Origin of the sequence: Pseudomonas sp. TH31, assembly GCF_016650815.1 — a bacterium.
Lineage (GTDB): Bacteria > Pseudomonadota > Gammaproteobacteria > Pseudomonadales > Pseudomonadaceae > Aquipseudomonas.
The window spans coordinates 402,501-516,887 of record NZ_JAEKEZ010000010.1; the positions used below are offsets into that span (position 1 = coordinate 402,501).

Annotated in this window: 96 protein-coding genes, 4 tRNA genes and 17 pseudogenes (2 of these 117 running past the window's edge); 28 read left to right on the plus strand and 89 right to left on the minus strand. The window is 59.9% G+C overall.

What is annotated here, in order from left to right; genetic code table 11:
- From trhO to JFV26_RS08455, 3 genes are all read right to left on the minus strand, one after another.
- On the minus strand, positions 1 to 811 hold the 5' portion of the coding sequence (gene trhO, locus JFV26_RS08445; RefSeq protein ID WP_201191423.1) for an oxygen-dependent tRNA uridine(34) hydroxylase TrhO. It extends 131 nt beyond the left edge of the window; only the first 811 of its 942 coding nucleotides appear in the window; the start codon lies at positions 809 to 811; its stop codon lies beyond the left edge, outside the window.
- Between the two features lie 202 nt (positions 812 to 1,013).
- Complete coding sequence (locus tag JFV26_RS08450) at positions 1,014 to 1,313, minus strand: BolA family protein (protein ID WP_201191425.1); 300 nt, start codon at positions 1,311 to 1,313, stop codon at positions 1,014 to 1,016.
- A 12-nt stretch (positions 1,314 to 1,325) separates the two neighbouring features.
- A complete protein-coding gene (locus tag JFV26_RS08455) occupies positions 1,326 to 1,853 on the minus strand; it encodes a DUF2059 domain-containing protein (protein ID WP_201191427.1) in 528 nt (175 codons plus the stop codon).
- A 192-nt stretch (positions 1,854 to 2,045) separates the two neighbouring features.
- Between JFV26_RS08455 and JFV26_RS08460 the strand changes: the two genes are divergently transcribed.
- The gene (locus JFV26_RS08460; protein ID WP_201191429.1) at positions 2,046 to 3,440 is read left to right on the plus strand and encodes a class II fumarate hydratase; all 1,395 of its coding nucleotides are present in this window, start codon (positions 2,046 to 2,048) and stop codon (positions 3,438 to 3,440) included.
- A 131-nt stretch (positions 3,441 to 3,571) separates the two neighbouring features.
- Here JFV26_RS08460 and JFV26_RS08465 read toward each other — a convergent pair whose 3' ends face one another.
- On the minus strand, positions 3,572 to 4,534 hold the full coding sequence (locus tag JFV26_RS08465; protein WP_201191431.1) for a DMT family transporter: 963 nt from the start codon (positions 4,532 to 4,534) through the stop codon (positions 3,572 to 3,574).
- A gap of 210 nt (positions 4,535 to 4,744) precedes the next feature.
- On the opposite strand from JFV26_RS08465, the gene JFV26_RS08470 reads away from it, so the two are divergent.
- Entirely contained in the window at positions 4,745 to 4,939 is a 195-nt protein-coding gene (locus JFV26_RS08470) for a DUF6316 family protein (protein ID WP_201191433.1), read from the plus strand.
- Between the two features lie 128 nt (positions 4,940 to 5,067).
- On the opposite strand, the gene JFV26_RS08475 is transcribed toward JFV26_RS08470, so the two are convergent.
- Together JFV26_RS08475 and pap are read right to left on the minus strand one after the other, a co-directional pair.
- The gene (locus JFV26_RS08475; RefSeq protein WP_201191435.1) at positions 5,068 to 6,252 is read right to left on the minus strand and encodes a thiolase family protein; all 1,185 of its coding nucleotides are present in this window, start codon (positions 6,250 to 6,252) and stop codon (positions 5,068 to 5,070) included.
- 102 nt (positions 6,253 to 6,354) lie between these two features.
- On the minus strand, positions 6,355 to 7,869 hold the full coding sequence (pap, locus tag JFV26_RS08480; protein WP_201191437.1) for a polyphosphate:AMP phosphotransferase: 1,515 nt from the start codon (positions 7,867 to 7,869) through the stop codon (positions 6,355 to 6,357).
- A gap of 299 nt (positions 7,870 to 8,168) precedes the next feature.
- On the opposite strand from pap, the gene mnmC reads away from it, so the two are divergent.
- The 5 genes and pseudogenes from mnmC (at position 8,169) to JFV26_RS08505 (ending at position 15,816) form a co-directional block, all read left to right on the plus strand.
- Positions 8,169 to 10,148, plus strand: a complete 1,980-nt coding sequence (gene mnmC, locus JFV26_RS08485; RefSeq protein ID WP_201191439.1) for a bifunctional tRNA (5-methylaminomethyl-2-thiouridine)(34)-methyltransferase MnmD/FAD-dependent 5-carboxymethylaminomethyl-2-thiouridine(34) oxidoreductase MnmC — start codon at positions 8,169 to 8,171, stop codon at positions 10,146 to 10,148.
- Between the two features lie 444 nt (positions 10,149 to 10,592).
- A pseudogene (locus JFV26_RS08490) lies at positions 10,593 to 12,363 on the plus strand (N-acetylglutaminylglutamine amidotransferase).
- Between the two features lie 3 nt (positions 12,364 to 12,366).
- Positions 12,367 to 14,115, plus strand: coding sequence for an N-acetylglutaminylglutamine synthetase (gene ngg, locus JFV26_RS08495; RefSeq protein WP_201191440.1), 1,749 nt, complete (start codon positions 12,367 to 12,369; stop codon positions 14,113 to 14,115).
- A gap of 121 nt (positions 14,116 to 14,236) precedes the next feature.
- The gene (locus JFV26_RS08500) at positions 14,237 to 15,427 is read left to right on the plus strand and encodes an osmoprotectant NAGGN system M42 family peptidase (RefSeq protein ID WP_201191442.1); all 1,191 of its coding nucleotides are present in this window, start codon (positions 14,237 to 14,239) and stop codon (positions 15,425 to 15,427) included.
- Between the two features lie 161 nt (positions 15,428 to 15,588).
- Positions 15,589 to 15,816, plus strand: coding sequence for a YheU family protein (locus JFV26_RS08505; RefSeq protein ID WP_010461751.1), 228 nt, complete (start codon positions 15,589 to 15,591; stop codon positions 15,814 to 15,816).
- Between the two features lie 5 nt (positions 15,817 to 15,821).
- On the opposite strand, the gene csrA is transcribed toward JFV26_RS08505, so the two are convergent.
- The 3 genes and pseudogenes from csrA to JFV26_RS08520 form a co-directional block, all read right to left on the minus strand.
- Complete coding sequence (gene csrA, locus JFV26_RS08510; RefSeq protein WP_201191444.1) at positions 15,822 to 16,007, minus strand: carbon storage regulator CsrA; 186 nt, start codon at positions 16,005 to 16,007, stop codon at positions 15,822 to 15,824.
- 152 nt (positions 16,008 to 16,159) lie between these two features.
- Entirely contained in the window at positions 16,160 to 16,492 is a 333-nt protein-coding gene (locus JFV26_RS08515) for a YnfA family protein (protein ID WP_201191445.1), read from the minus strand.
- Positions 16,493 to 16,556: 64 nt separating this feature from the next.
- Positions 16,557 to 17,371 (minus strand): annotated as a pseudogene (locus tag JFV26_RS08520) (SDR family oxidoreductase).
- Positions 17,372 to 17,690: 319 nt separating this feature from the next.
- Here JFV26_RS08520 and JFV26_RS08525 point away from each other — a divergent pair.
- Positions 17,691 to 17,843 (plus strand): DUF3309 family protein, encoded by a 153-nt coding sequence (locus JFV26_RS08525; protein ID WP_201191447.1) that lies wholly within the window; start codon positions 17,691 to 17,693, stop codon positions 17,841 to 17,843.
- 61 nt (positions 17,844 to 17,904) lie between these two features.
- Here JFV26_RS08525 and JFV26_RS08530 read toward each other — a convergent pair whose 3' ends face one another.
- The 10 genes from JFV26_RS08530 to JFV26_RS08575 form a co-directional block, all read right to left on the minus strand.
- Positions 17,905 to 19,998, minus strand: coding sequence for an LTA synthase family protein (locus JFV26_RS08530; protein WP_201191448.1), 2,094 nt, complete (start codon positions 19,996 to 19,998; stop codon positions 17,905 to 17,907).
- Positions 19,999 to 20,455: 457 nt separating this feature from the next.
- A complete protein-coding gene (locus tag JFV26_RS08535) occupies positions 20,456 to 21,061 on the minus strand; it encodes an START domain-containing protein (RefSeq protein ID WP_201191450.1) in 606 nt (201 codons plus the stop codon).
- A 42-nt stretch (positions 21,062 to 21,103) separates the two neighbouring features.
- Entirely contained in the window at positions 21,104 to 21,358 is a 255-nt protein-coding gene (locus tag JFV26_RS08540; RefSeq protein ID WP_201191452.1) for a YkgJ family cysteine cluster protein, read from the minus strand.
- 166 nt (positions 21,359 to 21,524) lie between these two features.
- Positions 21,525 to 21,998 carry a translation initiation factor 2 gene (locus tag JFV26_RS08545; protein WP_201191453.1) on the minus strand — a complete coding sequence of 158 codons (474 nt, stop codon included), beginning with the start codon at positions 21,996 to 21,998 and terminating at the stop codon, positions 21,525 to 21,527.
- Positions 21,999 to 22,088: 90 nt separating this feature from the next.
- Positions 22,089 to 23,528: an aminotransferase-like domain-containing protein gene (locus tag JFV26_RS08550; RefSeq protein ID WP_201191455.1), complete on the minus strand. Its 1,440-nt coding sequence runs from the start codon at positions 23,526 to 23,528 to the stop codon at positions 22,089 to 22,091.
- Between the two features lie 344 nt (positions 23,529 to 23,872).
- Entirely contained in the window at positions 23,873 to 24,685 is an 813-nt protein-coding gene (locus JFV26_RS08555; RefSeq protein WP_201191457.1) for an OmpA family protein, read from the minus strand.
- Positions 24,682 to 25,038: a DUF4398 domain-containing protein gene (locus JFV26_RS08560; RefSeq protein ID WP_201191459.1), complete on the minus strand. Its 357-nt coding sequence runs from the start codon at positions 25,036 to 25,038 to the stop codon at positions 24,682 to 24,684. Before JFV26_RS08560 ends, JFV26_RS08555 begins: the two co-directional genes overlap by 4 nt.
- Positions 25,039 to 25,047: 9 nt before the next feature.
- Positions 25,048 to 25,884, minus strand: a complete 837-nt coding sequence (locus JFV26_RS08565; protein ID WP_201191460.1) for a substrate-binding periplasmic protein — start codon at positions 25,882 to 25,884, stop codon at positions 25,048 to 25,050.
- 126 nt (positions 25,885 to 26,010) lie between these two features.
- Positions 26,011 to 26,955, minus strand: coding sequence for an electron transfer flavoprotein subunit alpha/FixB family protein (locus tag JFV26_RS08570; RefSeq protein ID WP_201191461.1), 945 nt, complete (start codon positions 26,953 to 26,955; stop codon positions 26,011 to 26,013).
- 2 nt (positions 26,956 to 26,957) lie between these two features.
- Positions 26,958 to 27,707: an electron transfer flavoprotein subunit beta/FixA family protein gene (locus tag JFV26_RS08575; protein WP_201191463.1), complete on the minus strand. Its 750-nt coding sequence runs from the start codon at positions 27,705 to 27,707 to the stop codon at positions 26,958 to 26,960.
- Positions 27,708 to 28,254: 547 nt separating this feature from the next.
- Here JFV26_RS08575 and JFV26_RS08580 point away from each other — a divergent pair.
- Entirely contained in the window at positions 28,255 to 29,919 is a 1,665-nt protein-coding gene (locus JFV26_RS08580; RefSeq protein WP_201191464.1) for a 4Fe-4S dicluster domain-containing protein, read from the plus strand.
- 185 nt (positions 29,920 to 30,104) lie between these two features.
- Here the strand turns inward: JFV26_RS08580 and JFV26_RS08585 are convergent, their stop codons facing one another.
- A complete protein-coding gene (locus JFV26_RS08585) occupies positions 30,105 to 30,995 on the minus strand; it encodes an AraC family transcriptional regulator (RefSeq protein WP_201191465.1) in 891 nt (296 codons plus the stop codon).
- Positions 30,996 to 31,187: 192 nt separating this feature from the next.
- Between JFV26_RS08585 and JFV26_RS08590 the strand changes: the two genes are divergently transcribed.
- Positions 31,188 to 32,240 (plus strand): NAD(P)-dependent alcohol dehydrogenase, encoded by a 1,053-nt coding sequence (locus JFV26_RS08590; protein WP_201191467.1) that lies wholly within the window; start codon positions 31,188 to 31,190, stop codon positions 32,238 to 32,240.
- 15 nt (positions 32,241 to 32,255) lie between these two features.
- Here the strand turns inward: JFV26_RS08590 and JFV26_RS08595 are convergent, their stop codons facing one another.
- The 6 genes and pseudogenes from JFV26_RS08595 to JFV26_RS08620 all read right to left on the minus strand — a co-directional run bounded on the left by JFV26_RS08595 (position 32,256) and on the right by JFV26_RS08620 (position 38,108).
- Positions 32,256 to 33,059 (minus strand): IclR family transcriptional regulator, encoded by an 804-nt coding sequence (locus tag JFV26_RS08595; protein ID WP_201191469.1) that lies wholly within the window; start codon positions 33,057 to 33,059, stop codon positions 32,256 to 32,258.
- 60 nt (positions 33,060 to 33,119) lie between these two features.
- Positions 33,120 to 34,429: pseudogene (locus JFV26_RS08600) on the minus strand (MFS transporter).
- Between the two features lie 174 nt (positions 34,430 to 34,603).
- Complete coding sequence (dgoD, locus tag JFV26_RS08605; RefSeq protein WP_008152275.1) at positions 34,604 to 35,752, minus strand: galactonate dehydratase; 1,149 nt, start codon at positions 35,750 to 35,752, stop codon at positions 34,604 to 34,606.
- Positions 35,753 to 35,798: 46 nt separating this feature from the next.
- A complete protein-coding gene (locus tag JFV26_RS08610) occupies positions 35,799 to 36,419 on the minus strand; it encodes a 2-dehydro-3-deoxy-6-phosphogalactonate aldolase (RefSeq protein WP_201191470.1) in 621 nt (206 codons plus the stop codon).
- Between the two features lie 19 nt (positions 36,420 to 36,438).
- Entirely contained in the window at positions 36,439 to 37,431 is a 993-nt protein-coding gene (locus JFV26_RS08615; protein WP_201191472.1) for a 2-dehydro-3-deoxygalactonokinase, read from the minus strand.
- Between the two features lie 194 nt (positions 37,432 to 37,625).
- The gene (locus JFV26_RS08620; RefSeq protein ID WP_201191474.1) at positions 37,626 to 38,108 is read right to left on the minus strand and encodes a GNAT family N-acetyltransferase; all 483 of its coding nucleotides are present in this window, start codon (positions 38,106 to 38,108) and stop codon (positions 37,626 to 37,628) included.
- 288 nt (positions 38,109 to 38,396) lie between these two features.
- On the opposite strand from JFV26_RS08620, the gene JFV26_RS08625 reads away from it, so the two are divergent.
- The 4 genes from JFV26_RS08625 (at position 38,397) to JFV26_RS08640 (ending at position 41,095) form a co-directional block, all read left to right on the plus strand.
- Positions 38,397 to 39,074 carry an HD domain-containing protein gene (locus JFV26_RS08625; protein WP_201191475.1) on the plus strand — a complete coding sequence of 226 codons (678 nt, stop codon included), beginning with the start codon at positions 38,397 to 38,399 and terminating at the stop codon, positions 39,072 to 39,074.
- Positions 39,075 to 39,162: 88 nt separating this feature from the next.
- Positions 39,163 to 40,425, plus strand: a complete 1,263-nt coding sequence (locus JFV26_RS08630; protein ID WP_201191477.1) for an MFS transporter — start codon at positions 39,163 to 39,165, stop codon at positions 40,423 to 40,425.
- A 26-nt stretch (positions 40,426 to 40,451) separates the two neighbouring features.
- Complete coding sequence (locus JFV26_RS08635) at positions 40,452 to 40,787, plus strand: hypothetical protein (RefSeq protein ID WP_201191478.1); 336 nt, start codon at positions 40,452 to 40,454, stop codon at positions 40,785 to 40,787.
- Between the two features lie 53 nt (positions 40,788 to 40,840).
- On the plus strand, positions 40,841 to 41,095 hold the full coding sequence (locus JFV26_RS08640; protein ID WP_201191480.1) for a hypothetical protein: 255 nt from the start codon (positions 40,841 to 40,843) through the stop codon (positions 41,093 to 41,095).
- Positions 41,096 to 41,489: 394 nt separating this feature from the next.
- Here JFV26_RS08640 and JFV26_RS08645 read toward each other — a convergent pair.
- The 29 genes and pseudogenes from JFV26_RS08645 to JFV26_RS08775 all read right to left on the minus strand — a co-directional run bounded on the left by JFV26_RS08645 (position 41,490) and on the right by JFV26_RS08775 (position 66,420).
- Positions 41,490 to 42,418 (minus strand): annotated as a pseudogene (locus JFV26_RS08645) (PfkB family carbohydrate kinase).
- On the minus strand, positions 42,411 to 43,877 hold the full coding sequence (locus tag JFV26_RS08650) for a purine-cytosine permease family protein (protein WP_201191481.1): 1,467 nt from the start codon (positions 43,875 to 43,877) through the stop codon (positions 42,411 to 42,413). Before JFV26_RS08650 ends, JFV26_RS08645 begins: the two are co-directional and overlap by 8 nt.
- Before the next feature lie 179 nt (positions 43,878 to 44,056).
- Positions 44,057 to 45,055 (minus strand): ADP-ribosylglycohydrolase family protein, encoded by a 999-nt coding sequence (locus JFV26_RS08655; protein WP_201191483.1) that lies wholly within the window; start codon positions 45,053 to 45,055, stop codon positions 44,057 to 44,059.
- Positions 45,052 to 45,765, minus strand: coding sequence for a GntR family transcriptional regulator (locus JFV26_RS08660; protein ID WP_201191484.1), 714 nt, complete (start codon positions 45,763 to 45,765; stop codon positions 45,052 to 45,054). Before JFV26_RS08660 ends, JFV26_RS08655 begins: the two co-directional genes overlap by 4 nt.
- A gap of 222 nt (positions 45,766 to 45,987) precedes the next feature.
- Positions 45,988 to 46,956, minus strand: coding sequence for an L-arabinose ABC transporter permease AraH (gene araH / locus JFV26_RS08665; protein ID WP_201191486.1), 969 nt, complete (start codon positions 46,954 to 46,956; stop codon positions 45,988 to 45,990).
- Positions 46,957 to 46,965: 9 nt separating this feature from the next.
- Positions 46,966 to 47,241, minus strand: coding sequence for a hypothetical protein (locus tag JFV26_RS34730; RefSeq protein ID WP_446739909.1), 276 nt, complete (start codon positions 47,239 to 47,241; stop codon positions 46,966 to 46,968).
- 24 nt (positions 47,242 to 47,265) lie between these two features.
- A pseudogene (locus JFV26_RS34735) lies at positions 47,266 to 47,939 on the minus strand (ATP-binding cassette domain-containing protein); the annotation flags it as partial.
- Positions 47,939 to 48,505: an ATP-binding cassette domain-containing protein gene (locus JFV26_RS34740; RefSeq protein WP_446739905.1), complete on the minus strand. Its 567-nt coding sequence runs from the start codon at positions 48,503 to 48,505 to the stop codon at positions 47,939 to 47,941. The gene JFV26_RS34740 and the pseudogene JFV26_RS34735, both read right to left, overlap by 1 nt.
- Positions 48,506 to 48,569: 64 nt before the next feature.
- Positions 48,570 to 49,574, minus strand: a complete 1,005-nt coding sequence (locus JFV26_RS08675) for a substrate-binding domain-containing protein (protein WP_201191487.1) — start codon at positions 49,572 to 49,574, stop codon at positions 48,570 to 48,572.
- Positions 49,575 to 49,703: 129 nt separating this feature from the next.
- Positions 49,704 to 50,522 (minus strand): SDR family oxidoreductase, encoded by an 819-nt coding sequence (locus JFV26_RS08680; RefSeq protein WP_201191489.1) that lies wholly within the window; start codon positions 50,520 to 50,522, stop codon positions 49,704 to 49,706.
- A gap of 198 nt (positions 50,523 to 50,720) precedes the next feature.
- Positions 50,721 to 51,596 (minus strand): SMP-30/gluconolactonase/LRE family protein, encoded by an 876-nt coding sequence (locus JFV26_RS08685; RefSeq protein ID WP_201191490.1) that lies wholly within the window; start codon positions 51,594 to 51,596, stop codon positions 50,721 to 50,723.
- Positions 51,597 to 51,732: 136 nt separating this feature from the next.
- Positions 51,733 to 52,449: a FadR/GntR family transcriptional regulator gene (locus JFV26_RS08690; RefSeq protein ID WP_201191492.1), complete on the minus strand. Its 717-nt coding sequence runs from the start codon at positions 52,447 to 52,449 to the stop codon at positions 51,733 to 51,735.
- Between the two features lie 208 nt (positions 52,450 to 52,657).
- Entirely contained in the window at positions 52,658 to 53,218 is a 561-nt protein-coding gene (locus JFV26_RS08695; protein WP_201191493.1) for a DUF1285 domain-containing protein, read from the minus strand.
- A gap of 16 nt (positions 53,219 to 53,234) precedes the next feature.
- Complete coding sequence (locus JFV26_RS08700) at positions 53,235 to 53,840, minus strand: DUF4823 domain-containing protein (RefSeq protein ID WP_201191495.1); 606 nt, start codon at positions 53,838 to 53,840, stop codon at positions 53,235 to 53,237.
- Positions 53,841 to 54,053: 213 nt separating this feature from the next.
- Entirely contained in the window at positions 54,054 to 55,022 is a 969-nt protein-coding gene (locus JFV26_RS08705; RefSeq protein WP_201191496.1) for a GTP 3',8-cyclase MoaA, read from the minus strand.
- A 138-nt stretch (positions 55,023 to 55,160) separates the two neighbouring features.
- A complete protein-coding gene (locus tag JFV26_RS08710; RefSeq protein WP_201191498.1) occupies positions 55,161 to 55,799 on the minus strand; it encodes a TetR/AcrR family transcriptional regulator in 639 nt (212 codons plus the stop codon).
- Positions 55,800 to 56,194: 395 nt separating this feature from the next.
- Positions 56,195 to 56,986 carry a TatD family hydrolase gene (locus JFV26_RS08715; RefSeq protein WP_201191500.1) on the minus strand — a complete coding sequence of 264 codons (792 nt, stop codon included), beginning with the start codon at positions 56,984 to 56,986 and terminating at the stop codon, positions 56,195 to 56,197.
- A gap of 14 nt (positions 56,987 to 57,000) precedes the next feature.
- Positions 57,001 to 57,357 (minus strand): PilZ domain-containing protein, encoded by a 357-nt coding sequence (locus tag JFV26_RS08720; protein WP_201191502.1) that lies wholly within the window; start codon positions 57,355 to 57,357, stop codon positions 57,001 to 57,003.
- Positions 57,358 to 57,399: 42 nt separating this feature from the next.
- Positions 57,400 to 58,386: a DNA polymerase III subunit delta' gene (locus JFV26_RS08725; protein ID WP_201191504.1), complete on the minus strand. Its 987-nt coding sequence runs from the start codon at positions 58,384 to 58,386 to the stop codon at positions 57,400 to 57,402.
- Positions 58,379 to 59,011, minus strand: coding sequence for a dTMP kinase (tmk, locus tag JFV26_RS08730; protein WP_201191506.1), 633 nt, complete (start codon positions 59,009 to 59,011; stop codon positions 58,379 to 58,381). Before tmk ends, JFV26_RS08725 begins: the two co-directional genes overlap by 8 nt.
- A 19-nt stretch (positions 59,012 to 59,030) precedes the next feature.
- Positions 59,031 to 60,127 (minus strand): annotated as a pseudogene (mltG, locus tag JFV26_RS08735) (endolytic transglycosylase MltG).
- A gap of 135 nt (positions 60,128 to 60,262) precedes the next feature.
- Complete coding sequence (pabC, locus tag JFV26_RS08740; RefSeq protein ID WP_201191508.1) at positions 60,263 to 61,078, minus strand: aminodeoxychorismate lyase; 816 nt, start codon at positions 61,076 to 61,078, stop codon at positions 60,263 to 60,265.
- The gene (fabF, locus tag JFV26_RS08745) at positions 61,078 to 62,322 is read right to left on the minus strand and encodes a beta-ketoacyl-ACP synthase II (RefSeq protein WP_201191510.1); all 1,245 of its coding nucleotides are present in this window, start codon (positions 62,320 to 62,322) and stop codon (positions 61,078 to 61,080) included. Before fabF ends, pabC begins: the two co-directional genes overlap by 1 nt.
- Before the next feature lie 109 nt (positions 62,323 to 62,431).
- Positions 62,432 to 62,668 carry an acyl carrier protein gene (gene acpP / locus JFV26_RS08750; RefSeq protein ID WP_003442511.1) on the minus strand — a complete coding sequence of 79 codons (237 nt, stop codon included), beginning with the start codon at positions 62,666 to 62,668 and terminating at the stop codon, positions 62,432 to 62,434.
- A 191-nt stretch (positions 62,669 to 62,859) separates the two neighbouring features.
- Complete coding sequence (gene fabG, locus JFV26_RS08755) at positions 62,860 to 63,603, minus strand: 3-oxoacyl-ACP reductase FabG (RefSeq protein ID WP_201191512.1); 744 nt, start codon at positions 63,601 to 63,603, stop codon at positions 62,860 to 62,862.
- Positions 63,604 to 63,619: 16 nt separating this feature from the next.
- A pseudogene (gene fabD / locus JFV26_RS08760) lies at positions 63,620 to 64,557 on the minus strand (ACP S-malonyltransferase).
- 124 nt (positions 64,558 to 64,681) lie between these two features.
- Positions 64,682 to 65,692: a phosphate acyltransferase PlsX gene (gene plsX, locus JFV26_RS08765; RefSeq protein WP_201191515.1), complete on the minus strand. Its 1,011-nt coding sequence runs from the start codon at positions 65,690 to 65,692 to the stop codon at positions 64,682 to 64,684.
- A 4-nt stretch (positions 65,693 to 65,696) separates the two neighbouring features.
- Positions 65,697 to 65,879, minus strand: coding sequence for a 50S ribosomal protein L32 (gene rpmF / locus JFV26_RS08770; RefSeq protein ID WP_008152339.1), 183 nt, complete (start codon positions 65,877 to 65,879; stop codon positions 65,697 to 65,699).
- A gap of 13 nt (positions 65,880 to 65,892) precedes the next feature.
- Complete coding sequence (locus JFV26_RS08775; RefSeq protein ID WP_008152342.1) at positions 65,893 to 66,420, minus strand: YceD family protein; 528 nt, start codon at positions 66,418 to 66,420, stop codon at positions 65,893 to 65,895.
- Between the two features lie 105 nt (positions 66,421 to 66,525).
- Here JFV26_RS08775 and JFV26_RS08780 point away from each other — a divergent pair, with 105 nt between their 5' ends.
- Entirely contained in the window at positions 66,526 to 67,104 is a 579-nt protein-coding gene (locus tag JFV26_RS08780) for a Maf family protein (protein ID WP_201191518.1), read from the plus strand.
- A gap of 207 nt (positions 67,105 to 67,311) precedes the next feature.
- On the opposite strand, the gene sppA is transcribed toward JFV26_RS08780, so the two are convergent.
- Genes sppA through rluC form a run of 3 tightly spaced genes read right to left on the minus strand, consistent with a single transcriptional unit; the run spans position 67,312 to position 69,934 of the window.
- Positions 67,312 to 68,301, minus strand: a complete 990-nt coding sequence (gene sppA, locus JFV26_RS08785; protein ID WP_201191520.1) for a signal peptide peptidase SppA — start codon at positions 68,299 to 68,301, stop codon at positions 67,312 to 67,314.
- A gap of 24 nt (positions 68,302 to 68,325) precedes the next feature.
- Positions 68,326 to 68,985, minus strand: coding sequence for an HAD-IA family hydrolase (locus JFV26_RS08790; RefSeq protein WP_201191522.1), 660 nt, complete (start codon positions 68,983 to 68,985; stop codon positions 68,326 to 68,328).
- Positions 68,972 to 69,934: a 23S rRNA pseudouridine(955/2504/2580) synthase RluC gene (gene rluC, locus JFV26_RS08795; RefSeq protein ID WP_201191524.1), complete on the minus strand. Its 963-nt coding sequence runs from the start codon at positions 69,932 to 69,934 to the stop codon at positions 68,972 to 68,974. Before rluC ends, JFV26_RS08790 begins: the two co-directional genes overlap by 14 nt.
- 704 nt (positions 69,935 to 70,638) lie before the next feature.
- On the opposite strand from rluC, the gene rne reads away from it, so the two are divergent.
- Positions 70,639 to 73,866: a ribonuclease E gene (gene rne, locus JFV26_RS08800; protein ID WP_201191526.1), complete on the plus strand. Its 3,228-nt coding sequence runs from the start codon at positions 70,639 to 70,641 to the stop codon at positions 73,864 to 73,866.
- Positions 73,867 to 74,016: 150 nt separating this feature from the next.
- On the opposite strand, the gene JFV26_RS08805 is transcribed toward rne, so the two are convergent.
- The 12 genes and pseudogenes from JFV26_RS08805 to JFV26_RS08860 form a co-directional block, all read right to left on the minus strand.
- Positions 74,017 to 74,607 carry a nucleotidyltransferase family protein gene (locus JFV26_RS08805; protein ID WP_201191528.1) on the minus strand — a complete coding sequence of 197 codons (591 nt, stop codon included), beginning with the start codon at positions 74,605 to 74,607 and terminating at the stop codon, positions 74,017 to 74,019.
- A pseudogene (locus tag JFV26_RS08810) lies at positions 74,604 to 75,586 on the minus strand (XdhC family protein). The gene JFV26_RS08805 and the pseudogene JFV26_RS08810 overlap by 4 nt, the downstream one beginning before the upstream one ends.
- Positions 75,586 to 77,905 (minus strand): annotated as a pseudogene (locus JFV26_RS08815) (molybdopterin cofactor-binding domain-containing protein). Before JFV26_RS08815 ends, JFV26_RS08810 begins: the two co-directional pseudogenes overlap by 1 nt.
- Complete coding sequence (locus tag JFV26_RS08820; protein ID WP_201191530.1) at positions 77,902 to 78,372, minus strand: (2Fe-2S)-binding protein; 471 nt, start codon at positions 78,370 to 78,372, stop codon at positions 77,902 to 77,904. The pseudogene JFV26_RS08815 and the gene JFV26_RS08820 overlap by 4 nt, the downstream one beginning before the upstream one ends.
- 242 nt (positions 78,373 to 78,614) lie before the next feature.
- A complete protein-coding gene (gene murB, locus JFV26_RS08825; protein WP_201191532.1) occupies positions 78,615 to 79,634 on the minus strand; it encodes a UDP-N-acetylmuramate dehydrogenase in 1,020 nt (339 codons plus the stop codon).
- Positions 79,631 to 80,095 (minus strand): low molecular weight protein-tyrosine-phosphatase, encoded by a 465-nt coding sequence (locus JFV26_RS08830; RefSeq protein WP_201191534.1) that lies wholly within the window; start codon positions 80,093 to 80,095, stop codon positions 79,631 to 79,633. The genes murB and JFV26_RS08830 overlap by 4 nt, the downstream gene beginning before the upstream one ends.
- A pseudogene (kdsB, locus tag JFV26_RS08835) lies at positions 80,095 to 80,858 on the minus strand (3-deoxy-manno-octulosonate cytidylyltransferase). The gene JFV26_RS08830 and the pseudogene kdsB overlap by 1 nt, the downstream one beginning before the upstream one ends.
- Positions 80,855 to 81,040 (minus strand): Trm112 family protein, encoded by a 186-nt coding sequence (locus JFV26_RS08840; protein WP_201191536.1) that lies wholly within the window; start codon positions 81,038 to 81,040, stop codon positions 80,855 to 80,857. Before JFV26_RS08840 ends, kdsB begins: the two are co-directional and overlap by 4 nt.
- 25 nt (positions 81,041 to 81,065) lie before the next feature.
- Entirely contained in the window at positions 81,066 to 82,076 is a 1,011-nt protein-coding gene (lpxK, locus tag JFV26_RS08845) for a tetraacyldisaccharide 4'-kinase (RefSeq protein WP_201191538.1), read from the minus strand.
- Complete coding sequence (locus JFV26_RS08850; RefSeq protein ID WP_201191540.1) at positions 82,076 to 82,504, minus strand: biopolymer transporter ExbD; 429 nt, start codon at positions 82,502 to 82,504, stop codon at positions 82,076 to 82,078. Before JFV26_RS08850 ends, lpxK begins: the two co-directional genes overlap by 1 nt.
- Positions 82,501 to 83,135: pseudogene (locus JFV26_RS08855) on the minus strand (MotA/TolQ/ExbB proton channel family protein). The gene JFV26_RS08850 and the pseudogene JFV26_RS08855 overlap by 4 nt, the downstream one beginning before the upstream one ends.
- A 98-nt stretch (positions 83,136 to 83,233) precedes the next feature.
- On the minus strand, positions 83,234 to 85,468 hold the full coding sequence (locus JFV26_RS08860; RefSeq protein WP_201191542.1) for a DNA internalization-related competence protein ComEC/Rec2: 2,235 nt from the start codon (positions 85,466 to 85,468) through the stop codon (positions 83,234 to 83,236).
- A gap of 163 nt (positions 85,469 to 85,631) precedes the next feature.
- On the opposite strand from JFV26_RS08860, the pseudogene JFV26_RS08865 reads away from it, so the two are divergent.
- Positions 85,632 to 86,119, plus strand: a pseudogene (locus JFV26_RS08865) (DUF2062 domain-containing protein).
- Positions 86,120 to 86,265: 146 nt separating this feature from the next.
- Here JFV26_RS08865 and JFV26_RS08870 read toward each other — a convergent pair.
- The 4 genes from JFV26_RS08870 to JFV26_RS08885 all read right to left on the minus strand — a co-directional run bounded on the left by JFV26_RS08870 (position 86,266) and on the right by JFV26_RS08885 (position 89,433).
- The gene (locus JFV26_RS08870; protein WP_201191544.1) at positions 86,266 to 87,045 is read right to left on the minus strand and encodes an ABC transporter permease; all 780 of its coding nucleotides are present in this window, start codon (positions 87,043 to 87,045) and stop codon (positions 86,266 to 86,268) included.
- Complete coding sequence (locus JFV26_RS08875; RefSeq protein WP_201191546.1) at positions 87,042 to 87,974, minus strand: ABC transporter ATP-binding protein; 933 nt, start codon at positions 87,972 to 87,974, stop codon at positions 87,042 to 87,044. The genes JFV26_RS08870 and JFV26_RS08875 overlap by 4 nt, the downstream gene beginning before the upstream one ends.
- 132 nt (positions 87,975 to 88,106) lie before the next feature.
- Positions 88,107 to 88,730: a glutathione S-transferase family protein gene (locus JFV26_RS08880; RefSeq protein ID WP_201191548.1), complete on the minus strand. Its 624-nt coding sequence runs from the start codon at positions 88,728 to 88,730 to the stop codon at positions 88,107 to 88,109.
- Positions 88,731 to 88,773: 43 nt separating this feature from the next.
- Positions 88,774 to 89,433 (minus strand): transglutaminase-like domain-containing protein, encoded by a 660-nt coding sequence (locus JFV26_RS08885; RefSeq protein ID WP_201191550.1) that lies wholly within the window; start codon positions 89,431 to 89,433, stop codon positions 88,774 to 88,776.
- 249 nt (positions 89,434 to 89,682) lie between these two features.
- Between JFV26_RS08885 and JFV26_RS08890 the strand changes: the two genes are divergently transcribed.
- A complete protein-coding gene (locus JFV26_RS08890) occupies positions 89,683 to 92,130 on the plus strand; it encodes an acyl-CoA dehydrogenase (RefSeq protein ID WP_201191552.1) in 2,448 nt (815 codons plus the stop codon).
- 74 nt (positions 92,131 to 92,204) lie between these two features.
- Positions 92,205 to 92,612, plus strand: coding sequence for a PA2817 family protein (locus JFV26_RS08895; RefSeq protein WP_054051726.1), 408 nt, complete (start codon positions 92,205 to 92,207; stop codon positions 92,610 to 92,612).
- A gap of 142 nt (positions 92,613 to 92,754) precedes the next feature.
- Here JFV26_RS08895 and JFV26_RS08900 read toward each other — a convergent pair whose 3' ends face one another.
- Positions 92,755 to 93,753 (minus strand): LysR substrate-binding domain-containing protein, encoded by a 999-nt coding sequence (locus JFV26_RS08900; RefSeq protein ID WP_201191554.1) that lies wholly within the window; start codon positions 93,751 to 93,753, stop codon positions 92,755 to 92,757.
- A gap of 90 nt (positions 93,754 to 93,843) precedes the next feature.
- Between JFV26_RS08900 and JFV26_RS08905 the strand changes: the two genes are divergently transcribed.
- The 4 genes and pseudogenes from JFV26_RS08905 to JFV26_RS08920 all read left to right on the plus strand — a co-directional run bounded on the left by JFV26_RS08905 (position 93,844) and on the right by JFV26_RS08920 (position 97,911).
- Complete coding sequence (locus JFV26_RS08905; protein ID WP_201191556.1) at positions 93,844 to 94,470, plus strand: alanyl-tRNA editing protein; 627 nt, start codon at positions 93,844 to 93,846, stop codon at positions 94,468 to 94,470.
- Positions 94,471 to 94,562: 92 nt separating this feature from the next.
- A pseudogene (locus tag JFV26_RS08910) lies at positions 94,563 to 95,332 on the plus strand (2OG-Fe(II) oxygenase).
- A 1-nt stretch (position 95,333) separates the two neighbouring features.
- Complete coding sequence (locus JFV26_RS08915; RefSeq protein ID WP_201191558.1) at positions 95,334 to 95,972, plus strand: LysE family translocator; 639 nt, start codon at positions 95,334 to 95,336, stop codon at positions 95,970 to 95,972.
- Between the two features lie 199 nt (positions 95,973 to 96,171).
- Entirely contained in the window at positions 96,172 to 97,911 is a 1,740-nt protein-coding gene (locus JFV26_RS08920) for a dipeptidase (RefSeq protein ID WP_201191560.1), read from the plus strand.
- 211 nt (positions 97,912 to 98,122) lie between these two features.
- Here JFV26_RS08920 and JFV26_RS08925 read toward each other — a convergent pair.
- From JFV26_RS08925 to JFV26_RS08940, 4 genes are all read right to left on the minus strand, one after another.
- A tRNA-Gly gene (locus JFV26_RS08925) sits at positions 98,123 to 98,198 on the minus strand.
- A gap of 3 nt (positions 98,199 to 98,201) precedes the next feature.
- Positions 98,202 to 98,277: transfer RNA gene (locus JFV26_RS08930), tRNA-Glu, on the minus strand.
- Between the two features lie 105 nt (positions 98,278 to 98,382).
- A tRNA-Gly gene (locus JFV26_RS08935) sits at positions 98,383 to 98,458 on the minus strand.
- A gap of 2 nt (positions 98,459 to 98,460) precedes the next feature.
- Positions 98,461 to 98,536 (minus strand) — tRNA-Glu (locus tag JFV26_RS08940).
- A gap of 393 nt (positions 98,537 to 98,929) precedes the next feature.
- Here JFV26_RS08940 and JFV26_RS08945 point away from each other — a divergent pair.
- A complete protein-coding gene (locus JFV26_RS08945) occupies positions 98,930 to 99,688 on the plus strand; it encodes a hypothetical protein (RefSeq protein ID WP_201191562.1) in 759 nt (252 codons plus the stop codon).
- A gap of 732 nt (positions 99,689 to 100,420) precedes the next feature.
- Here the strand turns inward: JFV26_RS08945 and JFV26_RS34745 are convergent.
- The 4 genes and pseudogenes from JFV26_RS34745 to JFV26_RS08960 form a co-directional block, all read right to left on the minus strand.
- Positions 100,421 to 101,302, minus strand: coding sequence for a methyl-accepting chemotaxis protein (locus JFV26_RS34745; RefSeq protein WP_446739908.1), 882 nt, complete (start codon positions 101,300 to 101,302; stop codon positions 100,421 to 100,423).
- A pseudogene (locus tag JFV26_RS34750) lies at positions 101,282 to 102,388 on the minus strand (HAMP domain-containing protein); the annotation flags it as partial. The pseudogene JFV26_RS34750 and the gene JFV26_RS34745, both read right to left, overlap by 21 nt.
- Before the next feature lie 129 nt (positions 102,389 to 102,517).
- Positions 102,518 to 103,899 (minus strand): annotated as a pseudogene (locus tag JFV26_RS08955) (aminotransferase-like domain-containing protein).
- A 241-nt stretch (positions 103,900 to 104,140) separates the two neighbouring features.
- Positions 104,141 to 104,902, minus strand: coding sequence for an SDR family oxidoreductase (locus JFV26_RS08960; RefSeq protein WP_201191566.1), 762 nt, complete (start codon positions 104,900 to 104,902; stop codon positions 104,141 to 104,143).
- A gap of 237 nt (positions 104,903 to 105,139) precedes the next feature.
- Here JFV26_RS08960 and JFV26_RS08965 point away from each other — a divergent pair, with 237 nt between their 5' ends.
- Complete coding sequence (locus JFV26_RS08965; RefSeq protein ID WP_201191568.1) at positions 105,140 to 106,144, plus strand: NADP-dependent oxidoreductase; 1,005 nt, start codon at positions 105,140 to 105,142, stop codon at positions 106,142 to 106,144.
- A gap of 86 nt (positions 106,145 to 106,230) precedes the next feature.
- On the opposite strand, the pseudogene pyrF reads toward JFV26_RS08965, so the two are convergent.
- Positions 106,231 to 106,928 (minus strand): annotated as a pseudogene (gene pyrF / locus JFV26_RS08970) (orotidine-5'-phosphate decarboxylase).
- 293 nt (positions 106,929 to 107,221) lie between these two features.
- On the opposite strand from pyrF, the gene JFV26_RS08975 reads away from it, so the two are divergent.
- The 3 genes and pseudogenes from JFV26_RS08975 to xopAW all read left to right on the plus strand — a co-directional run bounded on the left by JFV26_RS08975 (position 107,222) and on the right by xopAW (position 110,130).
- Positions 107,222 to 107,980: a response regulator gene (locus JFV26_RS08975; protein ID WP_201191571.1), complete on the plus strand. Its 759-nt coding sequence runs from the start codon at positions 107,222 to 107,224 to the stop codon at positions 107,978 to 107,980.
- Positions 107,980 to 109,027: pseudogene (locus tag JFV26_RS08980) on the plus strand (sensor histidine kinase). The gene JFV26_RS08975 and the pseudogene JFV26_RS08980 overlap by 1 nt, the downstream one beginning before the upstream one ends.
- A gap of 230 nt (positions 109,028 to 109,257) precedes the next feature.
- A complete protein-coding gene (gene xopAW / locus JFV26_RS08985) occupies positions 109,258 to 110,130 on the plus strand; it encodes an EF-hand domain-containing protein (protein ID WP_201191572.1) in 873 nt (290 codons plus the stop codon).
- A 112-nt stretch (positions 110,131 to 110,242) separates the two neighbouring features.
- Here the strand turns inward: xopAW and JFV26_RS08990 are convergent, their stop codons facing one another.
- The 5 genes from JFV26_RS08990 to JFV26_RS09010 form a co-directional block, all read right to left on the minus strand.
- Positions 110,243 to 111,295: an AI-2E family transporter gene (locus JFV26_RS08990; RefSeq protein ID WP_201191574.1), complete on the minus strand. Its 1,053-nt coding sequence runs from the start codon at positions 111,293 to 111,295 to the stop codon at positions 110,243 to 110,245.
- A 69-nt stretch (positions 111,296 to 111,364) separates the two neighbouring features.
- Entirely contained in the window at positions 111,365 to 112,171 is an 807-nt protein-coding gene (locus JFV26_RS08995; protein ID WP_201191576.1) for a DUF4892 domain-containing protein, read from the minus strand.
- Positions 112,172 to 112,179: 8 nt separating this feature from the next.
- Positions 112,180 to 112,839: a glutathione S-transferase family protein gene (locus tag JFV26_RS09000; protein ID WP_201191579.1), complete on the minus strand. Its 660-nt coding sequence runs from the start codon at positions 112,837 to 112,839 to the stop codon at positions 112,180 to 112,182.
- Positions 112,840 to 112,889: 50 nt separating this feature from the next.
- A complete protein-coding gene (locus JFV26_RS09005) occupies positions 112,890 to 113,744 on the minus strand; it encodes an alpha/beta hydrolase (RefSeq protein ID WP_201191581.1) in 855 nt (284 codons plus the stop codon).
- On the minus strand, positions 113,741 to 114,387 hold the 3' portion of the coding sequence (locus tag JFV26_RS09010; protein WP_201191583.1) for an alpha/beta fold hydrolase. Its footprint extends 160 nt past the window's final position; the window shows 647 of its 807 coding nt (coding positions 161-807); the start codon falls outside the window, past its right edge; the stop codon is at positions 113,741 to 113,743. Before JFV26_RS09010 ends, JFV26_RS09005 begins: the two co-directional genes overlap by 4 nt.

A 114,387-nucleotide genomic window follows, 5' to 3' on the forward strand; every position in this document is an offset into this window, starting at 1 on the left:
AATGCGGGCAACTGATGCCGGCCAAGTAGTGCTCGGATGCGCGGTCGGAGGCGCTGATCGGTGTACGACAGGCATGGCATTGATCGTAGTCGCCTTCGCTCAGGTCATGGCGCACGGTCACGCGGTTATCGAATACAAAGCAGTCGCCCTGCCATTTGGTTTCTTCCTGCGGCACCTCTTCGAGGTACTTCAGGATGCCGCCCTTGAGGTGATAGACCTCGTCGAAGCCCTGGTTGAGCATGTAGCTCGAAGCCTTCTCGCAACGAATACCACCGGTGCAGAACATCGCGACTTTCTTGTGCACGGCCGGGTCGAAGTGTTCCTTGATGTAGTCGGGGAATTCGCGAAAACTGGTGGTTTTCGGATCGATGGCGCCTTCAAAGGTGCCTATCGCGACTTCGTAGTCGTTGCGGGTGTCGATCAACAGGACTTGCGGATCGCTGATCAGCGCGTTCCAGTTAGCTGGATCGACGTAGGTGCCGACCTTTTTGTTCGGGTCCACGCCTTCGACGCCGAGGGTGACGATTTCCTTCTTGAGTTTAACTTTGGTGCGGTAGAACGGCTGGTCGTCGCAGTACGATTCTTTGTGATCGATATCGTCCATGCGCGGGTCGTTCTTGAGCCAGGCCATCAGCCCGTCGATGCCTTCGCGGCTGCCGGATACGGTGCCGTTGATGCCTTCTTCGGCGATCAGCAGCGTGCCTTTGACGCCGTTGTCGACCATCGCTTGCAGCAATGGCTCGCGCAGCTCAACGTAGTTTTCCAGGGTGACGAACTTATAAAGTGCCGCCACGACAATCTGTTGTGTCATGGGTGATTCTCCAGGTGGCTACCCTCGTAAGGGGTGAACCGGATGCGAAAAAAACGCGCCGGGTAAGCGGCGCGTTGCGGATTCTAGCAAAAACAGCTGCCGATGGCTGCTGACCTGAAAGATCGCAGCCTTCGGCAGCTCCTACAAAAGCCCAGCCTTGCGCAACCCCGTAGGAGCTGCCGAAGGCTGCGATCTTTTGATTTTAATGATTGCTACCGCCAGCACAGGTTGGCGAGGCCGGGGCCGCGTCGATCTGTGCCCATTCTTCAGGCGTGTAGGTATGCAGCGCCAACGCATGAAACTCACCCATCAGCTCACCCAGAGTGCCGTAGACCTTCTGGTGGCGCTTGACGCGATTGAGACCTTCAAACTGCTGGCTGACCACCACGGCCTTGAAGTGGGTTTGCAACCCACGGCTGTGCATGTGGCTTTCATCCAGCACTTGCAGGTGCTCGGGCTGCAACAGCCCCAGCGTCGACTCGATGCGTTGTTGCATGGTCATACCGAACTCCGCTTAAGGCTTTTTCTTGACAGCTGGAGCAGCGGCGCCTTTAGGCACCAGCTCGTTGGTCATGTCATCCAGCAGTTTGTTGACTACAGGCACTGCGCTTTCGAGCTTGGCTTGAGTCATCTGGGCCGATTGCTGAGTCAGCTGCGGCATTTTTTCCAGGACTTTTTTACCCAGTGGCGACTGGTAGAACGCAACCAGATCTTTCAGCTCGGATTCGCTGAAGTTGGTGGTGTAGAGCTTGACCATGTCCGGCTTCAGCTTGTTCCAGCCAATGGCTGCGTCCAGCGCGGCGTTGGCCTTGGCCTGGTAGGTATCCAGCAGGGCTTTTTTCGATTCAGGGGCTTTGGTTTGCTCAAAGCGCTGAGCGAACATTTGCTGCACTTGCATGTACACCGGAGTGCCCAATTTGTCAGCGTGCGCCAGGGTCAGGAAAGCTTCGGCACTGGCGTTGTGGCTGGCGGTATCGGCAAAAACCTGGCCGCTGGCGCAAACCAGTGCAACCGCGGTACAGATGGCACGAAGACGAGTCATCGAGTTTCCTTTTCTAGCAGGCGAGGTAAAACCCCAAGGGCGACCATTCTGCACCTAAAAAACCTCATGGCTCAACCCCCACCCCTTATGGGGCTTGATTTCCAAGGCTCAGTGGTCAAAAAACAGACTGATGGAACCACAGCTGCCGAACACGGCCTAAACTGCGCAATCAGACCTACAGGAGTGTGACCGATGAGCCGTATCGAAACCGACAGCCTTGGTGAAGTGAACGTCCCGGATGACGCCTACTGGGGCGCCCAGACCCAACGTTCACTGATCAACTTCGCCATCGGTCAGGAACGCATGCCCCTGGCTGTGCTGCACGCCCTGGCGCTGATCAAGAAAGCCGCGGCCCGGGTCAACGATCGCAATGGTGATCTGCCCGCGGACATCGCCCGGCTCATCGAGCAAGCGGCCGACGAAGTACTCGACGGCAGCCACGACGATCAGTTCCCGCTGGTGGTCTGGCAGACCGGCAGTGGCACCCAGAGCAACATGAACGTCAACGAAGTGATCGCCGGTCGCGCCAACGAACTGGCCGGCAACGCTCGCGGCGGCAAGTCGCCGGTGCATCCCAACGATCACGTCAACCGCTCCCAGAGCTCCAACGATTGCTTCCCCACCGCCATGCACATCGCCACCGTCCAGGCAGTGCAGCAGCATTTGCTGCCGGCTATAAATGAGTTGTCTGGCGGGTTGGCGGAACTGTCGGCCCGGCACATGAAACTGGTCAAGACCGGTCGTACCCACATGATGGACGCCACGCCGATCACCTTCGGCCAGGAACTGTCCGCGTACATCGCACAACTGGATTACGCCGAGCGGGCGATCCGCAGCGCACTGCCAGCCGTGTGTGAACTGGCGCAGGGCGGCACCGCTGTCGGCACCGGGCTGAACTCGCCCCACGGCTTTGGCGAGGCGATCGCCGCCGAACTGGCTGCGCTCTGCGGCCTGCCATTCGTCACTGCGCCAAACAAATTCGCCGCGCTCGCCGGCCACGAACCGCTGACGACGCTGTCGGGTGCGCTGAAAACCCTCGCCGTGACGCTGATGAAAATCGCCAACGACCTGCGTTTACTCAGCTCCGGGCCACGCGCCGGTATCGCCGAAGTGAAACTGCCGGCCAACGAGCCAGGCAGCTCGATCATGCCCGGCAAGGTCAACCCGACCCAGTGCGAAGCCTTGTCGATGCTGGCTTGCCAAGTGATGGGCAACGACGTCGCCATCGGCTTTGCCGCGAGTCAGGGGCATCTGCAATTGAACGTGTTCAAACCGGTGATCATCCACAATTTGCTGCAATCGATTCGCCTGCTGGGCGATGGTTGCAGCAACTTCCAGCAGCATTGCATCGCCGGGCTGGAGCCGGATGCGGCGAAAATGGCGGAACACCTGGAGCGTGGCTTGATGCTGGTGACCGCGTTGAACCCGCACATTGGTTACGACAAGTCCGCCGAGATTGCCAAGAAGGCTTACGCCGAAGGACTGACTTTGCGTGAGGCGGCGTTGCAGCTGGGTTATCTCACCGATGAACAGTTTGATGCCTGGGTGCGGCCGGAGAATATGCTGGAGGCCGGAGCCAAGGGCTAATATTGGCGGTGACTGTCGGTCCGACATCGCGAGCAAGCTTTGCTCCTACAGGAATTGTGTCGTTCGCCAATTATCCGAACGCCGCAAAACCTGTAGGAGCAAGGCTTGCCCGCGATGAACGATGACGCGGTCTATCGACCGACCGCTATCCGTGTCCGCCGCGCCCTGAGCCCGGCCATCAATGATGGCCCCAACGCCACCAGCGCCGACCCCAGCACCACCAACACCGCCCCGCCATAACCCAGGCCATTGATCGTTTCGGCATGCACGTACTCCGGCCACAACGATGCGGCCAGTGCCACCGCGACAAACGTCACCAACGGCGTGACGGCCAATGTCGCGCTGACCCGCGAAGCCTCCCAGTGCGCCAGTGCTTCAGCAAACGCGCCATAAGCGATCAGCGTGTTCAGGCAGCACGCCAGCAGCAGCCAGCCTTGCAGCGGACTCAGATTCAGCGCCTCCAGCGGATGCACCCAGGGCGTCAGCAGCAGCGCGCAGAACAGATAGATCACCATCATCACCTGCAACGAATTCCACACCGTCAGCAGTTGCTTCTGGCCCAGCGCATAGAAGGTCCAGACCGTGGACGCCGCCAACACCATCAATACGCCAGTGGTGTAGTCAGTCAGGGAGGTGAGCAATTCGCTCAGGCGCTGATTGAAAAACAGCCCGAAACCGATCAGCAGCACCAGCAGGCCAATCCCTTGCCCCACGCTGAACCGTTCCTTGAACACAAACAGACTGGCGATCAGCAACATGATCGGCCCCATCTGCACCACCAATTGCGCGGTGCCGGGGCTGAGCAGGTTCAGGCCCATCAGGTACAAAACGTAATTGCCCACCAGGCCGAGCACCGCCATCAGCACCAACCAGCCGCCCTTCGGGCCGAGCACTTTGCGGCTCGGCAGACGCCTGGTCGCCGCCAGATAGAGAAAGAGGCAACCGCCGGACACCAGCAAGCGAAACCAGGTCACCGTCACCGGGTCCATCACCAGCAGTACTTGCTTGAGTTTGATCGGCAGGATTCCCCACAGCAGGGCCGTCAGCAACGCCAGGAACAGCCCGTAAACCCAGCGACCTGATGAAATGTGCATGCTGCCCCCGAAGCCCAATGGCGAGAGCGGTCATTCTAGGCCCGACGCCCGGAGGCACACAGGGACAGTTGCTCGCTGGCCGCAAATGAAACTGTGCAGGTCGCAACGCTAAATTGACGAAGTGCCGTCGATCAGGTCGCCAGGCGCCGCAAGTACTTCAGGCATATGATCATTGGATCCGCAAACAGGACCTGCACTCAGGAGATCGCCATGTACGGCATGCGCGCCCAGGACAACGCCCCTACCACGCATTTTCGCAGCGACCGGTTGTGCCGGGTAAATGGGGAGTTGTATTTCAGCACTCGGGAAAACACCCTCGAGGGGCCGTTTGACAGCCCTGAAGCGGCGATGCGGGAGATTCAGGCGTATATCGAGCGGATGCAGCTGTTGAGCACTAGTCACTAGACCGCGGTGCTGCTTTCGCGAGCAAGCCCGCTCCCACATTTAACCGCATTCTCCTGGGAGAACTCGGTTAAATGTGGGAGCGGGCTTGCTCGCGAAGGCTATTCAACAGGCAATACAAATCTATCGATCTAACGCACCGCCTCAAACAACCCCGTAGCCCCCATCCCGCCACCGACGCACATGGTGACCACGCCATAACGCAAATTGCGCCGTTGCAGCTCACGCACGATATGCCCGACCTGACGCGAACCGGTCATGCCAAACGGATGACCGATGGAAATCGAACCGCCGTTGACGTTGTATTTCGCGTTGTCGATTTCCAGTCGATTGCGGCTGTAGAGGCACTGGGAGGCAAACGCTTCGTTGAGCTCCCACAAGTCGATATCGGCAATTTGCAAACCCTTGGCCTTGAGCAACTTGGGCACCGAGAACACCGGGCCGATGCCCATTTCATCCGGCTCGCAACCGGCCACGGTAAACCCACGGAAGAAGGCTTTAGGCTTGAGCCCCAATTCCAGCGCTTTTTCCAGGCTCATCACCAAGGTCATCGACGCACCGTCCGACAGCTGCGACGAGTTACCCGCCGTCACCGAACCGTCCTCGGCAAACACTGGTTTCAAACCGGCGAGGCTTTGCAGGGTAGTGTCCGGACGGTTGCAATCGTCGTGATCGACAATGCCATCGAGGATCTGCACCTGGCCGGCGGCCTTGTCTTCGACCCGGTACTTGACCGCCATCGGCACAATTTCATCATCAAACAACCCGGCGGCCTGAGCCTGGGCTGTACGTTGCTGGCTCTGCAACGCGTAAAGATCCTGCTCTTGGCGGCTGACGTGGTAGCGACGGGCGACGATTTCGGCGGTCTGGCCCATCGGGAAATAGATGCCCGGCACCTGTTCCTTGAGCAATGGGTTGATCAGGTTGTCGGTGTTGACACTTTTCATCGTCAGGCTGATCGACTCGACGCCACCGGCGACGATGATGTCGCTGCAACCCGAGGCGATCTGGTTGGCGGCAATCGCAATGGCTTGCAGGCCCGAGGAGCAGAAACGGTTGAGGGTCATGCCGGCGGTGCCGATGCCCAGATGCGACAACACCGCCACGTTACGGCCGATGTTGTAGCCCTGGGCGCCTTCGTTGGAGCCGGCGCCAACGATGCAATCCTCGACACTGGCCGGGTCGATGTCGTTGCGCGTGAGCAGCGCATTGACGCAGTGGGCCGCCATGTCGTCCGGACGGGTCATGTTGAACTTGCCGCGAAAGGATTTGGCCAGGCCGGTCCGTACGCTGTCAACGATCACCACTTCACGCATGGCATACCCCATTGTTGTTGTCGGTTGAGAGTGGACCGAGCATAAGCCCACCCCATTACCGACTGCGACAATCATTCACCTCGCGTATGCGGGACCATCGCTTCACTTCTTGTGTTTCCTGGCCTTCTTGTCAGACTTTTCAAACGCCACTTCCAGCGCCCGGTTGATCGTGCGCAACACTTTGACCCGGGCCCAGCGCTTGTCATTGGCCTCCACCAGGGTCCAGGGCGAGATCTCGGTGCTGGTGCGATCGACCATGTCACCGACGGCAGCGCGGTAAGCGTCCCACTTGTCACGGTTGCGCCAGTCATCTTCGGTGATCTTGAAGCGTTTGAAGGGAATCTCTTCCCGCGCCTGAAAGCGCTCCAGTTGCGTCTGCTTGTCAATGGCCAGCCAGAACTTGACCACGATGACATTTGACTCGGAAATCTGCTCTTCGAAATCGTTGATCTCGCTGTAAGCCCGCAGCCAATCTGCTGGCGGGCAAAAACCCTCAATGCGCTCCACCAGGACCCGACCGTACCAGGAGCGGTCGAATACGGTGAACTTGCCCTTGGCCGGGAGGTGCCGCCAGAAACGCCAGAGATACGGTTGCGCCCGTTCCTCCTCAGTGGGCGCGGCAATCGGGATGATGCTGTATTGACGTGGATCGAGTGCGGCGGCAACCCGGCGAATAGCCCCGCCCTTGCCCGCCGCGTCATTGCCTTCAAACACCGCCACCAAGGCGTGCTGGCGCATGCGTTTGTCGCGCATCAGGCCAGAAAATCGTGCCTGTTCGGTAATCAGTTGTTCTTCGTAATCGTCCTTTTCCAGGCTCTGGGTCAAATCCAGGCTGTCGAGTACGTTCATCTGATCAATATGGGTGGGCACCGGCGCGGCACTGACTTTGTCGGGATGGACCTTGGGCCGCTTCAGCGCATTTTGCAGGCCTTCGAGAAGGATCTGGCCCACCATCAGACTGCGGTAATACGGGTCTACACCTTCAACCACATGCCACGGTGCATAGTCGCGACTGGTGCGGCGTAACACCCGCTCGCCGAATTTCACGAACTTGTCGTAGGTTTGCGATTGTTGCCAGTCCAGCGGGCTGATGCGCCAACTGTGCAGCGGGTCGTCGGCGAGCGCCTTGAGGCGCGCCTTCATTTGCTGCTTGGAGAGATGGAACCAGAACTTGAAGATCAGCGCGCCTTCATCGCAGAGCATTTTCTCCAGGCGTTCGGACTGGTTGATCGCCTGGTCCAGCACCGCGTTCTTGAAATCGCCATGGACTCGCCCCTGCAGCATCTGGCTGTACCAGTTGCCGAAGAAAATCCCCATGCGGCCCTTGGCCGGGAGCATCCGCCAGTAGCGCCAGGCCGGTGGCCGCGCCAGCTCTTCATCGGTCTGCTGGTCGAAAGTACGAACCTCGATCAGGCGCGGGTCCATCCATTCGTTGAGCAACTTGACCGTCTCGCCCTTGCCGGCGCCTTCGATGCCGTTGATCAAAATGATCACCGGAAAACGCTTTTGCTGCTGAAGTTCGAACTGTGCTTCAAGCAAGGCTTCACGCAGGGCCGGCACTTCAGCGTCGTAGGTTTCTTTGTCGATGGCGTGACCGATTTCGGCAGATTCGAACATGGGCGGCTCCCTTCCAAGATTGAGCAAGACTAGCGGATTGACCTCGCCAGCGGGGAGAAATCCCTTTTTATGTGCGTGGCTTTCAGTGGTGGATCAAGATCAAAAGATCGCAGCCTTCGGCAGCTCCTACAGGGGTTGGGTGCGGCCGTTTAATTGCAATCTCATACGGTCGGCGTAGGAGCTGCCGAAGGCTGCGATCTTTTGATCGTCCTCGTCCCGCCTGTATCAGGACTTGCCATGGATCAAGCACCCGCGCCCTGATCAGATAGAATGCCCGCCTTGCCGTTGCCGAGCCTGCCATGAAACCTGTAATGCCTAACGCCCAACTCGACTGGGACGACCAGGGTCGCCCGTATTCGCGGGTGTTCGATGATGTGTATTTCTCCGACCTGTCGGGGCTTGAGGAAACCCGCTACGTGTTCATCGAGCAAAACCGCCTGAAGGAACGCTTTGCCGCGTTGCCTGCGGACGGTCGACTGGTGATTGGCGAGACCGGTTTTGGCACCGGGCTGAACTTCCTTTGTGCCTGGCAACTGTTTGAAGAGCAGGCCGTGGCCGGCGCGCGGCTGCACTTTGTCAGCGTGGAAAAATACCCGTTGACCGCCCTTGACCTGAAGCGGGCGCTGGCGTTGTGGCCGGAGCTCAAACCGTTCGCCGATCAACTGTTGGCCCAGTACGTGGCGATCCATCAAGGCTTTCAACGCCTGGTGCTGGATAACGGCCGCGTGACCCTGACGCTGCTGATTGGCGATGCGCTGGAACAATTGCCGCAGCTGGATGCGCAGATCGACGCATGGTTTCTCGACGGTTTCGCCCCGGCGAAAAACCCCGATATGTGGACCGCCGAGCTGTTTGCCGAACTGGCGCGCCTGGCCGCTCCCGACTCGACCATCAGTACCTTCACCAGCACGGGTTGGGTACGTCGACTGCTCAACGCGGCAGGCTTCAAGATGAAGCGCACACCGGGCATCGGGCACAAATGGGAAATCCTTCGGGGTGCCTTTATCGGCTGGCCCGCCGAGATAGCGACACCGACACCGGCCAAGCCGTGGTTCGCTCGCCCGCCTCAACCTGAAGGCGAACGCCGCGCCTTGGTGATCGGCGCCGGCCTCGCCGGTTGTGCCAGCGCCGCCAGCCTGGCAGCGCGGGGCTGGCAGGTGAGTTTGCTGGAGCGTCATGCCGACATCGCCCAGGAAGCCTCAGGCAATCCGCAAGGTGTGCTGTACCTCAAGCTCTCAGCCCACGGCACCGCATTGTCGCAACTGATTGTCAGCGGTTTCGGGCATACCCGGCGCGTGCTCGAACACCTGCATCGCGGCGTCGACTGGGACGGTTGCGGCGTGTTGCAACTGGCGTTCAATGCCAAGGAAGCCGAGCGCCAGGCGCAATTGGCGGCGGCGTTCCCTGCTGACCTGCTGCACCTGCTGGATCAGCCCGAGGCCCAGGCTCAGGCCGGCATCGCGCTGGCTCACGGCGGATTGTTCTATCCCGAAGGCGGCTGGGTTCATCCTCCGGCGCTGTGCCAGTGGCATGCCACACACCCCAGTGTTGAACTGCTGACCCATCGCGATGTGTTGCAGCTATGCAAGGTCGATGACCAATGGCAAGCCTGGGACGGCGACACCTTGCTCGCCAGTGCCCCGGTCGTGGTACTGGCCGGTGCCGCCGAGATCAAACGTTTTGCGCAAAGTGCCGACCTGCCGCTCAAACGTATTCGCGGGCAAATAACCCGATTGGCGCAAACCACCGGGAGCCAGAGCCTGGCCACGGTGGTCTGCGCCGAAGGTTATGTGGCACCGGCACGGCTGGGCGAACACACCCTGGGCGCCAGCTTCGATTTCAACAGCGACGACCTGACGCCCACCACCGCAGAGCACCAGGGCAACCTGCAACTGCTGGAAGAGATTTCCAGCGATCTGGTCAACCGTCTGCACGCCAGGCAGTTGGATCCGGAGCAGCTTCAGGGCCGCGCGGCGTTCCGGTGCACCAGCCCCGACTACCTGCCCATCGTCGGGCCATTGGCTGATAGCCACGCGTTCAATCAGGCCTATGCCGCCCTGAGCAAGGACGCCCGACAAGTGCCGGACGTTCCGTGCCCATGGCTCGACGGCTTGTACGTCAACAGCGGTCACGGTTCACGAGGCTTGATCACCGCCCCTCTGTCCGGTGAACTGCTGGCGGCCTGGCTGGATAACGAACCGCTGCCCTTGCCCCGCAGCGTGGCCGAAGCCTGCCACCCCAACCGCTTTGCCTTGCGCCGGTTGATCCGCGGGGCCTGAACCGATTTCAGCTTTGGTACGGCGCAAATCCCCAGGTCGGCGAACATCTCCGGTCTGAACACGGGGGATTTTCGTCGCGGTATAGGGCAAAGGCTCACCCGCCAGCAAACGAGCGGATACCGCACGGCCCTGCCTGGCGCGGGCCAGCAACTGTTCACGCAAACGCCAGGAATGCTCCGGTAACTGTTTGCCCAGGCCCATGGCCGTGCCCAGTATTTCGGGGATGGCTTGCAGGATGGTTTCGTACAACGCGTCCAGTCCCTGTTTAGCCTTTACGACCCGGCCCCCTTGTCGATGTGCCTCGCGTCCACAATAGCCCCACCCCGCCTCTTATAACCGATCGATCTAAAACTCCCGCCAATCCAGCGGGTCAGTTTCAGAGTGCCCGCCGTTTTGGCGTGGTATCGACTGACCCTCCCCAACGGAAAAACCGGTAAGGACTTTATGTGTGGATTAGCTGGCGAGTTACGCTTTGATCATCAACCTGCAGACCTCGCAGCCGTTGAACGGATCACCCATCACCTGGCCCCCGCGGTCCTGACGCGTGGGGCTTTCACAGCCAGGGGCCGATTGCGCTTGGCCATCGTCGCCTGAAAATCATGGACCTGTCGGACGGCTCGGCGCAGCCGATGATCGACAACCAACTGGGCTTGTCCCTGGCCTTCAACGGCGCGATCTACAACTTCCCGGAACTGCGCACCGAGCTCGAAAGCCTTGGTTATGCCTTCTATTCCGGCGGCGACACCGAAGTGTTGCTCAAGGGCTATCACGCCTGGGGCGAAGCACTGCTGCCCAAACTCAACGGCATGTTCGCCTTCGCCATCTGGGAGCGCGACGCCAAACGCCTGTTCATCGCTCGCGACCGTCTCGGGGTGAAACCGCTGTACCTGTCGCGCACCGGTCAGCGCTTGCGCTTTGCCTCGGCCTTGCCGGCGTTGCTCAAGGGCGGCGATATCAATCCGATGCTTGATCCTGTGGCGCTCAACCATTACCTGAATTTCCATGCGGTGGTCCCGGCCCCGCGCACCTTGATCGCCGGCATTGAAAAACTGCCACCCGCGACCTGGATGCGTATCGAAGCGGATGGCACCACCGAGCAAAAACCTGGTGGACCCTGCCCTACGGCCCACACGCCGATGAGATGAACCTGACGCTCGAAGACTGGCGCGACCGGGTACTCGACAGCACCCGTGATGCGGTCGCGATTCGTCAGCGCGCGGCAGTGGATGTCGGCGTGTTGCTGTCCGGCGGTGTCGATTCGAGCCTGTTGGTCGGTTTACTCCGTGAAGTCGGCGTCGAGAACCTGTCGACTTTTTCCATCGGTTTTCAGGATGCCGGCGGCGAACGCGGCGACGAGTTCCAGTATTCAGACCTGATCGCCAAGCATTACGGCACGCAGCATCACCAGTTGCGCATCCAGGAGAGCGAAATCATCGAGCAACTGCCTGCGGCGTTCCGCGCCATGAGCGAGCCGATGGTCAGCCATGACTGCATCGCCTTCTATCTGTTGTCCCGTGAAGTGGCCAAGCACTGCAAGGTTGTGCAAAGCGGCCAGGGGGCGGACGAGTTGTTCGCCGGTTATCACTGGTACCCGCAAGTGGACGGCGCGGCCGATCCGTACACGGCCTATCGCGATGCGTTTTTCGACCGCAGCTATGAGGACTACGCCGCCACCGTGCAGCCGAAGTGGCTGACGGAAAATGACGCGGCCGGTGACTTTGTGAAGGAACATTTCGCACAGCCCGGCGCCGATGCGGCAGTGGACAAAGCACTGCGTCTGGACAGCACGATCATGCTGGTGGACGACCCGGTCAAACGCGTCGACAACATGACCATGGCCTGGGGCCTGGAAGCACGTACACCGTTTCTCGACTATCGCCTGGTGGAATTGTCGGCCCGGGTGCCCGGCAAATTCAAACTCCCGGACGGCGGTAAACAGGTCTTGAAAGAAGCGGCGCGGCTGGTCATTCCAAGCGAAGTGATCGACCGCAAAAAGGGCTACTTCCCGGTGCCCGGCCTCAAGCATTTACAGGGCGATACGCTGAACTGGGTGCGCGAACTGCTGCTCGATCCAAGCCAGGATCGCGGCCTGTTCAACCCGGCCATGCTTGACCGCCTGCTGACCGACCCGCAAGGCCAGTTGACCCCGTTGCGCGGCTCCAAGCTGTGGCAACTGGCGGCGCTGAACCTGTGGCTCAGTGAACAAGGAATCTGATTGATGAAACCCCACGCCACGGCTTATAGCCAACGCTTGTTGCGCGGCCAGTCACCCTCCTACGAACGCTTGCAGGCACGTCTGGCCGAGGACGGCAGCGAATTGGGCACCGCGCCGATTGCCGTGCATTGCGGTTGGGGGCGGCTGCTGATCGGGCATACGTTTCCCGATGCGGCGAGCATTGCCCAAGAGTTGCTCAACGAGCAGCCCGGCGAGCGCGATATTGCCTTGTACGTCGCCGCGCCCCAGCAAGTGCTGGGGCTGGAACCCGCGCAGTTGTTTCTTGATCCGTCCGACACGTTGCGTTTGTGGTTCAGTGATTACCGTCCATCAACCCGGGTATTTCGCGGGTTCCGTATTCGTCGGGCCCAAAGCGATGCGGACTGGCAAGCGATCAATCTTCTGTATCAGGCTCGCGGCATGCTGGCGATCGACGCGTCATTGTTGACCCCGCGTCATATGGGCGGCCCGGTGTATTGGCTGGCAGAAGACGAGGACAGCGGCGCGATCATCGGCAGCGTCATGGGCCTTAATCATCACAAGGCCTACAACGATCCGGAAAACGGCAGCAGCCTCTGGTGCCTGGCGGTTGACCCGCACTGTTCGCGGCCCGGCGTCGGCGAAGTGCTGGTGCGGCATTTGATCGAGCACTTCATGAGCCGTGGGCTCAGCTATCTGGACCTGTCCGTGTTGCACGACAACCGCCAGGCGAAAAGTCTTTACGCCAAGCTCGGTTTTCGCAACTTGTCGACCTTCGCCATCAAGCGCAAAAACGGTATCAATCAGCCACTGTTTCTTGGGCCGGGACCAGAGGCCGAGTTCAACCCTTATGCACGGATCATCGTCGAAGAAGCTCACCGTCGCGGCATTGATGTACAGGTCGACGACGCCGACGCCGGGATGTTTACCCTCAGTCATGGCGGCCGGCGGGTACGGTGTCGCGAATCGCTGAGCGACCTGACCAGCGCCATCAGCATGAGCCTGTGCCAGGATAAAAGCCTGACCCACAAGGTGTTGAAAGCGGCCGGCCTGAACCTGCCCTCCCAGCATCTGGCCGGGAATGCCGACGACAACCTGGCGTTTCTCGACGAGCACCAACGGGTGGTGGTCAAGCCGCTGGACGGTGAACAGGGCCAGGGGGTGGCGGTGGATTTGCAGACAATCGAAGAGCTCCAGCAAGCCATCGACGCGGCTCGCCAGTTTGACACTCGGGTGTTGCTGGAGAGCTTCCACGAAGGTCTTGACCTGCGAATTGTAGTGATTGGCTTTGAGGTGGTCGCCGCAGCGATTCGGCGTCCGGCGGAAGTGGTTGGCGATGGGCAGCATTCAATCGGTGCACTGATCGAAGCCCAAAGCCGCCGACGTCAGGCGACCACCAACGGTGAAAGCAAGATCCCGCTGGACCACGAAACCCAGCGCACCCTGCACGCGGCGGGTTATGACTACAGCAGCATTTTACCGGCCGGCGAGCATCTGTTCGTACGGCGTACGGCGAATCTTCATACCGGCGGGGTGCTTGAGGACGTCACTGCGATCCTCCATCCAACCCTGGTGGAGGCCGCCGTTCGGGCGGCGCGGGCGCTGGATATTCCGATGGTCGGGCTCGACCTGATGGTGCAGGCCGCCGACCAGCCGGAGTATGTGTTTATCGAAGCCAATGAGCGTGCCGGCCTGGCCAATCATGAACCGCAGCCGACCGCGGAACGGTTTGTGGATTTGTTGTTTCCGCATAGTCAGCCGGCGGTTTGCTAGTGACATAGCGCCTCGACTGGCCTCTTCGCGGTCCGACTTGCCCGCGAAGGCGGCCTGACAGGCACTGCAAATTCTTCCCCTCATCGAAACCATCGATGTTCTCCACTCATCAGGAGTTTCCATGACCAGCAAAATTCCCGAACCGGATCTCAACTACCTGCAAAAAGTCCTGCTGGAGATGCTCGCCATTCCCAGCCCGACCGGGTTCACCGACACCATCGTGCGTTACGTCGCCGAGCGGCTCGAAGAGCTGGGCATCCCGTTCGAAATGACCCGTCGCGGCACCATCCGCGCCACCCTCAAGGGCAAGAAAAACAGCCCGGACCGCGCGGTGTCCGCTCACTTGGACACTATCGGCGCGGCCGTTCGGGCGGTGAAGGACAACGGGCGCCTGACCCTGGCACCGGTCGGCTGCTGGTCCAGCCGTTTTGCCGAGGGCAGCCGGGTCAGCCTGTTTACTGACAACGGTGTGATCCGTGGCAGCGTGTTGCCACTGATGGCCTCCGGGCATGCGTTCAATACCGCCGTGGATGAAATGCCGATCAGTTGGGACCACATCGAATTACGGCTGGACGCCTACTGCGCCACTCGCGCCGATTGCGACTCTCTGGGCATTAGCGTCGGCGATTTCGTGGCGTTCGACCCGTTGCCGGAATTCACCGAAAGCGGCCACATCAGTGCCCGTCACCTGGATGACAAGGCCGGGGTGGCCGCGCTGCTGGCGGCGATGAAAGCGATTGTCGATAGCGGCGAAGAGTTGATGATCGACTGCCATCCGCTGTTCACCATCACCGAGGAAACCGGCAGTGGCGCGGCGGCGGCATTGCCGTGGGATGTCAGTGAATTCGTCGGCATCGACATTGCGCCGGTCGCGCCGGGGCAGCACTCCAGCGAACACGCCGTGAGCGTGGCGATGCAGGATTCCGGCGGGCCGTATGACTATCATTTGTCGCGGCACCTGCTGCGCCTGGCCAGTGAAAACGAATTGCCGGTGCGCCGTGACCTGTTCCGTTACTACTTCAGCGATGCTCATTCGGCGGTGACCGCCGGACATGACATTCGTACCGCGTTGCTGGCGTTTGGCTGCGATGCGACTCACGGCTATGAGCGGACTCACATCGACAGCCTGGCGGCACTGAGTCGTCTGCTCGGCGCCTACATCCTCAGCCCGCCAGTGTTTGCCAGCGATGCGCAACCGGCCAAGGGTTCGCTGGACCGGTTCAGTCATCAAATCGAACATGACACGCAGATGGAAAGCGATACGCGGGTGCCGTCGGTGGACAGTTTGGTGGGACAGCGCACCGAGAGCTAAAGCGGGCACGGACTTGTAGGAGCTGCCGAAGGCTGCGATCTTTTGATTTTCAGCGATACCATCGATGCCGAAGATCAAAAGATCGCAGCCTTCGGCAGCTCCTACTGGTGGTGTGTTCATAACCGCCGTAGCATCGCGCCATTGTTTTCGCCGAGGTGCCCATGCTGATCCCCTACGACCAACTTGAAGTCGACACCCTGACCCGCCTGATCGAAGATTTCGTGACCCGCGACGGTACGGACAACGGCGATGACACGCCGCTGGAAACCCGAGTACTGCGGGTTCGCCAGGCACTGACCAAGGGCCAGGCGCTGATCGTTTTCGACCCGGACAGCGAGCAGTGCCAGTTGATGCTCAAGCACGATGTGCCCAAGCACCTGTTCGACTGATCCGCTTAACGACCTTTTCTTTTGGCCAGTTTGGTCTGGATGCGTTCATAGACCTCGGCCCGATGCACATTGACGTTTTGCGGCGCTTCGACGCCGAAGCGTACGCTGCCGCCATTGACGGCCAGAATGCGCACGGAAATGTCGTCACCGATGGAAATCAACTCGCCTACAACACGACTGAGTACAAGCATGGCATTCGTCCTTCAGGGTTACTGGGCCCTGAAGATGCCCCGCGTGCGTCGGCGCTTCAATGTGATGGCAGCAAATCAGTCTTGTCCTACGGCGCAGGACGAATCCCCTGACAGATGCTTCAAGAAAACCGTCTAAATGAAGGACCGTTCCTTCAGGACGCGGAGAAGCGCGGGCCGAACAGAATGACACTCGCGCCGATCACGCACAGCGCCACGCCGATCCAGTCCGAGCCCAGCGGACGTACCCGCTCGACCACCGCCAGCCAGCCGATGGACGCAATGATGTAGATGCCACCGTAGGCGGCATAAGCGCGGCCAGCGTAGGTTGCTTCGACGCGGGTCAGCAGCAGTGCGAACAACGTCAGGCTCAGCAATGCCGGAATGACCCACAAGGCACTCTTGCCCTGGCGCAGCCACATCCAGAATGCGAAGCAGCCGGCGATTTCGAACAGCGCAGCGAGGAAAAACCACAAGTAATTGAGCATGCAGGCGTCTCGTGAGGATGGCCGATGGCGGCCACCCTAACGGCGGTGTTGGCTACGGGCAAGATCAACCGGTGGTTTGTTTGGCCTTGGCGCGCATTTTGTCGGCCATGACGGTCATTTCGTTGTAGAGCAGTTGCGGGTTCTTCTGCTTGATCGCCCAGGCCATGCGGCCTTGCTCGTGGGGCAGGATCATGAACTCGCCGGCGGCAACCTGGGTGTAGATGTAGTTCGCAATGTCAGTGGCCGTGATCGGCGAACTCTCCAGCAACTTGCCGACCTGGGCTTTCATGGCCGGCGTCGGGCCGCGGAAGGAATCCAGCAGGTTGGTCTGGAAGAACGACGGGCAAACCACGTGCACGCCGACTTCCTGCTGCGCCAGTTCGATCAACAGGCTCTCGGACAATGCCACCACACCGGCCTTGGCCACGTTGTAGTTGCTCATGGCCGGGCCTTGCATCAGGGCGGCCATCGACGCGATGTTGATGATCTTGCCTTTGCTTTTTCCAACAGCGGCAGGAAGGCCTTGCAGCCTTTGACCACGCCCATCAAGTTGATTGCGATCTGCCAGTCCCAGTCTTCCAGGGACAATTCGCTGAAGAACCCGCCCGAGGCCACACCGGCGTTGTTGACGATAATGTCGATGCCACCCAGTTTCTCCTCGCAAGCCTGGGCGAATGCGGTCAGTTGACTGTAATCGCGCACATCGCAACGCTGAATAAAACCGTCGCCGCCCGCTTCTCGAACCCGCTTGAGGGTTTCTTGCAGGCCGGGCTCGCTGACATCCGACAAGGCCAGTTGCCAGCCTTCGCGGGCCCAGCGCAGCGCGATTTCGCGACCCAGGCCAGAGCCCGCGCCAGTGATCATCATGCGATTTTGCATAGCAAACAGCCTTGTTGTTCCGGGGAAGATGTTCCGAGTGTAGCGAAGGATATAGCCCGACCCACGCTCCATCAGATTGCTGAATGGTCCGGGCAAACCGGCGCGCGGCTTGAGACCGTGTTGCGGCCTTCGCGGTTTAACTAACCAACTAGCAAGAATGCGTAAAAGAAATAAGCCTTCTTTCTAAAAAACATTAAAAAACTTTGAATTTTCTTTCATCCGCCCGAGTCGGATTTTGTAAGCAGTTCGGATTTATCGCATTCCGGCTGATAGTCAAAACATTCGGTCAATCCGGAACACTTCCAATAAGGAAACCGTCATGGGCACAATTCTTATCGTTATTCTGATCCTCTTGGTGATCGGTGGTTTGCCAGTCTTCCCGCACTCCAGAAGTTGGGGGTACGGCCCGTCAGGCATCCTCGGCGTGGTGTTGGTAGTGCTGTTGATTCTGCTCTTGCTTGGCAAGATATAAAGTTTTAAACAGGCAAAAAAAGAGGCCCTTTGTAAGGGCCTCTTTTTTATTGGGTCACCGATTAGTCCGGCTTGCCGTTCACCACACCGGCCGTATTATCCAGCAGGCTCTTGGTCGCGGTTTGCAGGAACGCTTCGAGTTTCTGCTTGAGGGCCGCTTCATCACCCGACTCTGGAATCACTTCGCCTTTCGGATCAGCGCCCAGCTCGTAGTGATAAAGCTTTGGCGGCATCTCTTTAGGTAATACCAGCACGCGGTCTGCGGTCAGCAGTGCCACGGTCTGATCACTGCCTGAAGGCTTGATCACGCCGAAACCCTTGTCGCCTTCCGGCAGGTTCAGCAGGTCGCGACCCCAGCATTGATGAACCACGTCACCACCGACGCGGCCCATGATGGTCGGCACGATGTCGATCTGGGTGCCCACAGTGTGGTCACGCTGACCGAATTTCTCCTGGATGCCCGGTGCGATCATCAGCATCGGCACGTTGAAGCGACCCAGGTCCATTTCGGTGATCTGTTGCTCGTCGCCGAAACCATGGTCGCCGACGACCACGAACAGGGTTTCTTTGAAGTAAGGCTCTTTACGCGCCTTCTCGAAGAACTGACCCAGCGCCCAGTCGGAGTAGCGCATGGCGGTCAAGTGTTCGTTCAGGCTGCCGCGATCGGTCACACGCTCTACCGGCAATGGCGTCGGCAAGGCGTACGGCGTGTGGTTGGACAGGGTTTGCAGCAAGGCATAGAACGGTTTTTTGTCCTTGCCATCACGGGCCTTCAGCTCTTCCAGGCCACGGTTGAACATGTCCTGGTCGGACACGCCCCACGTCGGGTCGGAGAACACCGGGTTAACGAAGTCGTTGCGCCCGATGAAGTTGGTCATGCCCTGGTTGCTGAAGAAGCCCGACTGATTGTCCCAGGCAAAGTCACCGTTGTAGACGTACACGTCGTCGTAGTCACGGGCACTGAGCAATTGCGGCAGGCCGGACAATTTGTGGCTGCCTTCCGGGGTTTGCATCAGGTATTCGAAACCCGGCAGGTTCGGGAAGCAGGCCATGGTGGCGAACATGCCCTGGTGGGTATGGGTGCCGTTGGAGAAGAAGCGGTCGAACAGCAGGCCTTCCCTGGACAGTTTGTCGAAGGCTGGCGTGATGTTGCCCGGACGACCCAGGGCGCCTACCGAGTGACCGGCGAAGCTTTCCATCAGGATCACGACAACGTTCTTGATCGGCAGCGTCTTGTTGGCATCCGGCGTGTAGTTGCGGCGTACGGCGGCGATATCTGGATCGACCAGTTTATCGCTCGGAGTCAGCAACATGTCGCGCACGGTCTGCTGGGCCAATGGCTGATCCAGCGTGGCTTTCCAGATGTTGCTGCGCTCGTCCGACATCCGGCTCTTGGCTGCCGCAATCAGCTGCAATGTGCCGTTAAGGCCCAACTGGTTGGCGAAATTGGAGTCGGTGGTGTAGACGTCACCCCAACGCAGAGGCGGGCCCTGACGCAGGGTGCCACGGGCGGCGACCACGCAAATCACAAGGCACACCACGAACACCGCAATGCGCGCATACCACGGGGCGACCTGGCGTGTGCCGATGCTGCCACCGCTGAATGGCCCACGAGGCCGGGTCGCGCGGTCGGCGCCCTTGAACGCCAGGGTCAGGATCACGGTGCCCACGGCCCAGGCCAGCAGGTAACGAACCACCGGAAAACCGTACCAGAGCATGCTCATCACGGTTTTCGGGTCTTCTTTCACATACTGAAAGACCAGGCCGTTGAGACGCTGGTGGAACTCACGGTAGAAGTCCATCTCCATCAGGCCGAGGAATAGCGCGATGCTGGAGGTCACGGTCAGCCAGAATCGGAAGAGCCCGCGAGCCGCCATGGCCCGGGCACTGAACAGCGCCAGCAGCAATGGAATAATGAGATAGACCACGATGCGCAGGTCGAAACGCAGACCGTTGGCAAAAGCCTCGAGGAAGGTCGAGGCCGGCGTATCGAGGATCATCGAGCGGTTGTAAACCAGCAGCGCGACGCGCAGCAGGCTGAACATGACCATCATGACCAGGGCACACAGTAGCGTGTAGGCCAGATGCGATTTGACGGTCGGTTGCAGCAAGCGACTAGAAGCTCGCTGCTGATTCAGGGCGTCCGGGTTTACCATGTCGTTTTAGGACCCATTGGAAGTTTAAGTTTCAAAAATATAGCTGCGCCCTGCCCTCTGTTGGCCAGTACCTGGCCCCGGGGCTTGCGCGGGTGCGCAAATGTTGCACGATCATTCGCGGCATTGCCATTGATTACTGTTCGAGGCGTCCAACTCTGTGCTGTAGCGCTCTGGAACACGGGCATTGAGGCTAAGTCGTGGGGAAAGTGGCGAGGTCGGATTGTCTTGGAGACTTTGTGAAAATTTCGTGCAACGCATATCTGGAAACATAATAAAGACGCTGACCCTGTGGGAGCGAGCCTGCTCGCGATGAGGCCATCATTGCCAACATTGCTGTACCTGGCCCACCGCCTTCGCGAGCAGGCTCGCTCCCACAGGGATTGCACTTGACCGGCACTCTGCACCCCAAACAAAAACGCCCCGAACTAGTCGGGGCGTTCTCGAAAGCGCGGCGTAGTTATTTCTCGGCGCGTTCTTTCAGGGCTTTCAAGGTGTTAAACGGGGCATCGACCACGAACTTGTTAGCGATCATCGACGGCACACTGCCACCCGGCTCGGTGTGCACCTGATAGGTCACTTCGACCTGATCACCCTTGGGCACGAACTTCCAGAAGCCGTCGACCTTGGTGACCCGCACAAAGCCTTTTTCCTCAGGAATGTACTTCGGCACGCCTTCAAGTTTGCGGGTCAGGCTGCCATCGGCGCCTTCGATGGTGGTGACGTGCAACACCGAATCACGCGCGGTCACTGGCCATGGGGTGTTGAACTGGGTATAGGTCCAACTCTGGTCGCCTTCGTGCTTCAGCAACTTCTGGGCTTTGCACTCGTGAATCCAGGTGCAGGCTCCCGCCACGTCTTCCTGGAGCGCACGCAGTTTGGCGACGGTGGTCTTCATCAGGGTCACGCCCTGATAGGCCTTGTAATCGGAGCCGGCCACCTCACTCAGGGACACCTTGATGCCGTCTTCGTTTTTGGCGACTTTCCAATCGTCGGCCCGGGCGGCCGAGGTGGCCAGCAGAACAGTCAAACCACACAGCACAGCAATACGATGCAGCGAACCCATAGTTTTATTCCTTATTGTTGAAGTTCCGTTCGTTTGAACACATCACGCGGCCGTCATTTGCTCCCACCAGCCAATCAACCGGATGGCTTCTTCACTGCTGCTTCCGCAGACCTCGACATCGGCTTCGAAGGCCGAACAGACTGCCGGGCGCTCTGCCTGGCCGAAAATATTGCACAGGTTTTCGACAGACAGTTGTACACAACGTTCTCCGGCGGCTTTGCCATCTGGCATGCCGGGAATCGCTGAGCTGATGGAAGGGGCAATACAGCAGGCGCCACAGCCTTCACGGCATTTCATGACGACAAGCACCTCGCGACGGGCAATATGTAAAAGGGACGTGGCACAGAGTAACCGCTAAAACGACTGTTTAAAATTACCTGGGCCGCGGTTTTTTCGCTCAAGCGAACGTGACTGAGCAGTCTCCGACGAAGTGTCTGGCCTGCGGCTTACAGATGGACATGATTTACTGCTTGAACTCGAACTCCAGCGCCGCACCTTCAACGTCTCGCCGCTCTTCGTTGCGCAGTTGCAGCTGCATTTCGTTGCTGATCAGACGACCATTGAGTTGGAACTGGCTGGTCTTGTCGCCGAACATTTGCGGCAGTACCCCGTCGTGTTTGGGCAACGGCACGGTACCGGAGGGCTTGAGCTGTTCGACCATGTGCTGAGGCAAGCTCAAGTCGAGACTGACGGGAGGCAGTTGGGTTTTCACCACTTCACTGGCCGGCTTGGACTTGGAAGCAATCGGCGGGCGTTTCTTTATCGGGGCGGCTTTCTTTTTGACCGGAGCCATTTTTTTGGTCGCAACCGGCTTCTTCGTCGTTGTCTGGGTGGTGTGGGTGGCCGGGTTTTCCTGAGCAGCCGCCATGACACCTTCCGGCAACACAGTCATCAACAGGCAAATCGACAGCCCGACGGCAGTAAAAATCGGTTTCATGGACCCAACGACGCTAACGGCAGAGGGCCATATGCTCGCTTGTTGGAAGCGACATGACAAGCGCGGGCAGTGGATGTCCTGCCCGCGAAATCAAAAACCGCTGGCCGTCTCCTGACAGAGTTGAGTCGCGAGCAGGCCAAGGGTCATCAATGCACGCTCGGCCTCGCGGTTCCAGGGTGTGCCACAGTTCAGGCGAATGCAGTGATTGAACTGCTCCGTATTACTGAAAATCAGCCCCGGCGCAATACTGATGCCTTGCTGCAGTGCGCGCACATGCAACTCCTGAGTGTTGACCCGTCCCGGCAGGCTGACCCACAGAATGAAGCCTCCCGTTGGCCGGCTCATCTGCGTGCCTTCAGGGAAGTATTGCTGCACCGCCAACTGGAAAGCGCTGAGGTTTTTGCGGTACTCCTGACGGATATAGCGCAAATGCCGATCGTAGCCACCGTTTTCCAGGTACGCCGCGATGCCCATCTGCGTGACACTGCACGCCGAATGGGTGCTGAATGTTTGCAAACGCTGGATTTCCTGCTGGAACTTGCCGGCAATCATCCAGCCGATCCGCACCCCCGGCGACAGGGTTTTGGAGAAGCTTGAGCAATAGATCACCCGATCCAAACGGTCGTAAGCCTTGAGCGCTTTGGTACGGCCCTGCTCAAACATCAATTCGCCGTAGATATCGTCTTCGACGATCTGGATGTCGAAATCCGAGGCCAGGCGCAGCAATTGCTTCTGGCGCTCTTCGGGCATGGTGCCGCCCAACGGATTACTCAGGCGAGTGGTCAACACCAAGGCCTTGATCGACCATTGGTTGGCCGCCAGTTGCAATGCTTCCAGGCTCATGCCGGTGGCGGGATCGCTGGGGATTTCGATGACTTTGAGCCCGAGCAGGTCGGCCAGTTGCAGCAGTCCGTAATACGTCGGGGACTCGGCGGCGATCAGGTCGCCCGGCCGGGTCAGGACCCGAAGCGACATCTGCAAGGCATCGACGCAACCGTGGGTGATCACCACTTCAGACGGATCGACCACCACGCCGGCATCGCGCATGCGGATCGCGACCTGACGGCGCAACGGTTCGAAACCGGGGCTGAACATGTAGCTGAACGCCCGCGGACTATGAAATCGAGTGACCTTGGCCAACTGCTGATGCAGCGCCCGCACCGGCAAATAGTCGACGCTCGGCACAGCAGCGCCCAGAGGGAAGACGCCCTCGCGGCGGGACTCGACCAATACTTGCTGAATGATGCTGCTGCGGGTAACCAGGCCAGGCCGTTCGACCCGGGCAATGTCGGGGGTAGGCGCGGTCAGGGCCGGGGTCTGGTGCACGTAATAACCGGACTGCGGCCGGGCGCGGATCAGGCCCTGGTCTTCGAGGTTGGCGTAAGCCTGCAATACCGTTGCATGGCTGACATTGAGCTGCGAGCTCATCTTGCGCACCGAAGGCACGCGTTCCCCCGGTTGGTAGACACCACGGCGGATGTCCTCGGCCAGTTGCTGAGCAATACGTTGGTAGAGCAAAAGATTGGTCATGACGCAGCACTCGATTTCACGGGCATTTTATTCTTGTGTGAAACAATACCGGAACAGTTTAGAAGTGTACGGGGACAGTTGCCACAATAGTCGACCGTACAGTGCAGTGTCAGTAAAATCTGTACTGCTTTGCGAAGCAATTGGCAGGCGCAAAAAAACCCGGCGCTGACTGACAGGCCGGGTTGTAGCCGCTGCGTAGGAGCTGCGTAGGAGCTGTCGAGTGAAACGAGGCTGCGATCTTTTTACGTTCACTTGAGCCTCAAGCGAAAGATCAAAAGATCGCAGCCTCGTTTCACTCGACAGCTCCTACAGGATTAACGGACAGCGCAATTGCGATGCAGCCCTTATCGGGCGGCGCCGAGCTGGCCTTTTTCGTCGGAGAACACAATTTCCACCCGACGGTTCTGCGCGCGACCGCGCTCAGTGGCGTTCACGTCTACCGGGTATTCATCGCCGTAGCCTTCGACCTGAATGCGTTTGTCTTCGATGCCCAGGTCCATCAGCACATCTGCCACCGATTGCGCACGGTCGCGGGACAGCTTGAGATTGTCCTGCTTGCCGCCGGTGCTGTCGGTGTAGCCTTCGATTCGCACCACGCGCTTGGGATTGAGCTGCAGGAACTGAACGATCTTCAGCACCACACGGTTCGCCGAGTTCTTCAACTCTGCTTCGCCGGTGTCAAACAATACGTCGCCCAAGGTCATTACCAGCCCGCGATCGGTCTGGGTGGTGGCCAGCGCCACGATCTGTTCTTCCAGCCACTTGCCCTGCTGCTGCACGCTGAGCAATTTGGATTCGCGCAGAGCCAGTTGTAGCCGCTGACGCTCCAGTTCGAGTTTCGCAGCCTGCTCCTCGTTGAGCACCTGATTGGTGTGTTCGCGAGCAATTTCGCTGTAGCGCTGGCTCAGATACGCGTAATGCACCACGTCGTAACCGCTGCCCCAGTAGGTTGACAGACGATCGGCCCGAGCCAGGGACTCGCCGGCGCGGATGACGTCCTTGGGCGCGATACGCAGCACGTTGGAATCTTCCTTGACCTTCTGGAAGTCCGCACCCGCCTGCTGCAACGCGACGTCGCTGTGCTGACCGGCGCAGCCATACAGGCTGGCGCAGCCTGCCAGGATCAAACCACCGATTGCTTTGGTCTTGAGGCTCATTGGGCATCTCCCAGTTGCTTGCGCAGACGAGCGATGCGGGTATTGAGTACGTCCAACTGCTCCTGGCTCTTGAGGGTCAGGACCTTGGCTTCGGCCAGGCGCGCGTCCAGTTCGGCTTGTTCGGCCCGCATCCGCGCATTTCTGAAGGACTGGTCAGTCATGTTGCCCTTGGCACGGTTGAACTTGTCTTCGGCCAGTTTCAGTTCTGGCACATCGTCAACAGTGGCGCCAACGGCTTTGGCTTGTTCGAGTGCCTGTTCGGTCAGGCGTATTTGTTCATTCGGCGCCGGATCGGCTGCACAACCCGCCAGAGCCAGAACGGCCAGGGCAGCGAAAAGAGGTCGAATACTCACTAAAAATCCCTACTGTTTTGGGGTACTGGCCGGTTGTGGCTGCAGTTGCTGTTGTTGCGCCTTCCAGCGCTCGATATTGCGTTGCAGCACGGCTTCCGTCAGTCCGGACGCGGGCAATTCTGTCATCTTTTTGGCCAGCTGTCCGCGCAACCAAGGATCGTTGCAGGCGGAGTTATGGGAAACCGCGAGGTACAGGCCAGGTTTATCGATGGGTTGCGGGTACGCCTGCAAGTCGTTGGCCATGCCCAGTGCCTGCGCGGCGGCCATGCCCGAGTAGCGCCCGGCGAGTACATATTCCACCTCACCCAACAGCAGTGTCTGAAAGGCTTGAGTCAGGTTTGGAGTGTGGACGAGAGTCAATTGCTGCTCGGCGAAAGTGCCAAATTCCTGGGTCAATCGAGCCTTTTGCGACACGGCGCCGGGATGTCCGTGCAGGTCTTTCGCCTCGCGATACGCCAGAGCCGAGCCCTTGCGAGTCCATACCAGGTAGTCGTTTTCCAGCAGCGGCGGATGGATGTAATCCAGGGTTTCCAGCTCATTGAGCGTCAACGGTGCGTCCGCCAGCATGTCCATGCGCCCGCTGCGCACTTCGTCCAGGGCCTGGGAGCGTTTACCGGCATAGAGCATTTCGATCTTGATGCCCAACTCCCCAGCCACTTGTTGCAACAAATCGGCACTGGCGCCGATCAAGTGCTTGGGGTTTTGCGGGTCTTGCCACAGGTACGGCGGTGCATCCGGGCTGCCGGTGACCACCAGGCGCTCGCACTTGCCGGCGGCGGCGGTTAGCCCCGGCAAAACCGCCAACCCCATCAGCAATGACCAGCCACATAGGCGACGCAGATCCATGGCAACACTCTCCCACTCAAACCCGGTTATTTAGCCTGCAGGAACTGGTAGGAGCTGTGTAGCGCCTACGGAGGAACAAAAAAACCCGACCAAAAGGTCGGGCTCTTTATAAGTCAAGCGGCTGGATTAGACCAGTTTCTCGAACTCAGGGATGGCTTCGAACAGGTCCGCCACCAGGCCGTAATCGGCCACCTGGAAGATTGGCGCTTCTTCGTCCTTGTTGATCGCAACGATCACCTTGGAGTCTTTCATGCCGGCCAGGTGCTGGATCGCGCCGGAGATACCGACCGCGATGTACAGCTGTGGAGCAACGATCTTGCCGGTTTGGCCGACCTGCATGTCGTTGGGTACGAAACCTGCGTCGACCGCGGCGCGGGAAGCGCCGACTGCCGCGCCCAGCTTGTCGGCCAGGGCGTACAGGTGTTTGAAGTTGTCGCCGTTCTGCATGCCGCGACCGCCGGAAACGACGATTTTGGCAGCGGTCAGTTCAGGCCGATCGGACTTGGCCAGTTCTTCGCCAACGAAGCTGGAAATGCCAGCGTCGTGAGCAGCAGCAACCGCTTCAACCGAAGCCGAACCACCTTCAGCTGCAACCGGGTCGAAACCGGTAGCACGCACGGTGATGACTTTCACCGAAGCGCTGGACTGAACGGTAGCGATGGCGTTACCCGCGTAGATCGGGCGCTTGAAGGTGTCAGCGCTTTCGACCGAGATGATCTCGGAGATCTGGTCAACATCCAGGGTCGCGGCAACGCGCGGCAAGATGTTTTTACCGTTGGAAGTCGCGGCAGCCAGGATGTGGCTGTAGCTCTTGCCCCCGCCTTCTTGGGTGAGAGCAGCTACCAGCGGCGCTACGTTTTCCGGCAACTGGTGAGCGTAGGCGGCGTTGTCGGCCACCAGCACTTTAGCCACGCCAGCAATTTTCGCTGCGGCTTCAGCCACGGCGCCAACGCCCTGGCCAGCAACCAGAACGTGGATGTCACCACCGATTTTGGCGGCAGCGGCAACGGTGTTCAGCGTGGCCGGGGCCACTACTTTGTTGTCGTGTTCAGCGATTACCAAGATAGTCATGATTAGATTACCTTCGCTTCGTTTTTCAGTTTCTCGACCAGTTCAGCCACCGACTTGACCTTGATACCCGCGCTGCGTGCAGCCGGCGCTTCGACTTTCACGGTCTTGTTGGTGGAGGCGGTGGAAACGCCCAAAGCTTCAGGAGTCAGCACTTCGAGAGGCTTCTTCTTGGCTTTCATGATGTTTGGCAGGGACGCGTAGCGCGGCTCGTTCAAACGCAGGTCGGTGGTGACGATGGCCGGCAGTTTCAGGGAAACGGTCTGCGCGCCGCCGTCGACTTCGCGGGTCACGGCAACGCTGTCGCCGGACACTTCGACTTTCGAAGCGAAGGTGCCCTGACCGTAGCCGCTCAATGCAGCGAGCATCTGGCCAGTCTGGTTGTTGTCGCTGTCGATGGCCTGTTTGCCGAGGATCACCAGCTGAGGCTGTTCCTTGTCGACAACCGCTTTCAACAGTTTGGCAACGGCCAGGGACGTCAGATCTTCAGCGGATTCGACGAGGATGGCGCGGTCGGCACCCAGAGCCAGCGCGGTGCGCAGTTGCTCTTGAGCGGTGGACGGGCCGATGGAGACGACGACGATTTCAGTCGCAACACCTTTCTCTTTCAGGCGTACGGCTTCTTCCACGGCGATTTCGCAGAACGGGTTCATCGACATCTTCACGTTAGCGAGGTCGACGCCGGAATTGTCCGCCTTGACGCGAACCTTGACGTTGTAATCCACAACGCGTTTGACAGCTACAAGAACCTTCATGGATTCCTCGTTACTCTCCGGTGAAAAGAAAGTCGCCTAGGCGAACCTGGCGGTTGATGCTCGTGGGCGCAAGGGCACCTCTAAAAACGCTGGCATCTGAACGGGGTGACACTGCCCAAAGCGAATGACGACCGTTCGTCAGTGGTGACTGACGAGTCATTCATTACCGCGGCGTGTAAACTGCGCGCCGAATAATCGCTGCGCATCACCTTGTACTGCCATCGCCCTGTCTTTAGAGGTGCTCTTGAAACCAACAGTCAGCCTACGGCGAGCGCAAAACCGCCCGTATATTGACCGGAACACCTATTCCGGTCAATACGGCAAAATGGCCAGTCATAAGCCGCGTTACTTTGATTTCTCTGGCCTGGAGCCAATTCAAACAAACGTTTGTATTGGACGCTAGGAGTGGTGTAGATATAATGCGCCACCTAGAGAGAAAGGTGGTTCATCGATTGTCCACTTCCGGCATTGCGCTGGGGTTCATGGATGCGACACCAAACCTCCATATTAGAAAAAAAACTGTTGAGCCTTGAGTAGGAGATAACCTGTGGAACGCGAATACATGGAATTCGACGTGGTCATCGTCGGTGCCGGCCCCGCGGGTCTTTCCGCCGCTTGCCGCTTGAAGCAGAAGGCCGCCGAAGCCGGTAAGGAAATCAGCGTCTGCGTGGTCGAAAAAGGCTCCGAAGTCGGTGCGCACATCCTGTCTGGTGCGGTGTTCGAACCCCGCGCCCTGAACGAATTGTTCCCGGACTGGAAAGAACTCGGCGCGCCGCTGAACACGCCCGTCACCCGCGATGACATCTTCGTTCTCAAGAACGCCGACAGCGCGCAAAAAATTCCAGACCTCTTTGTGCCCAAGACCATGCACAACGAAGGCAACTACATCATCTCCCTGGGCAACCTGTGCCGCTGGCTGGCCCAGCAGGCCGAGAACCTGGGCGTGGAAATCTACCCGGGCTTCGCCGCTCAGGAAGCGCTGTTCGATGAAAACGGCGTAGTCCGCGGGATCATCACCGGCGATCTGGGTGTTGACCGCGAAGGTCATCCGAAAGAAGGCCTGTACACCCCGGGCATGGAGCTGCGTGGCAAGTACACGCTGTTCGCCGAAGGTTGCCGTGGTCACATCGGCAAGCAACTGATCAAGCGTTTCAACCTCGACAGCGATGCCGACGCCCAGCACTACGGCATCGGCCTGAAAGAAATCTGGGAAATCGACCCGGCCAAGCACCAGCCAGGCCTGGTAGTCCACACCGCCGGTTGGCCGCTGGACATCATGGGCACCGAAAACACCGGGGGCTCGTTCCTCTATCACCTGGAAAACAACCAGGTGGTGGTCGGTCTGATCGTCGATCTGTCCTACAGCAACACTTACTTGTCGCCTTTCGATGAATTCCAGCGCCTCAAGCATCACCCGGTGCTCAAGCAGTACCTGGAAGGCGGCAAACGCATCAGTTACGGCGCTCGCGCGATTGCCAAGGGCGGCCTGAACTCGCTGCCGAAAATGGTCTTCAAGGGCGGCGCGCTGATCGGTTGCGACCTCGGCACCCTGAACTTTGCCAAGATCAAAGGCAGCCACACCGCGATGAAGTCCGGCATGCTCGCCGCTGAATCGGTGGCCGAGGCGCTGTTCGCCGACAAGGACGGCACCGAAGAGCTGACCACTTACGTCGACGCGTTCAAGAAGAGCTGGCTCTACGACGAACTGTTCGCCAGCCGCAACTTCGGCCCGGCGATCCACAAGTTCGGCGCGATCGTTGGCGGCGGCTTCAACTGGCTCGACCAGAACATCTTCGGTGGCAAACTGCCGTTCACCTTGCACGACACCAAGCCGGATTACGCGTGCCTGAAGCTCGCGGCGGACTGCAAGAAGATCGACTACCCGAAACCGGACGGCAAGATCAGCTTCGACAAACTCAGCTCGGTGTTCATCTCCGGTACCAACCACGAAGAAGAACAGCCTTGCCACCTGAAGCTGACCGACCCGAGTATCCCGATCAGCAAGAACCTGCCGCTGTACGATGAGCCCGCCCAGCGTTACTGCCCGGCCGGCGTGTACGAAGTGGTCACCAAGGAAGATGGCGAGAAGCGCTTCCAGATCAACGCCCAGAACTGCGTTCACTGCAAGACCTGCGACATCAAGGACCCTTCGCAGAACATCACCTGGGTGGCCCCGGAAGGCTCTGGCGGCCCGACTTACCCGAACATGTAAGCCGAACGCTTGAACATCAAGGCTCCCGAATGGGGGCCTTTTTGTTGCCCGGTATTCAGGAATCACCACAGCCCAATCGTAGGAGCAAAGCTTGCTCGCAATAGCGGTGGGTCAGGCGACGACAATTATGGATGACATACCGCTATCGCGAGCAAGCTTTGCTCCTACAGAAAGTCGTCGGTGTATCAGGCCGCGCGTTCATCTCCAGGATTACGCTCAAAGTAGCGCTTGTACTCGCGACTGAACTGCGACGTACTCTGATACCCCACCCGATGCGCGACCTGCGCCACGCCCAACCCTTGCGACATCAACAACTGCTGCGCCTTGAGCAACCGCAGGCGCTTGAGATACTGCACCGGCGACAACAACGTGCTGCGTTTGAAATGCTCATGAAAGGTCGACGCACTCATGTTCGCGCAACTGGCCAGCGTCTCGACATTCAACGGCTCGGTGAAATGCCCGTGCAGGTGGTTGAGTGAAGCCGCGATGCGAGCAAACTGCCCCTGTTGCTCCACCAATGCGCGCAATACATCAGCCTGCGGACCGCGCAATGCCACAAACAACAATTCACGCAAACGCGCCTGCCCCATGATCTGGCATTCCAGCGGATCGTGCAGGCAGCGCAACAACCGCTCCACGCAACCGCGCATGCCGTCATCGAGCACCGTCGAGGTCATGGATTCCAGTGTCTGCGCAGGAATGTTACGCCCCGACACCAGCCCCATGGCCAACACCAATTCGCCGAGCAATATCCGGTCGATGGCGATGGAAATCCCCAGCATCGGCCCCTCCGGCGCGGCAAAGGTTTCGCACTCGAACGGCACCGGCAGCGCCTGAATCAGATAATGGCCGGCGCCGTACTCCAGCGTGCGCGGCCCCAAATACGCCAGTTTGCTGCCCTGGACGATGATGACCAGGCTCGGCTCATAGATCTGCGGGCCACGAGCCACGTCACGACTGGCGCGCAACACCTGCACACCCGACAACGCCGTAGGAGCGAAGCCATCGCGAGTGGTCAGCGGTTGGAGCAGTGAAACCAACGTGGCATTGGCATCGAGATGACGGGTCAACAACATGGGCAGCTCATCACAGAAAAAGTCATGGAAATCGGCATGAAAACATCATCGCAGGTCTGACAGCCAATGCGACCAATCCCAGGCATATGCCGGAGGAATAGGCATGACACCCGGAGGAATCGCCATGGCCGCACCCAGGCACCGCGCCCAGAATGGCCCACCTCACCTGTCACTGCTTTTGCGAGGCTCCTCATGTACACCGCTATCGGATACGCCGCCCAATCGGCCACCACTCCCCTCGCCCCGGTAAAATTCGAACGCCGCAGCCCTCGGGCCGACGACGTGGCGATCGAGATTCTCTACTGCGGCGTCTGCCACTCCGACATCCACCAGGCACGTAACGAGTGGGGCATTGCCGTTTACCCGCTGATGCCTGGCCACGAGATCGTGGGTAAAGTGACCGCCGTCGGTACGAACGTGACCAAGCACAAAATCGGCGATCTGGTCGGCGTCGGTTGCATGGTCGATTCCTGCCGCAGCTGCGAAGCCTGCCAATCCAATCTCGAGCAATATTGCCTCGAAGGCCCGACCATGACCTACGCCACCCCGGACCGGGTCGATGGCAGCAACACCATGGGCGGCTACTGCGACAGCATCGTGGTCAGCGAGCACTTCGTGGTGCGCATCCCGGAAAAACTCGACCTCGCCAGCGCCGCGCCGATCCTCTGCGCCGGCATCACCACTTACTCGCCGCTCAAGCACTACGGCGTGAAAGCAGGCGACAAGGTCGGGATTCTCGGCATGGGCGGCCTCGGTCACATGGGCATCAAGTTCGCCAAGGCCATGGGCGCTGAAGTGACGTTGTTCACCCGTTCGGCGAGCAAGGCTGAAGAAGCCCGTCGCCAGGGCGCGGACCACGTGATCGTGTCTACCGATGCTGAACAGATGAAAGCCGCCGCCGGGCATTTCAACTTCCTGCTGGACACCATTCCGGTGCAGCACGACCTCAACCCCTACCTCGATACGCTGCGTTTCGACGGCGTGCACATTCTGGTGGGCTTGATCGAACCGGTCGATCCGCCGGTCCACGCGGCCAAACTGGTGTTGGGCCGTCGGGTACTCGCCGGTTCGCTGATCGGTGGCGTCGCCGAAACCCAGGAAGTGCTGGATTTCTGTGCCGAGCACAACATCACCTGCGACATCGAAATGCTCAACATCCATCAGATCAACGAAGCGTTCACCCGCATGATTGCCGGTGATGTGAAGTACCGCTTCGTGATCGACATGGCGACGCTCAAGGTCTGATCAGACTTTAGCGGCTCATACCTTCAAGCCAAGCTCCGCCGAAAGCCGAGCAGTGACCCCTTTGATCAGGGGAATCAGCTCGGCCATTTTTTCCAGCGGCATGTACGGCACGGTGCTGGCGATGCTGATACCGGCAACGATACGCTTGCTGGCATCACGGATCGGCGCTGCCACGCAGCGGATCGACGGTTCGTTGTCTTCCAGATCGAACGCGTAACCGCCCGCCACATATTCGACCATGCGCTGCTGAAATTGCTCCCAGGACTGCTCCGGGTGCTGCGGCCAGAACTGACTTTTCCCACCGGCTGGCAGGCTGACTTCGTATAGCCGTTTCCAGTCTTCCTGCGTGTCATCGAGCATCAGCGCCTTGCCGATCCCGGTGCGCGCCAATGGCATACGATGGCCAACCCGCGAACGCATTTCCGGGCCATTGCGCCCCGGATTCTTGTGCAGGTAGAGCACCTCGTCACCCTCGCGGATCGCCAAGTGAACGGTATCGCCGGTCAATGCCGACAACTCATCCAGGTACGGCCCGGCCAATGTCACCAGCGGCAGTTCTTCGCGCGCCTGAAAACCCAGTTCGATCAGCTTCGGCCCCAGCAAATAACCGACTTGCGGGACCACGCGCAGGTAACGCTCGTCCACCAGGCAACTGGCCAGACGATGGGTGGTGCTGCGCGTGGTGCCGATCAGCCGGGCGATTTCCTTGAGATCGCGGGCACCACTGGCCACGGCCTGAACCACACCCAAACCACGAAGCAGTGTCTGGGTGCCGGTCGGCGCGGCGTCCTTGGCGATTTTTGGGGCGTCTTCCTGCATATCCAGCCTTTACCGTTGAGCGAGTGAACGGGCGGCATTATGGTCGCCCGACGGCTGCGACTACAACTTGATACGCTCGACCTTGCCGACCAGCAGCACGTAGGAAAGCGCACCAATCAATGCGAGAACCGCGATATAGGTAATCGCCGGGGCAAACGAATCACCGGTAGCGAGGAAACCGATGACAATCGGCGTGGTAATCGCCGACAGGTTGCCGATGAAATTGAACACCCCGCCGGTCAATCCGAGCAAACGTGCCGGGGCCAGGGTCGAGACCAACGACCAGGTGATCGAGGCCAGTCCGTTGCCGAAAAATGCCAACGCCAGAAAGGCAATCACCAACGGCGTCGAGTCGACAAAATTGGCGCCGATGATCGAGGTGGAAATCAGCAATCCGCCAATGATCGGCAGCTTGCGAGCGAAGCCGACGGTGCAGCCGCGACGGATCAAAAATCCGAGAAGAACCCCGAACACAGCACGCCGACAAACGCCGCGAGAAACGGCAGCGACGCCAGCAAGCCAGACTTGATGAAGTCCATGCCGCGATATTTCACCAGGTAGGTCGGGAACCACGTCAGAAAAAACCACAACGTAGAGTTGAGGCAGAACTGGCCGAGGTAAATGCCCCACAGCTTGCGCTTGCTCAGGACAATCCCCAGGTCGGTCCAACTGAATTTGGCTTTGACTTTGGCTTGTTCAGCCTGGATGTCCACCAGCCCGCCGCCCTCGCGGATCAAGTCGATTTCAGCGTCGTTGGCGCCTTTGAAATCCCGTGGTTCGCGATACACCGCATACCAGATCAGCGCCCAAATGATGCCGAGCACGCCGGTGCTGACAAACACCATGTGCCAGCCGTATTGATGTTGCAGCCAGGCCAGTACCGGCGTGAGAAACGCCAACCCGACAAACTGCCCGGAGGTGTAGAAGCCAATGGCCGTGGCGCGCTCGCGTTCCGGGAACCAGGTGGTGACCACACGGCTGTTGATCGGATAGGCCGGGGCTTCCAGTGCGCCGACCGCCATGCGCAGTACAAACAGTGCGATGAAGCTGGCAGCGAAACCGAGCATCACCGTGGCCAGCGACCACAACAGCAGCGCGACGCTGTAGAGAATTCTCGGTGGCACGCGATCCACCAGCCAGCCGCCGGGGATCTGCATGGCGGCGTAGGTCCAGCCGAAAGCGGAAAAAATCAGGCCAACATGGATCGGGTCGATGCCCAGTTCACTGGTCAGCGCCGGGGCGGCAATCGACAGGTTGCTGCGGTCCAGGTAGTTGATCACCACCGTGATAAACAGCAGCACCATAATGAAAAAACGCTTGCGACTGGGCGTCACCAACGTCGCCTGCCCGGTGAAGGTTTGCGGTTGCATGGGGTGTGCCTCTTCTTATGTTTATTGAGGTCAATGGGGCGCAACGTAACCCTGTAGGAGCAAGGCTTGCCCGCGATGGGGCCCGCCCAATCGACCTCACACTCAACGGTGCCAGTACTGACGCCATCGCGGGCAAGCCTTGCTCCTACAGGGGGCGTGGGAGTCAGGAGGAACTCACCACTCGGCAAAACTGCCATCGGCATGGCGCCAGATAGGGTTGCGCCAGCGGTGGCCGACTGCCGCGCGTTCGATGACGTACTCTTCGTTGATCTCGATCCCCAGGCCCGGGCCGTTCGGGATTTTCACGAAGCCTTTGTCATAGTCGAACACCCGCGGATCCTTGACGTAATCCAGCAGGTCGTTGCTCTCGTTGTAGTGAATGCCCAGGCTCTGCTCCTGAATGAACGCGTTGTAGCAAACCGCGTCCAGTTGCAGGCACGCCGCCAGCGCAATCGGGCCCAGCGGACAATGCAGCGCCAGCGCCACATCGTAGGCTTCGGCCATGTTGGCGATCTTGCGGGTCTCGGTGATACCGCCGGCGTGGGACGCATCGGGTTGGATGATGTCGACGTAGCCTTCGCTGAGCACCCGCTTGAAATCCCAACGGGAGAACAACCGCTCACCGAGGGCAATCGGGGTGCTGGTCAGCGGTGCCAGTTCCTTCAGCGCTTCGTAGTTTTCGCTGAGCACCGGCTCTTCGATGAACATCAGTTTGTACGGATCAAGTTCCTTCATCAGCACCTTGGCCATGGGTTTGTGAACCCGGCCATGGAAGTCGACGCCGATGCCGACGTTCGGGCCGACCGCGTCACGCACGGCGGCGACGTTGGCCAGGGCCAGATCGACTTTCTCGAAGGAGTCGAGGAATTGCAGCTCTTCAGTGCCGTTCATTTTCACCGCGGTGAAACCGCGTTCGACCGCTTCTTTCGCTGCACGAGCGGTGTCTGCCGGGCGGTCGCCACCGATCCACGAATACACGCGAATCTTGTCGCGCACCTGTCCACCCAGTAAATCGCTGACCGAGACGCCCAAGGCTTTGCCCTTGATGTCCCACAACGCCTGATCGATGCCGGCCAGTGCGCTCATGTGGATCGCGCCGCCCCGGTAGAAGCCGCCGCGGTAGAGCACGGTCCAGATATCTTCGATATTGCGGGGGTCTTTGCCGATCAGGTAGTCGGACAATTCCTCGACGGCAGCCGCGACGGTATGGGCGCGGCCCTCGACCACGGGTTCGCCCCAACCGGTCACGCCCTCGTCGGTTTCAACCTTGAGGAAGCACCAGCGCGGCGGGACGATGAAGGTGGTCAGTTTGGTGATTTTCATCTTTTGCCTCTCTTATTAGATGCAGCGCGCTCGGCGCCAAAAAGTCTTAACGCAGAGCGTTCCATGCAGCGACGTAGGCCTTGGCGTTCACCGCCACCTCTTCAGGCGTCATGCCCGGTTTGAACAACCCGGAACCCAGACCAAAGCCTTTGACGCCAGCGTCGATAAACACCTGCATGTTGTCCGCAGTGATCCCGCCGACCGGCGCCAGAATGGTTCCGGCCGGCAACACCGCGAGCCAGGCTTTCACAACCGCGGGCCCCATCTGCTCGGCCGGGAACATCTTCAGCACATCCGCGCCTTCGGCCAGTGCAGCGAAGGCTTCAGTCGGCGTCGCCACACCCGGCGACAGATAGAGCCCCGCCGCTTTCGCTGCGCGCAATACCTTCGGATCGCTATGAGGCATGACGATCACCTGGCCGCCCGCCGCTTTCACCTGTTCGACCTGTTCCGGCGTCAGCACCGTGCCCGCGCCGATCAGGCAATCGGCAGGCAAGGCACTGCGCAGGATGCGGATACTTTCGTACGGCTCCGGGGAATTAAGCGGCACTTCGATGACGCGAAATCCGGCGGCATACAGGACGTTTCCGATGGCAGCCGCCTCTTGCGGACGCAGGCCGCGCAGGATCGCGATCAGGCCGTTTTGCGCCAGGGCTTGCTTGAGCATGTCAGACCTCCAGTCAGGTTTAACGGGATGGGTTGTGTTTGATCAGTCCGGCGGCAACCGCCAGTTGCCACAACCCGCGCTCGGTGGCCTGTTCGGCCAGGGTCACCTGGGCAAAACCGCAGGAGTCGAGGGCCCGGCTGTAGCGGGCACAGAGTTGTGAGTTACCAATGAGGATGATCGACGGCAGGTGCATGCTGTTGCGACGGCGCCGCTGAACGCTGGCCAGGGCCGACAGCTCATGGCCGATCAGCAGGCCGGACAGATAATCAGGCTGGGCCGTGGCACTGAGTTCACCGGTCAACCCGAGGCTGCGTGCGCTGAACAGCGTCGACAACGGCCCGATTTCGCCATCCGCCGACAACGCCACCTGTACGCCACGGTCAAAAGCCTGGCCATCGAAAGACGCGCCCTGTTGCTGGGTGCGTCCGAGAATGCTGTGTTCGCTGAGCACGGCGAAGACTTCGCCGGTCATGAAGGTGTCGAAATGAACGATGCAGCCGTCGGCCACTTCCACCCATTTCGAATGGCTGCCCGGCAAACCGATCAACAGATCGTTGCCCGCCCCACTCGGCAGATTCTGCAACACGCCAAGGATCTGGGTTTCCTCGCCGCGCATCACATTCGGCAGGCGCGAACGCTGAATCACACCCGGCACGATGTGCACATCGACCCCGCGAAGACTGCGAACGGTTTGCAGGGACGTTCCGAGATTGGCTACGTTTGCCGGCGTGTCGCAGTAGTCCGCTTCGCGCCACCCCTGGGCGCTGCCGACCATGCCGCAGGCAATCACCGGCAAGTGCGGCTGGGCGTCGAGCCAGTCACCGCAAGCCGAATCGAAGGCCAATTCAAAACCGTCAGTGCATTCCTGACCGTTGATGATTCGCGGCGTGCGCGGTAGCTGCATGATGCCGGACGACAGCGAACGCTGTTCCAGCACCTGGCCACCCGCGGCGAGTTTGTAAGCACGTAATGAGGTTGTCCCCCAATCGAGCGCGATCAATTGCGCCAGCATCGCTTCACCTGTTTTGTTTTTGGCAGTGAGTGAGCTGGACTATAAACCCGGACGCGCTGAAATCTCAATATATAAATATCACTCCCATATTATGGGATTAAGATAAAAAAGATCGCAGCCTTCGGCAGCTCCTGCATTGACCCTGTGTAAACCCGATCTGTAGGAGCTGCCGAAGGCTGCGATCTTTAAAAGGATCAATTGCCCTCGGCAAACTCCCGCAACACCGTCCCATCCATCCGATACCGCACCCACTCTTCCTGAGGTTGCGCACCGAGGGATTTGTAGAAGTCGATGGCTGGTTTGTTCCAGTCCAGCACGCTCCATTCAAAACGCCCGCAGTCGTTGGCGCAGGCGATTTTTGCCAAGTGGCGCAGCAAGGTTTTACCGGCGCCGCCACCGCGTTGTTCGGGGGTGATGTAGAGGTCTTCGAGGTACAGGCAATTGCTGCCGAGCCAGGTGGAATAGCTGAAGAAGAACACCGCGAAGCCAATCGCCAAGCCGTCCCGCAGGCAGATCAGGCCGTGGGCGGTGGCGCCTTCGCTGAACAGGCTGCGTTCGATGTCGGCAACGCTGGCGATGACTTCGTGGCGGGCACGTTCGTAGTCGGCCAGTTCAGTGATGAACGCGAGAATTTGCGGTGCATCGCTGGGGGTCGCCGGGCGGATCTCGATCGTCATGGACGTGCCTTGTCAGAAGTTGAAAACGCCATACTAAGGCGCAGCGCGACACTCGTCACATGGCAAAGCAAAAAGTATCCTGTAATCCTTCACGCGACCGTGTAGCAGCTGGCGAAGCCTGCGTTCGGTTCGGGCCGCGTTTGGACGCAGCAGTCGTAAAGTCAGACGACGCGGTGCATCTGGATGACCGTATGCACAGGATTTACGACTGCTGCGCAGCCGAACGCAGGCTTCGCCAGCTGCTACACGGTCGCGTCGCCACAAGAGTTACTGCCTAAAAGGATGTTTATGACCGCCGCCGCTTTCGCCCCACTGCAAACCCTCGCCGAGACACTGTTGCCCCACGCGCTGGAACCTTCGGAGGACGGCGCCCACGACCTGTCGCACTTGCAGCGGGTGTGGCACAACGCATGCGTGCTTCATGCGCAAGAAGGCGGGAATCTTGAAGTGCTGCTGGCGGCGGTGCTGCTGCACGATTGCGTGGCGGTGGAAAAGAACTCGCCCCTGCGTTCCCAGGCGTCTCGATTGGCCGCGGAAAAAGCCGCAACGCTACTGACGACACTGGATTGGCCCAACGCAAAAATCGCCGCCGTCACCCACGCCATCGAAGCCCACAGTTTTTCCGCCAATATCGCCCCGACCACCCTCGAAGCGAAAATAGTGCAGGACGCCGACCGACTCGATTCCCTCGGTATGCTCGGCGTCGCCAGAACGTTCTATATCGCCGGGCGCATGGGTAGTGCGCTGTACGACCCGCAAGACCCGGAAGCCAAAGCGCGGGACTACGACGACAAGCGCTTTTGCCTCGACCATTTCCAGACCAAGCTGCTGCACCTGGCGGACGGTTTCCAGACGACCACCGGCCAACACCTGGCGCAGATTCGCCATCAACGACTCAAGGGCTTCATGGAACTGTTCAAGGAAGAAATCGGCGTCTGCGGAACCCCTTACTCCGGTCCGCGCTAACCCTGAAATCGGCAACCTCGGACCTAACATCGGCGACTTGCATGGTAGATAGATAAAGCGCTCATTTATCCGGTCAAGGAACCGCCTCATGTCTACCGTCCCACCCCAGGTCTCAAGCAAGTTGTTCGGCCTGTTTTGCCTTGCCAGTTACCTGCTGTCGCTGTCCTATGGTGCGACGTTTTTGCTCTCGCTGTTGATCGGTTCCCAGGGTGGCAATGAACATGACGCCGGCAGCGTGATTTCGGCGGCAATGCTCAGCACCTTTGCAGCGGTGATTGTCTCCGGGCACCTGTCGGACCGGCTCGGCGCAGCGCGTTCGATTGCCCTGTTCGGTCTCTTGCTGGTGGTGGCGAGCCTGGGCTTCGCGCTGACACCAGGCTTCGGCAATCTGCTGCTGTTTTTCGGTCTGTTGCTGGGCCTGGGCTGGGGCGTGTTCTACGCCTTGGGGCCAATCATTGTGGCGAGCCTGGTCACGCCGTCCCAACGAGCCAAATACTTTGCGTTGCTGTCGGGCAGCATGATGACCGGCATTGGCAGCGGCCCGTTGCTCGGTCGCGCCGCCAGTGCGTTGGGCTATCCGGTGACAGCGGCGTTTTACCTGGCAGCGCTGGCCAGCCTGGTCGGTGTCGTGCTGTTCTGGCGATTGGATTCGCACCTGAAAAAAGCCCACACCAACCCGACAGCGGTGTCACGAATTTCCTGGGGCGCCGCACAGCAAGTACTGTCCTCCAAAGCGCTGTTTCCTATCATCATGGTCGGCCTCGGCGGCTGCGTCTTTGGCGGGCTGTCGAGTTTCCAGACCAGCTATGCGGCGACGCGCGCACTGGATTACTCGCTGTTCTTTTTCGGGTTTATGGGCGCTGCCATCAGCAGCCGCATGCTGATCGCCGGCTTCGTGGTCAAGCGTGATCCATTGCGCGCATCCTGCCTGTTGTCGGGGCTGATGATGGGTTCGATCCTGATGTTCGGCTTCGTGGTCGACAGCAGCTTCACTTACCTGCTGGCGGCGGTGGTGCTCGGGGTCGGTTACGGCCTGACCTATTCGGTGATCAACGGCCTGGCAGCAAACGAAGCGCCGACCGGCACCACTGCGCAAGCCTTGCTGCTGTTCAGCCTGTCGTACTTTATCGGCGTGTTCGGCTTTCCGCTGCTGGCCGGGAAGATCATCGTCGAGCACGGGATGGCGAGATTATTGTTTACGCTTTTGCTGATTGCCGCGTTGAACTGGCTGATCACGGTGGGCCGGCTGCTTTGGCGTCGGGTTACACGCGCCAAAGCGCTGCAGCAAGCCTGGACCGTTCGTCATTCATCAGGCACCAATCCAGATCGAGGGCGGACCAACATCAGGTAAGGACTCTAATAATTGGAGACGACACCATGATCATGTCCCGGCTGACCGCCCTCGCTCTCGCTGCCCTGCTGTCCTCTACGGCCTTCGCTGCCACCATGGCCTCCGGCACCGGCCCGACCGACCCGGTCGAAAAACCCAAAGCCCCGGCCATCCAGGGTGCCCCGGGCATGAACACCAACGGCTCGGGCATCGACAGCAGTTTGCCGCCAGCCACGGGCACTGATCCGCGACTCCAGGGCAGCGATGCCGGCCGTCAAGGCGGGATGAACATGCCGGACACCCAGATACCCGATAACGCCGGCAGCGGCAGCGGCTCGAAAACCACCACCGGTGGTTCGGGCTCTGAAGGTGCCGGCCAATAGAGCGCCGACGCGAGTACCGCAATACCCTATCCACATCCATGAAAGAGGTCACCATGAACGTCGATAAAAACCTGGAAAAAGAAGTCCTGACCCGTCTGCTGCACGCCCACCCGAGCGGTTTGGGCAAGGAGGTCCTGGACAATTACCGGGGGGAGAAAGTCGTGGCCAGTACCCTCGCCACTTTGCAAGATCGCGGACTGATCCACCATGGTCATGTGACCTGTAACGAGGCTGGCGAGCATTCGCTGAGCCTGCCGATCAAACTCAGCGCGGCGGGAGTTGAAGCGGCGCGCAAGCTGGACGTTTAACCGCAGCACGATCAACAGCTCGCAGCCTTCGCCAGCGCCTGCACGGTTTTGCCATACCCGGAGCTGCCGCGGGCTGCGATCTTTTAAACATTCGTGAAGCCAGGAGAAATCCCATGCCTCGTGGAAGCAAAGACACCGAGTAAAAGCGCAAGGCCGAACACATTGAGGACAGCTACGAACACAAAGGTGTTCCGAAGGATGAAGCCGAAGCCCGGGCGAAGAAGATTCCGGGACGGTCGGGGATGCGTAAACAGGCATTGATTGAGGCGTTGCGCAAGGCTGGCTGAGGGTCAAAATTGATGGTGCATTTGGAGGCCCCATCGCGGGCAAGCCTTGCTCCTACAGGGGGTCGCACGCACCTGTAGGAGCAAGGCTTGCCCGCGATGGCGATACATCAGTCGGCCAAGGTTTGACTGATCAACGCATCCACTTCAGCAGCCCCCGGCGAAGTCGCCGGCCCCCACCGAGTCACGGCTAACGCAGCCGCCGCATTCGCCCGCCGCGCCGCCTCCACCGCCGGCAACCCTTGCGCCAACCCGGCCACAAACACCCCGGCATGGGCATCCCCGGCGCCGTTGCTGTCCACCGCATCAACCTTGAACCCTGGCACATGCCGGCACTCACCGCGCTGACGAATCCAGCACCCTTGTGGCCCATCACGCACCACCATCAAAACATCGGCCGGCAGGTGATCGACCAACCGATCCAATGCCTCGGCGATGTTGGGTGCCCCGGTAAACTTCAGCGCCTCGACGCCGTTGCTGGTCCACAAATCGATCCGCGCCAGCAAGGCTTGCATCAAGGGTTCATCCGGCGAATCCACCAACGGACCCGGATCGAACACCACGTTGATCCCGTTCGGCAAACCCAGCACCCACTCCACCAACGCCTGGGCCTTACCGCCATGCAGCAGGCTGTAGCCGCTGACGTAGACGTAGTCGCCCGCCTCGGCCGGCACGCTCGCCAGGTCTTCTACGGTCACTTCGCCTTCAGCGCCGATGTAGGAAATGAAACTGCGCTCAGCCGAGGCGTCGGTCACCGCGACACACAATCCGGTATCGCGCTCGGCAGGGTCGGCGATGCCGATCCGAATGCCTTCGGCCTTCATCGCTTCCAGGCCAGGTCGCCAAAACGCCCGGTGCCATGGCGGCCGAGGTAGACCACCGACAAGCCATTACGCTGGGCCGCGGCCATCACGTTGAACCCGCCGCCAGCTTCGAAACTGGCGGACTGAGCCAATACGTCACCGCCCGCCTGCGGCAGTTTATCCACGGCCATGACCAGGTCGATGATGACCTGGCCGGTGTGCAACAACTTAGGCATGAGCGTTCTCAATCAGTGCAGCGCGACGATCCTTGGCCCCGCCGAGTACAAAGTAAATCCCGCCGGCCACCAGGAAGGTCACGATCCAGCCGAGGCCGTTATGGCCCAGCCAGGAGTCGGACAGGACGCCGCGAAACCAGATGTTTTCGGCGGTGGTGCCGATGGTGGTGAAGCTGAAACCCAGCACGATTGCAAATGCCCATGCACCGAAGGCGCGCCACTCGATACCACCGCGATACCAGTAAGCGCTGTTCGGGCTGACGTCCAGCAGGTCTTTGGGGCTGTAGTAATGACGGTGAATCAAGTCGACTACGAAGATCCCGACCCACGCAGTGATTGGCACTGCCAGCAGCGAAATGAAGGTGATGAACGGACCGTAGAAGCTGTCGGCAATCAGCATGAAGTAGATCGAGCCGGCGAAGATCGCAACGATATCAACCACCACTGCATACACGCGCTTGACCTTCAGGCCGAGGGTCAGCGTGGTCAAGCCGGCGGAGTACACCGACAGGTTATTCGACAGCAGCAGCCCGCCGAACGCGGTGATCAGGTACGGCACGGCCATCCAGGTCGGCAGCATGTCGCGAATCGCGATGATCGGATCAGTGGCTTGAGCCAGGTCGTTGTTGCCGACCGACAGCAAGCCACCGAGGGTAATCAATAGCACCAGCGGAATCCCCGCACCGAATGCGGCCGAGGCGACCAGGCGCACGGCTTTGACGCTGCGGTGCTGGTAGCGCGACATGTCCGCGCCTGCGTTGGCCCAACCAATCCCGGTACCGGCCGCCATGGTGCCGACACCGATGATCATTGCGCTCAGCGGTGCCGGCGTGGCGTTGAACACCGCACTCCAGTCGATGGTCGCGCAGAGGAAACCGCCGACCAGAATATTCAGCGCGCCGAACACGTAGGTCGCCCACTTCTGGATCACCAGCAACGTGGCGTGACCGAGGCCTGACACCGACAGGGTCAACAGGACGAAAATCGCGATGAAGATCAACGTCAAGACTGGCGCGCTCTTCGCTTCCACCGGTGAGCCAAACAGGATCGAGCACAAAGACAGCAACACGAAGGCTGCGGTAGTGGTGTTGACTGTTTCCCAACCCAGGCGCGACATCAGCGAGACCACGGTCGGGCCGATGTTGCCGCGCACGCCGAAGATCGCTCGCGACAGGGTCAGGCTCGGTGCACGACCACGACGGCCGGCGATGGAAATGATCCCGACCACCGCGAACGAGCCGGCGGCACCGAGGATCGCGACAATGATTGCCTGCCAGATCGCCAACCCGCGAAAGGCCACGAGGGTCGCGCCCAACGGCAGGCCGAGGATGGAGATGTTGGCGGCGAACCAGACCCAGAACAGTTGCAGCGGATGACCGTTGCACTCACTTTCCGGTACCGGTTCGATACCGCGGGTTTCCAGCTGCCCGGCGCTTGGCCCGGCGTTCGATGAACTCATGTTGGATGCTCCTGTTGCCATTGTTTTGGTTGTGGGCAGACGGATTTCTAAGTGACCTGTGCGACCCCGCGTAGGCGCTGCCGAAGGCTGCGATCTTTTGATCTTGATTTACAGTCGCCTCAAGGCTGCCAAGATCAAAAGATCGCAGCCTTCGGCAACTCCTACAGGGTTTTCGATCCTCAGCGGAGGGTGAGGAGTCCTTTCACAAGGGGTTCCAGCTCCAGGCCATTCACGGTTTTGACCTGTTCGATCATCCGCGCCGGCCAACTCTCAAGCCCCAGACAGGCCCCGAGCATCGCGCCGAGAATCGCCGCGATAGTATCGGTGTCGCCGCCCAGGCTGGCGGCCATGCACACCGCGTCGAAGGCGTTCATTTCGCCAATGGCCACTTGCTGAGCCAGGGCAAACGAGACCACCACCGATTCCTGCGAAGCCACCGAGGTGCCGATCACGTCGTACAGCAAGTCCGCCAACAAGGCCTTGTCACTGTCGACGCTGAGGGTCCTTGCCCAACTGATCCGCGAGGCAATACGTCCGCCGGCAACCCAGTGACCATGGCTTTCAGCTTGCTGGGCGATCTGCATGCCCAGGTTCAAAGCCTCGCCCAGGTCCATGCCATTGATGCCGGCCGAGACCACCGCCGCCACCGCCGCCGCACTGGAAATTCCCAGCGTGGTGTTGTGGGTGACCTGGCAGGCTTGCACCACCGCCTTGATGAAGCGCTGCGGATCGGCGACATCCACCGCGATCCCGACGGGGGTGATGCGCATCGCCGCGCCGTTGGTAGTGCCGTAGCGCCCCGCCTCTTCCGGCGAATGACCGGCGAGAATCATCTCGATCGCGCGTTTGGTCGAAGGGCCGAGCAAATCCTGCGAGCCCTTGGCCTGCATCTCGGCTTCCCACTCAATCAATCGCTGGGCGAGCACGGCTGGTTCGATCCGTCCTTCGCCGTCAATCAGCAATTGACCGACCAGAATCGCCTGTTCGGTGTCGTCGGTGATCGAGCCTTTGGGCATGTTGGCGGCGATCGGTTGATCGGGGCCGGCATCTTCCAGGTCGGTAATTTTGCCGAAGCGCGCCTTGATCTCGGCGCGGCTCAAGGATTGGGTCGGCATGCCCAGGGCGTCGCCCAACGCCAAGCCATAGAACGCGCCCAAGGCACGATTGAGCGCGGTCACTTTGACTCTCCAAATTGCAGATGCAAACGAAAATGCACCGGGTCGAGCAAACTTTCGACCTGCTCCATGAACCGCCCCTGACGGTCGTAGGTGGTGCGCAGAGCCTTGAGGAATACCGTGCCGTGCGGGCGACCGAGCAAGTCGGCGTCTCCGGCACTCAAGGGTTCGGCGCCGATCCATTGATCACCGCGTTCGCCGATGTAGCCGTAGGCGGCCAGGGTGATGGTCAACGAGTTATCAATCAGGCCAACCCGCGGCAGGCTTTCCAGGCCCCCGGTGGCGGGCATCAGTGAACGTTCGAGGGACACCAGCGTGCCGTCGTTGGAACGGCGGCGACGATCAAGGGTGATGAACTTCTCGGTGCCGAACCGCGACAACAAGTCGGGACGGCTGACCGCCTCGAGCCGCAGCACTTCGGTGTTGATCAACGCCCCGCTGTCCGCCAGGGCCTGAGCCCAGCCGCTGCGCTGATCGAGCACCACACCGTCGAAGGTGACGATGGAGCCGACTCCGCTTTGCGTGGCGATGTAGTTGCGCCTCTTCAGTTCGGCCAGGGCTTCACGCAGCGTGCCGCGGCTGACCTTGAATTCTTGAGCCAACTGATGCTCGCCCGGCAACAGAAAGCCGTCCTCCATGAGGCCGCTTTCAATGCGCCGGATGAGTTCGTCGACCACCCGTTGTTTCTTGTCAAATCGAACCTGTCTAATCATGTACAAAGTGATAACCGAAACAGGGTCGGACGGGCAAGGGATTTGTTAAGGGAGGTGACGGAAGGCAGGAACGATCACAGATCAAATGTGGGAGCGGGCTTGCTCGCGAAAGCGGTCTGTCTGACACATCAATATTGAATGTGCCGACGCTTTCGCGAGCAAGCCCACTCCCACACTGGACCTCCTGCACCCACACATTTTGTGTGAGGCAGGTGAATTTATTTAGCGTTGTTTCAGTCGGTCAATCACCACCGCCAGCAACAGGATCGAACCGCGAATCACATACTGATAAAACGTATCGATGTTCTTCAGGTTCATCGCATTCTCGATGATCGCCAGAATCAGCACCCCGGCAATCACGTGCCGGATCATGCCAATCCCGCCACTCAACGACACCCCGCCCAGCACACAAGCGGAGATCACTGTCAGCTCAAAACCCTGGCCAATCATTGGCTGGCCCGAGGTCATGCGCGAGGCCAGAATCACCCCGGCCAACGCCCCGATCAAGCCGTGCACGGCGAAGATAATGATCTTGGTCCGATCAACGTTCACGCCGGCCAGCAGCGCCGCTTCCTGGTTGCCACCGATGGCCATGGTGTTGCGCCCGTAGGTGGTGTAGTTCAGCAACCAGCCGAAAAACAGGAAGCAGACGATGGTGATCAGGATCGGCACCGGCACGCCGAACAACTGGCCGTTGCCGAAGACGAAGAACTGCTCTTGCGACACGCCCACCGCTTTACCGTTGGCAAAAATGTACGCCAGGCCACGGACGATCTGCATGGTCGCCAACGTCGTGATCAACGCATTGACCCGCAATTTGGCGATCACAATCCCGTTGATCAACCCGACAATCAGGCCCATGAACAGCGCCGCGACCACACCGAGGAACACGCTGTCGGTGTCGCGCATCACCACCGCCGCGACCACGCCGGCACAGGCAATCACCGAGCCCACCGACAAGTCGAAATGCCCGGACGCCAGGCAATACAACATGGTGCACGCGGCAATCCCGGTGGTGGAAATCGCCAGCCCCAGGCCTCGCATGTTCAGCGGCGAAAGGAAATTGTCGATCAGTAAGGTGCAGGCCAGGAAGATCCCGATGGCCGCCAGCAGCATCACCCAGTCATCAAGAAAACGCCGCAGGTCCAGGGGTTTTCGTGGGGTTGGCAGTGCGTTGTTTTGGATGGTCATAGTCACCTCTCAGTTCGCCACGCCGTCAGCGCGTTGGCGCGGCAAAGCCAGTTGCAGCAAGTTGGATTCATTCGCTTCGGCGCGGGACAGTTCGCCGCGCAGCGCGCCTTCGCACAGCACCAGGATGCGGTCGGAAATGCCCATGACTTCCATCAGGTCGCTGGACACCACGATCACCGCGATGCCGCTTTGCGCAAGGTTGTGGATGATCTGGTAGATCTCGGCCTTGGCGCCGATGTCGATGCCGCGAGTCGGCTCGTCGAGCAGCAGGACTTTCATCGGCATCGACAGCCAGCGGCCAAGAATGGCCTTCTGCTGATTACCGCCGGACAGGTACATGATTTTTGCGACGCGCTGGGCGTCTTCACTTTCAGCGCTGCGATCTGCTTGTCGGCGTTGCTCTTTTCCCACAGGCCGCGCAACAGGCAACCGAAGGTGGAATGGGCGCCACGGGCGCTGATGTTGATGTTCTCGGCGACGCTGGAAAGCGGCATGATGCCCTCCTTCTTGCGGTCCTCGGGGCACAGCAAAACCCCGGCGGCAATCGCATCGCGCGGTGAGCGCAGTTTCAGTTCATGACCGCGCAATTCCAGGCGTCCAGCGGTGTTGCGCGTCAGCCCGCTGAGCATCCGGAACAACTCGGTGCGCCCTGCCCCTACCAGGCCAAACAGCCCGAGGATCTCACCTTTGTGCACCTCGAAACTGACCGGTTCACGCAAGCCCGGACCGAGTAAACCGTCGACCTTCATGGCCACCGCACCTCGCTGGCGTGGGCGGTAGTCGTAGATGTCCTGGATGTCGCGACCGACCATGCAGGTCACCAACTGGTCGTGGGTCAACTCGCTCATGTTCTCGAACGTGCGCACGAAACGGCCGTCCTTGAACACGGTCACCGCGTTGCAGATGCGGAACACTTCTTCCATGCGATGGGAAACGTAGAGCACCACTTTGCCTTCGTCCCGCAGGCGACCAATGATCGCCATCAAGCGATCGATTTCCCGGCCGAGAGGCTGCTTGTGGGTTCGTCAAACGCAATCACATGGGCGCCACGGGACAACGCCTTGGCGATTTCCACCAGTTGCCGCTGGCCGAGGGACAGGCGCCCGACTTTCTCTTGCGGATCGATTTCATCGGCCAGGCCCTTGAGGCAGGCCAACGCTTGATGGCGCAAGGCGCCGCGATTGATCAGACCGAAACTCGCCGGCAAATGCCCGAGGAACAGGTTTTCCGCCACGGTCATTTCCGGGACCAGGTGCAGCTCCTGGTGGATCACCGCCACGCGGCTGGCGATGCTGTCGGCGGTGGACTTGAAGGCCATCGTCTGCTCGCCGATCTGCAGGTCGCCGCTGCTCGGGGTGTAGGCGCCGCCGAGGATTTTCAGCAGCGTCGATTTGCCGGCGCCGTTCTCGCCCATCAAGGCATGAACCTGCCCCGGATGGGCGACGAAGCTGATGCCGTCCAGCGCCTTCACGCCGGGAAAGGTCTTGCCGATCCCGTTAAAGCGCAAGCTGGCGCCGCGGTGTTCTGGTGTTTGTGTTTGCGCTTGCATAACCACCTCATCACACAGATCAGGCAGCCCCGTCGCCAGGGCCACCGATGAAATCAACCGGCCTTCAGTTCCACAGGCCGATCTTTTCCAGTTCCTGCTTGAAGTTCTCGCGCGTGATCAGCGTCACGTCATCCATGGCGGTGTATTTAGGCGGCTCTTTGCCGGTGGTCACCCAGTCAAACATCATGCTCGCGGTGTTATAGCCCTCGATGTGCGGGCTCGGCAGCATCGAGCCGAAGAAGCCGCTGTTGGGTTTCTTCAGTTCGCCGATGGCGTCGGTGCCGTTGATGCCGATACCGATCACGTTGGCCGCCGCAAACCCGGCGCTTTCGGTGGCGCGCACGCCGCCCAGCACGGTGTTGTCGTTCATGCCGCCGATGATCAGGTTTTTCGCGCCGCCGGGCAGTTTCACCAGCGCCGAGTTAGTGGCGTCCATGCTGCCCGGTACGTCGAGGGTTTTCTGCGCGGTGTAGAGGATATGGTCTTTCGGGAAGCCCGCATCTTCCAGCGCCTTGGCCGAACCGTCGGTGCGTTTCTTGCCGGTGTCGAGTTCGTTAAAGGTGTTAATCACCGCGTAGGTTTCTTTCCAGTCCCAACCGCGCTTTTTAGCTTCGGTGGCCATGGCATTGCCCTGTTTCTGGCCGACTTCGAACGCCGCCATGCCGAGGTAAGGCACGTCTTCCATGAACTTGCCGCTGGCATCGACAAACCGGTCATCGACCGCCATCACTTTCAAACCGTTGAGTTTGGCCTTGGCCACGATGGCCGGACCGAGGCCGACGTCCGGCGGGCAAATCACGAAGCCCTTGGCGCCGTTGGCCGCCAGGCTGTCGATGGCCGAGAGGGTTTTCTCGCCGTCCGGTACGGCGATCTTGATCACGGTGAAGCCCTTCTCTTTCCCGGCCTTCTCGGCGAAGGCCCATTCGGTCTGGAACCAGGGCTCTTCCGCCTGTTTGACCAGAAAACCGATCTTCACTTGCTCGGCCGCCAGCAGCGAACTGCTCAGGCTGACCGCCGTGACCGCCAGAGCGGCACAGCACAGGGAACGGATCCCACGACGACGATTCATAAGCTGACTCCTTGTTATTTTTTTTGAGCGTTATTTGAAAGCCGATGCAGCGGTCAAACCGTGAAGCCAATAGTCATATTGTATGATGATTGGATTTCAGACCGAGTTCCGCGCCTGAAATCCATTTGCTCAGTCGTGGTACATCACCGAGCGACCACCATCGATGGTGATGCAGGAAGCATTGATGAACGGCGCTTCATCGCTGGCCAGGAACACGGCAGTCATCGCCACTTCCATCGGCTGACCGATGCGGCGTGGTGGATGCAGATCAAAGGCCCGCTGACGCTCAGCCTGTGGGTCGGCAAAACCGTTCCAGTAATCGACGTTCAATTGGGTTTCGATGTAGCCCGGTGCAATGGCGTTGACGCGAATACCCTTCGGGGCGTACTCGATGCCGAGGGCACGGGTCAGGCCAAGCAAGCCGTGCTTGGCCACCGGGTACGGGAAGCACCCGGGAATGATGTGAGTCGAATGGGTCGAGGCGATGTTGATGATGCTGCCGATGCCCTGCTCGATCATCTGCGCCAGCACGGCCTTGCAGCCGTACCAGGCGCCGTCCAGGTCGATGGCGAAGCAACGGCGCCAGTCTTCTTCGGTCATTTCCAGCGGATCGCGGAACACGTTGACCCCGGCGCAGTTGACCAGCACGTCGATCCGTCCGTGACGTTCGACTGCCAGTTTGGCCATGGCGTGCAGGTCTTGCTGGTTGGACACGTCAGCCTTGATTGCCTGGACGTCGAAACCTTTGCCCCGCCAGTGGGCCGCAACTTTTTCGACTTTCTCGCCCTGGATATCGCTGATGATCAGCTTGGCTTGCTGGGAGGCGAAGGTCGCGACGATTGCTTCACCGATGCCTTGAGCCGCGCCTGTCAGCAACACGACTTTATTTTTCAGTCGTTCGCCCTTCGGCGGCTCGGGCACCGGTGGCAAGGAAAGAGCTTCAGCCATGGATCAAGGCTCCTTTTTCCAGGCACAACAAAAACCGGGCACCTGTCGATGTCCGGCCGAAAAGCTTTTGAGAAAATCGCTGCATCACTTCACCTGTTTTGTTTTTTTAAGTGTGAGTGCGTGTAACTGATGGAGCCGACTATAAACCCGACCACCAAATAATCTCAATATATAATTTTACATCTCATATATTGGGATTTAACCAGCAAATCTCGTACAGAATTTTCCGGGTACATCCAACCGAATCGACAGAACTGCGCCGTCCAATGGATGGTTGAGCGGGCTGGCAGCACTGGTGATGTAGAGGGTTTTCAGGTCTTCACCGCCGAACACACAACTGGTGGGGCGGCTGATGGGCAGTTCGATGATTTGATCGATACGGCCTTGGGGGCTTAATCGCAGCAGACAGCTGCCGTCCCATCGGGCGTTCCAGAGATAGCCCTGCGCATCCATTGCCGAACCATCCGGGCCGCCGCGCTCGTGGGGACCGAACCAGACTTGTGCAGTTTCGAGGTTGCCGTCGGTGCGGATGACGTGTTCGTAGAGCGTACTGTCGAGGCTGTCGGCGAAATACACGCGGGTCAGGTCATCGCTCCACAACAGCGTGTTGGGAATGCCCAGCCCCCTGAGCAGCGGCGTGACCCGCGCATCGCGATCGATGCGAAACAAGCCACCGGAACGGCGCTCGATGGGCAAGTCCTCGCCCTGCTCACCAATGTTGTTTTGCATGGTGCCGAGCCAGAGCCGGCCGAGCACATCGCAGCGGGCTTCGTTGGGACGATTACCGGGTTGTGGGTCGGCGATGCAGAGCAAGGTCAGGCGCGGTTCCAGGCCTGGCGAATCCAGGTCCAGTCGATATACGCCGCTGCTCAGGGTCACCAGCGCATCGCCGCTTTCGCAAGGGATGAAGGCCGACACGTGTTCGGGCATTTGCCAGATCTGCACGTTGTTGCCGATCAATCGCAGCGCTTGTCTGCCGGCGATGTCTACCCAGTAGAGCGCTTGGGTCGGTACATCCCAGAATGGGCCTTCACCCAGTCCTGCCCGGTGTTCGGTAACGGCAGTCCACGTCATGAAACCTCCTGCATTGTTCTTGTTTTAATGTGGGAGGGCGCTTGCTCCCGAAGGCTGTGGATCTGTGACATCAATGTTGAATGTGTCGACGCTTTCGCGGGCAAGCCTTGCTCCTACAAGAAGGGGATTTGTGTTGTCAGCTGGCTTTTTTGTCGGCCATGACTTGCGGGTAGAAACGCTTGATCGCCAGGTCGGCGTTGTCGATCAGGGTCATGCAGGCCCACACGCCCCGCGCGGCATCCCGGGCCGCGATGGCGTCGGCCATGTCTTTGTGGATTGGCAATGTGCGGCGCAGTTCGTCCGGGTCGGCGGCGGAGACCTCGAACGACACCGCCAGCAGCGCACCGAGGGCCGGGACCATTTGTTCGATGAATTGATTGTGGCTGGCGGCGAGGATGCACTCGTGGAAGAACTGGTCGGCGCGGTTGTAGTCAATGCCGCTGTCCACCGCTCGTTCCAGCGCGTTGCAGGCCTGAAGGATCGCCTGCACCTGTTCGACAGTGGCCCGTTCACAGGCCCAGCGCACGGCCATGGGTTCGATGGTGCGGCGCAGGTCGAGCAAGTCGTCGACAAAGTTTTCCGGCAAGCCGCTGCGGGACAACCAGCCGACGACTTGCGGATCAAACAGGTTCCAGCGGCGCACCGGCAGCACTCGCGTACCGACCTTTGGCCCGACTTCGAGCAGGCCTTTGGCGACCAGGGTTTTGATGGCTTCGCGGATGACCGTGCGACTGACCCCGAGCTGCTCGCCCAGGTCGGCTTCAACCTTGATGGTTTCGCCGGGCTTAACCTGGCCGGCAGCAATCCAGCAGCCTAGCCAATCGACCGTCGACGCATGAAAACTGCTGGACATGGGAACCTCAATGGAGGGACGGCAAAAAGCCGTTCGCAATGGAGGTCCACGCTAATCATCATATGATTGGGTGTCAATTTGATTTTTGAGGTGCACACAAAACAAAAGTGGGAGCGGGCTCGCTCGCGAAAGCGGTGTGTCAGAAAACATCTCTGCTGACTGACACTCCGTCTTCGCGAGCAAGCCCGCTCCCACATTTTTGGTTCGTTTATGGCTCTAGACCGATGGGGAAGAAAACACCGCCACTCCACACACCCAACCATCGCTGCCCGTCGATTTCACGGCTCACCGCCAGTTCCACCAATTGGTAGAACACATTGCGATGGATCAACGCTTCAAGGTTGGTCCGCACGTGCACGTACGGCGCAGGCTCCTGGGTCACTGGATCAATCATCACGCGGATGGGATGTTCAGCGCCCGCCTCGGCCGTCTCATCGACATTGGTGGTGAAGCGCAAGACCTGGGCTTCGCCCTCGCCTTCGACGTCCACGGCAATCGCCACAAACGGCGCGTCATCGACCTTGATGCCGACTTTCTCGACCGGGGTGATCAGGAAGTAATCATCGCCGTCGCGGCGAATGATGGTGGAGAACAGCTTGACCATCGGCTTACGCCCGATCGGCGTGCCCAGGTAATACCAGGTGCCGTCGCGGGCGATGCGCATGTCGATGGCGCCGCAGAAGTCGGGGTTCCACAGGTGGACCGGGGGCAAGCCTTTGGTCTTGGGGATTTGCCCCAACAGGTCGACGGCTTTTTGCGGGCCACTCATGGCGATCTCCTATGAGTTACTGGTCGCTAAGCCCCAGCAAGCCACGAGCGTATTGCTCCAGCGGCGGGCCCAGCAGGTCTTCTGGCTTGGTGTCATGGAACGTCAGTAAACCGCCACGACTCTTGATCCGTGCAGTATCAATCAAATACTGGGTACTGGTCTCGATCAACATGATCTGAATCACCCCGCTGTCGATACCGAGACGGTCCACGGCTTCCTGGTCGAGCCATTCGTCCGAGTTGCCGATGCGGTCGTCAGCCTTGGCAAACCGAGTGTAGAGCAGGTAATGCGCGCCAGCAGCACGAGCTTCAGCCATGGCGGCGTCGAGGCCTTCCGGCGCACGGGCGCGGCGGACCATCGGGAAATATTCGATAAAGCCTTCGAAAGCTGTTTCAGCCACCACGTTAGGCCGTGGGTAGGCGCTGCCCGGCGGCGCGAAAGCCCCCTGGGCGATGTAGATGAACGAGTCCGGCTGAATGCGGAAGTTGTTCACGCGCTGGCTGTTGCTGTGATCCAACAGCCCCGCGTCGCTCATGTGGTAGCGAACACCTTCGCCCATATCGCTGACATTCATGCAGCCACCAAGCGCCAAAACGGCCAGCAGCAAAACCAGGCTACGCATCCTACCCTCCAGAGGCCGGTGACGGAAAACCGGCGAATGGGCGTTGAATGCAGCTTCCGCGCCAGCTCCATAGGCTGTGGTGATTCGGAGGTTTTTAAATGATAGGGAGATCGCTTTCGCGGGCAAGCCTCGCTCCTACGGGTTTATGTCGTTCACAAGTTAGTGGCCGACATCAATCCTGTAGGAGCGAGGCTTGCCCGCGAAGAGGGACTATCAGCCGCCGATGATTTTCATGATGGTCGCGCCACCGGAGAACGCCACTTCCTGCTTGTCCCCCAGGGCTTTCACCAGCAGTCGCTGCAAGGCCGGCAGCGCTTGATGGCGCGGCTTGTCCAGCAGGTCGCCGACATAGTGGCGATTACTCGACGACAGGCAGCCATGGAGCCAACCGGTGGACGACAGCCGCAGGCGTGAACAGGTCCGGCAGAACGGCACGCTTTCGTTGGCGATCACGCCGAAGTGGCCCACCCCCGGAATCGCGTAGCGTACCGCCGTGGCATCCACCGGCGCGTCGGCTTGCAGGTATTCGTAGCGCTCACCGATCAGACTCAGCAACTGCTGAAGGCTGACGAACTGTTGCAGGAAGGCGTTGTTGTCGCTGGCCAGGTGACCCATGCGCATCAGCTCGATAAACCGCAGCTCATAGCCACGCTCCAGGCAGTAATCGAGCAGCGGCATCACCTGATCGAGGTTCTGCCCGCGCAACGGCACCATGTTGACCTTGATCTTGATGCCGGCAGCTGCCGCCTGGTCCATGCCATCGAGCACCGTCGCCAGATCGCCACCACGGGCAATGGTGCGAAACGCACTGGCGTCCAGGGTATCGAGGGAAACGTTGATGCGCCGGATGCCGGCATCCACCAGCAGCGGCAGTTTTTTCGCCAGCAGCTGACCATTGGTGGTGAGGCTGATGTCCTCAAGGCCCATCTGGCCGACGGCAGTCATGAAGGCTTCGAGTTTGGGGCTGACCAGCGGCTCGCCGCCGGTGATGCGCAAACGCTCGATGCCGGCGGCCTCGATCAGATACGCCACGCCACGCGCCATGGCCTCGGCCGACAGTTCATCCTGCGCCGCCACCAAGCGCTTGCCGTTAGGCACGCAATAGGTACACGCGTAATTGCAGGCGGAGGTCAGGCTGATCCGCAAATTGCGAAAACGCCTGCCTTGACGGTCAACGATCATGGTCACTCCGGCGAAAGGATATTCGGACCGCTAAAACCTGACTCACAAATCAAGTTTTAGCAAGTCCCAAGCCTGAGTATATTCCTGCGGTACTGCGCCATGTAGCGAAATAATGGCGCAATAAGGCAACTGAATGGTTCAGCTGCTTGGCGTGTCGGTATCGCGCTTGCGCTTGTTGCCCATGCGCACGCCGATGTCCATCAGGAACTGGAAGAAACCTTCCTGATCTTCCAGCACATTGCTCCAGAACGGCGAGTGATACAGCGCCACGGCGCCGTGCACCAGCGCCCAGGACGCGCAGTAATGGAAGTACGGCGGCACGTCTTCGAGCTTGCCTTCACTGATCCGGCCCTTGATCAGCAGGGTCAGGCGTTCGAAGTTCGAGGCACGGATCTTGTGCAGCTCCACGACCATCTCCGGTACCTGGTTGCCCTTGACCACCTTTTCTTCCAGGCGATCGAACAAGCGATAGCGTTGCGGATCGCGCATGCGGAATTCGAAGTAGGCCCGGGACAGGGCTTCCTTGTCCTTGTCGACATCGGCCGAATGCAACAGCTCGTTCAAATCGCGCTCGTAATCGAGCATCAGGCGCAGGTAGATCTCCGCCTTGGATTTGAAGTGCTTGTAGATCGTGCCTTTGCCGATACCGACGGCATCAGCAATCATCTCGACGGTGACACTGTCTTCACCTAGTTCGAGGAACAGCTTGAGCGCGGTATCGAGAATTTCTTGCTCGCGGCGACGAAACTCACGGACCTTACGAGGTTCTTTATGCATAAGAAAAGGTCTGTTGGGGTCAAAATTCGAAGCCGCGTATTATGCCTAACTTGCGCAAAAATGCACGGATCATCCGAGCATATCTGTGTTTCCTGATGATTTCATGCAGGGTCGTCGATTGATGAGAACTCTTCCGAAGCGCCCGTATTCCAAATTTGTTTAAAAACCGGGGCGGCGAAACTGGCGTCGGCGCAATACTGATCAATACTTGAACTGTCGGCGAGGCATCTCCCCCAAGTGTCGCGCCGATATAGGTACCAACGGACCGCGTACCTTTGTTTTACTCCTAATGGTCTTAACCCGGATTCACCCCCCAGAACCCGGGTTTTTTTTGCCTGCGATTCAGGGGTCATCGACCCCGTAGGAGCTGCCGAAGGCTGCGATCTTTATCGGCGTTACACCGAAGCCCTGACGTGCGCCAACGGAAACAACCGCTTGAAGTTCTCAGTCGTCTGCTCGGCAAACCGCTCATAAGACTCCCCCCGCAACATCGCCAGAAACTCTGCCACTTCCCGCACATATTGCGGCAGGTTCGGTTTACCGCGATAAGGGATCGGCGCCAGGTACGGCGAATCGGTTTCCACCAGCAAACGGTCGGCCGGCACTTTGCTCGCCACATCTCGCAGGGCATCGGCGTTGCGGAAGGTCACAATCCCGGACAGAGAAATGTAATAGCCCATGTCCAGCGCTGCCTTGGCCATGTCCCAGTCTTCGGTAAAGCAATGCAGCACGCCAGCCTGGGGCAATGCAGCCTCGCGCAACAGGTTCAAGGTGTCGGCGCGAGCTCCACGGGTGTGGATGATCACCGGTTTGCCGGTCTGCCTGGCGGCTTGCAGGTGCAGGCTGAACGATTGCTGCTGGAGCTCGGCCGCTTGCGGCTCGTAGTGATAATCCAGGCCGGTTTCACCGATCGCCACCACGCGCGGATGATTCAGCTCTTGCAGCAGCCAATCGAGCGCGGGCGCGGCACCGGGCTGAACATCCAGCGGATGCACGCCCACCGAACAATCAACGTCGTCGTAACGCTCGGCCAGGGCTTTGACATCGGCGGCATTTTCGACACTGACGCCAATACACAGAAAGTGCCCGACCCCGCGCTGACGCGCCGCATCGAGTGCGGCATCCAGAGAGCCGTCGTGAGCGGCGAGGTCGAGGCGATCAAGGTGACAATGGGAATCTACGAGCATAAAAGGGCTGCAACTTACATCGTATGAGTAGGACGGTCGGATTTCAGGGCTCCGGCCAGATGAGTTTCGATTCGACTGCGGGCGGTGTTGTCACCGTCATTGAACTGCACGCCAACTCCGGCGGCCCGGTTACCCTGTGCACCTTTGGGAGTGATCCAGGTCACTTTGCCGGCGACCGGAATCTTTTCCGCCTCGTCCATCAGGTTCAGCAACATGAACACTTCATCGCCCAGCCTGTAGCTTTTGTTGGTCGGGATGAACAGGCCACCGTTCTTGATGAACGGCATGTAGGCGGCGTACAGCACAGACTTGTCCTTGATGGTCAGGGACAGGATGCCGTTACGGGGTCCGGTGTTGAGCGGTTCATTCATGCTGACCTCCACTGCTGATGGTCAGAGTCTAGGCGCACACGGTCACTTCTGGATAGGCAAAGACGCCCATTGCACCAACAGCGCTTCAAGCAACAACGCCGGATTGAGGTTGGCTTTGCTCATCACTTTCTGACGCTGGGCGAGAATCCAGTCCTGAATAGCCAGCACTTTGCCCTGCGCGGTTTTCTGCGCCAGGTATTGAATGACCTTGCGCATGTCCGTCAGGCCCAGGCCTTCCTCATCCTGGGTCAACTGATAACGCAGGATCAGGCTCGACCAATCACAGAACCAGTCGAACAACAGCAATTGCGGGATGCTTTTCCATTCTTCGGCGAGCTGCGTCGGCGACTGCTGTTGCTTGAGCAACTTCTTCACGCCTTCGACCACCAGCGCCCGCTGTTCGCGTACGCCTTGTGTCTGCAACTTGACCGCGGCCAATGGCGAACCGGCGGCCAGGGTCAGCAGTTCGACGCGTTCTTCCTGCGAGCAATCCGGCAGAGCCGTCGCCAACCAGGCCAGGCTCATCGCCTCGCTCGGCAGCGGACAGGCCTGCTGCTGGCAGCGGCTCTTGATCGTCGGCAACAGACGACTGGTCTGGTGGCTGACCAGCAGCAACACCGTATCGCCGGACGGCTCTTCAAGGCTTTTGAGCAAGGCGTTGGCGGCGTTGACGTTCATTGACTCTACCGGCTCGATCAGCACCACTTTACGCCCGCCCATCTGCGCAGTCTGGACAACGAAACCGACCAGATCACGAACCTGATCGACCTTGATCGCCTTGTCCGCCTCTTCCGGCTCGAGAATGTAGTTGTCGGGGTGACTGCCGGCCTTGAGCAACAGGCAGGATTTGCACTCGCCGCAAGCATCCTGCGCGGTTGGACGCTGGCAAAGCAGATGCGCCATCAGTCGCTCGGCCAAGGCACGCTTGCCGATCCCTGCCGGGCCATGCAGCAAATACGCGTGAGCATGCTGTTTACGCCCCGCCAACTGCTGCCAGAGGGCGTCCTGCCATGGATAGGCCTCAGCCACGGGCCAACTCCAGCAAGCGCGGCAGCAACGCATCCAGCGACTGCTGAACCTGCGCCAGCGTCTGGGCAGCATCCACCAGCACATAACGCGCAGGATCTGCTTCAGCACGCGCGAGGAAAGCACTGCGCACGGCATCAAAAAAGGCTCGACCTTCGAGTTCGAAGCGATCCAGTCGACCGCGTGCACTGGCACGGGCCAGGCCGATTTCTACCGGCAGATCGAAAATCAGCGTCAAGTCCGGGCGCAAGTCGCCCTGGACGAAGGTTTCCAGCGTCGCGATGCGCTCCAGCGACAAACCGCGACCGCCCCCCTGATAAGCGTAAGTCGAGTCGGTAAAACGGTCACACAAGACCACCGCGCCACGAGCCAACGCCGGGCGAATCACCTCGGCCAGATGCTGGGCTCTCGCGGCGAACACCAGCAACAGCTCGGTGTCGGGGTTCATGACTTCGCCCACCGGCGCCAGCAGCACTTCGCGGATGCGCTCGGCCAACGGCGTACCGCCCGGCTCGCGGGTCAACAACACTTCGATACCGGCGGCGCGCAGGCGCTCGGCCAGGTATTCGCGATTGGTGCTCTTGCCGGCGCCTTCGGGGCCTTCGAGGGTAATAAACAAGCCAGTCACAGGCAGTCCTTAATCAGAGTCATTGCGGGCTTTGCGGCGCGGGTGCATCCGGTGCGGGTGCAGGCTCTTGCGCCGGCGTTGGCGGTGATGCTTCAGGCGCGGTCGTCGGTGCAGGAGCGGGCTTCTGCGTCGGCACCTGCGGCACTGCTTCGGTCGCGGTATCGGGGGATGCGGCGGGGATCGGCGTTTCGGCATCCGGCGTCACCGGAGCATTAGCCGGTGCCGGGCTGGAGCGGTAATCGGCACGACGCTTGAGCTGGAACTCGCGCACTGCCGTGTTGTGGGCGTCCAGGTCATCGGAGAACACATGGCTGCCGTCACCGCGAGCCACGAAATACAGGCTGTTGCCGGCCACCGGGTTCAACGCCGCATGAATCGCTTCACGACCGACCATGGCAATCGGAGTCGGCGGCAGGCCGGAGATCATATAGGTGTTGTACGGTGTCGCTTCCTTGAGATGGGCGCGAGTCAACTTGCCCTGGTAACGATCACCCAGACCATAGATCACCGTCGGATCGGTCTGTAGCAACATGCCGATCGCCATCCGCCGCACAAACACGCCGGCGATTTGCCCACGTTCTTGTGGCACGCCGGTTTCCTTCTCCACCAGCGAGGCCATGATCAGCGCCTGATAGGGTTCGGTGTACGGCGCATCGGCAGCGCGCCTCTCCCATTCCTTGGCGAGCACTTCGTCGAGGCGGTCATAGGCTTTTTCAGCAGTTCGGCGTCGGACATGCCACGCACAAAACTGTAAGTGTCCGGAAAGAAGCGGCCCTCAGGGAAAATCCCGCTATGGCCCAGCTTGTCCATCACTTGCGTATCCGTCAGACCCGTCAGGGTTTGTTTGAGCTTGTCGTCCTTGGCCAGCGCCGCACGGACCTGCCGGAAATTCCAGCCCTCGACCAGCGTCACGCTGTACTGCACCACTTCACCGCGCTTCCACAGATCGATCAGACCATCGACGGTCATGCCGGGGAGCATGCGGTATTCGCCGCTATGGATCGGCGTGCCGGCGAGATTGAAACGCCAATAGACGCGCAACCAGAACGCGTCCTTGATGACGCCATCGGTTTCGAGTCGAATGAAAGTGCCGGTCGGCGTAGAACCTTTGGGCACCTCCAGCAGTTCTTCCTGGGTGATGTTCAGCGGCTGTTCCAGTGCCGAATTGATTTTCCAGGCCGAAGCGCCCAACAGCAGCCCCGCCAGAACCAGTCCGGTTTCCAGCAGCAGCAAGAATTTACGTCTCACGTATCAAGCATCCAGTAGCGCGCGGGCAATGGTTTGGAGTTTACGGGTGAGCGGGCCAACCGACCAGCCCAGTGCTGCATAGGCGCGAACCGGCCAGATGCCATACACGCTGTTGCAGATGAAGACTTCATCGGCCCATTGCAGTTGATCGAGGCTGATGTCGGTAATTTGCGTGGGGATCCCCAATGACGCAGCCCGACACAATAATTCAGCGCGCATCACGCCGGCCACGCCGCAGCGTTTGAGATCGGCAGTGATCAGTACGCCATCGCGGACCAGGAACAGATTGCTGAAGACACATTCGATCACGCGACCGGCCTGATCAAGCATCAAGCCTTCGGCGTGCTCGGCGTCTTGCCACTCGGAACGGGCGATAACCTGTTCAAGTCGATTCAGGTGCTTGAGGCCGGCGAGCAAAGGTTGTTTGGACAATCGTGTCGCACAAGGGAACAAACGAACGCCCTGCTCCCCATGAATAACAGGATAAACGGCGGGAGGGTTGCCTTGCAGAATGCGCCGGGCCTGAGCCGAAGGATCAGGGGCGTAACCGCGCAAACCGTCGCCGCGGGTGAGGATGAGCTTGAGCACACCTTCACCCAGCACGGCGGCATAGGCTTGCAACTCGCTGCGGATCAACAGGTGATCGGCAGTGATCGCCAGGCGCGAACAGCCGTCAGCCAGACGCGACAGATGCCGATCCAGCAACAACGGTTGCCCACCGCGCACTGCGATGGTCTCGAACAGGCCATCACCGTAAGCCAGGCCGCGATCCTTCAGCGACAGAACGTCAGCCGGCTGACCGTCGACCCAGCTGTCCATCAGTCCGCGAACCGGCGGAACACCAGCGAGCCGTTGGTACCGCCAAACCCGAAGGAGTTGGACAGCACCACATCGATGTCCATGTTGCGCGCGGTGTGTGGCACAAAATCGAGGTCGCAGCCTTCGTCCGGCTCATCAAGGTTGATGGTCGGCGGCGCCACCTGGCTGTTGATCGCCAGCACACTGAAGATCGCCTCGACGGCGCCCGCTGCACCCAGCAGGTGACCGGTCATGGACTTGGTCGAACTGACCGCCAGTTTGTAAGCGTGATCGCCAAACACCGACTTGATCGCACGGGCTTCAGCGAGGTCGCCGGCCGAAGTCGAGGTGCCGTGGGCATTGATGTACTGGACCTGGTCGCCATTGATCCTGGCGTCGCGCAGTGCATTGGTGATGCAACGTGCAGCACCGGCGCCATCGGCGGGAGGCGAAGTCATGTGGTAGGCATCGCCACTGGTGCCAAAGCCGATCAGCTCGGCGTAGATCGTCGCGCCGCGAGCCTTGGCGTGCTCCAGTTCTTCGAGGACCAGTGCACCGGCACCGTCAGACAACACGAAGCCATCACGGCCCTTGTCCCATGGACGGCTGGCGCGGGCGGGTTCGTCGTTGCGGGTCGACAGCGCGCGGGAGGCACCGAAGCCGCCCATGCCCAGACCGCAGGCCGCCATCTCGGCGCCGCCGGCAATCATCACATCGGCTTCGTCGTACATGATGTTGCGTGCCGCCATGCCGATGCAGTGCGTACCGGTGGTACACGCAGTGGCGATGGCGTAGTTAGGTCCCTGTGCCCCCAAGTGGATGGACAGGAAACCGGAAATCATATTGATGATCGAGCCAGGCACGAAGAACGGTGAAATTCGACGAGGGCCGGAATCATGCAGCGTGCGGCTGGTTTCTTCGATATTGGTCAAACCGCCAATACCCGAACCCATGGCCACGCCGATGCGCTCGCGGTTGGCGTCAGTGACTTCCAGGCCGCAATTGCGCATAGCCTGAAACCCTGCGGCCAGACCGTATTGAATGAACAGGTCGAGCTTGCGAGCTTCCTTGACCGACAGATATTCCTCGACATTGAAGCCCTTTACCGAGCCGCCAAAGCGGGTGGAATAGGCAGAAAGGTCGGTGTGTTCGATCAGACCAATGCCACTGCGGCCAGCCAGAATGCCCTGCCAACTGCTCGGCACATCCGTGCCCAGTGGCGACAACATACCCATACCGGTGACTACGACGCGTCTACGCGACACAGCACTCTCCTTTTTTCAAATGACGACTTTGCATCAGGCCTAAAGAAAAAACCGCACGCCGTGATGGCAGTGCGGTTTTTCCATGACAGCAAGCAACGATTACAAGCTATTAAGCCTGGTGGTTAGTAACGTAATCGATTGCAGCTTGTACAGTAGTGATCTTCTCAGCTTCTTCGTCAGGGATTTCGGTCTCGAATTCCTCTTCCAGAGCCATCACCAGCTCAACGGTGTCAAGGGAGTCGGCACCCAGGTCTTCAACGAAGGAAGCAGTGTTGACCACTTCTTCTTCTTTAACGCCCAGTTGCTCAGCAACGATTTTCTTGACGCGCTCTTCGATGGTGCTCATACCTTGTTTTCACTCCTAATGGACAAATTCAGGCAGCTGGCCAGTGGGTAAGTGTATAGAAAGACTTTTCAGTTTTTCAACTGAAAGCTTCACTCCTCAAACCCAGGGACCCTCTGCCTATAAATAGATTGCAGCTTTATAACGGATTTTAGACAGCTCGTATGACATTTTTTTGAAGCAATCCGTCACATTTAACTCATGTACATCCCGCCGTTCACCGGGATTGTAGCCCCAGTAACGTAAGCCGCACCGTCGGACGCAAGAAAAGCGACCACAGACGCGATCTCTTGAGCTTGCCCCAGACGGCCCAGCGGAATCTGCGTCTGCAAGGCTTCACGCTGCGCCTCGGGCAGTTCGCGGGTCATATCGGTGTCGATGAACCCAGGGGCCACCGAGTTTACCGTAATCGAACGCGAACCGACTTCACGCGCCAATGCACGGCTGAAACCTTCCAGACCGGCCTTGGCGGCTGCGTAGTTTACTTGGCCTGCGTTGCCCATGGCACCCACAACAGAGCCAATACTGATAATTCGTCCCCAACGAGCTTTGGTCATGCCGCGCAGAACGCCCTTGGACAGGCGGAACAGACTGTTCAGGTTGGTATCGACGACGTCATGCCATTCGTCGTCTTTCATGCGCATCATCAGATTATCGCGGGTGATACCGGCATTGTTGACCAGGATCGCCGGCGCACCGAACTGTGCACTGATGCTCGCCAGTACCGCAGCAACGGACTCGTCGCTGGTGACGTTGAGTTCCAGGCCAGTGCCCTGGATACCATTTTCTTTCAGGGTAGCGGCAATGCGCTCGGCCCCCGAGGCGGAGGTCGCGGTGCCGATGACGATGGCGCCCTGACGACCCAGTTCCAGGGCGATAGCCTGGCCGATACCACGGCTCGCGCCGGTGACCAGTGCAACTTTACCTTGCAGACTCATGCAAGCTTCTCCTGATTCAGACCAACGCTGCGCGGGCGGCAGCGAAAGCGTCTGGGGTGTTGAGGTTGGATGTCGACACGCCTTCGGCGCAGCGTTTGTTCAGCCCGGCAAGCACCTTGCCCGGGCCGCACTCGACCAATTGGGTCGCGCCCTTGGCAGCCAGTGCCTGGACTGATTCAACCCAGCGCACAGGCTTGTAGAGCTGCTCAAGCAAATCGCGCTTGAGGGTTTCCAGATCGGCCGGCACGCTGGCGCTGACATTCTGTACCACCGGGATCTGCGGCGCCTGCCAGTCAATGGCAGCGATGGACTCGGCAAACCGTTCGGCCGCCGGACGCATCAGTTCGCAGTGAGACGGCACGCTGACCGGTAACGGCATGGCGCGCTTGGCACCACGGGCCTTGCAGCCTTCGATAGCGCGCTCGACCGCTGCCTTGGCACCGGCGATAACGACCTGACCCGGGAGTTGAAGTTGACCGCACTGACCACTGCGCCTTGCGCCGCTTCGGCACAGGCTGCCAGCACGTCGGCATCTTCCAGACCGAGGATAGCGGCCATGCCGCCCTGCCCGGCCGGAACGGCTTCCTGCATCAACTGGCCACGACGCTCAACCAGCTTAACGGCGTCGCCCAGGCTCAAGCTGCCTGCAGCTACCAGGGCGCTGTATTCGCCCAGGCTGTGACCGGCGACATAAGCTGGGCGCGCGCCGCCTTCTGCCAGCCACAGACGCCACAAGGCGATCGAGGCCGTCAGAATGGCTGGCTGGGTTTTATCGGTTTGATTGAGCTGCTCTTCCGGCCCTTGCTGGGTCAGTGCCCACAGGTCGTAACCCAGAGCATCGGAAGCTTCTTTGAATGTTTCGAGGACAATCGGATGTTGCGCGCCCAACTCGGCCAGCATGCCGAGGGACTGCGAACCCTGTCCTGGAAAGACGAATGCGAGGGAAGCAGACATGTAACAAGCCCCTAATGATCTTGTCGTCGGAGAATTGACGTCCCGCTTGGGGACGCAAGAAACTGACAGTTGGATGGCCAATTGAACTGAGCGGTCACATTTAAGCATTGTCCGACGAAAACGCCTAAGGCAACAAATCCTCCAGACGACCGTGAAGCCGCTCCGGGAGGTTTTCCTGAATCTCGATCAGCGCGCGCTGTATCGCACTCTGAAAGCCCTGCACCCCGGCCGAACCATGGCTTTTCACCACGATGCCCTGCAAGCCGAGAAAGCTTGCGCCATTGTGCCGCGCCGGGGCCAGATCGGCCTGCAAGCGCCTCATCAAAGGCAGCGCCAGTGCACCGACTATTTTCGACGCCAGGTTTTTCCTGAACAAGGCTTCAATGCGCCCGGCAATCATGGTCGCCAGGCCCTCGCTGGACTTGAGCAGGATATTGCCGACAAAGCCGTCACACACCACCACGTCCGCCTCGCCCCGGTACAAACCGTCACCTTCGACAAAACCGATGTAATTGATACCACGGGCACTTTGCAACAATGTTGCAGCAAGCTTGACCTGCTGATTACCCTTGATGTCTTCGGTGCCGATGTTCAGCAACGCCACACGCGGGCGAACGACACCCAGGGTTTCTGCCGCCACCGAGCCCATGATTGCGAACTGCAACAAGTGCTCGGCGCTGCAATCGACGTTCGCGCCCAAATCCAGCAACTGGCAATAACCCTTCTGGGTCGGAATGGCCGCGACCATCGCCGGACGATCGATGCCCGGCAAGGTCTTGAGCACAAACCGCGACAACGCCATCAGCGCGCCGGTATTGCCGGCGCTGACACAGGCCTGGACCTTGCCATCACGCAGTAACTCAAGCGCCACGCGCATTGACGAATCAGGCTTGCCGCGCAACGCCTGGGCAGGTTTTTCGTCCATGGTGATGACTTCGGACGCCGGCGTAATCGACAGGCGCGCGCGATCCACAGCCGAATGACTGGAGAGCAGTTCTTCTAAAAGGTTGGCTTGACCGACGAGGGTCAGGTGCAGCGAGGGCGTAGCAGACAGGCAAGCAAGACTGGCCTGAACAATGCTGCGGGGACCGAAGTCCCCGCCCATTGCGTCAATCGCGATGACTTGAGCAGACAAGTGATTACTCGTCAGCGCCCTTGTCGATCACTTTACGGCCACGGTATACGCCTTCTGGCGATACGTGGTGACGCAGGTGAATTTCACCGGTGGTTTTTTCTACAGACAGAGTGCTTGCCGTCAGGGCGTCGTGCGAACGACGCATGTCACGGGCAGAGCGGGATTTTTTGTTCTGCTGAACAGCCATAATTGATTAACTCCTAAACGTTTGGGTCACGCTTTAACTGCGCCAATACACTGAACGGGTTGGACCGCGTTACCTCGTCCTCGCTCGGTTCGGGCTCATCGAGACCCGCCGGCTGCTGGCATTCTTCCGGATGATGAGCAGGCACAATGGGCAAGGCGAGCAGAAGCTCCTCCTCGATCAGTGACTGCAGATCCAATGGATCTTCGCCCAGTTCCAGCACGTCATAACCTTTCGGCAACGACTGGGTATTCGCACCCTCCTTCACCACAGCATAACTGCATTCGCTATGGATCGGCAGGGTGACCAGCTCAAGACAACGCTGGCAAACCATTTTGACCTCGGTGTCGATAAAGCTGTGGATGACCACAGATTTACGTTCATCTCGTTCAAAAACGAATTTAGCCTGCACCGTACCGACAGTGTCGGAAAGCGGGTCGCAGAGTCTCTCCAAATCGGCCAGCAGCATTTCACCTTGAAGGGTGGTGCCACGATCAGCCAATTTGCGCGGGTCAACGTGAGGTGGAATCGGGTCATTCAACATAGGCGCAGCATTATAGGGATGCACCCAGCCATGTCAAAGGAAATTCAGCCCTGTCCGTCACTTGGAAGCCTCGATAGAATTCGCCCCTGCCTTTTGGAGATGCGCATGCTGCCTTTATTACTCGCTTCAAGCTCGGTTTATCGCCGGGAATTGCTGGCCCGCCTGCAGCTTGAATTTACCTGCAGCTCGCCAGACATCGACGAAAGCCATCGTCACGACGAAGCCGCAATCGACCTGGTAAAACGCCTGGCCGAAGAGAAAGCACGCGCACTGGCCAGCAGCCATTCGGCTCATCTGATCATCGGTTCAGACCAGGTGGCGGTACTCGGCGGACGGATTATCGGCAAACCCCACACCTTCGAAAAGGCCCGTGAGCAGTTACTGGCTTCCAGCGGCGCCAGCGTGACCTTCCTGACCGGCCTGGCCCTGCTCAATAGCCAGACCGGCCACTGCCAGGTCGATTGCGTGCCCTTCACCGTCCACATGCGCGCACTCGATCAGGCGCGCATCGAGCGCTATCTGCGCGCAGAACAGCCCTACGACTGCGCTGGCAGCTTCAAGGCCGAAGGTTTGGGAGTGAGTCTGTTTCAGAGCACTGAAGGCCCTGACGCCACCAGCCTGATCGGCCTGCCATTGATTCGCTTGATCGACATGCTATTAGCTGAAGGCGTACAGATCCCCTGAGCACCACACCCTTGTAGCAGCTGGCGAAGCCTGCGTTCGACTGCGAAGCAGTCGTAAAAACCTGAGTACGAGGCCTTCCTGAAACAACGCATTGCCTGATTTTACGACTGCTTCGCAGCCGAACGCAGGCTTCGCCAGCTGCTACAGGGATTGCGCTCGCATAAAAAAACCGGCCATCAAGGCCGGTTTCTTTATGCCGCATGAGTATTAGCGCAGCGACGGGCCGTTAAACCCCATCCACATCGCCAATTGCTCAGCCACGCTGGCACCAAGCTTCTTCGAGAAGCGATCAAACGTCGACTCCTGAATAGTGAAGTCCACCAGTTCTTTCTCGCCGATCACGTCACGAGCGACCGAACTGGTATTGCCCAGACCATCGATCAAGCCCAGCGGCAGCGCCTGCTCGCCAGACCAGACCAGCCCGGAGAACAACTCCGGATGCTCTTTATCCTTGAGACGATCGCCACGCCCCTTCTTCACACTGCTGATGAACTGCTGGTGCGTGGTATCGAGCACGCCCTGCCAGAACTGAGTTTCCTCGGGCTTCTGCGGCTGGAACGGGTCGAGGAACGATTTGTGCTCGCCAGAGGTGTAGGTGCGACGCTCGACACCAAGCTTCTCCATGGTCCCGACAAAACCGTAGCCGGCCGCCGTCACACCAATGGAACCCACCAGGCTCGCCTTGTCCGCATAGATCTCGTCCGCCGCGCTGGCGATGTAATAAGCGCCGGAAGCGCCGAGATCGGAAATCACCGCATACACCTTGGTATCCGGGTGCAAGCCACGCAGACGCTTGATCTCGTCGTACACGTAACCCGACTGCACCGGACTGCCGCCCGGGCTGTTGATGCGCAGGATCACACCCTTGACCTTGGTGTCTTCAAAGGCCGCACGCAGACTGCCAACAATGTTGTCGGCGCTGGCAGACTCCTTGTCGGCGATCACGCCATTCACGTCGATCAACGCTGTGTAGCTGGAGCCGCGGGTAGCACTTTTTTCCATGTCTACCAGCGGCGAGAACAGCAGCAACACCCCAAACAGGTACACAAAGGTCAGCAGCTTGAAGAAAATCCCCCAGCGACGGGAGCGGCGCTGTTCCTGCACACTGGCCAGCAAGGTCTTTTCCAGCAGCTTCCAGCTTTTATCGTCACCGCCATCCGCGCTTGCCTTGGCAGGCGCTTTCCATTCGTCGGTCATGCCATCTACCCCAGCAAAAACGTATTAAGCCTGGTTAAGCCAGGCGTGCAATTCTGAAAAACGATCAATGGCCAGCTTCGGCTCGAACAGCCTCAATGCTTCGATGGACTGGGCGCCGTAACTCACCGCAACCGAATCCATGCCGGCGTTACGCGCCATCTGCAGGTCAAAAGACGAATCCCCGACCATCAGCGCCTGTGCCGCAGGCACATCGCAATGAGCGAGAATCTCTTCAAGCATCAGAGGGTGAGGCTTGCTGGCAGTTTCATCCGCCGCACGGGTGATATCGAAATAGGTCTCCCAGCCGTGCGCCTTGAGCACCCGATCCAGCCCGCGACGAGCCTTGCCGGTGGCCACCGCCAAACGGTAGCCCTCAGCCCGAAACGCTGCCATCGACTCGAGCACACCCTCAAACAGCGGCGAAGGCACAGCCTCTGCGGCGATGTAGTGATCGGCATAGTGCTGACGGAACACTATCAGCTCGTCATCGCCGATTTGCGGATACAACGTGCGAATGGCCTCGGGCAACCCAAGGCCGATAATACCTTTGACGGCAAAGTCATCGCACAACGGAAAACCGGAACGCTCGGACGCGACATGCATCGCCTCGACAATCCGACCAATGGAATCGGCCAGCGTGCCATCCCAATCGAAAATCAGCAGTTTGTAATCAGAGGGGTGCACTCAGGCGCTCCACAGTCTTGGCCCACATCTCATCCACAGGCGCCTGCAGCTTCAGCTCGCCGCCATCAGGCAGCGGCACGGTCAGCATGTAGGCATGGAGGAACAGGCGCTTACCGCCCAGGTCACGAATTTCCTTGCTGAAATCGTCATCACCGTACTTGGTGTCGCCAGCAATGCAGTGTCCGGCGTGCAAGGTATGGACGCGAATCTGGTGAGTGCGACCGGTGATCGGCTTGGCTTCGATCAGGGTGGCAAAGTCACCAAAACGACGCAGGACCTTGAACACGGTCACAGACTCCTTGCCCTCCTCCTCGTCGACCTCGACCATGCGCTCGCCGGAGCGCAGATTGCTCTTGCCCAGCGGCGCACGGACTTGCTTGATCGAGGCCGCCCAGTTACCGCGGACCAGCGCCATGTAGCGCTTATCGATACCATCGCCGCGCAATGCCGTGTGCAAGTGACGCAACATGCTGCGTTTTTTGGCGATCATCAGCAGGCCGGAGGTGTCACGATCGAGACGGTGAACCAGCTCGAGCTCCTTGCAATCCGGACGCAACTGACGAAAGGCTTCGATCACCCCGTAAGTCAAGCCGCTGCCGCCGTGGACAGCGATGCCGCAAGGCTTGTTGATCACGATCAGCGCCTTGTCCTCGAAGACAATCGAAGCCTCGAGGCGCTGGAGCAGGCCTTGTGCCAGTGGCACCGGCTCGTCGCGTTCAGGCACGCGAACCGGCGGCACGCGCACGATATCACCCGCCTGCAGCTTGTATTCGGGCTTGATCCGACCTTTGTTCACTCGCACTTCGCCTTTACGCAAAATGCGGTAAATCAAGGTCTTGGGCACGCCTTTGAGCCGGGCGAGAAGGAAGTTATCAATGCGTTGGCCGGCATATTCCGGCGAGACCTCCAGCAGTTGTACGGCTGGGGTCGAAGGGGCAGTAGTCGTCATGGCGCGGATGATAACAATTTTTTATGGAATTGAAGCACTTAATCATTGCTGCTATAGTCGCGAACGCCGCCAAAAGCGGCCTGGACAGCGGACTAACGGTCAAAAACCGGCCCTGACCAACGCAATTCACCAGGACGCGAGGCCGTCCTACGGGGCTTTCGCTACGTAACGGTGGAGTTTGCAGGTGTAACGAGCGCAGGTGACATGAGGCCTGAATCAAGCAGCAAAGCAGAGTTTTCACTCGCCTTGCGAGCCAATATTCATGGCCAGTTCACAAAGTGCAGTCAGCTGCGAATGACCCCGAGCGAACGCTTCGGAAACAACGCCTAAATTAGCCATGATGCGTGACCTCCCCCTTTCGGAGCTCACGGTAAATGCCAACCCGCTGCGGATTCTGCGCGCGGCAGCACCCGAATTATCAGGGATACGTGTAGGGTGGAGATGCACAACCGCTGGACTGTGTAGCAATAGGCTTTATCAAGACGCTTCATCTCGTCCACAGCCGCCGGTTGATTCCTCCTCCTGACTGAGTGCTTAAGTAGCCACAGCAAGCAGGACGCGTACGTCGCGACGCCGGCCCACATTGGCCGGACATCGCTAGACACTGGAGTGTCCAACCACACTCCTGACGCACCTGACACCGACCGTGAGAAGTCGTGTGTGCCGAACGCCGTTTCCGGCAGCCCGGAAACCGACGGTACTACATGAAAAGAATGCTGATTAACGCAACTCAACCCGAAGAGTTGCGTGTTGCACTGGTAGATGGCCAACGCCTCTACGACCTGGACATCGAATCCGGTGCACGCGAGCAGAAAAAGGCCAACATCTATAAAGGCCGGATTACTCGCATCGAACCAAGCCTTGAGGCTGCCTTTGTCGATTTCGGCTCTGAGCGCCACGGCTTCCTGCCCCTCAAAGAAATCTCCCGCGAATACTTCAAGAAAGCCCCCGAAGGCCGCGTCAACATTAAAGACGTCCTGACCGAAGGCCAGGAAGTTATCGTTCAGGTCGAAAAAGAAGAACGTGGCAACAAGGGCGCAGCCCTGACCACTTTCATCAGCCTGGCCGGTCGTTACCTGGTGCTGATGCCGAACAACCCGCGTGCCGGCGGTATCTCCCGTCGCATCGAAGGCGAAGAGCGCAACGAACTGCGTGAAGCCCTGAACGGTCTGGTTGCTCCAGCCGACATGGGCCTGATCGTTCGCACTGCCGGCCTGGGCCGCAGCAGCGAAGAAATGCAGTGGGACCTCGACTACCTGCTGCAACTGTGGACCGCTATCAAAGAAGCCTCGCTGGATCGCTCCGCGCCGTTCCTGATCTACCAGGAAAGTAACGTGATCATCCGCGCCATCCGCGATTACCTGCGCCAGGACATCGGCGAAGTGCTGATCGACAGCGTTGAAGCCCAGGACGAAGCCCTGACCTTCATCCGCCAGGTGATGCCGCAGTACGCCAGCAAGATCAAGCTGTACGAAGACAGCGTTCCGCTGTTCAACCGTTTCCAGATCGAAAGCCAGATCGAGACCGCTTTCCAGCGCGTCGTTGAACTGCCTTCCGGCGGTTCCATCGTTATCGATCCGACCGAAGCCCTGGTGTCCATCGACATCAACTCGGCGCGCGCCACCAAAGGCAGCGACATCGAAGAAACCGCCCTGCAGACCAACCTTGAAGCCGCCGAAGAAATCGCCCGTCAGTTGCGCTTGCGCGACATCGGCGGCCTGATCGTCATCGACTTCATCGACATGACCCCTGCCAAGAACCAGCGCGCCGTGGAAGAGAAAGTCCGCGAATGCCTGGAAGCTGACCGCGCCCGCGTGCAAGTCGGTCGCATCTCGCGCTTCGGCCTGCTGGAAATGTCCCGTCAGCGCCTGCGTCCATCGCTGGGCGAAAGCAGCGGCATCGTTTGCCCGCGTTGCAACGGCACCGGCATCATCCGTGACGTCGAATCGCTGTCGCTGGCGATCCTGCGCCTGATCGAAGAAGAAGCCCTGAAAGACCGCACCGCCGAAGTTCGTGCACAAGTGCCAATCCCGGTGGCTGCGTTCCTGCTCAACGAAAAACGCAACTCGATCACCAAGATCGAACTGCGCACCCGTGCCCGCATCGTCATTCTGCCGAACGATCACCTCGAAACGCCGCACTTCGAAGTTCAGCGTCTGCGCGATGACAGCCCGGAAGCCCACATCAACCAGTCCAGCTACGAAATCGCCGCTGCCGCTGCCGAAGTGGAAGAAGTCCAGCCAGCCGCTGCGACCCGCACCCTGGTTCGCCAGGAAGCCGCAGTCAAGACTGCACCGGCCCGCGCCAACGCTCCGGTTCCGGCCGAAGTCGTCGCTGTCGCTCCTGTTGCTGCACCGGTTGCCGTACCAGAGCCAAGCCTGTTCAAAGGCCTGGTGAAGTCGCTGGTCAGCCTGTTCGCGACTAAAGAAGAGCCAGCCGCTCCGGTCGTGGTTGAGAAGCCTGCGACCACCGAGCGTCCGGCGCGTAATGAAGAGCGTCGCAACGGTCGTCAACAGAGCCGCAACCGTAATGGTCGCCGCGATGAAGAACGCAAGCCTCGTGAGGAACGTGCACCGCGTGAAGAACGCGCACCACGCGAACCGCGTGAAGAGCGTCAGCCACGCGAAGCCCGTGAAGAGACCACTGCGCCAGTCGTTGCTCGCGAAGAACGCGCACCACGCGCCCCTCGTGAAGAACGCGCACCGCGCGCTCCTCGTGAAGATCGCAAGCCACGTGGCGACCGCGAAGAGCGTCCGGTTCGTGAACTGCGTGAACCACTGGATGCCGCTCCTGCTGTTGCAGCCGCTGCCGTTGCTGCTACCGCTGAAGAGCGTCCAGCCCGTCAGCCACGCGAAGAACGCGCTCCACGCCCACCGCGTGAAGAACGTCAGCCACGTGCCGAACAGGAAACTGTTGCCACAGTCTCCGAAGAGGAACTGCTGACCAACGAAGAGCAACTGCAGGAAGACGGTCAGGAAGGCGCCGAAGGCGATCGTCCACGCCGTCGCTCCCGCGGCCAGCGTCGTCGCAGCAACCGTCGCGAGCGTCAACGTGATGCCAACGGCAACGTGATCGAAGGTTCGGAAGAGTCCGAATCTGCCGAAGGCAGCGAAGGCAGCGAAGCCAACGAAGCACCAAGCACTGCCGATCTGGCCGCCGGCTTGGCGGTTACCGCAGCCGTTGCCAGCACCGTGATCAGCGCACCGGCTGAAGCCGAGGCTAACGAGCAAGCCGAACGCGCCACTGCTGCCGTGCAGGAAACTGCCCCGGTAGAAGCGCCGGTCGTTGAGGCAACTACCCCGGTAGAAACCACAGCCGCTCCGGAAGTTGAAGTAGCGCCGGTTCGTGAAGCACAGCCTGAAGTTCAAGCTGCCGCCGAACCTGCTTTCGTCGCTGAGCCAGTGGTTGTCGCAGAACCGGTTGTCGAAACGATCACCGAAACGGTGACCGAAGCTGTCCGCGAAGTTCGTGAAGAGCAAACCGCGTTCAACTGGGTTGCCGAGCCAGTCGTCGAAGCCCCAGCGCCAGTCGCTGAAGCCCCGGTAGCTGAAGCCATGGTCTCCGAGCCAGTGGTTGTGGCTGCCGAGCCTGCTCCAGTGGTTGAAGCCCCGGTTGTAGCCGAAGTGGTTGCACCAGTGGTGGAAGCGGCCCCAGTCAGCGCCCTGACCGAAAATGGCCGTGCGCCGAACGACCCGCGTGAAGTGCGTCGCCGCAAGCGTGAAGCCGAGCGTCTGCAGAAAGAAGCCGAACTGGCTGCCACGGCTGCACCGGTTGCTGCTGAAGTTGTCGAGGCAGCCCCTGCCCCGATTGCCGAAGTCGCTGCCGAGCCGGTTGAGTCCGTAATCGACGAAGCACCACGCTCCGTTCAGGACGCGGTACAGCAACACGAACAAGCCCTGGAAAAAGAACACGAGCCTAAACCTCTCGTCTGACTCCATCGGCCACTAAAAAGCCCCGCCTGGTGATCCAGGCGGGGCTTTTTTATGTCGCATTTTAAGATCAAAAGATCGCAGCCTTCGGCAGCTCCTACATGGGAATGCGTTCTCCTGTAGGAGCTGCCGAAGGCTGCGATCTTTTGATCTTTATACAAACACCAATTTCTCTGGGACATCCACGTCCCACAACACGCCGGGATCATCCACCACCACCTCAACCACCGTTGCCTGAGCAAACAATGGCTTCGCCCCCCGATCGCCCGACAACCCCATAAGCCCCGGACCAAAACGGCGTCCAAACCCAACCGGATGCCCAAACTCGCCCTCATGCACTGGCACGCTGATGCAATCGTCGGTAATCCCCGCCACCAACCGCTCAATGCTCGACGGCAGGATGAACGGCATATCCCCCAGCACAATCAGCCAGCCAGCCAATTGCGCACAGGCCGACACCCCGGCGGCGATGCTATCGCCCATGCCCGTGGATTCGATCAACACGATCTCGTAACCATAAGCCTTGGCCATGCGAATCACCTGCGGGCGATCTTCGGTGGTCACCAGCACACGTTTCTCAATCGACGCCGGCAGATTCACCAGCACCTGCTCGATCACCGAGCGCACCGCACCGTCGCGTCCGAGACAGTCGGCCAGCAGCTTGTCCTTGTCAGGACCCGCTACTTGCCGAAACCGGCGCCCCTGCCCCGCCGCCAGCACGATGACGCCGATGGATTCACTCATACGTCCTCCCGCAACGGCTTCTTCTGCTTCAGTTCGACGCCGTTCTTGATCGCCACAATCTCGGCCAGCAGCGACAAGGCGATTTCCGCCGGAGAGTGGCTGCCGATGTGCAGACCAATCGGACCGTGCAGCCGATTGATGGCCTGTTCAGACAAGCCTAGCTGCGCCAGATTGTCCCGGCGCTTCAGGCTGTTGACCCGCGAACCCAGGGCTCCAACGTAAAACGCCTTGGAGTCCAGCGCCGTGAGCAGCGCCATGTCATCCAGCCGCGGGTCGTGGGTCAGGGCGACGATGGCCGTGCGTTCGTCAGTCTGGATGTTCAGCACGGCCTCGTCGGGCATGCCCGGCACGAAGCGACCGTGTTGCTCTTCCCAGCCATAGACGAACTCGGTGCGCGGATCACAGATCAACACTTCGAAATCCAGCAGCCGGGCCATTTGCGCGACGTACCGCGACAGCTGCCCGGCACCGATCAGCAACAATCGCCAGCGCGGACCGTAAATGGCGCGCAAGGTGTTGCCGTCAAAACTCAGCGCATCGGTTTTGCTCGCCGATTGCACAACCACTTCACCGGTCGCGAGATCCAGCGAACGCGCGACGATTTCATGGGCTTCGCAACGGGCCAGCAACTCGGCGACCCACGCCGGATCGCCGACGCGTTCCTCGGTCAGGCGCAACGTGCCGCCACACGGCAAACCGAACCGCGCCGCCTCCTCACGGGTGACGCCGTAGGTGATCAACTGCACCCGCGGTCCGTCGGCTGGAATCCGGCCATCGTGCAGCCGCGCGATCAGATCGTCCTCGACACAACCGCCCGACACCGAGCCAATTACCACGCCGTCTTCACGCAAGGCCAGCATCGCACCCGGCGCCCGGGCGCCGTGCCCCAGGTCTGGACCACGCTGTACAACACCACTCGCTGGCCGGCGCGGCGCCATTCGAGCACGCTGCGCAGGACGTTCAGATCGACGCTGTCCATCAGGCGTCAGCCTTCTGCCAGCCCTGCAATTGATAGCGAACCGGCAGGCTGCGGACGCGTTTACCGGTGGCGGCAAAGATCGCGTTGCACAGTGCCGGCGCAATAGGCGGCACGCCCGGTTCACCGACCCCGCCCAACGGCACCTCGCCCGGCGGCGTGACCAGATGCACCGCGACTTCTTTCGGCGCCAGGGACATGCGCGCCACTTCGTACATATGGAAGTTGTCCTGCTGAACCTTGCCGTCCTTGAAGCTGATTTCGCCAAGCACCGCGTTGCCCAGGCCCATGACGCAGGCGCCTTCGAACTGCGAGCGAATCCGCTCCGGGTTGATCTGCGGGCCGCAATCGACGGCGATGTCAGCCTTGTGCACGATCAAGGTACCGTCGTCTTTGACTTCGACTTCGATCACCGCCGCCACATAGGTGACGAAGCTGTAATGCACCGCCAGCCCCAGGCCTCGGCCCTTGGGCAACTTGCGCCCCCAACCGGCAGCCTTGGCGGCGGTTTCCAGCACCGTGCGCATCCGTGCGGTGTCGATCGGATAACGCTCGGGGGATTCGCCGTAGTTCCACTCTTCACTCAAAGTCCGCGGATCGATCTGACGATCCGGGCCGAGCAACTGGATCTGGTATTTGAGCGGATCCTGGCCGGCCTTGTGGGCCAATTCATCGACGAAGGTCTGAATCGCGAAGCCGTGGGGAATGTTCGACACCGAGCGATACCAGCCGACCCGGTGTGAACCATCGCTTCCGGGTTTTCCAGGCGCACGTTGGGAATCGCGTAAGCCATGTTGGTGAAACCCATGCCCAACTCGAACGCCGCCTCGTGGTTCATGCCCGGGCGAACAGCGCGGTGATGCTCGGCGCGACAGTACGGTGCAGCCAGCCGGACGGCATGCCGTCCTTGTCGAGGCTGGCCTTCAGGTATTCGGCGGACACGGTGTGGAAATACGAACAATGGATGTCGTCTTCACGGGTCCATTGCACGCGCACAGCCTTGCCGGGGAATTCCTTGGCGAGGATAGCCGCTTCGACAACAAAGTCCGGCTTGGATTTTCGACCGAAACCACCGCCCAGCAAGGTGACGTTAAACGTGACGTTATCGAACGGCAGGCCAAGGCGTTCGCCAATTCGCTCGCGGGTGACTTGCGGCGCCTGGCTCGGCGCCCAGGCTTCGCACACGCCATCCTTGTAGCGGGCGATGGCGACCATTGGCTCCATTGGCGATTGCGCAAGGTGCGGCAAATAGTAGGACGCTTCAAGGGTGCTGCCGGCGCTGGCCAAGGCCTTGTCGATGTCACCGGTATTGCGCACCACTTTGCCGGGTTTGAGCGACGCGGCTTCCAGTTCCTTGCGGTAGGCAATCGAGTCGTAACTGGCGTTGGGGCCGTCGTCCCACTCGATTTTCAGCGCTTCGCGGCCCTTGATTGCAGCCCAGGTGTTGCTGGCCACCACCGCCACGCCACCCAATGGCTGGAATTCGGACGGCAGCGGACGGCTTTCTATCTGCAAGACCTTGATCACGCCCGGGACTTTCATTGTGTCGCTGGCATCGAAAGATTTGACCTTGCCGCCATACACCGCAGGCCGGGCGATAGTCGCGTAGAGCATGCCGTCGAAATGCACATCGGCACCGTAGACCGCACGACCATTGACGATGTCAGCACCGTCGATGGCGCGCACATCTTCCTTACCGATGTAGCGAAATTCCGACGGTTGCTTGAGCCGCAGGCTGTCGCGGGCCGGCACCGCCAGTGCACTGGCAGCGGCGGCCAACGCACCGTAACCCAGTTCGCGACCGGTGGGCTGGTGAATGACTTTGTGCAGGTTCGCGCGGCATTCGCTGACAGGGACTTTCCACTGCCCGGCGGCGGCTTGTTCCAGCATGGTCCGCGCGGCAGCACCGCAACGGCGCATCGGCTCGTACCAATGACGCATGCTGCGCGAACCGTCGGTGTCCTGGTTGCCGAAGCGCACTTCATCGCCCGGCGCCTGTTGCACCTTGACCAGCGCCCAATCGGCGTCCAGTTCATCGGCCACCACCATGCTCAGGCTGGTGCGCACGCCCTGGCCCATTTCCGACCGATTGCAGACCACGGTCACCGTGCCGTCGGCGGCAATGCTGACGTAGACCTTCGGATCATCGATCCAGCCGTTGGGCATGCCGTCGGCACCGAATTTCTTCGGTTTGTCTTCGGCGAAGGCGTCTTGCCAACCCCAACTGGCGGCGAGCACCAACGCACTGGTGGCGCCGACGCCTTTGAGAAAACCGCGACGGCTGAGGTTGCTCAGGGCGAAGTCATTCGGGAGCTGTCTCATGCCTTGGCCTCCTTCAGGTGCGTGGACGCTTGGCGAATCGCGGTCTTGATGCGGTTGTAAGTACCGCAGCGGCAGATGTTGCCGACCATCGCTTCTTCGATTTGCTCGTCGCTGGGGTTAGGGTTGGTCTTGAGCAACGCCGTGGCCGACATGATCTGCCCACCCTGGCAGAAACCGCACTGGGCGACGGCGGTGTCGAGCCAGGCTTGCTGGACGACTTGCCCGACCGGATCGGCGTGCAGGTTATCGATGGTGCTGACGTTTTGGCCGACCACCGAACCAATCGGCGTGATGCAGCTACGGGCCGGCAAACCGTCGATATGGATGGTGCAGGCGCCGCACAGGCCCATGCCGCAGCCGAATTTGGTGCCGTTGTAACCGGCCACGTCGCGGATCGCCCAGAGCAGCGGCATATCCTCGGTTACATCGAGTTGATGGTCTTGGCCATTGAGTTTCAGGGTAATCATGGGCACGCCCGCATATGGTCATGGTTATGGGGTCGAGCAATCTGCCGCCAGGGGTTAGCGGTGGGTTCACGCAGATCGGCTCAGGCTAATGGGCTCTCTTACGCAAACGGCAACGTCTGCATCGGGCCTTTGGTGGAGCAAATGCTTGCATCGTTAGGGGGCTAAGTTAACCCAGCATTAACAAAAAAGCCCTGCACATTTGAAGTGTGCAGGGCTTCGAAATCGATCCTGAAAGCGTAGCCTCAATAGCGATTGGGCTCCATTTCCAGCTCGACGCTGAATCGTTGCGAAATATCTTTCTGAATCCGCTGCGCCAGCGCCAGCAATTGCAAACCGGTTGCGTCGCCATAGTTGACCAGCACCAGCGCCTGCAATTTATGCACGCCGGCATCAGCCTCACGGAAACCTTTCCAGCCAGCCTTCTCGATCAACCAGCCGGCCGCCAGTTTCATTTGCCCATCCGGTTGCGAATAGGCCACCAGGTCCGGGTATTCGCCCTTGAGCCGTGCCACCAGCGCCGCCGGCACCAAAGGGTTTTTGAAGAAACTGCCGGCATTGCCGAGCACCAGCGGGTCCGGGAGTTTTTCACTGCGGATGCTGCAAATTGCCTGGCTGACATCGGTCGGCGTCGGCTGATCAATGCCCTGTTCGGTCAAGCGCTGACGCACCGGGCCGTATTCCAGATGCAAATGTGCGGTGCGGTTCAGGGTGAACCGAACCCGCAGGATCAACCATCGGCCCGGCTGCTGTTTGAACAGGCTATCGCGGTAGGCGAAATTGCATTCTGCCAGCGTGAAGTCGCGCAACTCGCCGGTCTGGCGATCCAGCGCGGTGAGGCCGGCGAACACGTCTTTGATCTCGACGCCATAAGCGCCGATATTTTGCATCGGTGCCGCGCCAACGGTGCCGGGGATCAGGCTGAGGTTTTCCAGGCCCGACAACCCCTGAGCCAAGGTGTGTTGAACAAACGGATGCCAAGGCTCGCCCGCCTCGGCTTCGATCACCACCTGGCTGCCGCCATCGCTCAAAACGCGAATGCCGCGAGTGGCCATGCGCAGCACCAGTGCCTGGATATCAGCGGTCAGCAACAAATTGCTGCCACCGCCAATCACCAACAGCGGCACAGCGTTCGTCGCGGCATAGGCCAGGGCTTCGCGCACGTCGGCATCGCTGTGGGCTTCGGCGAACAGTTGCGCCTGGACGTCGACGCCAAAACTGTTGAACGGCTTGAGGGAAACGCCGGGGTGTACCTGCAGACTCATAACCGTCCCTTTAACTCGATCACCAGTAGATCACTGGCGCGCTCGATCAAATCCAGTACTTGCTCAAAGCCTTGGTCGCCGTCGTAATACGGGTCCGGCACTTCGTCGACGTCTGAAGCGTAGCGGCGCAGGAACAAATCCAGCTCAGCCTTGCCCTTGGCCGGTTGCAGGGCCTTGAGGTTGCGCAGGTTGCTGTTGTCCATCGCCAGGATCAGGTCGCAGGTGGCGAAATCGGCACGGCTGACTAGCCGAGCACGTTGGGCTGACAAGTCATAACCGCGCAACTTGGCCGCGGCCTGGCTGCGTTTGTCCGCAGCCTTGCCGACGTGCCAGTCACCTGTCCCGGCGGAGGCCACTTCGATTTGACCGGCCAGCCCCGCCTCGCGCAACTTGTGCCGCAGCACACCTTCCGCCGTAGGCGAACGGCAGATGTTGCCCAGGCAGACGAACAGAACCCGCATCAGGCCTCCAGCAGGCGACGAACGCGCTCAAGGTCTTCGACGGTATCAACGCCGGTCGGCGGTGCGATCAGCGCATCGGCAACGTGAATCCGCACGCCGTGCCACAGGGCTCGCAGTTGTTCCAGGGATTCGGTGTTTTCCAGCCAGCACGGGCCCCAGTTGACGAAGTCATGCAGGAAACCGGCGCGGTAGGCATAGATGCCGATGTGGCGCCGATACGGCACGCCTTCCGGCAACTGGTCGCGGTTCCTGGCGAACGCATCCGGGCCCACGGCAATGTCGAACGGCTGAAGGTCAGCGCCAGGCCATTGAGGTCGCTGACGACCTTGACCACATTGGGGTTGAACAGGGTTTCCACGTCTTCGATCGGCTCAGCCAATGTGGCCATGCCTGCTTCGGTGTGGGCAGCCAGGTTGGCCGCGACCTGATCGATCACACTCGGCGGGATCAGCGGCTCGTCGCCCTGAACGTTGACGACGATGGCGTCGGGCGCCAGACCAAGTTTCGCGGCGACTTCGGCCAGGCGATCAGTGCCTGAATTGTGATCTTCACGGGTCAGCACCACTTCAGCGCCAAAACCTTTACAGGCCTCGACGATGCGGCTGTCGTCCGTGGCGACGACCACGCGCTGGGCGCCGCTTTTGCTCGCCTGCTCCCAGACGTGCTGGATCATCGGCTTACCGGCGATTAACAGCAGCGGTTTGCCTGGCAGGCGGGTGGAGGCGTAACGCGAAGGAATGACAACGGTAAAGGCGGTGGTCATTTATCCAGACGCTCGTCGGTGGTCAGGGTGCGGGCTTCGGTTTCGAGCATCACCGGGATGCCGTCGCGAATCGGGTATGCCAGGCCTGCGCCCTTGCTGATCAGCTCGGTCTTGTCGGCGCTGAGTTTGAGCGGGCCTTTGCAGACCGGGCAAGCGAGGATATCGAGCAATTTGTTGTCCATGAGCATTCCCTGGATAAAAATGGATTTAAGGCAAAAGACGAGCGGGCAACAGGCGCATCAGCTGCGTATCGAACCAGGCCACGAAGGCCGGCGACGGCACAGCATCGACCGCCAGGTACCACCAATCGGCGGCGGCAAAGGCACGGCACTTCACCGCATCCTTTTCGGTCATCACCAACGGCAATGACGGTGTGAAATTCAAGGCCTGCACGCTGTATTCGGCATGGTCGGCAAATGCGTGGGGTACGGGCTGCCAGTGTAGCGTTTCGAGGGTTTTGAAGAAACGCTGCGGATTGCCGATCCCGGCAACAGCATGCAGGGCCTGGCCTGCCGGAAAATGGTCGAGGGGTCGACGTTCGCCGGTTTTCAAATTGATCAGGGCAGTGGGTTGCAGTTGAAAGGCAAAACCGTCGTCGCGATCATTGGTGGCGCCGTTGTAGAGCACGGCGTCGACGCTTTGCAGACGCTCGATCGGTTCGCGCAATGGCCCGGCGGGCAGGCAACGTTTATTGCCCAGGCCACGGACGGCATCGATCAGCACCAGTTCCAGGTCGCGGGCCAATCGATAATGCTGCATGCCGTCGTCGGACAGGATCAGGTCCAGCGGTTCATTGGCCAACAAGGCTTTGACGGCGCTGCTGCGATCCGGGTCGATCATCACCGGCACGCCGGTGCGCTGGACGATCAGCAGCGGCTCATCGCCGGCGATGTCGGCGCTTTGATCGGCTTCGACCCGCCACGGCAACTGCGGCGGCTTGGCGCCATAGCCACGGCTGACCACGCCGACCCGCAATCCGCTTCTCTGACAGTGCTCGATCATCCACAGAATCATCGGCGTCTTGCCGGTGCCACCGACGGTGATATTGCCCACGACAATCAGCGGAACCGCAGGTTGATAGATTTCGCCCTCACCCGCCAGAAAACGTTCGCGCCTGGCATTGACCACCCGCCGATACAGCCATTCCAGTGGCTGCAACAACTTCAGGGCCGGATGACCTTCGTACCACGCGGCGAGCAAACGATCAGACATGGCCATCAGTGCGCCGGCGCTGCCTCGACGGTGGTCATGCGCAGATGGCTGAAACCGAGCTTGCCGGCGGCGTCCATGGCGGTGATGACGGATTGATGCTGAGTCTTGCCGTCAGCGCTGATGGAAAGCGGCATATTAGTGTCGCCGTTGGACTCTTTCTGCAACGCGTCCATCAGGCTGGCCAGGTCGTTCTTGGGCAACAACTGGTTGTTCACCGAAAACACACCTTCGGCGCTGATGGCGATGTCCAGTTGCTTGAGCTGCTGGTCTTCAGCCGGCGAGCCGCTGACGGCTTCCGGCAGTTCGACGCGCAACTGGGTTTCACGGGTAAAGGTGGTGGTCACAACGAAAAACAGCAGCAGGACAAACACCACGTCGATCAGCGACACGAGATTGATGTCCACGTTCTCACGTTGCTTGCGGCGGAATTTCACGCTTTGCCCTCGGCCAGATCAACGTCACGGTCGCCCTGCACCACTTCAACCAGCTTGATGGCTTCCTGCTCCATCCCCACCACCAGCTCATCGATGCGCCGTTGCAGGAACCGGTGGAAGAATACCGACGGGATACCGACGATCAGGCCCGAAGCCGTGGTGATCAAGGCTTTGGAAATACCGCCGGCCAGCACCGCGGCGTTGGTGGTCATGCCCGTACCCATGAACGAACTGAAGATATCGATCATGCCCAGCACCGTCCCCAGCAACCCGAGCAACGGGGCCATGGCGGCGATGGTGCCCAGGGCGTTGATGTAACGCTCCAGTTCGTGGATGACCCGGCGGCGGCCTCTTCGATGCACTCTTTCATGATCTCGCGACCATGTTTGGAGTTGGCCAGGCCCGCGGCCAGGATTTCACCCAATGGCGAGTTGGCGCGCAGTTCCTTGAGCTTCTCTTTATTGAGTTGCTTGTCTTTGATCCAGACCCAGACCTGCCCGAGCAAGTGCTCCGGGGTCACACGGCTGGCACGCAGGGTCCACAGACGTTCGGCAACGATCGCCATTGCCGCGATGGAACTCAGAATGATCGGCAGCATCATCCAGCCGCCGGATTTGACCAATTCCCACACAGTGACAGTCCCCTCGAAAAAGTGCGCCACTCTAACATAGGGGGTCGGTGCACCGAAGACCGTGATGTCGCATCCCGTCCGGCTGTAATAACCCATGGTTATTTGTTCAACCCGGGCGCATCACGCCAGAAACGCCGTTGCTGACGCATCGTCCGGGGTGGCTTGAAGCTGCCCAGTTGCAGACGGACGGCGCCATCCTCGGCACTGTCGTAGATCTGCAGACCACGCTTGCGGTAGCGCGCCATGACCGTGGGATGGGGATGGCCGAAAGAATTGCCGTGGCCGCGGGAGATCAGCACGGCTTTGGGTTGCAGGGTTGTGAGCAGTGCGGTGGATGAAGAACTGCGACTGCCGTGGTGTGGAGACTGCAACCAGTCGGTGGGCACCGCCAGTGGACTGTCCAGTAACCCGCGCTCGGCGTTGGTATCGATGTCGCCAGTCAGCAACAAGCGCTCGCCATTGGCTTCGATCTGCAGGACGCAGGATTTCTGATTGCTATCACTGGCTGATGACCATTGCCAGAGCCGGAAACCGACTCCATCCCAAGTCCATTGCTCGCCACTTTCGCAGCCTTCGGCTTGCAGTTCGACGGGCAGCGCCAACGGATCGCCACTGAGTACCCGCGTAACCGGCAACCCCTTGGCAATTGCGCGCGCACCACCGGCATGGTCGGCGTCGGCATGGCTGAGCAGCATCAGGTCGAGCCCGGTCACCCCCAGCTTGCGTAATGCCGGCAGCACCACCCGCTCGCCGAGATCAAAATCACCGAAACGCGGACCGGCGTCATACAGCAGCGAGTGATGGCGAGTGCGCACTACAATCGCCAAACCCTGGCCGACGTCCAACTGCCAGATCTCGGCCTGACCTTCGGGCACGTCGTCGCGCGGCGGAAAAACCAATAGCAACAACATAGGCCAACCCAACGGACGCAATGGCACACCGCGTGGCATTAATATTAGAAACGCCCCCAGAGCGCCGACAGCCCCAATCCATAACGGCACCGCCACCGGCACCCACGCAGGCATTTGGTTGGCCATCAATGCCAGTGTCTTGAATAGCAGGTCAATCGACCCGCCCGCCAACCATAGCAACCCTTCTCCCACGTAGGGGACCGGCAGCAACAAGGTTCCCAGCAAGGCTGGTGGCAATACCACCAGACTGATCCACGGCACCGCCAGCAGATTGACCAGCGGCCCGCTGATACTGATGGGCAATCCCAACATCAGCAACAACGGCCCCAGCCCAATCGCAATCAGCCACTGGGCGCGGGTCCAGGTTTGCCACCAACGCCAAGGGCCGAGCCGGCCGCCGAAGGTGAAAATCAACACCGCCACTGCCGTAAAGGACAACCAGAAACCCGGTTGCAGACTCGCCAGCGGGCCCAACAGCAAAACGCCATTGAGCGCCAGCAACAGCGGCCACCAGGCCCCCAGATGACGAAAGCGCAGCCGCCACAACAGCACCAGACCGATCATTACGCAGGCCCGCCGCACTGGCACCTCGAAACCGGCCAGCAGCCCATAACCGAGGGCGGCCGCGAATGCCAGGCCGCACGCCCACGGCAGCCAGGGCCAGCGACCCGGCCACACGCCATAACGAGCCAGCCCCGCAATCAGCAAATACACGACGCCGGCGAGCAAACCGATGTGCTGCCCGGAAATCACCAGCAAATGCACGGTGCCGGTGCCTTGCAACGCCTGCCAGTCCTCGCGGCTTAACCCGGCGCCATCGCCGAGCACCAGCGCCGCCAGCGCCCCTGCTCGCCCTTGGGCATCGACACTGAGCAAGCGCTGGCGGATGCCGTCGCGCCAGGCCCAGCGGGCGGGTGACAGGCGTTGGCCATCCTTGACCGTGCCGGTGGCGCCGATGCCTTGGGCCAGCAGCCAGGCGTCGTAATCAAAGGCATGGGGATTGAGCAGCCCGGTCGGACGCTTCAACTTCACGGCCAGACGCCAGCGCTCGCCGCTATTGACCGGCGGCCCGCCGTACCAGGCCAGGCGCATCAGCGACGGTAGCGTCCCGCGGCGCGAGCGCGCATCCGCCAGTTCGAATCGCACCACCGCCTCATTGTTCTGCGGCAATCCCGTGACCCGGCCTTCGACCCAACGGGTTTCACCGTCCAGGCTCGCCGTTAGCCGATCATCCAGCGCCAACTGCGCCTGCCCGCAGGCCCAACTGAAGCCGAAGAGAAAAAACGCCAGCGGATACGTGCGAAACGGCAGCAGCATCAAACCCGCGACCGGCAACAACAGCCATAACCAGACCGGCGGTAAAACCGGTAAAAAACGCAACGCCAATAACCCAAGGGCCAGCGCCACCATCCCTGTGCGCATAAGCCCGTCCTTGAGAGTCCCCTCACTAGGCATAGTCGGCTCGTCGCACGGGCGTCGTTATTAATTGTCACAAAGTCTGAATGGGCGGCTAATAGAATCCAGACATACTTGCCGCCTGAACCGACCGAGAAGCCTTATGCCCCGGCGCTTATTCAAACGCTACATGCCAGACCCGACCAGCATCAGGGAACACAAATCCTTACGTTTTCTCGGCACCCTGCTGCATGACCCGAACCTTTGGCACCTCAATCGCCATTCGGTGGCCCGTGCGATGGCCGTTGGCCTGTTCGCGGCATTCCTGCCGATTCCGCTGCAAATGCTCCTCGCCGCTTTCCTTGCGATCCTGGTGCGCGGCAACCTGCCGATTGCGGTGAGCCTGGTCTGGCTGACCAACCCGATCACCATGCCGGCGGTGTTCTTCTGCACGTACCAGACCGGCGCGTGGCTGATGGACGTGCCGGCCCGTTCTCTCCCGGACGAGTTGACCTGGGAGTGGATCAGCAGCGAACTCTCGACGTTGTGGCAACCCTTTTGCTTGGCTCAGTGGTGACCGGACTGGTCCTGGGCGCCCTCGCCTATTGCCTGACCATGCTGTACTGGCGCTGGTGGGTGGGCCGGCAATGGAAGCGGCGCAAGCAACGGCGGATGTGAGAATGCAAAACGGCCTCCATTATTGGAGGCCGTTTTTTATTGTGGTGCCTGGTCTGGCGCCTTCGCGGGCAAGCCTCGCGCCTAAAAGAGCAGCAGCGTACCTGTAGGAGCAAAGCTTGCTCGCAAAGGGCGCGACACGGTCTCGATCAGGTACGCATCCCGCGCCCACTCACCAGCAGCCGCGCACAACCGATGTACAACACCACGGTCGCGACCAGCATGAAGGTGATCGCCACGCTGATCTTGATGTCCGAAACGCCAAGGATGCCGTAACGGAAGGCGTTGACCATGTGCAGCACCGGGTTGGCCAGGGACACGGTCTGCCAGAACGGTGGCAGCAACGTGATGGAGTAGAACACCCCGCCCAGGTACGTCAGCGGCGTCAGCACGAAAGTCGGGATGATCGAGATGTCATCAAAGTTGCGCGCAAACACCGCGTTGATGAAGCCCAGCAGCGAGAAAATCGTCGCCGTCAGCACCACCACCAGAATGGTCACGCCCAGGTGATGAACCTGCAAATCGGTGAAGAACAGCGACAGCAGGGTCACGATCACACCGACCATCAACCCGCGCAGCACGCCGCCCAGGGTGTAGCCGATCAGAATCGTATGCGGCGATACCGGCGAGACCATCAATTCCTCGATGGAGCGCTGGAACTTGCTGCCGAAGAAACTCGACACCACGTTGCCGTAGGAGTTAGTGATCACCGACATCATGATCAGCCCCGGTACGATGTACTCCATGTAGGTAAAGCCACCCATGCCCCCAATCTGCTTGCCGATCAGGTTGCCGAAGATCACGAAGTACAAAACCATGGTGATGGCCGGCGGCAGCAGCGTCTGCGGCCAGATCCGGGTAAAGCGCCGGACCTCACGGTAAACGATGGTATTGAGGGCAACGAGGTTGGGTTGCAGCTCGGAACTCATACCGCCACCTTCGACAGATTTTTCTCCACCAGGGACACGAACAACTCCTCGAGGCGATTGGTTTTGTTACGCAGGCTCAGCACTTCGATGCGCTGATCAGCAAGCTGAGTGAACAGCGCAGTGATGCCCATGGCCTTGTCCACCTGGACTTCCAGGGTGTGAGCATCGAGCAGTTTGGTCGGGTAACCGAGCAACTGTGGGACCACGGCCAGCGTGTTCTTGGTGTCGAGCAGGAAGGTTTCCACATGCAGTTGGCTGAGTAACTGCTTCATGCTGGTGTTTTCGACAATGGTGCCGTGGTCGATGATGCCGATGTTGCGGCACAGCTGCTCAGCCTCTTCCAGATAGTGCGTGGTGAGGATGATGGTGATGCCTTTCTGGTTCAGCTCGGTGAGGAAGGCCCACATCGAACGACGCAGTTCGATGTCCACTCCCGCCGTCGGTTCGTCGAGGATCAGCAGGCGCGGTTCGTGAACCAGGGCGCGGGCGATCATCAATCGACGCTTCATGCCGCCGGACAGTGAACGCGACGGCACATCGCGTTTGTCCCACAGGCCCAGTTGCGTCAGGTACTGCTCGGCGCGTTCCTTGGCGATTTTCGGCGGGATGCCGTAGTAACCGGCCTGGGTCACCACGATGTCGAAGGTCTTCTCGAATTGGTTGAAGTTGAATTCCTGAGGCACCACGCCGATGGAGCGCTTGAGCTGCGCAGGATGCTTGTCCAGGTCGTGACCGAAGATATTCACCGTGCCACTGGTCTTGTTCACCAGGGTCGAAAGAATGCCGATGGTCGTGGATTTGCCGGCGCCGTTAGGACCGAGCAAGGCAAAAAAGTCACCTTCGGCGACGTCCAGATCGATACCACTCAAGGCCTGGAAACCGTTGCCGTAGGTTTTGGTTAGCTGCCGGATGGACAGAGCGGAACTCATATCGGGATACGCACCAAGAAGGGAAGAAAGGAATAAATAAGGGCGGGCGGCGACTTGTACAACCACGGCGCACGAAGGCAATGGTGCTTGTCGCCGCCACACAAGTACAGTCAAGTGTGTCGATAGTGAGTATTAAGTCAACGCGGTCATGACGGCTTTCTGATACGCAGGGCGCTGTTTCAGTCGCGCATACCAGGCCTCCAGATGGGGCTGCGGCGCGCGCTCGATCGGCATCTCGAACCAGGCATAAATGAAACTGCCCAAGGGGATATCGCCCATGCCGATCTCATCGCCGGACAGGTAAGGTTTGGCTGACAGCGCCTGATCGACCATCGACAGCAAGCCTTCGCACTCCTTGATCGCCGCGTTGATGGCTGACCAGTCCTGCTGATCTTTCGGGGTGCGCAACACGCCCCAGAACACGGTACGAAACGGGCCGGCAAAGCTTGAAGTGGTCCAGTCCATCCATTTGTCGGCAGTGGCGCGGGCCTGCAGATTTTCCGGATACCAAGCGGTGTTGCCAGCATGGCGGGCCAGCAGATAACGCACGATGGCGTTGGATTCCCACAGTACGAAACCGTCGTCCTGGATCACCGGCACGCGGCCATTGGGATTCATCGCGCGGTATTCAGGCGTATCCACCACACCGAAAGCGCCGCCGGCATCGATGGCTTCATAGGCCAGGCCCAGTTCCTCGGCGGCCCATAGCGGCTTTCTGACATTCGACGAATTTTTCCGACCCCAGATCTTCAGCATGACCGCCTCTTTATGGATGAATGCGCAGGCAGCATACGCCGGATCAGGCGCGACTCAAATCGCTCTGCATATCGCTCAACAGCGACGGCAGTTGCTCGCCGAACAGGTGCGGATAGCACTTTTGCAAATGCTCGAAAAAGAACGCTTCAGGCACGTCGGTGAACTGACCATGGTCCACCACGTACTCCATCAGCTTCTCGCCATCGCGGTTGAACGGATGGAAAACGCTGTCGTTGATCCCGTCAAACTCCAGCGGAGCGACATGGAACACTTCGCACAAGCCTTGATTGAACGCCGGCGTGGCTTTGACCCAGCGTTCGTTCAGGTACAGCTCGGTGTAGCCGTGCATGGCGAACACATCGCTCTTGAGCAGTTCGAGCAAACGCGGGGTCGACAGGTGGTTGCGCACGTCCGCCAGACCGATCCTTGCCGGGATGCCGCAATGCCGGGCGCACCCGGCCAGCAGCGTAGCTTTGGGCACGCAATAACTTTCGCCGCTCGCCAACGCGTAACTGCCACGCAAGGTGTCTGGGTCGCGGCTGAAGGTGTAGGGGTTGTAGCGCACCGCCTCGCGCACGACGTAATAGAGCTTGATCGCCTGCTCGCGTGGATCACGACTGGAGCCGCGATGTTTTTCCGCGAACTCCACCACCGAAGGGTGGTCACTATCGATGAAGCGGCCGGGACTCAGGTACTCGTGCATGAGGATGATCTCCTGGGGGAGTCTCGAGTCTATCGACACCTTCAGCACAGAGATAACGACGATTCGGCCAAACATGGGCGCTTTGCCGCTTGCTCCACGAACGATTTCCCAGGCCTGTTGCCCACAGGTCTTACAAAACCCATCTAAGGTTTCCCACGATTTCAATCACCTTGCTCTGACCACCCTGTTTTGCGGATGCCGTCTAAGCTCTGAAGGTTGGTTTTGCCTTGGCTTCACGGAGGATTAAATATGCTGTTGTTGTGGATACTGGTTCTGATCGTCGGAATTGCCTATTTAGCCCACCGCCGCATCGCCCCGCTGCCTGCCTTGGGCATCGTGGCTGTCTATGTGGTGGCGATGGGCGCGTTCAGCCATGCACCGGGCTGGCTGCTGCTGCTTCTCTGGGTATTGATCGCGGCAGTCGCGGCGCCGTTATTGCTGCCTGACCTGCGCCGCAAATTTTTCAGCGCGCCACTGTTCAGCTGGTTCCAGAAAACCCTGCCGCCGATGTCGCAAACCGAACGCGACGCGATCGATGCCGGCACGGTCTGGTGGGACGGTGAACTGTTCAGTGGCCGTCCGGACTGGAACAAGCTGCTGTCCTATCCAAAAGCGCAACTGAGCGAAGAGGAACAGGCCTTCATCGACGGCCCGACCGAAGAACTCTGCGCCATGGTCACCGACTGGCAGATTGGCCAGCACATGGACCTGCCAGCCGAAGCCTGGACCCACATCAAGGAACACGGCTTCTTTGCGTTGATCATTCCCAAGGAATTCGGTGGCAAAGGCTTCTCCGCCTACGCCCACTCCCAGGTAGCAATGAAACTCGCCACCCGCAGCGGCGACCTCGCGTCCACCGTGATGGTCCCCAACTCCCTTGGCCCTGCCGAGCTGTTGCTGCATTACGGCACCGACGAACAACGTAACCATTACCTGCCACGACTGGCCCGCGGCGATGACATTCCGTGCTTCGCGCTGACAGGTCCGCTGGCCGGCTCCGATGCCGGCGCGATGCCCGACACAGGGGTGATCTGCAAGGGCGAATGGGAAGGCCAGGAAACCCTTGGCCTGCGCCTGAACTGGGAAAAACGCTACATCACGCTGGGCCCGGTGGCCACCCTGCTCGGCCTGGCCTTCAAGGCCTACGATCCGGATCACTTACTGGGCGAGAAAGAAGATTTGGGCATCAGCCTGGCGCTGATCCCGACCGACACCGCCGGGGTTGAAATCGGTCGCCGTCACCTGCCGCTTGGCGCTGCGTTCATGAACGGCCCGAACTCTGGCAAGGACGTGTTCATTCCGCTGGACTTCCTTATCGGTGGCCAGGAAATGCTCGGCAAAGGCTGGATGATGCTGATGAACTGCCTGTCGGTGGGGCGTTCGATTTCCCTGCCGGCGGTCGGTACTGGCGCCGCGAAATTCACCAGCCTGGTGACCGGCCAGTACGCTCAGGTGCGTGAGCAATTCAATGTTCCGCTGTCGGCGTTTGAAGGGATTCAGGAAGCCATGGCCCGCATCGGCGGCAACGCCTGGATGATGGACGCCGCCCGAATGCTGACCGCCAATGCGGTGGATCTCGGCGAGAAGCCGTCGGTGCTCTCGGCGATTCTCAAGTACCACCTGACCGAACGCGGTCGCGAGTGCATCAGCCACGCCATGGATGTGCATGGCGGCAAGGCAATCATCATGGGGCCTAACAACTACCTGGGCCGCAGCTGGAATGGCGCGCCGATTTTCATCACCGTGGAAGGTGCGAACATTCTCTCGCGCAACCTGATGATCTTCGGCCAGGGCGCTATTCGCTGCCATCCGTTTGTACTCAAGGAAATGGCCCTGGCCGGTCGTGAAGACAAGGATCAGGCACTCACCGAGTTCGATGGTCTGCTGCTCAAGCACATCGGTTTCGCCGTGAGCAACGCTGCCAGCACCCTCGTGCTGAACCTTGGTTTCGGTCACTTCGAACAGGCGCCGGGTAACAAACTCAGCCAGGGTTACTTCCGCGCTCTGAACCGTCAGGCTGCCGCGTTCGCCATGCTCGCCGACCTCAGTATGATGCTGCTGGGCGGTGAATTAAAACGCCGCGAACGCCTGTCGGCCCGCCTGGGGGATGTGCTCAGCAACATGTACCTGGCCTCGGCCGCGCTCAAGCGTTATCACGACCTCGACTCGCCGGAACACATGGCACCGCTGTTTACCTGGGCAATGGAAGAAAGCCTCGGTCAGTCGGAGCGGGCTCTGGATGAACTGCTGACTAACTTCCCGAATAAGGTGTTGGGTTGCCTGCTACGGGTGATTGTGTTCCCGTTCGGTCGTCGTCACAAAGGCCCGTCGGACAAACTCGGCGCCGAAGTGGCTGCGGTGATTGGCCGGGCCAAGGGCGATCCGACCCTCGAAGAGTTGCTCGGCGGTTGCTACCGTCCGCAATCGGCCGACGATGCAGTCGGAGCCCTGCAACACGCCTGCAACCTGCTGAATGCAGCGCAACCATTGCAGAAAAAACTGCATGTGGCGCTAAAAAGTGGCCAGGTAAAACCGGCGGCTGGGGAACACGCCATCGATGCCGCGCTGGAAGCCGGGGTGTTGCAACCGGGTGAAGCGCAGACCCTGCGTGACGCTGAAGCGGCGCGGCGCAAGGTGATTGATGTCGATGATTTCGACAAAGAGGAGCTTATGCTGGATGAAGGAAAGGTCCGCTGATCCAGCCATCGATGTAAAAATGGGCTCGGGGGCTTTATACTCCCGCGCCCGTTTTGCTCTTGAGGACTTATCTCGTGTCCAATGTCGTTGCCGACCATCTCGTCTTGCTTGACCACTTGCGCAGTATCCTGGTCGCCGTAGGTGAGGCCGAACAAGTTCCCGAAGAAAGCCATGCCTTGTTCCTGGAGCGCTTCGACGAATTACGCGCGTTGCTGCCGGTCGACCCGATCGAAAGCCAGTACCTGGGCCAGGACATCCTGTGCCAGGTAATCACCCGCTACCCGCAAATCGCCCACCTGGTACCACGCGACCTGCTGTGGTACTTCGCCGGTGACTGCCTGCATTACATGCCCGATGATGAAATCGACTTGTATCAGGCGCTGGAAGAGCGTCGTTTCGAAGCCGAACAGAACGATGAACCGTTCGACTGGAACCAGGAAAAACAACTGCTGGCGATGTCGCAAGACGACAGCAAGCACTGATCCCGGATCAGTAATGCAAAAGGCCCGCATGGTTGAACATGCGGGCCTTTTTTTGTGTTTTGAAGATCAAAAGATCGCAGCCTTCGGCAGCTCCTACGCGCCTGTGGGCGCTGCCGAAGGCTGCGATCTTTTGATTTTGTCTTCAGAGCAACCCATCACTCTCAGGCAACTCATACTCCGCGGCGACCTTGCCCGACGCAGTTGGCTTACCCGGATTGCTCAACGTCGGCTCCTTCTCCAGGCACTCCACCAGATAGTCGATAAACACCCGAAGCTTGGGCGGTAGATAGCGGGTCGGCGAGTGCAACAGCCAGGCACCACCATGGTAGGAGGCCAGGAAGGTCCAGTCCGGCAGCACCTGCACAATCAAACCCTGCTCCAGCGCATACCGGGCGGTAAAGTATGGCAGGCTGCCAATGCCGATATGCTGCAACACCGCGCCCAAACGCACGCCGGTGTGATTGGCGGCGTAACGGCCGCGCACGCCGACGGTCACGGATTTGGTACCTTTCTTGAATTTCCAGCGCGCATCGCTCGGGGTTTCGCCCAAGTAGATACAGCTGTGGTCGAGCAAGTCGTGGGGATGCATCGGCGTGCCGTGTTCGGCCAGGTACTGCGGTGTCGCACAGAGCAAGTGATCAATGGTCAACAACTGGCGCCCGACCAGTCCAGCAGGCGGTCGATCAGTAATACGGATCGCCAGATCGACGTGGTCATCGATCAAATCCACCTGCCGGTCTTCGAGCAACAACTCCACATCCACTTTGGGATAACGCCGCAGAAATTCCGGCATATGCGGGTGAATCACAAATCGCCCCACTGCTTTTGGCACACTGACCCGCACCAGGCCTTCAGCCTCATGGGTGAACTGGCCGCTGATTTCCATCACCGACTTGGCTGCGCTGACCATCTCCTGACAACGCTTGAACACCTCTTCGCCACCGTCGCTCAAACGCAACTTACGGGTGGTTCGCTGCAGCAACCGGGTGGCCAGGGCTTTTTCCAGGCGCGAAATACTGCGACTGACCGCCGAAGGTGACGAGCCCAACTGACGCGCCGCTTCGGAGAAGCTGCCGGTTTCGACAACCTTGACGAAAATCGCCATTTCACCCAACAGCGGTAGCGGTAGATTTATGCTCACAGCGCAACAGTCCTTTGATGTTTGAACGGATTATCACGCAATTCCACGCTTCATATAATAAAAATAGAAACTTTAATAAGGGCATGGAATATGACGCTTCGCCTCTTTTTCCATAGTGATGACCTCAAAGCCAATGTGGAAGTCCTGGATTGCACGCCCCACGAGAATGAATTCGCGGTCGTTTTGCGCGCCACACTGTTTCACCCCCAAGGCGGTGGACAGCCCTTTGATACCGGCTGGATTGGTGAAAGCCAGGTGCTGCGGGTAGTCCAGGATCCGGACCGGATCATCCATTACGTCGACCACCCGGTAAAACTCGGCATGACTCAGATACGGGTCGACGAGCAACGCCGCCAATTCAATACCCGCATGCATTCGGCCGGCCACCTGATTGGCCACTTCGTTCAGGCGCTGGGCTGGATGCCGACCAAGGCGCATCACTGGCCCAACGAAGGCCGTGTGCAGTTCAAACCGACAGACTCGGCACAAGAGGTTGATGCGCAGATCGTCCAGAGCGGCATCGAACAGTGGATCGCCCATGACCTGCCGCGCCTGACTTCCCTGCGCGAAGGCGCCCGGGAAATCGGTTTTGGTGAACTTCCGGCCTACGGCTGTGGCGGCACCCATGTACGTAGCCTGAAGGATTTGGGCACAGTCTCGATCGACTCCCTTTCTCAGAAAAAGGGCACGTTGTCCGTCCACTACCACGTGGATTGAGCATTTTGGCGATGTCGACACCGTCATCGTCTGACGCCGGGGGCGCCCGCATTCGCGGGCTCCGTTGACTACTCGATAGATGGACCTAAACCATGATGCTTGACGTCGAGCGTCTCGATGAGACGTGCATAAAAAAACTGGCCAATGAAGAAGTTCTCGCCATCCGCGTCAAAGGCTTTTTGCCTCAGCCGTTGGCGGTGCAGATTGGTGACAAGATTCTTGCGCCAGGCTTTGAAGGCTATATCAACGCGCCGAGCATCGGTCGCATCGGCATGGCGTTTTACGAAGCGGAAAACCAGCCCCTGCTGATCGAAGACTATTTCGAGCGAGCCACCAGCAACATCGAGGAACTGCGCAACCGATGCGCGCCCTACTCGTCCCCGGTCGACACCCTGCGTTGCATGCTCGACGAGTCGTGGCCAGCAGGTGCGCATCTGGAAAACCTCTACGGCCGCAAGATGTATATCGGGCTGTCCCGGGTAGTGAAACCGGGCGTGTGCTTTCTCGCCCATCACGACATTTTCGCCAAGGACGCCCCGGACAGTTTCCAGGCCAAAAGCCTGGAAGCGCAATTTGCCTGCAACGTGTACCTGAACATGCCCACCGAGGGCGGCGCGTTGCAGATGTGGGACGACGATATTTCTCCCGACCAATTCGATGAAATGCGTGGCGACAGTTACGGCATCGACCCGGCCTTGCTCGGCCCCCGACTCTGGAGATCCGCCCTGAGCCTGGGGATTTCATCATGTTCAATTCGCGTTGCATGCACTCGGTGACCCCAGGCGTGGCTGACCCGAGATTGAGCCTTTCGTTCTTTGTCGGCTACCGCGGCAATGCTTCACCCCTTACCTTTTGGAGTTGAGATGCTTTCGAATTACCTGGGCGAGTTTCTGGCGCTGGCGACCATCCACTTTCTGGCCGTGGTCGCACCCGGACCGGACTTCGCCGTGACCATTCGCCAAAGCGTACGCTTTGGTCGACTGGTGGGCATCTGCACGGCGCTCGGCATCGGCGCGGGGATTTCCGTGCATGTGCTTTACACCCTGCTGGGCGTTGGCGCGCTGATGCACACCACGCCCTGGTTGCTGACGGTGGCCAAGGTCGTGGGCGGCGCCTACATTCTGTACCTCGGCGTCAGTCTGTTGCGCAGCAAACCGAAAACCGCGCTGGAAGGCGACAAGGTCGCAGACGAACCGTTGGTCGAGCAAACACTGTTGAAGGCGTTTACCACAGGCTTCCTCACCAATGCGACCAATCCAAAAGCCACGCTGTTTTTCCTGGCGATTTTCACCACCATCATCAGCGCCACAACCCCGCTACAGATCCAGGCGCTGTATGGCCTGTGGATGTGCTTCGTGAACGCGCTGTGGTTTGTGATCGTTGCGCTGTTCTTTTCCAGCGCGCGGGTGCGACTGCTGTTTATGCGCATGGGGCACTGGTTCGAGCGCACCATGGGGGTGATTCTGATCCTGTTTGCCGGGCGCCTGATTTTGTCGATGTAAACCTCGCGCCCATGCAAAAGGCCCGCTCAGTCAGACTGAGCGGGCCTTTTTCGTTTGTGCGTCGCTTTTGCGTTTCTGTGCGACAAATCCCACTTCAAGGGCTCCCCTATCGCTCCCTCATGGTGTTAGTTTAAAAAATATTTCTGATCTATCGATCAGACATTTCTCACAAACTGCCTGCAAAGGAATGCCCCCAACAATGGATTTTTCACTCAAGCAACTGGCTGCAACAACCCTGATGTTGGCCAGTCTTTCGTCGTTTACCACGCTTGCGCACGCCAACATTACCCCGCAACAAAGCGCAACCATCCTCAAGACCTTCAGTGATGCATCGGTAACGGATTTCAGGCAGTTCCTGGGACGTCTGGCCAAGAGCGACTTTGCCAAAACCGACGACGTCGGCCCGGCAATCAGTGCCTTCCTCGACAACAAGACACTTTCCCCGGATCAGCAGAACGAGATATATCGCCTGCTTGGCCTCTATGCACGAGTGAAGTATGGCGCCGCTGCCACCGAGACGCTGCGCGAGCTGGTGGAAATCCCGACCTTCCAAGTGGAAGGTGTTGCCCAGCATGACAACCCGCAATTCATCAAGATCGCCGACAAAATCAAGAGTCTCGCCCAAGCCTTCAACCTGAACTTTCGCAACATCGACAATCGCGTCTATGAAATTTCCCTGGAAGGCAGTGGCGATGAAGTCGTGGGCATTCACGCGCATGCCGATGTAGTGCCGGTGACGCCGGAGAATTGGGTCCTGAAAGACGGCACCAGACTCGATCCATTCAAGGTCACCCTGATCGGCGACCGCATGTATGGCCGGGGCACCGAGGACGACAAAAATGGCATCGTGGTGACGCTTTACGCCATGAAGATCATCAAGGAAGAGAAACTGCCACTGGCTCGCAACTTTAAGTTGCTGGTCGACACCACCGAGGAAACCACCGGCGACGCCATCCCCTACTACTTCGAACGCAACCCGACACCCAACTACAACCTGGCGCTGGATGGCGGTTACCCGGTAGTGATTGCCGAGAAAGGCTATGGCACCGTCATGGCAAGCTTTGCCAAGCGTAATGGCGAGGGCAAAGGCGCCGAAATCATCTCGATGACGGGGGGCCTGGCCACCAACCAGATTCCGTCGGCCTCGGTCGCGACGTTGGTGACTGACACGCCCGCCGAACTGGCTGCCAGCCTGCAGACGGCCGGTACTGACTATGCCAAGCGCAATGGTGGCAACTTCGAGGTGAGCGCCAAGGTCGACGGCAAGGACGTCAAGCTGACGGTCACCGGCGTTTCCGCCCACTCCTCCGAACCCGAATCAGGCGTCAACCCGGTGGCCAGGATGCTGGACTTCATCAATAGCCTCGACGGCAAAGTCGCGCTCAAGCACAACCACATTACCGACGCCGCCCGCTATGCCGCCGATAACTGGGGCCTGGACTATCAGGGTGGCAAATTGGGCGTTGGTTTTTCCGATGCCTTCATGGGGCCACTGACCACGTCCCTGACCTATGTCGGGATGGATGAGAAAGCCTTCAAGCTCGCGGTCAACTTGCGCGTGCCGAAGGGCCAATCCCCGGAAGCACTCAAGAGCGAAATCGCCGACAAGCTGGGGGCCTGGAGCAAGAAAACCCAGGTTGCCGTGGCCTTCAACTACTCGATCGCCGAACCGATGTACCGCAATCCCGAGGGTGAATGGGTCAAGGCCTTGCTGGCCGTAGCCACTGAAAATCTTGGCATGGAGCACAAGTACGGCACCTCCGCCGGCGCCACTTCGGTTCATGAACTGCCCAATGGTGTGCAATTCGGCCTGGCCAGGCCCGAGGTCAAGTACACCGGACACACCGACAACGAGTTCAAGACCGTCGACCAGTTCCTGCTGGACCTGCAGATCGTAACCGAGATGATGGGGCGTATCGGGCAGTTGCCGAAGCTCTGATCACCCGTTCGGACCCGCTACTCTGGCGGGTCCACTACGTTGATGCGGTCGTGAAATTGAGCGGCTATGCAAAAAAATGTGGGAGCGGGCTTGCTCGCGAAAGCGGTCTGTCAGCTAACACATTGGCTGACTGATACACCGCTTTCGCGAGCAAGCCCGCTCCACACAAACAAAAACGCCGCTCATCACTGAGCGGCGTTTTCGTTAAATATGGAGCGGGAAACGAGACTCGAACTCGCGACCCCGACCTTGGCAAGGTCGTGCTCTACCAACTGAGCTATTCCCGCAAATGGCGTCCCCTAGGGGACTCGAACCCCTGTTACCGCCGTGAAAGGGCGGTGTCCTAGGCCACTAGACGAAGGGGACACGCTAACTGAAACACATGGTGTGTATTTCAGTGCCCAAATCCGCATCCGAAGATATCGGTTCTGGTTTCACTCAGCCCCGCCCGAAAGCAGTGCTGTTTAAAAATGGAGCGGGAAACGAGACTCGAACTCGCGACCCCGACCTTGGCAAGGTCGTGCTCTACCAACTGAGCTATTCCCGCATTGGCGTCCCCTAGGGGACTCGAACCCCTGTTACCGCCGTGAAAGGGCGGTGTCCTAGGCCACTAGACGAAGGGGACACACGTACAACATTCACTACCTACCGCGTTTCGCTGTGTGCTTTACGCTGTAAGTGGCGCGCATTCTATGGATGGATTGAGGGGGCGTCAACCCCCTGATATAAATTTATTTAAATCAATGACTTCGCCCTGCTTTGGGAGGCGAATCCGGGTTTTCCGTCGCCCGGCGTTTGACGCCTATATTCTGGCACTCGCCAAGGCGCTATAGTCCACCCACCCAACAAATGATGGCCATGTGCACTTCGCGCGCTGTTACTTATATAAGCAGCCTTACGGCCGATATAAGTAGAGTCGTGGCCTGTTCAACTCGTCGAGCGGCCCTATGCGCCCCCAAGCCAAGCCACTACACTCGCACGCGAACCCTATAAAGAGGTCTTACCGGTGACACCACTCATGATCACCCTGCTAGTCGTAGTCGGGATCGCACTATTGATCGCCATTGGCTACATGAACCATGTGGTGGAAAACAATAAGCTGGAAAAGGCCCGTACCAAGGTTGAACTCAACGACCGTTTGCGTCGCTGTGGCGAAATCACCGAGACCTTTCCCGGTCAGTTGATGACGCCTGCGCTCAAGCTGCTATTGACCCGTCTGGAGTTGAACGTCTGCCAGCGCCTGCTCAATCTTGAAAAAACCAGTACCTCCGTCAAGGCTCGAATTGCCGAACTGAACACCTTGATCGCCCAGGGCGAATCGATCCCGGTAAACAACCCACCCGCACCGATCCAGACCGAAGCCAAGGCCAAGGACGTGCGCTTCCTGCTCGAAGCCTTGCATGGCCAGATCACCCGCGCCGCCCAGGACGGCTTCTTGCCGACCAATGAAGCCAAGCGCTGGATCCGCGAAGTGCGCCACATCCTGGTGCTGCTGCACATCGAATTCTTCAACAACCTCGGTCAGCACTCCCTGCAACAGAACCAGCCTGGCCAGGCTCGCCTGGCGTTCGAACGGGGCGTGCAATACCTGCGCAAGCAACAGGAACCGCAGATCTACGCCGAACAACTCGAATACCTGGAAAAACTCCTGGCTCGCGCCAACGCCCAGGTCATGGACAAGACTGCCCCCGCAGAAGGCGAGGTCAACCAATTGACCGAAGGCCTCAAAGACGTCGAGGCCGATGCCGACTGGAAGAAAAAAGTCATTTACGACTGATTGGAACAACAAGAAGAGCCACCGTGAGGTGGCTTTTTTTTGCCTTGGGTTTGATGGGGAAGATCAAAAGATCGCAGCCTTCGGCAGCTCCTACATGGAGCTATGTATATCCGCGGGAGATTGGTTGGCTCTGAGGTCGCCTTCGCGAGCAGGCTCACTCCCACATTGGGCCGAGTATTTTCCGAAGAGATAGACCGGCTGTCAGGCCGCCTTTGCAGGCAAGCCAGCTAACACAATTGGACAGAGTTCATCCGGGATGAGATTGGTCGGCTGTCAGGCCGCCTTCGCGGGCAAGCCATGCTCCTACAAAATCAGAAGCAGAAGCAGACCGGCACACACCGCCCTGCTTTTCACCACTCATTAGGCCGAGCGTTAGCTCGCCTGTTTTTGATCTTGCTCTACCCGCCCCTTCGGGAGGCTGAGAGGAGGTGTTTATCTGGGGGTGGGCGCGAAGCGCCGTGCGGCGAAGCCGCACACATCGAGAGGAGGTCGTCGCGAAGCAGACCGGAGGCGATGCCCCCAGATGAATACCGGAACGAAGGAACGCCGAGCCTAAGCGAGGGGCCGGACGCCGGGGCGAGCCTTTTTTTGCTTACTTTTTTTTGGCGTTTCGGTTTGAAAAAAAAGTGAGTCGCCGTAAGGGCGAAACCCTAAGTAGCCGTTACCGCAGAAATGGAGATGTACCCGATCAACCATCAACATGGTCGGCCCTAAGGCCGCCAAGTCAAAGCGTCAAAGCCGAAAATGCCCAACCATCCCCTTAAGCTCAACCCCCAACTGCGCCAACTCGATACTGGACGCCGCATTTCCCTGCATCGCCAGTGACGACTGATCCGCACTCGCCCGAATACTCGTCACACTGCGATTAATCTCCTCAGCCACCGAACTCTGCTCCTCGGCCGCCGCCGCGATCTGCTGGTTCATCTGCTGAATCAACGACACCGCCGCCGCAATACTGCCCAACGCACTCTCAGTCTGCAGCGCATCACTCACCGCCAGCTTAACCAGCTCGCCACTGTTCTGAATCTGCTGCACCGACGACTGTGCCGCCGAGCGCAAGGCACTGACCAGCCGCTCGATCTCCTCGGTCGATTGCTGGGTGCGCTTGGCCAGCGCCCGCACTTCGTCGGCCACCACCGCAAAGCCCCTGCCCTGCTCACCGGCCCGGGCCGCCTCGATGGCCGCGTTGAGAGCCAACAGGTTGGTCTGCTCGGCCACGCTTTTGATCACGCCGAGCACCGTGCCGATGTTCTGGATCTGCGCACTCAAGCTCTCGATACTGGAACTGGCCGAAGTCGCCGAATCCGCCAGTTGCTCGATACGTGCCATGCTCTGACGCACCACCTGCTGACCGCTCTCGACCTTATCGTCCGCTGTCTGCGCCGCTGTAGCGGCTTCCTCCGCATTACGGGCGACGTCGTGCACCGTGGCGGTCATCTGATTCATTGCCGTGGCGACTTGCTCGGTTTCTTCTTTCTGGCTGCTGACTTCCAGGTTGGTCTGCTCGGTCACCGCCGACAGCGATTGCGCGGAACTGGCCAACTGCTCGATGCCGGCCTGCAAACCACTGACGATACTGCTCAGACCTGCGCCCATCTGTTGCATGGCCTGCATCAACTGGCCGATTTCGTCGCGGCGAGTTACTTCAACCGTCGCACTCAAATCACCCGAGGCAATCTGCTGAGCGACACGAATCACACTGCGCAGCGGTGCGACGATCAACCGGGTAATCACCCACGCCGCGATCAGCCCGACCAGCAGCGCCAGCGCCGAGGAGCCAATGATCAACAGCGAGTTCTTTTTCAGCTCGGCCTGCATCGCCCCGTCTTCGGCCACGTAGGCTTGGTCCACCCGCTCCACCACTTCAGCGGCGCGCTGGTGCAGTTGCTCATAAACAGTTTTTTCCTGGGCCAACAGGCCGGTGTACTCAGTGAGCTTGTCACTGAAACTGGCGATATGACCGCTCACCTCATTGAGGACGGTCTGGTACCCCTCGTCCTTGACCGTGGCTTTCAGCTGTTCGGCCTGAGTCAACGCCTGGTCGGCCTGCTCGATCTTGCCCTTGCCGGCGCTGTCGTCGTCCCCCTTGCGGCTCTGGTCGAGGCGCACACGAGCCTCGTTCATGGCCTGCAACATCAACCGCGACACCTGGCTGACCTGATTGGCCTGTTCGATGAATTGCGCGCCGTCCTTGCCCTCGGAATCTTTCAAGGCATAGGCACCATCGTCGGCGAGGCCGGCCTGCAATACATCGAGGTTATTGGCCACGCTGGACACCGACCAACTGGCCATTTCCAGGGCCAGGTCCTTGGCCTGGGTCAATGAGACAAATTCGTCAAAGGCCTTGCGATAGGCGCCAAGCGACTGCCCGACATCGTTCATGACTGGTACGTTGAGCGCCGACTGCGCCTTCAACTGGGTCGCCAGGGCAATCAGCGCATCAACTCCCTGATGCAGCGCATCGGCGGTTTTCGGGTTCCCGTGCAAGGCATATTCCTGCTCCAGCAAGCGCACCTTGAGCAAGCCGCTGTTGAGCGATGACATCTGCTTGAGCCCGTCGAAACGCTGGCTGATGGTTTGCAGGGACCATACGCCAATGGCTGCCACCAAGGCTGTCAACAACAGCACCAGGATAAACCCGACACCCAGTTTTTTTGCCATACCGAGGTTGGCAAAACGTCCTTGCACGGCCGAAATCATTGCTCGTAGTCCCCTGCCAATGTCTGTAGATGGAGATTCGCAACGGGCCTGTGCCAGCACAAGTCTCTGGCGTCGCAATAATGGCAAAAAGCTACGCCCACGTCGTTTTCAGAACGTTTTAGGTCGATCCTAAACGGTGGCCTGAAAAAACCGTTGGGCACGTGGATCGCAGGCACAGGCGACATTGATCCGTTGCCAGTCATTGGCTTCACCGGCCGGGCTGAATGCCGTAGGAGAAGACAGCAGCACACCGAAACGCCGCGCCTGCACGCGCAGCTGAGCGTAGTCGGACATTGGCGATCGCGCCCAGATGAACAAGCCTCCGGCAGGCTTGCCGAAGACTTCCCACTCGGCATCTTCGAGCAACTGCAACGCCGCAACCCGGCCCATGCTCAGACGCTGACGCAGGCGTTGTACCAACTTGCGATAGGCACCGGAGGCCAACAACCCGGCCAGCACCGACTCGCAAAAACGCGAGCCGCCCATGCTGCTGATCATCTTGACCTCTGCCAGCCGTGAAATGAGCCCGGCACTCGCCACCACAAACCCCACCCGCAATGAACTACTGAGGGTCTTCGAGAAGCTGCCGACGTAGATCACCCGGGCGTCGTCATCCAGCGCAGCGAGGCGTGTACCCGGACCATGGTGCAAATCCGCATAGACATCATCTTCGATCACCTGCACGCCATGGGTCTTGCACAGTTGCAGCACCCGCTGCGCCACTGCCGGCGTCACGCAACTGCCGGTGGGGTTGTGGTGGTAGCTATTGATGAACAAGGCTCGAGGATTGTGCTTGATCAACAACTGCTCGAGCGCTTGCGTGTCGGGCCCACGCGGCGTTCGGGGCACCTCAAGCATGCTGACCCCGTGCAGCCTGAGCAAATCGAACAGATGAGAAAACCCGGGTTTTCCACCACCACGCAGTCCCCCGGCTTGAGCAAGGTCCGCACAATCAGGTCGAGCCCCTGGCTCGCGCCAGCCGTGGTCAGGACGCGACTGTCGTCCACCTCGATATTGAGCGGTTTCAAGCGCTTGAGGATTTGCTGGCGCAGCGCGAGCAAGCCCAGCGGCGTGCTGTAGTTGAACAGGCCGGCCATGTCGGTACGGGCCACCTGACGGATCGCGTAACTGAGGTCGTCCGTTTCGCGCCAGCTTTCAGGTAACCCGCCACACCCCAGCATCAGCTCACCCGACAGACTGTTGCTCCAACCCGCTTGCATCGCCTCTGCGCCTTCAAACCTGGGAAGATCCCACGCGCCCGACACCTCTGGCGCTGGCGCTGCGACAAAGAACCCCGAACCTTGACGCGAGGCCAGGACCCCTTGGGCGACGAGGCGTTCAAGGGCTTCAACAACACTGTATTGACTGAGCAAATTGATCCGCGCGATGTGTCGCACAGAAGGCAAGCGAGTCGCTGGCGGTACTTTGCTTTGACGGATCCAGCCCGCGAGTCCGTCGACGATTTGCTGTACGACCGGCACCATTGCCTGTCGATCAATTCTCAATTCCATGAGCAAGCCAACTCCTGTCCATTTTGCTGACAGCAGTTAATCACAGGAACACTCGTTCGGCTGTGCGACAACACCGCCAAAACCGCCGGCTCTAACCATTTGAAACACATTGCCCAGGGTCTTCACGGAACCTGTGGGAGCGGGCTTGCTCGCGAAGGCGGTATAACAGCCAACAGAGGTGTTGAATGCCAAGCCGCCTTCGCGAGCAAGCCCGCTCCCACACGGTTCGCGTTAGCAACATTCAGAATGCAGTGACGCCACCATCCACGGCCAGCGAATGCCCGGTAGTGAAGGCCGCACCGTCACTGCACAAGTACAGCACCGCGCTGGCGATTTCCTCGACCTTGCCGATGCGGCCTACCGGGTGCATGGCGTTGGCGAACTCGCCCTTCTTCGGGTCGGCCTCATAGGCGCGACGGAACATGTCGGTGTCGATCACCGCCGGGCACACGGCGTTTACGCGGATCTTTTTCTTTGCGTATTCAATGGCGGCCGATTTGGTCAGGCCGATCACCGCGTGCTTGGAGGCGGCGTAAATGCTCATCTTCGGCGCAGCCCCCAGGCCGGCTACCGACGCGGTGTTGACGATTGCCCCGCCGCCCTGGGCCAGCAGCAACGGCAACTGATACTTCATGCACAACCAGACACCTTTGACGTTGACGCCCATGATCGCGTCGAACTCATCGATCGTGCCGTCGGCCAGCTTGCCTTTTTCGATCTCGATACCGGCGTTGTTGAAGGCATAGTCGAGACGGCCGTAGGTATTCACCACTTCGTCCATCAGGTGCTTTACCTCGCTTTCCACGGTGACGTTGCAACGCACAAAGGTTGCCTCGCCGCCCGCCGTGCGAATCAGCGCTACCGTGCCTTCGCCGCCCGCGGTGTCCAGATCGGCGACCACGACCTTCAACCCCTCAGCCGCAAAGGCCTGGGCGGTGGCGCGGCCAATACCATTGGCGGCACCGGTCACAACGGCTACCTGGCCGGAAAACGTCATGCTCATTGTTATGTCCTCGAAGAGAAGAATACGGCGCGATTACGTGCTTGCAGTCTAGCCACAGGGGCCTGCCGCGCGGCAGCACTATCAGAAGGCCGGTTAAGCCCCCATGATTCGCAGTGATAGAAGCGCCCGCCCAACTATCACCGCACTGTATCGGCCTGCATTCGCCGCATCAGCCAACCTTGCGGCATCAGCCATGAAGGTCTATCAACAAAGCTTCATTCATCTTGAGTGCCTGCCATGACTACCCAGACCAATCGCCAGTTCCTGCTCGCCAAACGCCCGGTGGGCGCGGCGAACCGAGAAACCTTCACCTTTCAAGAAGTACCGGTCGGCGAACCGGCCGCGGGTCAGATCCTGGTCAAGAACGAATACCTGTCCCTGGACCCGGCCATGCGCGGCTGGATGAACGAGGGCAAGTCCTACATCCCGCCGGTCGGCCTCGGTGAAGTCATGCGCGCATTGGGCGTAGGCAAAGTCATTGCGTCGAACAACCCAAGCTTTGCGGTGGGCGACTACGTCAACGGCGCCCTGGGCGTTCAGGATTACTTCCTCGGCGAACCACGGGGTTTCTACAAGGTTGATCCGAAACTGGCGCCACTGCCGCGCTACCTGTCAGCGCTGGGCATGACCGGCATGACCGCCTACTTCGCCCTGCTCAACGTCGGCGCACCGAAAGCCGGCGACACCGTGGTGCTGTCGGGCGCGGCAGGCGCGGTGGGCAGCATTGCCGGGCAGATCGCCAAGATCAAAGGCTGCCGCGTCGTCGGCATTGCGGGCGGCGCCGACAAGTGCAAGTTCCTGCTAGATGAACTGGGGTTTGACGGGGTCATCGACTACAAAAACGAAGACGTCCTGGCCGGACTCAAACGCGAATGTCCAAAGGGCGTGGATGTGTATTTCGATAACGTCGGCGGCGATATTCTCGACGCGGTACTGAGTCGCCTGGCAATGAAAGCGCGGGTGGTGATTTGCGGTGCCATCAGCCAGTACAACAACAAGGAAGCGATCAAGGGCCCGGCCAACTACCTGTCGCTGCTGGTCAATCGCGCACGGATGGAAGGCTTTGTGGTGATGGACTACGCCGCGCAATTCGCCGCCGCCGGGCAGGAAATGGCCGGCTGGATGGCCAAGGGGCAGCTTCAGAGCCGGGAAGATATTGTGGAAGGACTGGAGACGTTCCCGGAGACGCTGATGAAGTTGTTCAACGGCGAGAACTTCGGGAAGTTGGTGTTGAAGGTTTAATTCGGTAAATCAAAAGATCGCAGCCATCGGCAGCTCCTACGGGGGATCGCACTTCCATGTAGGAGCTGGCGCAGCCTGCGATCTTTTTAGGCGATTTCGGCGACAACCGCCGCCAACGCCTTCGCCGGATCGGCCGCCTGGCTGATCGGACGGCCGATCACCAGATAGTCGGAACCGGCATCCAGCGCCTGACGCGGGGTCAGGATCCGGCGTTGATCGTCCTGGGCGCTGCCCGCCGGACGAATCCCGGGGTCACCAGTTGCAGCGACGGATGGGCCGCTTTTAGCGCCTGGGCCTCCAGGGCCGAGCACACCAGACCGTCCATCCCGGCTTTTTCCGCCAACGCGGCCAGACGCAGCACTTGCTCCTGCGGCTCGATATCCAGGCCAATAGCCGCCAGATCCTCACGTTCCATGCTGGTCAGCACGGTCACGCCGATCAACAACGGCTTGGGGCCGGTACGCTGGTCGAGCACTTCACGGCAGGCTGCCATCATGCGCAAGCCGCCGGAGCAGTGCACGTTGACCATCCACACGCCCATTTCCGCCGCAGCCTTGACCGCCATCGCGGTGGTGTTCGGAATGTCGTGGAACTTGAGGTCCAGGAACACTTCGAAACCCTTGTCGCGCAGGGTGCCGACGATTTCCGCGGCGCAACTGGTGAACAATTCTTTACCGACTTTGACCCGGCACAATTTAGGGTCCAACTGGTCGGCCAGCTTCAGTGCGGCGTCACGGGTGGGGAAATCCAGGGCGACGATGATAGGAGTCTGGCAGACGGACATGTGCGGGCTCTCAGGCAGGACGAAATCGGCGCGCATTGTAGCGGAACCAGCGCCGCTGCGGGACCCGATGATCGGTAATTCGTCATCGCAGCTCAATCAAGACTAGCCCTTGGGCCAATTGTGTCGAGCCCGATACACTCACGACACGCCCACAACATCCTTCATCGCTACCCTCGGGAGCCGCAACACGTCCTTACAGCACTTCCCGCCTTCGGGCAGGACGCCTATGCTGAAGCCACAACCTCGCAGCCCATCTTTGTGGTTGGCAGCCTACCTGGCAGATGAACGCACGCATGCATAACACTCCTGCACCTGTGAACGACGAGCAAAAAGCGCCCTGCGATGACAAACGCTGGAGCATTCGCGCCTTGATCGTCGACGATGACGTCCCGATCCGCGAATTGATGATCGACTATCTGGCCCGGTTCAATATCCACGCCAGTGGCGTCACCGATGGCGCAGCCATGCGCCTGGCGCTGCAAGCGGAACATTTTGACGTGGTGGTGCTCGACCTGATGCTTCCCGGTGAAGACGGCTTGTCTCTGTGCCGTTGGCTACGCGCCGAATCGGACATCCCGATCCTGATGCTCACCGCGCGCTGCGAACCCACCGACCGAATCATCGGCCTGGAACTGGGCGCCGATGACTACATGGCCAAGCCGTTCGAGCCACGGGAACTGGTGGCGCGGATTCAGACCATTTTGCGTCGGGTGCGCGACGATCGTACCGAACAGCGTGCGAACATTCGCTTCGACAACTGGCGCCTGAACAGCGTTTTGCGCCAGCTGATCGCCGCCGATGGCCTGGTGGTGCCACTGTCCAACGCCGAATTCCGCTTGCTCTGGGTGTTCATCGAACGTCCGCGCCGGGTGCTCAGTCGCGAACAATTGCTCGATGCTGCCCGTGGTCGTTCGATCGAAGCCTTTGATCGCAGCATCGACCTGCTGGTGTCGCGCCTGCGCCAGAAACTCGGGGACGACCCCAAGGCACCGCAGTTGATCAAGACCGTTCGCGGTGAGGGTTACCTGTTCGACGCGAGGGACATCGGCTGATGCGTGCGCGCTTCGATACGCTGTTCGGCCGCCTGTTTGGTGTGTTGCTGATCGCGATCATCCTGGCGCACCTGTTGGCGTTTTTCTGGTTTCACCATTACGGCCCGCCTCCCCTCCGCCGCCGCCCGGGTTCTCCGAGAACTTCGACGGGCAACCTCCACCGATGGACCCGCGCTTCCAGAAACGGCCACCACGGCCCTGGTTTGGCGGTCCGTTGGTGCCGCTGACCTTTCAACTGATCTCGCTGGTCATCGCGGCCTGGTACGGCGCCAAACTGCTGAGCCGGCCGATCCAGCGCCTGAGCGATGCGGCTGAACGCTTGAGCGAGAACCTCGACAGCCCACCGCTGGACGAGTCCGGCCCCCGGGAAGCACGGCAAGCAGCCCACACCTTCAACAAGATGCAGCGGCGCATCATCGAACAAGTGCAGCAACGCTCGCGGATGCTCGGCGCGGTGTCCCACGACCTGCGCACCCCATTGTCGAGACTCAAGCTGCGACTGGAACAGATCGAAGACGACAAGCTGCAAGGCCAGATGCGTCAGGATCTGGACGACATGATCGGCATGCTCGACGCCACCCTCACTTACCTGCACGAACAACGTACCAGCGAGGCCCGGCAGTGGATGGATGTGCAGGCGCTGGTGGAGTCCCTGAGCGAAAACGCCCAGGACCAGGGTGCCGAGGTCCAGGCCAGTGGTCATTGCGTGCCGCTGCAAGTCCAGCCGATGGCCCTGCGTTCGTGCATCAACAACCTGATGGACAATGCCCTGCGGTATGCCGGGCAAGCACTGATCACCCTCGAAGACAGTCGTGGGCAGTTGGTGATCCGGGTAATCGACCATGGGCCAGGGATTGCAGAGGACAAGCGCGAAGCGGTGTTCGAGCCGTTCTTTCGGCTGGAGGGTTCACGCAACCGCAACTCCGGTGGCGTCGGCCTGGGCATGACCATCGCCCGGAGGCGGCGGAACGCCTGGGCGGGCAGTTGAGCCTGGAAGAAACCCCCGGCGGCGGCCTCACTGCGGTCATTCGCCTGCCCCGCACCTAAGCCCTGCCCCCCCGTGGGAGCGAGCCTGCTCGCGAAGGCGTTGGCACATCCAGCATTTATGTATCAGGCAGACCGCTTTCGCGAGCCGGCTCGCGCCTACAGGGTTTGCTTCAGGCCGATGATTGCTTGTGTACCAACCGGTACAAACACCACATACCCACGACAACTTGCCCCTTGAGGCTGCATAAGCCGGTGCACTCACCGGTTTTCCATCCCAAGGAGTGAGCCCAATGATCGGTAGCGTCAGCAGCAACTACACGAGCTATACCAGCACGAGCACCAGCAGCACGTCGGCCAACGCCGCGCGCCGCGCGCAGTTCCAGAAAGAACTGTTCACCAAGCTCGACACCAATGGCGACGGCACGGTGAGTCAGGACGAACTGAAGACCGCCCAGGCAGAGAAACCCGACAACCGCGTGTTGGCCGACCTGAGCAAGAACTTCACCAACCTGGACAGCGACAGCAGCGGCAGCCTGAGCAGTGAAGAAATGGCCGCGATGGCGCCACCTTCGCATTCGCAGGATCAAGCGCCCAACACTGACCTGGCCGACGCGCTGCTTGGCGCCCTGGACGCCAACGGTGACGGCAACCTCAGCAGTGATGAACTGAGCAAGGGCCTGACCAGCGCTGGCAGCACTGCTGACAGCACCGCGATCTTCTCGGCCCTGGACAAAAACCAGGACGGCACCGTCAGCAAGGACGAACTCGCCGCCGCTCTCAGCCCACCGCCACCGCCACCGCAGGCATCCAGCGATCAATTGTTCAGCCAACTCGATACCGACAGCGATGGCAGCATCAGCGCCACCGAACTGAGTAGCGCGTTACAGGCCAGCACCAGCACCTCAGCGACCTCGACTTCGACCTCAAACGCCACCGACACCAGCGCCGCGTTGATGAAGATTCTCGACAGCGACAGCAGCGGTGGCGTCAGCAGCGATGAACTCAAGGCCGCCCTGCAGGCTGGCCGCGAGAAAAGCAGCGACAGCGCTACCACTCAATCGACCGTCAGTGAAGCCCTGCAAAAAATGATCGCCAACCTGAGCAAGCAGTATTCGCTCGACAACGTGGCGAGCGCGGGCAAGTACCTGAACGTCACGACCTGAGGCAAAGCTTCGCGGGCCATCACAGACACAGAAAAACCCACTGACCTTCACAGTTTCAGTGGGCTTTTAAAGATCAAAAGATCGCAGCCTTCGCCAGCTCCTACATAGAAAATCAGCGGCGATCGTCAACCCGTGCCTGGCTTGTGCTCCAGTCGGTCAACAAGCTGTAGGCTACGGCCAGCAACGTCGGGCCGATGAACAAACCGATAAACCCGAACGCGATCAACCCGCCAAACACGCCCAACAGCACAATCACCAACGGCAAATTGCCGCCGCGACTGATCAGGTATGGCTTCAGCACGTTGTCCACACCACTGATAATGAACGTCCCCCAGATCCCGAGGAACACCGCCATCCCGTACTCGCCCTTCCAGGCCAGCCAAGCCGTGGCCGGGATCCAGATCAGTGGTGGCCCCATCGGAATCAGGCTCAACAGGAACGTCACGATCCCCAGCACCAAAGCGCCTGGAACCCCGGCGATCAAGAAGCCGATCAATGCCAGAATTGCCTGGGCCGCCGCCGTGCCGATCACTCCGTTGACCACCCGTTGCACCGTCCCGGCGACCAATTCGATGTAGTACCCGGCGCGGTCACCGATCAGTCGCTCCAGCAACCCACGAACAAACGCCGCCAATCGCGGCCCGTCACGGTAGAAAAAGAACACAAAGACGATGCTCAACGTCAGTTCGAGAATGCCACCGCCGATCTGTGCACTGCGCGCCAGCAACCAGTTGCCGACCTGGCCCAGATAAGGTTTGACTGCCAGCATCAGCGCCGCACCCTGCTCGTCGATGCTGTTCCAGAGCCCCACCAGGCGTTCACCAACCAAGGGAAGCGTACCCAGCCAGGCCGGTGCTTCCGGCAGACCGTCGACCTGCACATCCTTGATAAATACCGTGGCATCGCGCACATGGTCCGCCAGGTTGAACCCCAGCCACACCAACGGCACCGCCACCAGCAACATCCAGCCCAGGGTCAGCAACGCCGCCGCCAAAGATTCACGGCCATGGAGCCAGCGGGTCAGCAAACGCATCAGCGGCCAACTGGCAAACGCCAGTACTGCGCCCCAGAACAATGCCGACCAGAACGGCGCCATCACCCAGAAGCTCGCGCCAAACAGCACCAGGAGCAGAATCTGCACCAACAGCCGATCGTTATTGAGCATGTAAGGTCTCGAAAAAGTCAGTTCGCAAAAGAGTAGGCGAACGCGCGGGACGCGTTCGCCTGATGCAGCTTATCGCAACAATTCGATGTGCAGGCCAGCGCCTGGCGCGTTGCCGGTTTCCATCCGCGCCGCACGCACGCCCTGGGCGATCAGCGATTGGCGCCAGGCCTCGGCCTTGGCCCCGGAAACACTGACCCGCAGCGTGGTATCCAGGTTCAAGCCACGAGAAATCAAACGCAGCCAGGTGTCGTCGGGGTCGGCACTCAGTTTCGGGAAATCGAGCTCGCCGGTGCTTTTGAGCTGGCGAAGCAAGGTCGCGGACGTTGGCAACAACTCTCCCAGCGGCGCGGCGGCTTCAAATTGCTCGACGTGCAGGTAGGCTTTGCGATTACCGCGAGTGATGCTGTAGAGCGCCACCAGCGAATTGTCCTTGGGTGCCGCCAGCCGCAGCAACAAGTACGCCTGTTGATCATCGGCGCCAAACAGCTTGGCGTTGCCGAAGACTTCATTGGCCCACAGGCTGCTTTCGCCGCAATCGCGGGCCTGGCACCAGAACAGCAACTCGGCGCCCTGCTTCTGCAAGGCTTCGCGCGCAGCGGTAAACGCTTCGGTGGCAGAATGTTCCGGCGGCAGTTCGTAGGTCACCGAAGTGGTTTGCCCGCGGGCGCTGACCTGGCCGTCGAAACGCAACTGGCCGCTGATCTTGCGGATCGAGCCCAGCGGATAAATCCGCTCAAGCTCCACCGGTGGGCGAAAGTCGACGATCTCTGCATCGGCCAGGCGCGGCACGATGGGCAGGTCCTGGCTTCCCGGAACATCGGCGGCAAACAACAAAGGGCTGAAACAACACAATGCCAGCAGACTGAGTGATCGCATGGGCAGGCTCATCGGATCAGCATGGCCTGGGCACCCTTGACGATACTGGCGTCATCGATGTACTCCGGCACCAACAGACCACGCTGTACCGCCGGGCGCGCCTCCATGGTCGCCAACCACCGCTGCAAGGCGGGCAAGCCGTCCACTTCGACACCGGACCAGTCGTGACTACGCACCCACGGGAAGGTGGCGATGTCGGCGATGCTGTACTCGCCGGCCAGAAATTCCACAGTTTGCAAACGTGTGTCGAGCACTTCGTACAGGCGCCGGGTTTCATGCTGGTAGCGGTCGATGGCGCCCTGGAGTTTTTCCGGGAAATACCGGAAGAACACGTTGGCCTGGCCCTGCATTGGGCCGATCCCGCCCATCTGGAACATCAGCCACTGCAACACCACCGAGCGCCCCTTGGGGTCGGTGGGCATGAGCCGCCCGCTCAGTTCAGCGAGGTAAATCAGGATCGCGCCGGATTCGAACACGGCAAAATCGCCGTTGGCGCGGTCGACAATCGCCGGAATCCGGCCATTGGGGTTGATCTTGAGGAAGCCCTCGGACTTCTGTTCCTTTTTGTCGAAACTCAAGGCGTGCACCGTGTAGGGCAGGCCGAGTTCCTCGAGCACGATAGAGACCTTGTGGCCATTCGGGGTCGCAGCGGTGTAGAGATCTATCATGGTTGTCTCCCATTTCAACCCGCCCAGCCTCGACAGTTGCCCGGCGCAAGTCAAGGAACGGCGAAGAACCGATTGAAACAGTCTGCGACAAGGTCGGCGCCGGATTCGTCATTCAGGTGCAAATGATGGCCGCCTGGCAGCTGTTCACGGCTAAAGGGTAGACGCTCCAGTAACTCGGGATGTTTGGCGAGCATGCCGTCAGCCGCGACCACCAGTTGCGCAGGACAACTGATGCGCTGGACGAAAGCCATGGCCTGTTCTTGTGTCAGACGCAGCGGCGATGGCAGCGTCAGGCGGTTATCGGTACGCCAGGTGTAGCCACCCGGCACCGGCATCAGGCCCCGTTGCGCCAGCAGTTCGGCGGCTTCTCGACTGACCGCGACCAGGCCTTTCATCCGCGCTTCGATCGCCCGGTCGAGGGTGCTGTAGACCGGTTTGCGTTTCTCCCGCAGGTCCAGTTGCGCTTGCAGGGCCATGCCCATGCGCTCGGCAGCGTTTTCGCCTTTGTCGGTAGGAGGAATCACGCCATCAATCAAGGCCAGATGGGTGACACGCTCCGGCATCGACCCGGCAATGATCAACGAAGCAATCGCGCCCATGGAGTGCCCCATCAGCGCAAACCGCTTCAGGCCCAGCTGTTCGGCGACTTGCAGCACGTCGTGGGCGTAATCCCACATCGCGTAGCCGGCGCCAATCGGACGGTGCCCGGAATGGCCATGACCGGCCATATCCAGCGCAATGATGCGCAAGCCTTTGAGCTTGGGCGCCAGCCGGGCAAAGCTGTTGGCGTTGTCGAGCCAGCCGTGCAGGGCAATCACCGGCAAACCGTCCTCGGGGCCGAACAAATGCGCCGCCAGCTCGATGTGCGGCAAGCTCAGGCGGACTTCTTCGACAACGTGGTTCATGCGCAATCCTGTTGGTGGCGACCGTCCCAGCGGCTGAGTAGATCCTTCAGCAACATCGCGGTGTCTTGAGGACGTTCGAGGGGGAACATATGGCCGCCGGGCATGGTCAGCGACTCGCCCAACGGCATGCGCCCGACGGAACTGGCGTGGTGACGCATGACCACACGGCTGTTACGCCCGCGCACCACCGCCAGCGGCACTTTCAACTGTCGCGCACGGCCAGGGCTGGTGTGGGGCACGCCGCGGTAGATGCTGATTTCCGTGGCGGGGTCGAAGCGCAGGCGCAGCTTGTCGCCAACCTTGTGCAAGCCGTGTTGCAAGTAGGCGTCGAAGCATTCCGGGTCGAAACCGCGAAACAGGGTTTTGCCGGCAAAGTAACTGCGTGCGCTGTCCAGATCGGCGAACTCTTCGCGCCGACCCAAGGTGCGACCCGCCGGGGTCAGACGATCAATGAAACCGAAGCGCTTGGCGGCGAGGATCACCCATTGATCGGCGCGAGTCAGCACCGGCGAATCGAGCATCACCACGCCGCGGTACAACTCGGGGCAACGCAGGGCCGCATGCAAGTGCAGCACGCCACCGAAAGAATGGCCGACGCCCCAGACGGGTTCGGGTTGCTGCTTGAGGTGATGGATCAGTTCAT

What these genes read in the sequence shown, in the direction of transcription:
- JFV26_RS08450 (WP_201191425.1), bottom strand. Translation starts at nt 1,313, where the DNA reads ATGACCATGCAACAACGCATCGAGTCGACGCTGGGGCTGTTGCAGCCC.
- JFV26_RS08455 (WP_201191427.1), bottom strand. Translation starts at nt 1,853, where the DNA reads ATGACTCGTCTTCGTGCCATCTGTACCGCGGTTGCACTGGTTTGCGCC.
- JFV26_RS08460 (WP_201191429.1), top strand. Translation starts at nt 2,046, where the DNA reads ATGAGCCGTATCGAAACCGACAGCCTTGGTGAAGTGAACGTCCCGGAT.
- JFV26_RS08465 (WP_201191431.1), bottom strand. Translation starts at nt 4,534, where the DNA reads ATGCACATTTCATCAGGTCGCTGGGTTTACGGGCTGTTCCTGGCGTTG.
- JFV26_RS08470 (WP_201191433.1), top strand. Translation starts at nt 4,745, where the DNA reads ATGTACGGCATGCGCGCCCAGGACAACGCCCCTACCACGCATTTTCGC.
- JFV26_RS08475 (WP_201191435.1), bottom strand. Translation starts at nt 6,252, where the DNA reads ATGCGTGAAGTGGTGATCGTTGACAGCGTACGGACCGGCCTGGCCAAA.
- pap (WP_201191437.1), bottom strand. Translation starts at nt 7,869, where the DNA reads ATGTTCGAATCTGCCGAAATCGGTCACGCCATCGACAAAGAAACCTAC.
- mnmC (WP_201191439.1), top strand. Translation starts at nt 8,169, where the DNA reads ATGAAACCTGTAATGCCTAACGCCCAACTCGACTGGGACGACCAGGGT.
- ngg (WP_201191440.1), top strand. Translation starts at nt 12,367, where the DNA reads ATGAAACCCCACGCCACGGCTTATAGCCAACGCTTGTTGCGCGGCCAG.
- JFV26_RS08500 (WP_201191442.1), top strand. Translation starts at nt 14,237, where the DNA reads ATGACCAGCAAAATTCCCGAACCGGATCTCAACTACCTGCAAAAAGTC.
- JFV26_RS08505 (WP_010461751.1), top strand. Translation starts at nt 15,589, where the DNA reads ATGCTGATCCCCTACGACCAACTTGAAGTCGACACCCTGACCCGCCTG.
- csrA (WP_201191444.1), bottom strand. Translation starts at nt 16,007, where the DNA reads ATGCTTGTACTCAGTCGTGTTGTAGGCGAGTTGATTTCCATCGGTGAC.
- JFV26_RS08515 (WP_201191445.1), bottom strand. Translation starts at nt 16,492, where the DNA reads ATGCTCAATTACTTGTGGTTTTTCCTCGCTGCGCTGTTCGAAATCGCC.
- JFV26_RS08525 (WP_201191447.1), top strand. Translation starts at nt 17,691, where the DNA reads ATGGGCACAATTCTTATCGTTATTCTGATCCTCTTGGTGATCGGTGGT.
- JFV26_RS08530 (WP_201191448.1), bottom strand. Translation starts at nt 19,998, where the DNA reads ATGGTAAACCCGGACGCCCTGAATCAGCAGCGAGCTTCTAGTCGCTTG.
- JFV26_RS08535 (WP_201191450.1), bottom strand. Translation starts at nt 21,061, where the DNA reads ATGGGTTCGCTGCATCGTATTGCTGTGCTGTGTGGTTTGACTGTTCTG.
- JFV26_RS08540 (WP_201191452.1), bottom strand. Translation starts at nt 21,358, where the DNA reads ATGAAATGCCGTGAAGGCTGTGGCGCCTGCTGTATTGCCCCTTCCATC.
- JFV26_RS08545 (WP_201191453.1), bottom strand. Translation starts at nt 21,998, where the DNA reads ATGAAACCGATTTTTACTGCCGTCGGGCTGTCGATTTGCCTGTTGATG.
- JFV26_RS08550 (WP_201191455.1), bottom strand. Translation starts at nt 23,528, where the DNA reads ATGACCAATCTTTTGCTCTACCAACGTATTGCTCAGCAACTGGCCGAG.
- JFV26_RS08555 (WP_201191457.1), bottom strand. Translation starts at nt 24,685, where the DNA reads ATGAGCCTCAAGACCAAAGCAATCGGTGGTTTGATCCTGGCAGGCTGC.
- JFV26_RS08565 (WP_201191460.1), bottom strand. Translation starts at nt 25,884, where the DNA reads ATGGATCTGCGTCGCCTATGTGGCTGGTCATTGCTGATGGGGTTGGCG.
- JFV26_RS08570 (WP_201191461.1), bottom strand. Translation starts at nt 26,955, where the DNA reads ATGACTATCTTGGTAATCGCTGAACACGACAACAAAGTAGTGGCCCCG.
- JFV26_RS08575 (WP_201191463.1), bottom strand. Translation starts at nt 27,707, where the DNA reads ATGAAGGTTCTTGTAGCTGTCAAACGCGTTGTGGATTACAACGTCAAG.
- JFV26_RS08585 (WP_201191465.1), bottom strand. Translation starts at nt 30,995, where the DNA reads ATGTTGTTGACCCGTCATCTCGATGCCAATGCCACGTTGGTTTCACTG.
- JFV26_RS08590 (WP_201191467.1), top strand. Translation starts at nt 31,188, where the DNA reads ATGTACACCGCTATCGGATACGCCGCCCAATCGGCCACCACTCCCCTC.
- JFV26_RS08595 (WP_201191469.1), bottom strand. Translation starts at nt 33,059, where the DNA reads ATGCAGGAAGACGCCCCAAAAATCGCCAAGGACGCCGCGCCGACCGGC.
- dgoD (WP_008152275.1), bottom strand. Translation starts at nt 35,752, where the DNA reads ATGAAAATCACCAAACTGACCACCTTCATCGTCCCGCCGCGCTGGTGC.
- JFV26_RS08610 (WP_201191470.1), bottom strand. Translation starts at nt 36,419, where the DNA reads ATGCTCAAGCAAGCCCTGGCGCAAAACGGCCTGATCGCGATCCTGCGC.
- JFV26_RS08615 (WP_201191472.1), bottom strand. Translation starts at nt 37,431, where the DNA reads ATGCTGGCGCAATTGATCGCGCTCGATTGGGGGACAACCTCATTACGT.
- JFV26_RS08620 (WP_201191474.1), bottom strand. Translation starts at nt 38,108, where the DNA reads ATGACGATCGAGATCCGCCCGGCGACCCCCAGCGATGCACCGCAAATT.
- JFV26_RS08625 (WP_201191475.1), top strand. Translation starts at nt 38,397, where the DNA reads ATGACCGCCGCCGCTTTCGCCCCACTGCAAACCCTCGCCGAGACACTG.
- JFV26_RS08630 (WP_201191477.1), top strand. Translation starts at nt 39,163, where the DNA reads ATGTCTACCGTCCCACCCCAGGTCTCAAGCAAGTTGTTCGGCCTGTTT.
- JFV26_RS08635 (WP_201191478.1), top strand. Translation starts at nt 40,452, where the DNA reads ATGATCATGTCCCGGCTGACCGCCCTCGCTCTCGCTGCCCTGCTGTCC.
- JFV26_RS08640 (WP_201191480.1), top strand. Translation starts at nt 40,841, where the DNA reads ATGAACGTCGATAAAAACCTGGAAAAAGAAGTCCTGACCCGTCTGCTG.
- JFV26_RS08650 (WP_201191481.1), bottom strand. Translation starts at nt 43,877, where the DNA reads ATGAGTTCATCGAACGCCGGGCCAAGCGCCGGGCAGCTGGAAACCCGC.
- JFV26_RS08660 (WP_201191484.1), bottom strand. Translation starts at nt 45,765, where the DNA reads ATGATTAGACAGGTTCGATTTGACAAGAAACAACGGGTGGTCGACGAA.
- araH (WP_201191486.1), bottom strand. Translation starts at nt 46,956, where the DNA reads ATGACCATCCAAAACAACGCACTGCCAACCCCACGAAAACCCCTGGAC.
- JFV26_RS34730 (WP_446739909.1), bottom strand. Translation starts at nt 47,241, where the DNA reads ATGCCGATGAAAGTCCTGCTGCTCGACGAGCCGACTCGCGGCATCGAC.
- JFV26_RS34740 (WP_446739905.1), bottom strand. Translation starts at nt 48,505, where the DNA reads ATGCAAGCGCAAACACAAACACCAGAACACCGCGGCGCCAGCTTGCGC.
- JFV26_RS08675 (WP_201191487.1), bottom strand. Translation starts at nt 49,574, where the DNA reads ATGAATCGTCGTCGTGGGATCCGTTCCCTGTGCTGTGCCGCTCTGGCG.
- JFV26_RS08680 (WP_201191489.1), bottom strand. Translation starts at nt 50,522, where the DNA reads ATGGCTGAAGCTCTTTCCTTGCCACCGGTGCCCGAGCCGCCGAAGGGC.
- JFV26_RS08685 (WP_201191490.1), bottom strand. Translation starts at nt 51,596, where the DNA reads ATGACGTGGACTGCCGTTACCGAACACCGGGCAGGACTGGGTGAAGGC.
- JFV26_RS08690 (WP_201191492.1), bottom strand. Translation starts at nt 52,449, where the DNA reads ATGTCCAGCAGTTTTCATGCGTCGACGGTCGATTGGCTAGGCTGCTGG.
- JFV26_RS08695 (WP_201191493.1), bottom strand. Translation starts at nt 53,218, where the DNA reads ATGAGTGGCCCGCAAAAAGCCGTCGACCTGTTGGGGCAAATCCCCAAG.
- JFV26_RS08700 (WP_201191495.1), bottom strand. Translation starts at nt 53,840, where the DNA reads ATGCGTAGCCTGGTTTTGCTGCTGGCCGTTTTGGCGCTTGGTGGCTGC.
- JFV26_RS08705 (WP_201191496.1), bottom strand. Translation starts at nt 55,022, where the DNA reads ATGATCGTTGACCGTCAAGGCAGGCGTTTTCGCAATTTGCGGATCAGC.
- JFV26_RS08710 (WP_201191498.1), bottom strand. Translation starts at nt 55,799, where the DNA reads ATGCATAAAGAACCTCGTAAGGTCCGTGAGTTTCGTCGCCGCGAGCAA.
- JFV26_RS08715 (WP_201191500.1), bottom strand. Translation starts at nt 56,986, where the DNA reads ATGCTCGTAGATTCCCATTGTCACCTTGATCGCCTCGACCTCGCCGCT.
- JFV26_RS08720 (WP_201191502.1), bottom strand. Translation starts at nt 57,357, where the DNA reads ATGAATGAACCGCTCAACACCGGACCCCGTAACGGCATCCTGTCCCTG.
- pabC (WP_201191508.1), bottom strand. Translation starts at nt 61,078, where the DNA reads ATGGACAGCTGGGTCGACGGTCAGCCGGCTGACGTTCTGTCGCTGAAG.
- acpP (WP_003442511.1), bottom strand. Translation starts at nt 62,668, where the DNA reads ATGAGCACCATCGAAGAGCGCGTCAAGAAAATCGTTGCTGAGCAACTG.
- fabG (WP_201191512.1), bottom strand. Translation starts at nt 63,603, where the DNA reads ATGAGTCTGCAAGGTAAAGTTGCACTGGTCACCGGCGCGAGCCGTGGT.
- rpmF (WP_008152339.1), bottom strand. Translation starts at nt 65,879, where the DNA reads ATGGCTGTTCAGCAGAACAAAAAATCCCGCTCTGCCCGTGACATGCGT.
- JFV26_RS08775 (WP_008152342.1), bottom strand. Translation starts at nt 66,420, where the DNA reads ATGTTGAATGACCCGATTCCACCTCACGTTGACCCGCGCAAATTGGCT.
- JFV26_RS08780 (WP_201191518.1), top strand. Translation starts at nt 66,526, where the DNA reads ATGCTGCCTTTATTACTCGCTTCAAGCTCGGTTTATCGCCGGGAATTG.
- sppA (WP_201191520.1), bottom strand. Translation starts at nt 68,301, where the DNA reads ATGACCGACGAATGGAAAGCGCCTGCCAAGGCAAGCGCGGATGGCGGT.
- rluC (WP_201191524.1), bottom strand. Translation starts at nt 69,934, where the DNA reads ATGACGACTACTGCCCCTTCGACCCCAGCCGTACAACTGCTGGAGGTC.
- rne (WP_201191526.1), top strand. Translation starts at nt 70,639, where the DNA reads ATGAAAAGAATGCTGATTAACGCAACTCAACCCGAAGAGTTGCGTGTT.
- JFV26_RS08805 (WP_201191528.1), bottom strand. Translation starts at nt 74,607, where the DNA reads ATGAGTGAATCCATCGGCGTCATCGTGCTGGCGGCGGGGCAGGGGCGC.
- JFV26_RS08820 (WP_201191530.1), bottom strand. Translation starts at nt 78,372, where the DNA reads ATGATTACCCTGAAACTCAATGGCCAAGACCATCAACTCGATGTAACC.
- murB (WP_201191532.1), bottom strand. Translation starts at nt 79,634, where the DNA reads ATGAGTCTGCAGGTACACCCCGGCGTTTCCCTCAAGCCGTTCAACAGT.
- JFV26_RS08830 (WP_201191534.1), bottom strand. Translation starts at nt 80,095, where the DNA reads ATGCGGGTTCTGTTCGTCTGCCTGGGCAACATCTGCCGTTCGCCTACG.
- JFV26_RS08840 (WP_201191536.1), bottom strand. Translation starts at nt 81,040, where the DNA reads ATGGACAACAAATTGCTCGATATCCTCGCTTGCCCGGTCTGCAAAGGC.
- lpxK (WP_201191538.1), bottom strand. Translation starts at nt 82,076, where the DNA reads ATGGCCATGTCTGATCGTTTGCTCGCCGCGTGGTACGAAGGTCATCCG.
- JFV26_RS08860 (WP_201191542.1), bottom strand. Translation starts at nt 85,468, where the DNA reads ATGCGCACAGGGATGGTGGCGCTGGCCCTTGGGTTATTGGCGTTGCGT.
- JFV26_RS08870 (WP_201191544.1), bottom strand. Translation starts at nt 87,045, where the DNA reads ATGAGTTCCGAGCTGCAACCCAACCTCGTTGCCCTCAATACCATCGTT.
- JFV26_RS08875 (WP_201191546.1), bottom strand. Translation starts at nt 87,974, where the DNA reads ATGAGTTCCGCTCTGTCCATCCGGCAGCTAACCAAAACCTACGGCAAC.
- JFV26_RS08880 (WP_201191548.1), bottom strand. Translation starts at nt 88,730, where the DNA reads ATGCTGAAGATCTGGGGTCGGAAAAATTCGTCGAATGTCAGAAAGCCG.
- JFV26_RS08885 (WP_201191550.1), bottom strand. Translation starts at nt 89,433, where the DNA reads ATGCACGAGTACCTGAGTCCCGGCCGCTTCATCGATAGTGACCACCCT.
- JFV26_RS08890 (WP_201191552.1), top strand. Translation starts at nt 89,683, where the DNA reads ATGCTGTTGTTGTGGATACTGGTTCTGATCGTCGGAATTGCCTATTTA.
- JFV26_RS08905 (WP_201191556.1), top strand. Translation starts at nt 93,844, where the DNA reads ATGACGCTTCGCCTCTTTTTCCATAGTGATGACCTCAAAGCCAATGTG.
- JFV26_RS08915 (WP_201191558.1), top strand. Translation starts at nt 95,334, where the DNA reads ATGCTTTCGAATTACCTGGGCGAGTTTCTGGCGCTGGCGACCATCCAC.
- JFV26_RS08920 (WP_201191560.1), top strand. Translation starts at nt 96,172, where the DNA reads ATGGATTTTTCACTCAAGCAACTGGCTGCAACAACCCTGATGTTGGCC.
- JFV26_RS08945 (WP_201191562.1), top strand. Translation starts at nt 98,930, where the DNA reads ATGATCACCCTGCTAGTCGTAGTCGGGATCGCACTATTGATCGCCATT.
- JFV26_RS34745 (WP_446739908.1), bottom strand. Translation starts at nt 101,302, where the DNA reads ATGCAGGCCATGCAACAGATGGGCGCAGGTCTGAGCAGTATCGTCAGT.
- JFV26_RS08960 (WP_201191566.1), bottom strand. Translation starts at nt 104,902, where the DNA reads ATGAGCATGACGTTTTCCGGCCAGGTAGCCGTTGTGACCGGTGCCGCC.
- JFV26_RS08965 (WP_201191568.1), top strand. Translation starts at nt 105,140, where the DNA reads ATGACTACCCAGACCAATCGCCAGTTCCTGCTCGCCAAACGCCCGGTG.
- JFV26_RS08975 (WP_201191571.1), top strand. Translation starts at nt 107,222, where the DNA reads ATGCATAACACTCCTGCACCTGTGAACGACGAGCAAAAAGCGCCCTGC.
- xopAW (WP_201191572.1), top strand. Translation starts at nt 109,258, where the DNA reads ATGATCGGTAGCGTCAGCAGCAACTACACGAGCTATACCAGCACGAGC.
- JFV26_RS08990 (WP_201191574.1), bottom strand. Translation starts at nt 111,295, where the DNA reads ATGCTCAATAACGATCGGCTGTTGGTGCAGATTCTGCTCCTGGTGCTG.
- JFV26_RS08995 (WP_201191576.1), bottom strand. Translation starts at nt 112,171, where the DNA reads ATGCGATCACTCAGTCTGCTGGCATTGTGTTGTTTCAGCCCTTTGTTG.
- JFV26_RS09000 (WP_201191579.1), bottom strand. Translation starts at nt 112,839, where the DNA reads ATGATAGATCTCTACACCGCTGCGACCCCGAATGGCCACAAGGTCTCT.
- JFV26_RS09005 (WP_201191581.1), bottom strand. Translation starts at nt 113,744, where the DNA reads ATGAACCACGTTGTCGAAGAAGTCCGCCTGAGCTTGCCGCACATCGAG.